Raw genomic sequence first — 98,445 nt, 5'->3', positions numbered from 1 at the left:
CAAATGACAATTAATTTTTAGGAGAAATGGCATCGCGAAAAAGAGAGAGTAGAATTTTATAATATATATATAATATATATATTATATATATTATATATATATTATAACTTCTTTTTTAGGGCGCGAGAGGGAGAAGGCGTTTATTGCAAAAAGCTAATTGTCATTTGTAAGAATTGTAAGTGTAAGGAAAGGAGAAACAAGGATATTTCCTTATAAATAACTGATAATGATGATATAACGCAAGGAAAGGACATGTTTTCGAAAAAAGAACGAAAAATATATGCGCTTTTCGCTTGACAAACGGGTTTCGGTTACGTACCTTTGCTCCGCATAAAAAAGCAGGAGCATGAAGACAAAACAGGAGATTGTAGAGAACTGGCTCCCGCGCTATACAGAGCGGCGGCTGGAAGATTTCACGCGGCATGTGCTGCTGACAAACTTCACCACCTATGTGGAGCGGTTTGCGGCGCATTACGGCGTACCGGTGTTGGCCCAGAAAGGGACGATGCCCAACGCGTCGGCCGACGGCATCACGATTATCAACTTCGGCATGGGAAGCGCCAATGCCGCCACCGTCATGGACCTTCTCTCGGCCGTCCGCCCCGAAGCGGCGCTCTTCTTGGGCAAATGCGGCGGACTGAAAGAGGCGAACCGACTGGGCGATTACCTGCTCCCCATCGCAGCGATACGGGGCGAAGGAACGTCGGACGAGTACCTTCCGCCTGAGGTGCCCTCGTTGCCTGCCTTCTCGCTCCTAAGGGCTATTTCGTCGGCCATACGTGACAAGGGGAAGGATTATTGGACAGGGACGGTTTATACGACGAACCGGCGCGTGTGGGAGTATGACACGAACTTCAAAGAGTACCTCCGCTTGACGCATGCCACGGGTATCGACATGGAGACAGCCACGCTCCTGACGGCCGGTTTTGCAAACCGAATCCCCACCGGCGCGCTCCTCTTGGTGTCGGACAAGCCGATGGAAGAAGAGGGTATCAAGACGGAAGAAAGCGACCGCCAGGTGACGGCCCGTTTCGTTTCCGAACACCTCCAGCTGGGAGTCGAGGCGCTCCGCCAAATCATGGAGGGAAAGAAGACGGTGCACCATATCCGTTTCAGCTGGTGAGTTGGAATGGGGAGAAAGATGAACACGGAGATGCGGAGGTTCGGAGGTGTGTAGTGGCAAAAGTAACTCCATGCCCCGATGCCGTTGTGCCCAGTTATTTTGCGTTTTAATTTTTATCCTTTAATTTTTAATTCAAAGCATGATGACCTACGAAGAAATATGCGCGGAAATCGGGAGGAGGGAATTCCGCCCTGTATACGTGCTGATGGGTGAAGAACCCTATTTTATCGACCAATTGACGGAGCAACTCCTCGCCACGGTGTTGAAAGACGAGGAACGCGACTTCAACCAACTGGTGCTGTATGGCGCGGAGACGGACGCGGTACAGGTCATCCAAGCCGCCCGCCGTTATCCGATGATGGCCGAACACCAGCTCGTCGTTGTACGCGAAGCGCAACAGATGCGCGACATCGAGACGCTGGCCGCCTACGTGAAGGCGCCGCTCGCCTCGACCGTCCTCGTGCTGGATTATAAATACAAGACGCTCGACCGGCGGAAAAAGCTCGCCTCGCTCGTGGAAAAGAACGGCCTCCTGTTCGAATCGAAGAAGGTGCCGGAATACAAGATGCCGGCCTTCATCACTTCGTTCCTCGCGCGGCGTTCCCTCGGTATCGATGCTAAGGCCGCCCAGATGCTCTCTGATTGCGTAGGAAACGATTTGACCCGCCTCGACAAGGAAATCTCCAAGCTGGAAATTATCATGGCGCAAACGGGCTTAAAACGCCTCACGCCCGAACTCGTGGAGCAGCATGTCGGGGTGAGCAAGGAATACAACAATTTCGAACTCCTGAAGGCCGTTGCCGCGAAAGACGCCCTGAAGGCCCACCGCATCATCCAGTACTTCCACAAGAACCCGAAAGACAATCCCATCCAAGCGACCCTTTCGGTCCTGTTTAATTACTTCTCGAACCTCCTGATATGCTATTACACGAAGGACCGTTCGGAGGCGGGGTTGATGGCTGCCTTGGGTTTGCGCGGAAATTTCCAGCTGCGCGATTATACGGTCGGACTGCGGAGCTACTCCGCCCTGAAGGTTTTCCGCCTGATAAGCGAAATCCGCTTGGCCGATGCGCAATCCAAGGGCGTGGGGAATGCCTCCATGGGGAGTTATGATATCCTCCGGGAGCTCCTCTATAAAATCCTTCACTGAGCAGTGGACCGGATTTCCCAACCGACGACCATGAACTCTCTTTCCGACAAAGACGCATCCGTGTTGCCGTAAGGCCCTGGATGTGCTTTTTGAGCGTAAACCTTTAGCGCTTAATCTCTTTCCTTTAAAATACCCCTTCTATTTCTGAAGAATCCGAAAGAAACCCGCAGGATGGCCCGGAAAACGGGCTTCTCGCGGAGTTGGGCTTGGGGAGGCGTATGTGCATCCTCCCTGGCATGTCATTTTGTCATATTTAGTTTTCCACATTTCCCTTTCTTGTTTATCGACGAATACAGAAATAACCTGTTTACAAATGTGTGGCAGGGGTGAGGTCTCCTTTTGTTTACAATACAAAAATAAACAGGTGAGGGTAGGAGGTAGGTGTGTATACAAATGTGTATACCTCAGTATTGTTTACAGATATATCCAATTTATATACTTGAGGCTCTGTTTATAGTAGGATGCCCGAAACGGAACCAGTCCTTTATTTCTGTTTACATAAAGTGTCGGTTTAAGCTTATGGGAACGATTAGATACATTTGTATATTTTAGATGTTCCAAAGCCTATGTCTATGTAGTGTAATATATTAAAAACCATGCGTATAACTTATGTATATAAAGCGATTATACAACCTGTAAACACCCTTTTTAAGCCTGATGGATGATACAATTGTAACATGCTTGTTACATTTGTATATGTATATTTTTATAACAATAAATTTGCGTGTTTCCAAAAGTATGTTTACCTTTGTAGCGTCTAAAGAAAAGACAAAATGACAGGTTTTTGAACGAAAAATCGATTGGAAAATGAAAGAACGTATCCTACAAATCATGGCTTACGAGAAGCTGGGGCAAGCGCAATTCGCGGCGGCCATCGGCATTCAGCGCGCGGCCATGTCGCACATCGTTTCGGGGCGGAACAACCCCAGCTTGGAGGTCGTACAAAAGATATTGGCGCGCTTCCCCTATATCAATCCCGATTGGCTTTTGGTCGGACGGGGCGAGATGCGGCGCGAGGAGGTATCCGACGCCCAACCCGGCCTTTTCCCTCCGGAGGCGCCCTTGCCCGAAATCAAAATCACGCCGAAAGAACCGGAAGAAAACAACGATAAACCGGAGGAAAAACAACCGTATCCGGAGGCGGATATCGCTATCAAAAACGAGGTGGAAAACAAGCGCGTGGAGCGTATCATGGTGTTCTATTCCGACAATACATTCGAGATATTTGTGCCCGAAAAAGCAGGCCGGGAATAGTTTTTTGCGTATCTTTGTGGTATAACAAACGATATGTAAGAAAATGAAGAAATACATGCTTGATTTGAAGGTGGTTGCAAACGAACGCCTTCATCCGAATTATTGCTTGTTGAAGCTCGCAGGAGAGGAACCGTTGCCCGAGATGCGCCCCGGGCAATTCGTGCAAGTGCGCGTGGAGGGCTCGTCAGCGACCTTCCTACGCCGCCCTATCTCCATCCATTATGTCGACAAGGGGCGGAACGAGTTATGGTTGCTTATCCAATTGGTAGGCGACGGGACCCGCCGGTTGGCGGAAGCGCGCGTAGGCGACCTGTTGAACCTCCTCCTCCCGCTGGGGAACGGATTTACGCTCCCCGAAGAGGGCGATATGCGTGAATTGCTGCTCATTGGAGGAGGTGTAGGGACGGCTCCTTTGCTCTACTTGGGGGCTTGTTTGAAGGCGAAAGGATTCCGGCCTACCTTTTTGCTGGGGGCGCGTTCGGAGGGCGATTTGCTCCAGTTGGCGTTTTTCCGGCAATATGGCGAAGTGTATCTGACAACCGAAGATGGTTCGGTGGGCGAGCGGGGGTATGTAACGAACCATAGCCTCCTCTCCGAGAAGCATTTCGACCAGATTTACACCTGCGGTCCGAAGCCGATGATGGTATCTGTGGCGCGTTATGCATCGGCCCATGGCATCGCGTGTGAAGCCTCTTTAGAGAATACGATGGCGTGCGGCATCGGGGCGTGCCTTTGTTGTGTGGAAAAGCTTAAAGACGAGCACCATGTATGTGTATGTACGGAAGGACCAGTATTTAATATCGAGAAATTATCATGGCTGAATTGAACGTAAAAATAGGGAATTTGGAATTGAAGAATCCGGTGATGACGGCTTCCGGAACCTTCGGATATGGCATCGAATATGCCGATTTCATGGATATAAGCTGCTTGGGAGGCATCTTTGTAAAAGGGACTACCATCCAACCCCGCGAAGGGAATCCCTATCCACGCCTTGCCGAGACACCCGCTGGCATGCTTAACGCCGTAGGGCTCCAAAACAAAGGAGCTGACTATTTTGCGGAGCACATATACCCGCAAATCAAGGATATCGATACGAATATGATCGTGAACGTGAGCGGGTCGTCTATCGATACGTATGTCGCTTGTGCAGAGCGGATAGCGGAGTTAGAGAAGATTCCTGCTATCGAATTGAACATTTCTTGTCCGAACGTGAAACAGGGCGGGATGGCGTTTGGCGTGACGTGTGCGGGCGCGTCCGAAGTCGTTCGGGCCGTGCGTAAGGTCTATCCGAAGACCTTGATTGTGAAGCTCTCGCCCAATGTGACGGATATTACGGAAATAGCTCGTGCGGTCGAGGCCGAGGGAGCAGATGCCGTATCGCTCATCAACACGATGCTGGGGATGGCTATCGATGCCGAAAAACGTCGCCCGGTGCTTTCTACCATTACGGGCGGCTTATCGGGGCCTTGCGTGAAACCGGTGGCCTTGCGCATGGTATGGCAGACCTCGAAAGCGGTACGGATTCCGGTCATTGGGTTAGGAGGTATTTCGAACTGGAAAGATGCGGTAGAGTTCTTACTTGCGGGGGCTACGGCCATTCAAATAGGAACTTATAACTTTATAGACCCCACCGTTTCCCTTCGCGTCATCCAAGGATTGGATGATTATTGCGAGCGTCATGGGTTTGCATCTGTACGCGAAGTGATTGGAGCATTAGAAGTATAAAAAAGAAAGAGAATGAAGAATTGGGAATATAATTCTTCATTCTCTTTAGGGAGATATTAATCCACCTTCTTGATAAAGACGGCACCATTGGTACTATTCCCTCCTTCGCCTTGGATTTGCGCTATGATAGCGAACGGAGTGCCCGCCTCGAAGGAGTCGATATGGAATCGGTAAGTCACTTGGTGTTGTTTGTTAACCGTTTGTACTTCTTTGATTTCCTCCAATACTTCATCCCGTTTCATTACCTGGATGCCATTTATTTTCAACGCATTCTTACCATCCGTTTGGATGAAAGTGACCTCATACGTCCCATTACCTGATATTTTACCCGTAGCATCTATAGCCCAAGGAGTTATATCCTCGGTTGGAATGATGGAAGGTTTCCATTCCGAAGTAAATTCTCCGAACTGTTTGTATTCGGCGTAATCGTAGGCGAAATAAATCGGTAATGAATAATGGCGGTTTGAAACCACGGTAATCGCCCGGAAATTGTTCTTTGTATCGACCTTTACCGGTGAAGTATAACGTGGAGAATGTATTGTCGGATAACTTCCGTCGGTCGTATAGCGGATAGGTGCGCCTGCTACGCTCTCGGCGAGTGTAAACGTCACACTCCCTGCATTTTCATCCATCTTTTCGATGGTTGGTTCGGGCACACGGTAATTACATCCCTTCTCGTCCAGCCGGGCATAATGGTACACCAGCCGATGAGCAAAATCCGTATACGAGCGATTCGCCTCTTTTGTCCAACCCACTTCAGCTAAGGCCAATAGGCGCGGGAAGGTGAAATACTCGGCGTAATTCTCCGAACGGTTCTCGTTGAGTGGTACAATCTCTTGGAGGATAGTCCCGTGGATGAACTGGTCTGACCAGAGGCATCCTTGCACGCCTAAGACATGCGAACTGGGTGAATAGTCTTTGGCCGCCAGCGAATAAGCTTTCTCAATCGAGATAGGTGGCATCCAAGTGGCGGCCTTCACCTCGCCTGGAGTCTTGCTCTCGGGGAAATCCAGATAAGCGTGCGTAGCCGGTGTTAGGATGGCTAAGTGATTCTTTTCCACGGCTTGGATAGTATCTTTCTCATTATGCCAAATAAGGGCTACCACTTGCCCGTCCAGTTTCCCGCGTTGGATGATTTCTTCCCAACCGATGATGGTACGATTCTTTTCCTTCATCATCTGAAGCACCCGGTTCGTAAGGTATCCCTGGAGTTCAGAAGCTTTTTTCAAGCCGTTCTCTTTCATGACCTTTTGGCACAAGGGGCATTTTTCCCAGTTATCGTACACCGCCTCGTCTCCTCCGATATTGATATAACGCGAGGGAAAAAGGGATACGGTTTCGTTTAATACGTCTTGCAAGAACTGGTAAGATGATTCCTTCCCGACACAAATCAAATCCCGGCTGATAAAATGTTGCATAGGCACTTCACGGGGTTCTCCGTGGCAACTCAACCAAGGATAAGCAGATACGGCCGAGAGCATGTGCGCGGGGAACTCAATCTCCGGAATAATCTCCACATTTCGCACTTGGGCGTATTCGATAATCTCCCGGATATCCTCTTGGGTATAATAGCCGCCCAGCCGGTTCTGGTCTTTGCCCGCCCAAGCACCTATTTCGGTCAGTTTCGGGTACTTCTTGATTTCCAATCTCCAACCTGAATCGTCAATGAGGTGAAATTGGAGCTTATTCATTTTGTACATCGCCATCATGTCGATGTATTTCTTTACGAAATCTTTATCGAAGAAATAGCGTGCTACATCGAGCATCATGCCTCGCCAAGGATGCGAAGGGGCATCTTTGACCTCTACGGCCGGTGCTTCCCATTCAATATCTTTTTGCCTTACAGGGCTATATACTTCGGCAGGAAAGAGTTGCAAAAGGGTCTGGATGCCATAAAACACACCGCCCGCATCTGCTCCTTCGATATGCACTCCCGCGTTTCTTACGGATAATTCATAACTTTCAGGCGTATTCCCTTCCGGATTCAACGATAATTGGATGACGTTATCGTTGTTTTTCGTCCCTTCTTGAAGCGTTAAATCCCAACCCGTAGAGGCGGATAATACCTCTTGCAAATAGGAGGCTTGGGGTTGAAGCCCTTTCGTATAAGAGATGACCGTTTGAGGAGTCAATCGGAACGCCCCTGTCTCTTGCGTCAATTGGATGGGTTTAGGAATAATATGGATGTCTGCTTCTTGTACCGCATATCCTCCTAAACAACAGGATAGGAACAAGGTAGTAAGTATTCGTTTCATATTTTTCTGGTATTTAATTAAACAAAATAGGGGGAAAACGGACGAAGCCGTCTTCCTCCTATAAATTTATATGACATTTTGGAAGAACTATTATTCTCCCTTGATAGCTGCGATACCTGGCAAAACCTTACCTTCGATGGCTTCGAGCAATGCACCACCACCTGTCGAGATGTAAGATACCTTGTCGGCCATACCGAATTTGTTGATGCAAGCTACCGAATCTCCACCACCAATAAGCGAGAAGGCACCATTTGATGTAGCCTCTGCAATAGCTTCTGCAATAGCTTTTGAACCACCGGTGAAGTTATCGAATTCAAATACGCCCGCCGGACCGTTCCAAAGAATGGTCTTTGCTCCCTTAATAGCCTCTGCAAATGCTTTACGACTTTCAGGACCAGCGTCCAATCCTTCCCATCCGTCAGGAATATTGTTGGCCGGGCATACTTGTGTATGGGCATCGTTCGAGAAATCATCAGCCGCGATGCAATCCGTACCTAATACCAAGTTGACGCCTTTCGCCTTTGCCTTTTCAATAATTTCGAGAGCTAAGTCCAATTTATCGTCTTCGCAAATAGACTTACCAATCTTACCTCCTTGGGCCTTGGCAAATGTGAACGTCATACCTCCGCAAAGAATCAAATTGTCTACCTTGTCCATCAAGTTCTCGATGATACCAATCTTCGTAGAAACCTTCGAACCACCCATGATAGCGGTAAATGGACGTTTGATATTGCTCAATACATTATCTACGGCTTGTACCTCTTTTTCCATCAAATAACCAAGCATCTTGTGGTCTGCATCGAAATAATCAGCGATAACAGCCGTCGAAGCATGTTTGCGATGAGCTGTGCCAAATGCGTCGTTTACATAGCAATCGGCATAAGAAGCCAATGTCTTGGCAAATTCTTTCTGGGAAGCTTTCATCGCCTTCTTGGCATCTTCGTAAGCCGGGTCTTCTTTTTCAATGCCTACAGGTTTGCCTTCTTCTTCCGGATAGAAACGGAGATTCTCCAGCAAGAGGACTTCACCCGGTTTCAATGCAGCGGCTTGTGCCGAAGCTTTCGCGCAATCCGGAGCAAATTGTACCGGTACGCCCAATGCGGCAGATACGGCATCTATAATCTGGCCCAATGAATATTTCGGGTTGACTTTCCCTTTCGGTTTGCCCATGTGAGACATGATAATCAAGCTACCGCCATCTGCCAAAATCTTTTTCAAGGTAGGCAGAGCACCACGGATACGAGTATCATCTGTAATTTTACCTTCCTCATTCAAAGGAACGTTGAAGTCAACGCGTACAATTGCCTTTTTCCCGGCAAAGTTGAATTGATCGATTGTCATAGTATTACTTTTTTAATATGATACGTTTAATTACGATGCAAACTTAACAAAAATATTTCTTATCCGCTAATGGATTTGCGGTTTTTTATTCCATTAGTTTGAATCGGATGCGCAAACGGCCTTCCGCATAGTCGTATGTGAGGATTTTGAAATGCCCTATCTCGGAGGTGTTTCCCACATGCGCCCCGATGCAAGCGCAAGCGTCATAATCTCCTATGCGTACAATTCGTAATGTTTCGCTGGCGTGTTCGGGGAGTTTGCTCAAATCTACGAGGCTTGCCGCCTCCTCTCGCGGGAGGAATTCGATGGTGACGGGCAGGTGTTGGTCGATGACCTCGTTTACCTTCCGTTCGATTTCCTCCATTTGCTCTTGGCTAGGGGCTTCTGCCAGTTCATAATCGCATTTGCTTTTCTTCCGTTCGATATGGGCATTACGCGAACGGGGGCATCCAAACATGCGCACCATGGTCTGGTTTAAGATATGTTCCACGGTGTGCATGGGCGGATACTCCTGCTTGTTGTGCGCATTGAGTTGGATATTTTCTTCCATTTATACCTGTAAATAAAGGAAAACATAGGCGATTTTCCTTCCGTTTATCCTTATGGATTTCAAGGGAAACGCCTATGTTTTTCCAGGGTTAATGAATCATTTCAACACTCCGTTTGATGAAGTTGCTCAACGCTTCGCCCTTCAACATGCCGTTGCTCAAGAGGGCCAAATCTATCAATTGACTTACCTTCTTATTGCTTGCGGCATATTCGTCGAGGATTTGGTTGATTTCCTCGCGGAGGCCGGTAATCTTCTGGTTCGTATTCGTCATGTCTTCTTTTTCAGCCTCGGTGATTTCGTCCGCCTTCTTCTTATTTTGGGCTTCACGCAAATCGGCTTGGCGCGCTTTCCATCCCTTCATGTCGGCCTGGATAGGTTGCAATTTCTCGCTACATGCCGCTTCTTCACCCGCCAAGATGTCTTGAACCAGGGCATGGTCGGTGTTCAATACCAGGTTATAGCTATCGGGCATTTCGCCATAAAACGCCATGCCCGGTTGCATAGCCGACATTTCCCGCATACGGCGCATGTATTCGCTCTGGGTCAATACCACGGGATTGGCTTGTGCCCCCAATGCTTCGAGCGTCACCATAAACTCCGCCTTTTCCAACTTCGGCATTTGGCTCTTGAAGATTTCTTGCAAAGCCTCGCGTTGTTCTTCCGAGAGGGAAACTTGGTTGGCTTCTTCTTTGGCAATCAACCGGTCGATGGTATCGCTATCTACCCGTACGAAACGCGTCTTTTCCAGTTTTTGCTCGAATTGGCCAATAGCGTGTACGTCCAATTGTCCGTTCATAACCAATACGCTATATCCTTTATCCTTGGCGGCTTGGATATAGCTATATTGCTCGTCCTTATTGGTGGTATAGAGGTAAACCAATGTACCGTCTTTGTCCGTTTGGTTATCTTTGATTAAAGTCTTATACTCTTCGAGCGTATAATATTTGTCCTCTACGTCCTTGAACAAAGCAAACTTCGACGCCCGGTCGTAGAACTTCTCGTCCGTAAGCATGCCATATTGGATGAAGAGTTTCAAATAATCCCATTTCTCCTCGAATTGCTTGCGGTCTGTCTTGAAGATTTCCTCCAAGCGGTCGGCCACTTTCTTGGTAATATGGCTTGATATCTTCTTCACATTCTGGTCGCTTTGTAAATAGGAGCGCGATACGTTCAAAGGGATATCTGGTGAATCGATGACGCCATGAAGCAGCGTAAGGAATTCCGGCACGATACCTTCTACCGAATCCGTCACGAATACCTGATTGCAATACAACTGGATTTTATTGCGTTGCAAATCAATATTGTTCTTAATACGCGGGAAGTAAAGGATACCTGTCAAGTGGAACGGATAATCGACATTCAGATGTATCCAGAAGAGTGGCTCTTCCGACATCGGATACAAGTCTTGGTAGAATTTCTTATAATCTTCATCCTTGAGCTCGCTCGGCTTACGTACCCAGGCCGGTGTTGTATCGTTGATGATATTGTCTTCGTCCGTATCTACATATTGGCCATCTTTCCATTCTTTTTTCTTACCGAATGCAATCGGAATCGGGAGGAAGCGGCAATATTTCGTAAGCAATCCGCTAATCTTCTGCTCGTTCAAGAAATCATTCTTGTTCTCATCGTCGATGTAAAGGATAATATCCGTACCGCGGTCTTCCTTTTCGCATTCTTCCATCGTATAGGTAGGGGTGCCATCGCAACTCCATTTCATGGCTTGCGCGCCCTCTTGGTATGATTTCGTTACGATTTCCACTTTCTTTGAAACCATAAACGAAGAGTAGAAACCTAACCCGAAATGGCCGATAATAGCAGCTGTATCGTTCTTGTATTTCTTTACGAATTCTTCTGCACCCGAGAAGGCTATCTGGTTGATATACTTATCAATCTCTTCAGCCGTCATACCAATACCCCGGTCGGATATTGTAAGGGTATTCTCATCAAACTTGATGCGGACGGTCAAATCGCCTAACTCTCCTTTGAATTCGCCTACCGATGCCAATGTTTTCAACTTTTGCGTTGCATCTACGGCATTGGAAACCAATTCGCGCAAGAAGATTTCATGATCACTATACAAAAACTTTTTGATAATCGGGAAGATATTTTCACTCGTGACCCCGATATTTCCATTCTTATTCATATCTTATACCTTATTTATTATACATTAATATATAGGCGTCTGCCCCGCATAGTTGTAGCAAACACCCGCTTTTTCTTTTACAAAAAAAGTACCAAAAGCGCGCGGGAGTTCCCTATCTGCCATTATTTAACTCAAAAGGACAGGGGCGGGTGACAAGCTGTCAGGTTTTCCTTTCATGAAGAAGTTATTTGGAAAGACCCGATGCAAACTTCCGATGATGCCGGAGAAAACTTTCCCTTCCAAGCATTATTTCTTCACATATCGACGATATTTATACACGTATCGTCGATATTTGTATATCTTTAGCCTAAAGATAAAGAAACATCGTCGATACGTAAAGAATAGACCGGCGGCTTTCCAACTTTTCTTCGGCATAAGGAAAACTTTCTCTCTGGGCTTTTCCTTTTTTGCAAAAAAAGATGTATCTTTATTCCCCGAATAAAAACGAATGGAAATGGAATATATCCGCCTTTTTTTACATAACATATTGCAGGGGGCAAACGTGGAATTTGCCCATAGAGATTGGATTATACAAGTGATTATCTTATTGGGAATCATGCTTATTTCCTATTTGACCACGCAATTGTTCCGCCACCTGGTGATGCCCGCCATACGGAAGATTACGGCACGGACCAAGGCAACGTGGGACGATTACCTGTTCAATGACGAGATGCTCCAGGCCTTTAGCCGCGTCATTCCGCCACTCGTCTGGTACGTTCTCTTGCCCTTTGCCTTTACGGAAGAGGTGCAATTGCTTCATTTCCTGCTGAAAGCATGTTTGGTATATCTGGTGGTGGTTACCCTTTTCCTGATTAATGCGTTCTTGAAATCGCTCTACGAGATATCAAATGAACACGAACGACTCCGGAACCGTCCCTTAAAAGGAATTTACCAAATGATAAGCATCGTGGCGATAGGAGTAGGGATTATTCTCATTATAAGCATCTTGATAGATAAAGACGCCACCTCTATCTTGGCTGGGTTAGGTGCCTCGGCGGCTATCCTCATGTTGGTTTTCAAAGATAGCCTTTTGGGATTGGTCGCAGGTGTGCAACTCTCTGCCAATGATATGCTTCGTCCGGGCGATTGGATTACGATGCCCAAATACGGAGCTGATGGAGATGTGATTGAAGTAACGCTTACCACCGTGAAAGTTCGTAACTTTGATAAAACCATTACTACGATTCCACCATACGCATTAGTAAGCGATTCATTCCAAAATTGGCGCGGTATGCGTGAGACGGGCGGAAGACGCATCAAGAGGTCTATTAATATCGACCTGAATACCATCCATTTCTGTACAGATGAAGAGAAGCGGCATTTCATAAATAGAGGTTGGCTAAAGGAAGAATCCGCCCAACAAGAGGTTGTGAACCTGCATGTATTCCAGACATATTTACAGCATTATTTGACTGTACATCCCAAGACACATAAAGAATTGATGATTATGGTACGCCAAATGCAACCGACATCCGAAGGCGTTCCCTTGGAAATTTATTGCTTTTCAAATACCTCTGAATGGCCGAAATACGAACAAATCCAAGCTGAAATATTCGACCATATATTTGCAATCATACCAGAGTTCGGTTTACGTATATTCCAAAATCCATCCGGTATCGATATTAAATCTATCCAACGATAATATCCCTGTAATGTTATTTGCTGAGAACCCAAGTAAAAGATGATGAGAATTTCGCTCGAAAACCCCTATCTATTTATAATTCCCATTATGTTAAATAGAATAATGGGAAGTATCGATTCATATCCCCGATTTCGATTTTCCATAAAAATAAAGGCCCGCTCAAATGAATGAGCAGGCCTTACAAAAACCAGTTAAATATACTTCATTATTTATTCATTTCAGCTTCGATAGCTTCAAACTTATCACCCATGTTCAGGTTGTAGTAAATACCACGCAAAGCTGTCATGTTGGCTCTATCATCCGGTTTTAATTGATGAGCTTTCTCGAAGTAAGGCAATGCTTTCTCAAAGAATGCCTTTGCCTTTGCAGATTCTTCTTGATACTTTTGTGTATCAGTAATTGAGTTAGCTTCACCCAGTTTATTTACACCTTGGTTATAGTAAATACGACCCAAGTTAGCTAAAATATCAGCATTCTCCGGATCCATTTCTACAGCCTTCTTGAAATACTCTTCAGCTTTTGCGTTATCTTTCAAACCCGTTTCATATACACGTCCCATTACGTCGTACAGTTGAGCATTATTCGGTTCCTTTTGGATAGCCAAATTCAGGTACTCAACGGCTTGTTCGCTCCGATTCGAATAAATATAATTATTGATAAGATTCAACATATAATACTTCTCTTCAGGGAACTTTTCCATACCTTCCTTCAAGGTCTTCTCTAAGTTTACAGAATCCTTAGCTTGTTCGTACTCATAGCACAAATACTGGTATACGTCATTCTGGCGGTATTCCGTATTCTTAGCACGTTCCAAAGCTGCAATAGCTTTCTGAGGATCACCCAATTGAGTAGCAGCTACAGCCGCATAGAACTGAACCGTCATGAAGTTAGAATCACGAGCTGCAGTTTGTGTATCCTTAAACATGGGATGATCAGAAATCTTCAAAAATTGTTCGAAGAAGTCATAAGCCTTCGGGTAATCTTTTTGATCGAAGTAGTAAGCACCCGCATTGATGTAATACAAATGATTAGCACTCAATGTACTTTTAATGTCTTTCGTATACTTCGGCTTTACTTTGCCCTTTTCATTAGGCAATTGATCCAATTCGTAAGCCTTTTCAAATAAAGGTAAAACTTTACCCAAAGCCGTGTACATCGTAGGCTCATCAGCTTGCTGCCCTAACATTTGTTTTGTTCTTTCATTGTCAAACTGACGGTCTTCGATGAAACCTGCTACGAACCAAGTTTGCGGGTCGTTCTTGGTCTCTTCGTTTTCCATAGCACCTTGAATCAAAGTGCGTGCTTCGTCGAAAGCGGCGGCTTCTACACTCGAGCCCTTAACCAAACCCTGTGCCTGCTTTACGACTTTCTTCTGAGCGAATGATGCAGAAACTGCTATGCATAACGCTGCTGTCAATAATACTCTTTTCATAACAAAACTTTTTAATGAATTATTCTATTTGTTTAACTATCGGTTTACAGTTTTATTCTTCTTCATTTATAGTTGTATTGTCCGACGAATTCAACGGTAAATTTTCAGCATTATCGTTATCTTTTCCGGCTTGTCTTGCTTCGTTTTCGGCCTTTTCCTCTGCAGCTTTCTCTTCTGCATCAGTCAAAACCTTGCAAACAGAGGCGATTTCATCGTTACGCTTACCTAAGTTAATAAGCTTAACGCCTTGTGTAGCACGACCGATGATACTTAAATCCGATACCTTCACGCGGATGGTTATACCAGATTTGTTGATAATCATCAAATCGTTCTCGTCCGTTACGTTCAAAATAGCTACTAACTTACCCGTTTTTTCTGTAATATTCAACGTTTTTACACCTTTTCCGCCTCGGTTAGTGATGCGATAATCTTCGATGTTCGAACGTTTACCATAACCTTGTTCGGATACGACCAGCGTCGTCTCCTTTTCTTTATCTTTTACACAAATCATGCCCACTACTTCGTCTGAGCCATCTTCGTCCAACGTCATGCCACGTACACCTGAAGCGGTACGCCCCATTTCGCGTACGGCACTTTCATGGAAACGAATCGCGCGTCCATTGCGGTTGGCTATTAATACTTCGTTATTACCATTGGTCATGCAGACTTGGATCAAACCATCGTCTTCGCGCAAGGTAATAGCGTTGACACCATTTTGGCGTGGGCGGGAATAAGCCTCCAGACAAGTCTTTTTGATAACGCCTTTTTTCGTGCAGAACAATAGATAGTGTGAATTTACGAATTCCGTATCTGTAGTTAATTTCTTCACGCGAATAAATGCTTGCACTTTATCATCCGAATCGATGTTTAACAGATTCTGAATAGCGCGTCCTTTCGAGTTGCGCGTTCCTTCCGGTATCTGGTAAACGGGCAACCAGAAGCAACGTCCTTTGGCCGTAAAGAATAACAATGTCGCATGCATAGAGGCTGGATAGATATACTCGATAAAGTCTTCATCTCGTGTATCTGAAGCCTTTACCCCTACTCCACCTCGTCCTTGGGCATGAAATTCAGCCAAAGGCGTACGTTTGATATATCCCATGTGTGAAATAGTAATAATCATCACGTCATCGGCATAGAAGTCTTCCGGATTCAATTCCTCTGAAGCATAGATGATGTCTGTCCGACGTTCATCTCCATATTTATCTTTGATTTCTTGAAGTTCCTCTTTTATTATCTTCATGCAAAGGTCCTCGTTTTCGAGGATTTCGGTCAGATAGGCAATTTGCTTTTCAATCTCTTCATATTCTGCCCGGAGCTTGTCTTGTTCCAGACCAGTTAATTGACGAAGACGCATTTCTACAATCGCACGGGCTTGCCTATCAGAGAGAGAGAAGCGTTCCATCAAGCGTTCGATAGCATCCTGCGGACTGGAAGAGGCTTTGATAATGGCGATTACTTCGTCAATATTGTCTGAAGCGATAATCAATCCTTCTAAAATATGTGCCCGCTCTTGTGCTCGTGCCAAATCGAAGCGCGTACGACGGATAACGACATCATGCCGATGGTCGACAAATGCCTTTATCAAATCCTTCAGGTTCAAAAGGCGCGGACGTCCATTCACCAGCGCAATGTTATTAACGCTAAAAGAGGATTGCAAAGCCGTCATCTTATATAATTTATTCAAGACAACTTGAGCGTTAGCATCGCGTTTTACATCAATAACGATGCGCAATCCGGCACGGCTTGACTCGTCTGTTACATCCGAAATACCTTCAATGCGCTTTTCGTTTGCCAAATCCGCGATACTCTTTACCAAATCCGATTTGATGACTTGGTAAGGTATTTCGGTGATGATTATCTGGTCGTGATTATTCTCTGTTTCAATCTCTGCCTTTCCGCGTAATACGATACGTCCACGTCCGGTTTCGAAGGCTTCGCGTACGCCATCATATCCATAAATCGTAGCTCCTGTCGGGAAATCAGGCGCTTTGATATATTGCATCAATCCAGCCACCTCGATATCGCCTCTTGCGTCGATGTAGGCCATGCAACCATCCAATACTTCCGACAAGTTATGTGTCGGCATATTAGTAGCCATTCCTACGGCAATACCCGAAGCGCCGTTCACCAGCAAATAAGGAATCCGCGTAGGTAATACGGTTGGTTCTTTGAGCGAATCATCGAAATTCAATTGGAAATCTACCGTATCTTTATCTATATCCCGAAGCATCTCTTCTGCCAATTTGCTTAAGCGTACCTCGGTATAACGCATAGCGGCCGGACTATCATTGTCCATCGAACCGAAGTTCCCTTGTCCGTCTACTAATGGATAACGCATCGACCACCATTGAGCCATACGTACCAACGCACCATACACGGAACTATCGCCATGCGGATGATATTTACCTAAAACTTCACCCACAATTCTTGCAGACTTCAGATGTTTTTTGTCGGATGTATTTCCTATTTGGTTCATACCATATAATATACGGCGATGAACGGGTTTGAATCCATCCCTCACATCTGGGAGGGCACGAGAAACAATGACCGACATCGAATAGTCGATGTAAGCCGTTTTCATTTCCTCCTCGATGTTAATCTTTATAATTCTGTCTTGATCAACCATTTAGTTTTATATTATTTACACTCTGTTTCGAATCCACGAAAAATCGCACTAAAGTAAGCCTTTTTCGTCGATTACGAAAACATTCGGGACGAAAATTTACCGAAAAGGGCGAAAAAAACGATTTTAAACAAGATTTGCTGCCAATGGAAACTTGCCTGTACCCCGAAGAAAACTTGCTTTTCCTCCGGAAAATTCTTTACGTATCGTCGATGTTTGTATAAATATCGTCGATATTTTTATATCTTTAGCCTAAAGATACACAAATATCGACGATACGTAAAGAATAAATAGATAACATGGAAAGTTTTCCAGGCTACGTTTCTATTTTTGTATAAGTGATACTCCGTATGGTAATCCGCCGGTCATAAGAGTGGTATTTTATGGCACGATATTTGATATGGAGTATTGCATAAAGTTTCGTATCTTTGCAGAGGCAGAAAAAGCCAAGATTTGCAAAGGAAATCGAACTTCAGTATATACATTATATTATATAAGGAATGAAGAACAACTATTCAGAAAGATTGATGGACGTTATCGAGTATAGCCGCGAAGAAGCTGGTCGGTTGCAAAATAGCTACATCGGACCAGAGCATCTGATGCTGGGAATCATCCGGGAAGGCGAAAACAAAGCGTACGAATTGTTGGAGGATTTGCATGTAGATCCCTTTACGATAAAGAAATTGATCGAACAGGAAATCAAGAATACAGTCGACGTAAGTTATGACGCTCGGGAGATTACGGTAAGCAAAACAACGGATCGTGTCTTGCGGATGAGCGTGGATGAAGCGCATCTCTTCCAGCAAGAGGAGGTCGGGCCGGAGCATTTGTTGCTGGCTATTTTGAAAGAAGATCGTAATGTGGCGGCTCGTATCTTGAAAGATTCGGGTCTCTCCTATCAGCAGCTATTTGATTTGCTGAAAGAAGAATCGGAGGCAATTCAACTTACCTCCCGAAGAGAAAGCAGTATTGAAGATGGCTATACAGACGATGAAGAGGAGGACGAAGACGATAATTTTGCTTCACGCCGAGGCGGTAATGCGCGACCGGCGGGAGGAAGCATGGGAGCTTCAGCTGCTCGCTCGTCGAATGATACGCCGGTGTTGGATAATTTCGGCATCGATATGACGCGTGCAGCCGCCGAGAATCGCCTTGACCCTATCGTCGGACGCGAAAAAGAGATTGAACGATTGGCTCAAATCTTAAGTCGACGGAAGAAGAATAATCCGGTGCTGATAGGCGAACCAGGCGTAGGTAAATCGGCCATTGTAGAGGGATTGGCGAAACGGATTGTGGAAAAGAAAGTGTCGCGTATCCTATTCGACAAACGGGTCATTAGCTTGGATATGGCATCTATGGTTGCGGGTACTAAATATCGGGGCCAATTTGAAGAGCGGATTAAATCGATGTTGAACGAGATTGCGCGGAATCCAAACATTATCTTGTTTATCGACGAGATTCATACGATTGTAGGAGCCGGTTCGGCTTCGGGTTCGATGGACGCCGCCAATATGTTGAAACCAGCTTTGGCAAGAGGTGAAATTCAATGTATTGGAGCAACGACATTGGATGAATATCGAAAGAATATCGAAAAGGATGGGGCTTTGGAACGTCGTTTCCAGAAGGTAATTGTCGACCCTACTACGCCGGAAGAGACGCTTCAAATCCTGCATAATATCAAAGAGCGGTACGAAGAACATCATAACGTTTATTATACGCCGGAAGCATTGAAGGCGTGTGTCAATTTGACAGAGCGTTATATTAGCGACCGGAACTTCCCCGACAAGGCGATTGATGCCCTTGATGAAGCAGGTTCGCGTGTGCATATTGCCAATATCGTTGTGCCAAAGAGCATCGAAGAGTTGGAAGCAAAGATTGAAGAGACGAAGACGCAAAAGATGGCGGCCGTGAAATCGCAAAACTTTGAATTAGCGGCTAGCTTCCGAGATAAAGAGCGTCAATATCTGCTTGAATTGGAATCGGCCAAGACACGATGGGAAAAAGAAATGCAAGAGCATCGCGAAACGGTCGACGAGGACAAAGTGGCAGAAGTGGTTGCCATGATGTCGGGTGTTCCAGTTCAGCGTATTGCGAAGGCGGAAAATGCGAAACTCTTGGAGATGGCTACGATATTGAAGGAAAAGGTCATCGGGCAAGACGAAGCGGTACAAAAGATTGTAAAAGCTATACAACGCAACCGCGTCGGGTTGAAAGACCCTAACAAACCGATTGGTACGTTTATGTTCTTAGGGCCGACGGGCGTAGGTAAAACGCACTTGGCAAAGAAGTTGGCCGAGTATTTGTTTGATTCGGCCGATGCGCTTATCCGTATCGATATGAGTGAATATCTGGAGAAGTTCGCCGTTTCTCGCTTGATTGGAGCGCCTCCTGGATATGTCGGATATGAAGAGGGAGGCCAGTTGACCGAGAAAGTACGTCGTAAACCCTATTCGGTGGTTTTACTGGATGAAATCGAAAAGGCACATCCGGATGTGTTTAATCTCCTCCTTCAGGTATTGGACGAAGGGCGTTTGACGGACAGTTTGGGGCGGCAAATCGATTTCAAGAATACGATACTTATCATGACTTCCAACATTGGTACGCGCCAGTTGAAGGATTTCGGACGGGGAATCGGTTTCAGTACGCAAGCCTCAGGCGAAGTGGATAAGGAATATTCACGAAGCGTTATCCAAAAGGCTTTGAACAAGGCGTTTGCCCCGGAGTTCTTGAATCGTATCGACGATATCATTATGTTCGACCAATTGGATAAAGATGCTATCCATCAGATTATCGACATCGAACTGAAGGGATTATACAAACGGGTGGCTGATTTGGGGTATACGTTGGAAATCACACCGGCTGCGAAAGATTTTGTGGCTACCAAAGGATACGATGTCCAATTTGGCGCACGTCCCTTAAAACGAGCTATCCAAAAGTATCTGGAAGATGAAATGGCCGAATTGATTATCCGGGCTTCTGTCGGCGAAGGCGATACGATGGTAGTCGATTTCGATGCCGAAACGCAACGCGTCGTTTCTTCCGTAAAGAAGAAGGAAACGTCCTGTTGACACGTCAAAGCAAAAGTGCCACTGATGCATACCAAAAGTGGCACTTTTGCCTATTAAAAGTGGCACTGATGTATTGTAAAAGTGCCACTTTTGTTTTTTCTATAGAGTGGAAAGAATACCCCATTTCGTACAAAAAGAAGGACTTCTGAGCCCATGTGGCGTCCTTCATCTACCCATGAAACAAAGATGGCATATAGATGTAACACAAACGAAACATTTTAACTCCTTATTTTATAGTACCTTTACGCTGCCAAAGGAAATGATATAACAATACAACTATATGAATAAAAAAATCTATCCGTTCATGTTGTTCCTTTGCCTTACGACGTTTGGAAGTATGGCACAGCGTATCAAAGGAAGCGACACAGTATTGCCGTTGACACAGACTCTTTCGGAAGAGTATCTAAAGACACATCCTTCTGCTTCTGTGACGGTTACAGGTGGCGGTAGTGGTGTTGGAATTTCAGCTCTTTTAGATGGAACTACCGACATTGCTATGGCTTCGAGGCGAATCAAGTTCAGCGAAAAGATGAAAATGAAACAAGCCAAGCATGACCCCGCCGAAGTCATCGTAGCGTATGATGCTTTGGCGGTCATCGTACATCCGGATAATCCGGTACAGCAGTTGACTCGCGAACAATTGGAAGGTATCTTCCGCGGTAAAATCACCAATTGGAAAGAAGTAGGTGGTGAAGACCGTAAGATTGTTGTTTATTCGCGCGAGACCTCTTCCGGTACGTACGAATTCTTCAAGGAAAGCGTGTTGGGCAATAAGAACTATATGAGCAGTATTCTTTCAATGCCTGCCACAGGGGCCATTATCCAGTCGGTTCGGCAAACGCGCGGAGCTATTGGTTACGTAGGGTTGGCGTATTTGAACAAATATGTGAAGGCGCTCAAAGTATCCTATGATGGCGGGGAGCATTATGTCTATCCGTCGGTCGAAAATGCGGTCGATAAGTTGTATCCTATCGTCCGTCCTCTTTATTATTACTACGACAAAAGCAAAGAGGCTGATGTATCTGATTTCATCCAATACATCACATCGGATACAGGCCGTGACATTACTTTGAAGATGGGATTTATTCCCCGTTAAGCATACGAATCCTTTATACCTATATTATATATGAAGAAAATAGTAGACAAGATTGCCCGGTACGTGTTTACCGTGAGCGGATTTACGACCAGTGTCGTCATTCTTCTTATCATTGGCTTCCTGTTTAGTGAGGCTGTCGGGTTGTTCAAAAACAGCATTGTAGAAGATGGATACGTATTGGCTTTGAATAAAGAAAATCCGGTAGAGAAACTCAGCGCACAACAGATAAAGGAGTTGTTCGACGAGGAAATCACGAATTGGAAAGAGATTAACGGGCGCGATATCCCGGTTGAAACCTTCCGCCTTGAGGATTTGACGAAGTATTATTCGGAAGAAGAGTTGGGCGCGGAGTATGAACATGCAGGCGACAAGCTCGGAGACATCATCCGTCGCACGCCCGGTATTGTAGCTTTTGTCCCGACAATGCTTATCGAAGGACAAAAGGATATTTACTTGGTACCAGACCATACGATTCCGGTAGGCGATGTGTTGGGCGGAACAGAATGGTTCCCTACGGCTACGCCCTCTCCTATCTTTGGTATTTTGCCTTTGGTGAGCGGTACGCTATGGGTCAGTTTCTTTGCGATACTTATTGCATTGCCTTTTGGATTGGCCATCTCTATTTACATGTCGGAAATTGCACATCCGAAGGTGCATAAGGTATTGAAGCCAATTATCGAATTGCTTAACGGCATTCCTTCGGTTGTGTATGGTTTCTTTGGTTTGGCCGTCATTGTCCCCCTTTTGCAGCAGACGTTTAACCTGCCTGTGGGCGAATCAGGTTTGGCGGGAAGTATTGTTTTGGCGATTATGGCATTGCCTACGATTATTACCGTGGCAGAAGATGCCATGCGTAGCTGCCCGCAGACGATGCGCGAAGCGAGCTTGGCCTTGGGTGCGTCGCAGTGGCAGACGATTTATAAGGTAGTCGTGCCGTTTTCGATTTCCGGTATTACGTCGGGCGTTGTATTGGGAATTGGACGTGCGGTAGGCGAAACCATGGCGGTATTGATGGTGACCGGTAATGCGGCAGTCATCCCCTCTTCTATCCTCGAACCGCTTCGTACGATTCCGGCTACCATTGCGGCCGAATTGGGCGAAGCTCCAGCAGGCGGCGCACATTACCAGTCGTTGTTCCTTTTGGGCGTTATTCTTTTCTTTATTACCTTATTCATCAACATGTGCGTGGAGGTTGTTTCTTCCCGCAATAAATTCCAGAAATAATTATGGACGAGCAACTCAACAAACGCGACGAGCGTTTCATCCAATATAATAAGAAAAAACACCTCGTGCAGCATATCATGTTTGGCATCTTTCGCCTTTTCAGTTATGGGATTGCCGTGGTTCTCTTTTGTATCTTGGGCTTTATATTGATTAAAGGTTTTCATACGATAAGCTGGGAATTCATTACGGAAGCTCCGGCCGACGGAATGACGAAAGGCGGTATCTTACCGGCGATTGTCGGTACGTGCTGCTTGATGATAGGAAGTGCGATATTTGCTTTTCCAGTGGGTGTCGTCAGCGGTATCTACATGAACGAATATGCCCCCAAAGGCAAATTAGTGAATTTCATCCGGATGATGACCAATAACTTGGCAGGTATTCCTTCTATTGTGTTTGGTCTTTTCGGTATGGCTTTCTTTGTAAATTACATGGGCTTCGGGGATAGCATCATCGCTGGTTCGCTGACACTCGGCTTGTTGGCGTTGCCTATTGTCATCCGTACGACGGAAGAGGCCTTTAAGGATATCCCCAATAGTTTCCGCGAGGGAAGTCTGGCCTTGGGCGCGACTAAAGCACAAACGATTTGGAAAGTACTCCTTCCGAGCGCGATGCCGCGTGTCATCACCGGGTTGATCCTGTCGTTGGGGCGTGTATCAGGCGAGACGGCTCCTATCCTCTTCACCTGTGCGGCCTACTTCCTCCCGCAATTACCGCAAAGTATCTTCGACCAATGTATGGCGCTCCCTTACCATTTGTATGTAGTAGCTACGAGCGGCACGAACATCGAAGCGCAGCTCCCGATTGCGTATGGCACCGCATTTGTCCTTATCGTCATTGTATTAATTATGAATTTGACGGCCAATTTCATCCGTCGGTTCTTTGTCAAAAAAACTCGTTAATCATAACAACTAATCAGATATGAATAAGATTGAAGCTAAAAACGTGAACTTCTATTACGGAGATTTCCACGCCTTAAAAAATATCAGTATCGCCATCCCGGAAAAGCAAGTTGTCGCTTTCATCGGTCCGTCGGGATGTGGCAAGTCTACTTTCCTTCGTTTGTTCAATCGCATGAACGACCTCATTCCGGTGGCTCGTTTGGAGGGAAATATTCTGATAGACGGACAGGATATTTATGATAAATCGGTCGATGTAGATGTGCTCCGCAAGAACGTCGGCATGGTTTTCCAACGTCCGAATCCGTTCCCGAAGAGTATTTTCGAGAACGTGGCATACGGTCTCCGCGTGAACGGCATTAAAGATAAAACCTTTATCGAAGAGCGCGTCGAGACAGCCCTCAAGGGTGCGGCCCTTTGGAATGAAGTGAAGGATAAATTGAAAGAATCGGCTTACGCGCTTTCGGGCGGACAGCAACAGCGTCTTTGCATCGCGCGGGCCATGGCCGTTTCGCCGTCGGTCTTGCTTATGGACGAACCAGCTTCGGCGCTCGACCCTATTTCGACTTCCAAGATTGAAGAGTTAATTTGCGAGTTGAGCGAACAGACAACCATTGTCATCGTCACCCACAGCATGCAGCAGGCAGCACGCGTAAGCAACAAAACCGCTTTCTTCTACCTGGGCGAGATGGTGGAATACGACGAGACGAAGAAAATCTTTACGCATCCGGAGAAGGAAGCAACTCAAAATTACATCACCGGCCGTTTCGGATAAAGAGGAACGGCGATGTGTCCATCCACAGAAGTCAAACCTATTATTTATATTGTTCATTATGGTAAAATTTGTAGAAAACGAACTGAATACGATTAAAAAAGAAATCAACGAGATGTGGCTCCTCGTTCACGACCAGTTGGAGAACGCCTACAAGGCCGTGCTCGACATCGACGTGGAGTTGGCCGAGCGCGTTTCGACCCGCGAAAAGCGCGTGAACGCTTTCGAGCTGAAGATTGATAGCGATATCGAGGACTTTATCGCCCTTTACAATCCCGTCGCTATCGACCTCCGTTTTGCCTTGGCCATGCTCAAGATTAATAATAATTTGGAGCGCATCGGCGATTATGCCGACAGCGTGGCGCGGTTCGTGCAGCGTTGCCCCCTCACTGAAGAGGACAAGGAACTTTTCAAGCGCTTGCGCCTCCAGGAGATGAGCGACCGCGTGATGTCGATGTTCGCGCAGACGCATGAGGCGCTGACCGAACAGAACATCGGTACTGCCAAATCGGTCTTCGAACAGGATGAATTGCTCGACCAACTCAACAAAGAGGCGCTCGACATCCTGGCCGATTACGCGACCGAGCATCCGGATTCCATCAAGCTCTGCCTCGAACTGGCGGCGATTTTCCGCAAATTGGAACGTGCCGGAGATCATATCAGCAACCTGGCCGAAGAGACTGTCTTTTATATCGATGCAGAAGTTTTGAAACATACGAAATCCCTTGGGGAATAATTTCCCATTCCCACTCCTTTCTTTTTCCCACTTTTCCCACCTGTTTGTTGTGGAAAGGTGGGATTTTTTTTCGATAGATACGTAACATGAATATCTAATTTCTACCCCGAAAACAGGTATCTATGTAACAAGAAAATCTAATTTCTGGGTCTAAATTAGATATTTATGTATCACAAATATCATTATAATGGCATAAAATAGATATTTTTGATACATGAATAGCTGCAGATAGGCTCTATAATAGATATTCTTGTCACAAAGAAATCCAGTTTAGATACAGAAATTAGATTTTTTTGTTACACAAATACCGGTTTTCGGGGTCTAAATTAGATTTTTAAGTATCAAATATATCTATTTTTCGTCGGATCTTCCTCTCTTTATCCATTTTATTTCCTATCTTTGCAAAAAAGCAAGGATATGGAACGCATTAGATTCAAACGAATAAACGTAACGGACGTGTACATGACGATTTTGACCGAACAAGTCGTCACGAACGAAGCGGGCTGGAGCGCCATGCAGCCAGTCGACCGGAATTTGAAGCCGACGGGGTCGCTTGTGTTCGACGCTGTCGCACGCGCATGGGCTTCGGACTGTACCCTTTCGCCTGCCGAATTGGCAGAAGCCATGGGGCTCAAGATTCGGACATTGTGCGATTTGTTTCAAGTATTTACAGGGCTAACCACACAAGAGTTCCATCTGCGATACCGTTTAAGGCGGCTGGGCGAATGGCTGAAATATACCGATGAACCCCTGAAAGCGATTGCCCAACATTGTGGTTTTGCATCGGTCACGGCCATGGGACGGCATTTTAAACTGCAAACCCAGATGACTTTGGTGCAATACCGGCGAAAATTCCGCCCGGCGAACTTCCGCGACCTGTATCGGTGGCAAGCATAGTATCTACATAATCATTAAACAGTAAATTATTTATGAAAACAGACATCGAAATTGCAAGAGAAACGAAGTTGATGAAGATTAAAGACGTGGCAGAACAGTCGGGGATGCCGCGCGAAGAGATTCACCACTACGGCAGCTATATTGCCAAGGTCCCGCTTCATTTGATAGACGAAGCGGAGATGGCCCGGCACAACCTGATTCTGGTGACAGCCATCACGCCCAACAAGGCGGGGGTCGGAAAGACAACCGTTTCCATCGGATTGGCCTTGGGGCTGAACCGCATCGGAAAGAGGGCGATTGTGGCCCTTCGCGAACCCTCGCTCGGTCCTTGCTTTGGCATGAAAGGAGGCGCAGCAGGCGGTGGATACGCACAAGTGCTCCCCATGGAAAACATCAACCTCCATTTTACGGGCGATTTCCACGCCGTGACATCGGCGCACAACATGATTACGGCCCTGCTCGACAACTATCTGTATCAGAACCGCAACTCGTGCGTAGGGCTGAAGGAGATTAAGTGGAAGCGCGTGCTCGACGTGAACGACCGCAGCCTGCGTGACATTGTGACAGGACTGGGTGGCAGTGCGAATGGCATTCCGACAGAGACGGGATTCGACATCACTCCTGCCTCGGAAATCATGGCCATCCTCTGCCTGGCGACCGATTTGGAAGACCTGAAGCGGCGCGTGGGGAATATCCTCTTGGGTTATACTTACGACAATAAACCCTTTACGGTAAGAGACCTCGGCGTGGCAGGTGCTATCACCGTCTTGCTGAAGGATGCCCTTTTGCCCAATCTCGTACAGACAACAGAACATACGGCGGCATTTGTGCATGGAGGTCCATTTGCCAACATTGCCCACGGATGTAATTCTGTCCTGGCGACGAAAATGGCACTGACCTACGGAGATTATGCCATCACGGAAGCCGGATTCGGAGCCGACCTGGGAGCGGAGAAATTCTTCAACATCAAATGCCGGAAAACGGGCTTGCAACCGAAATTGACAGTGATTGTGGCCACGGCGCAGAGCCTGAAGCTGCATGGCGGCGTCCCGGAAGCGGCTATCAAGGAACCGAACTTGGAAGGGTTGAAGCGTGGACTGGCCAACTTAGACAAGCACGTGGAGAATATGCGTAAGTTCGGACAGGAAGTCATCGTTACCTTCAATCGTTTCGCAACCGATACAGACGAGGAAATCGCGCTCGTAGCGGAGCATTGCCGCGCATTAGGCGTAGGATTCGCTCCGAATACGGTCTTTGCGGAAGGCGGAAAAGGTGCCGAAGAATTGGCTCAGTTGGTAGTCGATACCATCGCGCAACATCCATCTGCCCCGTTGCGATTCACTTATGAAGATGCCGATAGCGTGCGCGAAAAGATAGCCAAAGTCACCCACGAAATTTACGGCGCAGGCGCAGTAACTTATACCACGTTGGCCGAGAAGAAACTCAAGCAAATCGAAGAGTTAGGCATCGCACACTACCCTATTTGCATTGCTAAGACACAATACTCATTCTCGTCCGACCCGAAAGCGTATGGTGTAGCAAAAGATTTCGAACTGAAGGTACGCGATATCGTCATCAACAACGGCGCGGAGATGTTGGTGGTCATCATGGGCGAAATCATGCGTATGCCTGGCCTGCCGAAAGAACCGCAAGCCCGCCATATCGACCTGGTCAACGGCTTGGTGGAAGGATTGAGCTGATGTAAAGAGGTGTGTCAAAAAGAATAAAACACAGAGACGCGGAGTTTCCTTATTTTATTGGTTTTCAGAAATAAATCCGCAGTGTCTCCGTGCCTCTGTGTTCAAAAATCCTTATTATGGCACGCCTTCATTTTCTTAGGAATTAGGCCAGAAATTTTTGTTGCCACGCCGCTGGGAACGTTGCAAACACGTTTGTAAACCCGCCAGCGTGGCTGGGAACGTTGCAAACACGTTTGTAAGCTCGCCAGCGTGGCTGGGAACGTTGCAAACACGTTTGTAAACCCGCCAGCGTGGCTGGGAACGTTGCAAACACGTTTGTAAGCTCGCCAGCGCGGCTGGGAACGTTGCAAACGCGTTTGTAAACCCGCCAGCGCGGCTGGGAACGCTGCAAACACGTTTGTAAAGGCGTTTTTCTGCCGTTCATGGGGAAATAAATGGAAAGTAATTGGTAACTTTTTGCCGTTTGTAGGAACACAAAGACGCGGAGTCACGGAGTTTTTATTTGATGGGTTTCAAAATAAATGCTCCGGTGTCTCCGCGTCTTCGCGTTTTTATTCCTTTCGGCACGCTATGGTTAAAACCTTATCGCTTATCCATTCATGGACGCAAGGAACTCCATATTGTCGACCGTTTGTTCCAAACGTTGCTTTACAAATTCCATAGCTTCTACGGAATTCATATCCGAAAGATATTTGCGAAGAATCCACATACGGTTGCGCGTAGCTTCGTCTTGCAACAAATCATCTCGGCGTGTGCTGGATGCCATAATATCTACTGCCGGATAGATACGTTTATTGGAGAGCTTACGATCCAATTGCAATTCCATATTTCCAGTACCTTTGAACTCTTCGAAGATAACATCGTCCATCTTGGAGCCCGTTTCGGTCAATGCTGTTGCCAAGATAGTCAAACTACCACCCCGCTCGATATTACGGGCTGCTCCGAAGAACCGCTTTGGTTTCTGGAGTGCATTCGCATCAACACCTCCCGACAAGACTTTTCCTGATGCCGGTTGTACCGTATTATATGCACGAGCCAAACGCGTAATAGAATCCAAAAGGATGACCACATCATGACCGCACTCGACCATGCGTTTTGCCTTATTCAATACAATCTCAGCAATCTTTACATGGCGTTCAGCCGGTTCGTCAAAGGTCGAAGCGATAACTTCTGCATCTACGCTACGCGCCATATCGGTTACTTCCTCCGGTCGTTCATCAATCAAAAGAATAATCATATAGACTTCCGGATGGTTGGCGGCAATCGCATTGGCAATATCCTTCAAAAGTACTGTTTTACCTGTTTTCGGAGGAGCTACAATCAAACCACGCTGGCCTTTTCCAATCGGAGAGAACAAATCAACCACTCGCACAGCAATCGGGTCGAAAATTTTCGGAGAACGACGTGCGGTAAGCATGAATTTCTCATCCGGGAAAAGCGGTGTCAAATGGTCGAACGGCACGCGGTCACGTACCTCTTCCGGAGTACGCCCATTGATTCGATCTACTTTTACCAACGGGAAATATTTTTCTCCCTCTTTCGGCGGACGAATTGCACCTTCAACGACATCGCCCGTCTTCAAACCAAACAACTTAATTTGCGATTGTGAAACGTAAATATCGTCGGGGGAAGTGAGGTAATTGTAGTCCGACGAACGCAGGAAGCCATATCCGTCCTGCATGATTTCCAACACGCCTACACCTTCCAAGATACCGTCAAACTCGTACACTTTTTCTTGCGGGGCGGCATTGTTGTTTGTATTGTTATTCCGATTATTCTTATTGTTTCGGTTGTTATTCTGAGCTGCATTGTCTGCGGCGACTTGTTCATTGGCATTATTGACCGCAGGTTGTGTTTGCTTATTCTCTTTTTCCTTTTTGGGAGTAGATGTAGTAAATGGAAGTACTTGTTCTAATACCGACTTTGTATCGCGATGACGGAAAACCAAACGCTTCGGTTCGTTGCTTTCCGTAGCCGTCGGTTGAGGAGCAGGTTCCGGAGTTTCAACTTTTATTGGTTCTTTTACCATTTCCTCTTCTGTCTGATCATCGGTTTCCATTACCATAGGAGGTAAAAGCGGCTGAATTTCTGGAGATTGGATTGGTTGTGGAAGTGTCTCTTCAGGAGTGACAGGTGCTTGAGGCGTTGTACCTGAAAGGTAAGTAACCTTTTCCTTGTGAGGACGTCCTCTTTTTTTCTTTTCCGTTTTTACTTCCGGTTGAGCTTCTTCTGAATCAGATGCTTCAACAAGTCCTGCTGTTTCATCTACAGGTTCGACCGTTGTCTTTTCAGCTGTTTTCACAGACTTCTTAGCTCTTGTCTTCTTAGCCTCTTTTTTAGCTTCCTTCTCCTTTTCTTTTTCCACTTGGATACCTGCAAAAGAAATGGCTTGTTCGTCAAGAATCTTATAGACCAGTTCTTCTTTTTTCATTGAACGAACTTTCTTGATTCCCAACTCTTCTGCTATGCTTTGAAGCTCGGAAAGAAGCTTCTCATTTAATTCAAGAATGTTGTATTTCTGCATATTGCAACTTTATAAATATTCATTATACCTCACTGCTAATCCCTTACAAAATGGGCACAGGAATATATAATCTCTAAATCTAATACTGAATGTTTTTGTGTTAACCGAATATTGTTTCACTAACATGAAGTGTTAGTAACACACTTGCGGAGTAAATCGATGCAAAGGTAACAATTTTCTTTAGAACTAAAAGTATTTTAATCGTTTTTTTTTACTATAAAAATGCGTTTTGTCTCTTTGCTAATTCGATAACGATTGTCTGAACGTTCACCTACTAACCAAATAATATTTTCTCCACTACACAATACCCAAGCTTCTTCTTTTTGTTTTATAGTATATTTATGGTCTGAGAAATAATCACTTAATTTCTTTCTTCCCTTCATGCCAAAGGGAATAAACCAATCCGATTTTCGCCAACGTCGTAAGGACAAATGTGTATCTAACAAATCATAATCAAAATAGGCATACGCCTTCGAAGGATTTAACTGAAAATGCGTATCATTCATTACTATTTGTTGACATAAGTTGATAGGTAATTGGCCGCTTTCCTGTCCTTTCTCCCAAGAATAACAAATATCCGGGCATATTTCTTCTCGCTTATAAAGAAGTAATTCCTCTCTATCTTTAATCAAACGGTAAGAGGGGGAATAAAACTCTTTACCAGATTCACCTTCTAATGCATCATAGACAGATGAAGCCATTGAACGAGAAAAACCATAAGGGCGAAGTAATTCAAATATAACTGTTTTTGGGGCAGAATATCGTTGTAATTGGGGAATAGATAGTCTATATCCATCTTTCCAAAGCGAAGTTTTGGCTTCTTCTATAGCGGAAAGGTAAATAGATTCTACTTCTGAAAGGTGCGTAGCTGTCCGCGATAAAGTTTTGCGCACGGAAGGAAAACGAGTTTCAAGCAAAGGAAGTACTTGTAAACGTATGAAGTTACGTGTATATTCATCCGACAAATTCGTACTATCTATTATGTATGGAATAGATTCTTTTTCCAACCAAGCGACGATTTTTTCGTGTGAAACATCCAAAAGAGGACGTACAATAAATCCATTCTTAGGACGAATACCTGTTAGTCCACGGATTCCACTTCCTCGTATCAAATTGATAAAAAACGTTTCGATGCTATCATCTTGATGATGTGCTACAGCTATAGCTTGAGCACCTAAACGAATTCGCATTTGTTCGAACCAATCATAACGAAGCTGGCGAGCAGCCATTTCGATAGAAAGATGATGTGCTTTTGCAAATGCGTATGTATCAAAATGGGCGGAATAAAATGGTATTTTTTCTTTTTTTGCAAAAGATTGGGCGAATTGCTCATCTCGGTTCGATTCATCTCCGCGCAAATGAAAATTACAGTGTAAAGCTATACACGGATATCCCAAACGAGATAAAATAGCCAACAATGCAACCGAATCGGCTCCTCCGCTCAATCCTACCAATACGGATTTATCCTTTTCCAACAAATGATGTTTTTCAATATAAAGATGAACCGAATCTAACATATCCAACTTTTAAGAAATACAAAAACACGAAGTTTAGTAATATACTAAAACTCCGTGCTTTTAATCACAACAGATATTTTATGTCCAAATCATCATTCTTCTACACCCGCTAATTCCGGATCAATCATGATGCGACCACAATACTCACATACGATAATTTTCTTGTGCATTTTAATATCCAATTGTTTCTGAGGTGGAATTTTGTTGAAACAACCTCCACAAGCATCACGTTGGATATATACGACAGCTAATCCATTGCGTGCCCCTTTGCGGATACGCTTGAATGCAGCTAACAAACGAGGTTCGATTTGAGCTTCCAACTTTTTAGCTTTTTCTCTCAATTCTTCCTCATTTTGTTTAGTCTCGGTCACGATTTGATCCAATTCTTCTTTCTTTTGAACTAAATCAGCTTTACGACCTTCCAAATCCTCTTTTAATTTTACAATTTCATCCTTCTTTTTTGCAATAGCTTCTGTAAATTCACGTATTTTCTTTTCCGCGAATTCTACTTCCAAGCCTTGGAATTCAATTTCTTTTGACAAATTATCAAACTCGCGGTTGTTTCGTACGTTATCTAACTGTACTTTGTACTTTTCAATCAAGCCATTTGAGTCTGTAATTTTATGCTTTTGTTCGTTTACCGACACCTCAAAATTCTTTATATCCGTTTGGTAATTCTGTAAACGAGTTTCTAATCCGGCAATTTCATCTTCCAAATCTTGCACTTCCAAAGGCAATTCTCCTCGAAGTGTTCTGATCTTATCGATTTCAGTCATAATCTTCTGAAGCTGATACAACGAAGAGAGTTTTTCTTCTACCGTATATTCTTTTTCAGTTGATTTTTTTTCTGTAGCCATTCTATAAATATTTTACTGGGTTTGAATTAACATTCGACAAATGTAAGGCAAAGGTAGGAAATTTTTTCGAGATTATCGAATAAAAAATATCTTTTGTGCATACTTCCGATTCATAATGCCCTATTGTGGCCAATAAAATGCGGTCTTCCACATCATAAAAGTCATTGTATTTAGCTTCGCCGGTAATGAAAATATCCGCACCGTAATTAATTGCATCATTGATTAAGAAAGCGCCACTTCCTCCGCATAAAGCCACTTCTCGGATAGGGCGTCCTGTCAATGGAGAATGCTTTATACATCCAACTTGAAATAATTCTTTGATGCGTTGTAAGAAAAACATTTCGTCTTCTTCTTCTGGAAGCTCTCCCACTACACCTGAACCGACTTTTTCCCACCTATTTTCCAATAAATAAAAATCGAATACAGGCTCTTCGTATGGATGAACTGATAAAAGAGCTTGCATGACCACTGCTTTTCGAAAAGCAGGTAGTATGGTTTCAATGCGAGTTTCTTTTTCTGTATGCAACTCTCCTATTTCACCACAAAATGGATGGCAACCTTCATTCGCCCGAAAAGTTCCTTCACCTTGCAAATTGAAACTAGATGCATCATAATTGCCTATACGGCCAGCTCCTGCATTGAATAGCGTAGTTCTTACTAAATCCGCATACGATTCAGGTACAAAAGTAACTAATTTCAATAAAGCTTGCTTTTGTGGGCTTAACACACGAACGTTTTGGAGACCTATCAATTCAGCTAATTTGAAATTGACACCTCCATCGGCATTATCCAAATTCGTATGAGCTGCATAAATGACTAAATCGTATTTACATGCCTTCATCAAGCAGCGTTCGATGTAGTTCTTTCCAGTCAATGACTTAAAAGGATGGAAAGCTAACGGATGGTGCGAGATAATCAGATTACAACCTAATTCCAATGCTTCATCGACGACCTCTTCCGTTACGTCCAAGCAAAGTAAAGCACCATGGGCGGGTTGGTTTACGTCGCCCACTTGTACTCCTGCATTATCGAATCCCTCTTGCAAAGGCAACGGAGCATACTCTTCAATTTCCTTCAGTATATCTTTTACCTTTAGCACGTCGATTGTATTTATTTCAATTCAACTTTCAAATGCAACTCTTCTAATTGGGTATCGTCCAATACACCAGGTGCATCCAACATAACATCCCGTCCGGAATTGTTCTTAGGGAAAGCAATACAATCGCGAATAGAGTCTAATCCCGCAAACAGAGAAACCCAACGATCTAAGCCATAGGCCAAACCTCCGTGAGGTGGTGCACCATATTTAAAGGCATTCATCAAGAAACCAAATTGCTCTTGTGCTCGTTCTTCGGTAAATCCTAAGAGTTTGAACATTTTGTCTTGCAATTGACTATCATGGATACGGATAGACCCACCTCCTACTTCTACGCCATTGATAACCATATCGTATGCGTTGGCACGAACGGCACCCGGATCGGTATCCAGCAAAGGAATATCTTCCGGATTCGGTGAAGTAAACGGATGGTGCATTGCATAGTAACGCTGGTCTTCTTCACTCCATTCAAAGAGCGGGAAATCAATAACCCAAAGGCAAGCGAATTGATCCTTGTCTCGTAACCCCAATTGGTCGGCTACATGCAAACGAAGTTCAGAAAGCTGCTTGCGCGTCTTCATTGCATCGTCTCCTGAAAGAATTAAAATCAAATCGCCCGGTTTTGCGCCGAATGCCTCTTTCATCTGCTGGAGCACCTCTTGCGTATAAAATTTATCTACGCTCGATTTTACATTTCCATCAGACTCAACGCGGGCATATACCATGCCTTTTGCTCCGATTTGCGGACGCTTTACAAATTCAGTTAATGCATCTAATTGCTTGCGTGTATAAGTTGCTGCACCTTCCGCACAGATACCTCCTATATATTTTGCATTATCGAATACGGAGAAACCATGTCCTTGCATAATGTCCATTAATTCGACAAACTTCATGCCAAAGCGCAAATCCGGCTTATCGCTTCCGTAATACTTCATTGCGTCTTGCCATGTCATCCGGAGGAAAGGTTCCTTGAAGTCGATGCCACGAATTACTTTAAATAAATGTTTCGCCATGCCTTCAAACAGTTGGAGTACATCTTCCTGTTCTACGAAACTCATCTCGCAATCTATTTGAGTGAACTCCGGTTGGCGGTCGGCGCGAAGGTCTTCGTCACGGAAACATTTTACGATTTGGAAATAACGGTCGAAACCGGATACCATCAATAATTGCTTTAATGTTTGAGGTGATTGCGGTAAGGCATAGAATTGTCCCGGGTTCATACGTGAAGGAACAACAAAGTCACGTGCTCCTTCAGGAGTTGAATTAACCAATACGGGTGTCTCTACCTCCAAGAAGCCTTGTTTATCCAAGTAATTGCGAACCTCGAACGCCATCCGATGGCGAAGCTCCAGATTCTTACGGACACACGTACGACGTAAGTCCAAATAACGGTATTTCATACGCAAATCATCACCTCCGTCCGTATCATCTTCTATGGTAAAAGGCGGTGTTACGGCGGTATTTAATACATTCAGCTTGGATACTTCCAGCTCAATGTCGCCTGTGGCAAGGTTCGGATTCTTATTCGAACGCTCGCGTACAGTTCCTGTTACTTGGATGACATATTCACGTCCTAATTTATTAGCCTGCTCGCACAAAGAGGCATCCAGTTCTTGGTTAAATACCAATTGGGTAATGCCGTAGCGATCACGTAAATCTACAAACGTCATTCCCCCCATTTTACGAGTTCTTTGCACCCAGCCGGCCAGTGTTACGACTAACCCTTCGTCTGCTAAATGCAAATCTCCACATGTTCTTGTTCTATACATGGTTGTTTTCTATTTAATCTAATTTGTCTCGCAAAGGTACGAAATATCCTTGGAATAAGCGAATAAAATCCGCATTTAGCCATTCTTCTTGATATATACGCGATGTGAACCACGCCCGGCTACGGTAATGCCGCTATCGGTTTGCTCTTTCCAACGCCGAAGTTCTACACAAGCCGTACTCCGTCCTAAGCCTGTCAATTGGCAATAATCCGATACGGTCATAAACGGATGCTCTTCCAAGAAAGCTTGTGCCTTCGCCAAACGTTCTTCAGCCGATAGGTGTACCGACGAATAGTCCGGTTTGTCTTGCGCACGCTCCAGTGTACAAGCACTTTCCGTCTTGCGGATCAATTCCGTATCCGCTCGGAAGTTTACCCCTTTTATCCGCACACTTCGTGCGTTTCGCCGGGCTAAATCCACTTCGTCTTCCTCCTTTCCTTTCGCCAATCCAAGCGAAGGCGAGAAGACTCCAATACCGTCCAGCTTCACCGAGCGGCCGTTTCCCATCTCTTGAGCCAGGAAGCGGGACATCATTTCCAATATCCCTTTCACTTCTCCCGTGGTGAACGAGCTGGCTTCGCTAATGAACTCCGCCATGTGCTCGGTGGTACTTTTCCCTTCCAGCATCATGCGCGGGTAGACGATCGGTTTGCCATTTTCGTTCAAATCATTGGTTTGATACATGACATATTTCGCCATATTTGTTTCCTCCTTACTAAATAAATTGTCTTTACACCGGACAAAGTTACAAAATAAACGAGACATTCTTTACGTATCGTCGATATTTTTGTATCTTCAAGCTAAAGATATATAAATATCGACGATATGTGTACAAATATCGACGATGTTTACAAAAAGAATAAGCAACAAAGGAACTATTTACAAGGGACTTTAAAAGAATTATTCGGCAGAAAAGAAGAAAAAGTAAACCTATCGTAATGCCAGATTCAAGAAAAAATCGTAATTTCACCCCGGTTTTCAGAAAGAAGGCCTACTGAGTCCGCAGGGTCCTCATTTTGTACCCTGTATTTATTTCAAACTAATAATTTATAATGTCAAAAGTTTTAATTATTGGTGCCGGTGGTGTTGGTACCGTTGTGGCACATAAAGTCGCAAAGAATCCTGTATTTACCGAGATTATGTTGGCAAGCCGCACGAAGTCGAAGTGCGACCAAATCGCGGCGGCTATAGGCGGAAACCGCATCCAAACGGCTCAGGTAGATGCAGACCATGTAGATGAATTGGTAGCGTTGATGCGCTCGTTCCAGCCGGAAATCGTGATTAACGTGGCGTTGCCCTATCAAGATTTGACCATTATGGATGCTTGCCTTGAATGTGGCGTGAATTATCTGGACACGGCAAATTACGAACCCAAAGACGAAGCTCACTTCGAATACAGTTGGCAATGGGCTTATCACGATCGTTTCAAAGAGAAGGGATTGACGGCTATCTTGGGTTGTGGATTTGACCCGGGCGTATCGGCTATTTTTACGGCATATGCGGCTAAGCATCACTTTGATGAGATTCAGTATCTCGATATCGTGGATTGCAATGCGGGGAATCATGGTATGGCTTTCGCTACGAATTTCAATCCCGAAATCAATATCCGCGAGATTACCCAAAACGGACGTTATTATGAAAACGGAGCTTGGCATAAGACCGGTCCACTGGAAATACATAAAATGTTGACGTATCCGAATATCGGCGAACGGGATTCGTATCTGCTTTATCACGAGGAACTGGAATCGTTGGTAAAGAACTTCCCGACGTTGAAACGTGCCCGTTTCTGGATGACGTTCGGACAAGAATACCTGACGCACTTGCGCGTGATTCAAAACATCGGTATGGCGCGCATCGACGAAGTGGAATATAACGGTGTGAAGATTGTTCCGCTCCAATTCCTGAAGGCTGTCCTGCCCGATCCGAAGTCGCTCGGTGCGAATTATCATGGCGAGACCTCTATTGGATGCCGCATCCGGGGTATCAAAGACGGGAAAGAACATACCTATTATATATATAATAATTGCGACCACGAGAAGGCGTTCCAAGAAACAGGCACGCAAGCGGTCAGCTATACGACCGGTGTACCGGCAGCTTTGGGTGCGGCTATGTTTGCCCGTGGACTTTGGAAAGGAGCCGGCGTCTATAATGTCGAACAATTCGACCCAGATCCTTTCTTGGCTGAATTAGGCGAACAGGGATTGCCTTGGGTAGAGAAGTTTGATATCGACTTGGAAGTATGATAGACAAGGAAACGGTGTTGAACAACTGGGATTTCTCCTCGATTCCCTCGCCTTGCTACGTGTTGCATACGGATTTGTTGGAAGCCAATATGGAAGTCATCGACAAGGTGCGCCACGCTACGCAAGCGGAGATTATCGTTGCACTGAAAGCTAATGCGATGTGGAGTATCTTCCCAGTGCTTAAAAGACATTCCGACGGGGCAACCGCCAGTTCGCTGGCGGAAGCTCGTCTCGTTTACGAAGAGTATGGCGAGAAAACGCATACTTACGCTCCGGTATATATGCCGGAAGAGATAGACGAGATATTAAGTTATAGCAGCCACATCACTTTCAATTCGTTGACGCAATATGCACGTTATGCGGAGAAGGCGCACCGGGCAGGCGTTTCGTGTGGACTTCGGGTGAATCCGGAATATTCAACGGTCGAGACGGATTTATATAATCCTTGCGACCGGGGTTCGCGCCTCGGTATTCTTTCGGAAGACTTGAAGGAATTGCCGGAAGGTATTGATGGATTGCATTTCCATGCGTTATGCGAATCTCGTCCGAATGATTTGCGGGAAACTTTAGAGGCAGTGGAAAAACGTTTTGGACGTTTCTTCTCCCAAATCAAATGGTTGAATATGGGAGGCGGACATCTTATGACACATAAAGATTACGACGAAGAGGAATTGATACGTATCTTGAATGAGTTCCAGGCACGCTATCCGCATCTCCGTTTAATCCTGGAACCGGGGAGCGCGTTCACATGGGATACGGGATGCTTGGTCTCGACGGTGGAAGACAAGGTATGCAATGGAGGCGTGAATACTCTGATGCTCAATGTCTCTTTTGCTTGTCATATGCCTGATTGCCTCGAAATGCCCTATAAACCTGTGATTCTTGGAGCGCATGAACCTCGCAAAGGAGAAAAGCGTTGGCGCATGGGAGGAAATAGTTGCTTAGCCGGTGATTATTACGGCGATTGGGCGTTTGATAAGGAACCGGAAGTAGGCGATAAGGTGATTTTCCGCGACATGATTCACTATACGATGGTGAAAACAACTATGTTTAACGGAGTCACCCATCCCTCTATCGGCATTTACGACCCACAAACCGGATTCCGTTTAGTTCGCCAGTTTGGCTACGAAGATTTCCGGAATCGAATGTCATAAGCCTAAAAAGGCATTCCGGTCATCAAAAAGTTCCCTTTGGAAAAAGGAATCTTTTCGATGGCCGGAATTTTTATTTAAGGATATGTTACCAAATTCCCTTCTGTATCTAAGAAGAAGGTCTGTTCGCTGGCTCCTTGTTCTACTTCCAATTTGTAGAGATTTCCCGAAGGAGTTTCGTAATAATCCGCATCGTCGATACGATAACCTGCAAAATGGGTATTTACATACGCGGTAATGGATTCAGGCAGGTCTTGGACGCGTACATCCCATGAAGTCTGTAGCCAATTTCCATTCGTATCAAACCGTACTTCTTTCCCGATATGATTATGCAAGATATCTACTTCTATTTGTCCCTGTTCACGATCCGTCTCGATAATCCAGGCATCAGGATACATTTCTTGGATTTGTTCCTCAATGCTATTCGGCGTTTGGTCTGGAAGATAGGGATTATTACCTGAATCCTGATTGTTACCAGATTCGTTTTCTCCTGTATTCCCATTGTTCTCATGTCCGTTGACTAATATACCTTCTGCTGTATAGGTAAGACGGTAATCCTGTTCGCCCATTTCGATTTCCAGCACGTAAATTGTCGGGGTGTCGGGTCGTTCGATACGGTCGATATCATCCAATACCCATCCGTCGTAACCACTTTGTCCGAAGGCATCTATTACGGCTTGTGGCAAAGCCTGCCGGTTGAGATCCGTTTCAGTCATGACCCAGCCGTTATCATCAAACCAAGCTTCGGCTTCGAATCCATCCAAAACAAACTCAGCTACCGAATAACCGTTTTTCCGTTCCCATTCATGCACATTTACACCGGGATATTTTACTTCGAAGGCATTGCGTGCGGCATCTGGCATATTCGAGGCATTATTATCGTCGTCGCATCCTGTCAGCCCCATACTTCCCATCAGGCATAAGCCTAAAGCTATAACTTTCCAATTTCGATTCATCGTTCGCTCCTTTCTTTTATTAGTTGTCCATGTCGATTAATTGATATTGTTTGTCGAAGGTTAGTTCCCAGCCATTCGAGAGCTTCACTTCGTAATCATTACGGTCTCGTTCGAACTTAAGTACCTTGCTGTCCGGATAGTTTTCCGTTACGAACTTCTTTACAGGTTCAGGAACCAATTTGTCTGGTACTTGCGTGTATTTGCATTGAACTTCGGTCCATTCACCTGAACGGTCAAACTCTACTTTGTCTCCGTTAGCAAAAATCACATCGTAATTTTTACCAAAGAAATCGGACTCCATTTTGGCAAGTGCAATCTTTTTGTCGCCAAAATATTGTTTGATGAATTGCTGTGCCGTAGCAGGCAATTGCGAAAATTGAATGGGTTTGTCGTCGTCGGCGAATGCAGCTGTTTGAACCAAACCTAATAATGCGATTGATAATGCTAATTTTTTCATGATAAAACCTCCTTTTATTTTATTATTGTTCATTTTTATACTGCAAAGGTGCGACCCCTTTCTGAAAAGAATCTGAAATTTGGGCCTATTTGCAAGAAAAAATGAAACAATGCCTATTTTCTTTGTAGGTATAATCTATCTGGTAGGTATAAATCCGGCAGATAGTCGCCACAATCGCTAAGCCCAATCCTGTGGAATGCTCTTTTTTACTTCCTTGGTAAAAGCGATTAAAGATTTGTTCGCGGTCCAGCGCGCCGTCTTCGGCACTGTTACTGATTTCCAGCTGTCGGTTGTCAATAAGGATGCGGATATTTCCTCGCGCCGGTGTATGTACAAAGGCATTTTTTAAAAGGTTTGTCATCAAGATGGCGGCCAAGGTCTCGTTCATGTAGACCTGTAGCGTACCGGTTTCTTCCCAATCCAGTTGAATCTGTTTATATCCATAGGCTTCCTGGTAATCTGGAAGATATTTTCTAAGCAACGCGTTTAGTTGTATGTGGCTACTCTCAGGATATTGTCCATTTTCTATTTTCGAGATAAGCAAAAGGGATTTGTTGAGTTTGGTGATATGGTCGAGCGTCTCGTAGATTTTTGCCAATTCCTCCAACTGGGATTCCGTAAGGGATTCATCTTCCATCAGCATCTCCAAGCGACCCCGGCAGATGGCAATCGGCGTTTGCATTTCGTGGGATGCGTTCCCGATGAATTGTTTTTGTTGCTCGTAAATCCGTTCGTTTGCTTCCGTGCTGCGTCGAAGTGCCTCGTTCAATTTTTGGAATTCAGTAATGTCCGTCGGATTGGCAAGCGGCCGGTTCTCTTTCCCCAATACATAGCTATCGAGCCAATTCAACAGAATATAGAGCGGTTTCATGCTGCGACGGTAAATCCAGACGTTGATACCCAGTATGGTCAATAACAAAGCACCGTATAGAAACATAATCCAATACCAAATGGCCAATATCATATCGTGCTTCTCGATAGATGGCGTCGAAACGGTCAGCAAGTAATAATGGTCGTTCTCGTCTTCGAAAATGGTCGAGAGAATGCGCGCTGGCTCCGTTTCGTTTTTCTCCTTTATAAATACCATCGAGTCGGCATAGGCGATGTGCGGATGCGCGTCGGCGTATGTTTCAGAGACCTCTTGCAGGTAGTATTGGTTGTTCGAACCGTTATTGTGCGACGGCAGCTGTTCGCCTGCCAATTTACGGGTAATGATAACCTCGGAATAATCCTCCAGCGAATCGTCTACTTCATCATTCACTTCGTCCATCAGGGCAAAATAAAATAAACCCGCCCATACCGTCAGCACGAAGATGAGCGCAATCGAAAGTCGTCCGATGATGCGATAATGCAGTTTCATTTCACATGCGTATTCAGTTTATACCCGATGCCGTACACCGCTTTGATTTCGATGTTGGCCCCACCCTCTTTCAGTTTTTTGCGGACATTTTTTATCTGCGCATAAATGAAATCGAAATTATCCACTTGGTCGATATGGTCTCCCCAGACGCTTTCGGCCAGCGTTTGTTTATTAATGAGACGGTCCGGCCGATTCACAAAATAGAGCAGGATGTCATATTCTTTGCGGCTCATCTCAATGGGCTTGCCTTCTATTTGTACCTCGTAGGTCGCCGGGCAGATGCAGACATTGCCCAGTTCGATGCGGCTCTCCCCGCCATGGTTGTTGCGCCGGATGACGCTTTTGATGCGCGCATTCAGTTCGGCCAGGTGGAAAGGCTTAGGCAGGTAATCATCGGCACCCAGGTCCAGCCCGTTCACCTTGTCTTCGATGGCATCTTTGGCCGAGATGATAATCACGTTCTCTTTCCGTCGTGCTTTTTTCAGGGTTTCCAGGATTTGCAAACCGCTTCCACCCGGCAGCATGATGTCGAGCAGCACGCAATCGTAGCTGTAATCCTCAATCTTAAAAAGGGCCGACGCATAATCCGCAGCCGTTTCCACCACATATCGTTCCTTTTCGAGCGACGATTTGATTACCTCGCGCAACGAAGGGTCGTCTTCTATTACCAATATTTTCATACGCTTTGTGTTAGGGATGCGCAAATATACATTTTTTTTCGACAAATGGATCTGAAAAGTTTTGCGGAAATTTCCGACGAGCCGCCGACAACGCTGGGAAGTCTGAGGAAATTTCCGACGAGCCGCCAACAACGTGGGGAAGTCTGCGGAAATTTCCGACGAGCCGCCGACAACGTGGGGAGGTTTGCGGAGATTTCCGACGAGCCGCCGACAACGTGGGGAGGTCTGCGGAGATTTCCGACGAGCTGCCGACAACGTGGGGAGGTCTTCGGAAATTTCCGACGAGCTGCCAACAACGTGGGGAGGTTTGCGGAGATTTCCGCCAGGCTTCCAAACATAGCCGGGGGCTTTCCCTCATCAGGTACAAAAGCAAGAGGGTGCGTCCCGCACCTCCCGGAAAATAACCTACCGGCCTTTTCCGAAGGGGGACACACCCTCCTATCTAATGACTTTCGTCTCTATGTTTTATCCCGTTTAATGCACGAGCATCTCCGGCGTAATAGCGGTGAATTCCGTGGCATCAGCTTTGCGGAGCTTGATGCTGCCGTCGTTCCAATTCGAAGGCCAACCACCGATGATATGGCCCAAGAAGACAGCCTTGATTTCGTGCAAGCCTTTGGCCAACGCTACCGAACTATCATGGCGCGAGAAGCGTTTCACCTCGCCACCGTTGTTCACAAGCAATTTGCCATCTATCCAAACCTCTTCCAAATCAGACGAAATATAATAGACGCCATCTTCCGGGATATTCACGTAACCCGTCGCAATGGCCGCATATTGCTTCACGCCGCGCATCGACTCGGAAGTCTTCACCTGGCTGCGGAGTTCAAACGTCGACTTGATAGTCTTCGTTTCTTTCGGTTGCACTTTGGCAGCTTCCAAATCTTTTACATTCAGATACATGCCATCGAATACCTGCATCGTAAGCCCTGGCGTTGTCTTTTCTACTTCTTTCGCGGGAGCCAACGCCTGTTTTTCCACTTGAATGGTCCGCACGCGGCTCATCTTGCCAGAAGGCAAAACGGAAGCGATTTTAAGCGTAGTTGTTTCCGTAATCTCAATCGGCGCCGTATAGGCCGTAGAAGCAGGGGTCGGCTCGCTGCCATCGAGCGTGTAAACCATCTTCACGGGGCGCGAAGTCTTGAATTCCAACGACGCCTTATCCGTAAAGGCTACGAAATCACACGAACCGTTCGGCTGTTCGGGCAATGGGATATGATAACCCATGTTATGTTCATCGAGGCGGACGTACGCATTCTCGATACGACGTTCGAAATCCTTGTAATCTTTTCGGTCGAGATTTGTCCAGCCGATTTCAGCTACGGCAATAATACGTGGGAAAATCATATATTCGCGAATCTCTTCCGTATACATGTATTCCGCCCAGGTATTTCCTTGGACACCCAAGACGTAATTTCCCTTCCCCATCGAGGCGAGCGTATCAGGCACCGGATTATAACTGTAGGTTTTTTCGAGAGGCGTATATCCTCCGATTGTCACCGGTTCTATTTTCGAGTCGCCCTGATAGGCATCCAGGTACATACCGTTTCCACCCGGTGTCATGATGACGTTGTGGTCCATCAAGGCAGCTGCGATACCGCCCTCTTCACCACGCCAAGACATGACAGTGGCCGAAGGAGCCAAACCGCCTTCCAGGATTTCGTCCCAACCGATGATTTTCTTGCCTTTTGTCTCCAAATACTTTTCCATACGCTGGATGACGTAGCTCTGGAGCTTTTCTTCTGCCGTATGGTTTTTGTCGGCCGTCAAACCTTCCGCCTTAATACGTGCTTGGCATTTCGGGCAATCCTTCCAGCTAATTTTCGGACATTCATCGCCTCCGATATGGAAATACTCGCTGGGGAAGAGCGGTACCATTTCGTCGATCACATCTTCCAGGAAGTTGAACATGTCCTCTTTACCCGGACACATCACGATATCTTCCACGCCCCAGATGATACGCGGCGTCCCCGGTTCTCCTTTACATGAAAGTTCCGGATAAGCAGCAATAGCCGCCATCTCGTGTCCCGGAAGTTCCAATTCGGGGATGACTTCGATGAAATGGTCGGCAGCATATTTCACTACCTCCTTGATTTCCTCTTGGGTATAATATCCGCCATGTTCAAACCCCTCTCCTTCGATACGCTTGGAGGCGATTTCCTGGAGCTTCGGATATTTCTTGATTTCAATACGCCAGCCTTGGTCGTCTGTCAAGTGCCAATGGATGCGGTTTATTTTAAACAAAGAGAGGACATCAATGTACTTCTTCATATTTTCAATCGGCATGAAATGGCGGCATGGATCGATATGAATGCCTCGATACCCAAAACGCGGCGCATCTTTCACGCTTACGAGCGGAGCTTGCCAGGCAATGCCACTCACCTTTTGAGCGCTTTCAATTTCGGCCGGAAGCAGTTGCATGAAAGTCTGCATTCCATAAAAGAGACCTTGAGCCGTCTTGGCGGTAACGGTAGCTCCTTGGTTTGTGACTTCTAATGTATAGCCTTCCTCGTTGGGCACGTCTGCCGCCGCATCAAGATTTAAGGTAATGTTACCCTTTTCGCCCACTTGGATATTATATCCGGTAGCTGTCCGCATCTTGGCTGCGAAGAATTCGGCAATGGTCTTTGCTTCTGGAGAAGCCGCACCGAACGATGTGCCGTTACCCAATTTGAAATAACCGTCGTGTTGCACCAAACTCTGCGGTGCGGGGATGACGTTAATCCCCTGATTGTACACCTTCACCTCTTCCGGCGTACCGGCACACGACGTCATCGCACAAAGTGCTACGCTGGCGCATACCGTTGCTATTAGTTTTTTCATTGTCCTTATATATTATATATGTATAGGAATTTCTTCATTTATTACCATGCAAAGAGGGGATATTCCTTCATCATTGAATTTACTTTTTCTCGTACCGAAGCGATTGTTTTGTCGCATTCAGGTGCCGAGAGGACGGTATCAATCATTTCTACAATCTCGCCCATCAATGCTTCTTTCGCACCGCGTGTTGTGATAGCTGGCGTACCGATACGAATACCGGAAGTCTGGAAAGCCGAGCGGCTATCAAACGGTACCATGTTCTTATTGACTGTGATGTCGGCCGAAACCAAAGCCTTCTCTGCCACTTTTCCGGTCAGGTCGGGGAATTTCGTACGCAGGTCTATTAACATACTGTGGTTGTCTGTTCCGCCAGAAATAATCTTATAGCCCTTATCTATAAATGCTTGCGCCATGGCCGCTGCATTCTTCTTTACTTGCGTCTGATATATTTTGTATTCTGGTTCCAATGCTTCGCCAAAGGCTACGGCTTTAGCGGCAATCACATGCTCTAACGGACCACCTTGGATACCTGGGAAAACCGCCGAATCCAACAATTGGGACATCATCTTGATTTGCCCCTTCGGTGTCGTCTTTCCCCATGGATTTTCAAAGTCTTTCCCTAACAAGATAATGCCTCCTCGCGGACCGCGAAGTGTTTTGTGCGTTGTAGAGGTTACGATATGCGCGTATTCCAACGGATTATTCAATAAGCCTGCCGCAATCAACCCTGCTGGATGTGCCATATCTACCATCAATAAAGCACCCACCTTATCGGCAATCTCGCGCATCCGCTTATAATCCCATTCGCGCGAATAGGCTGAACCTCCACCAATAATTAATTTAGGATGTTCGCGAAGCGCTACCTCTTCCATCTGGTCGTAATCCACGCGGCCGGTCTCTTCTTTTACGTTATAAGCTACAGGTTGATACAAAATACCCGAACTATTTACAGCCGAACCGTGCGATAAGTGACCTCCGTGTGCCAAGTTCAATCCCATGAACTTGTCGCCAGGATTCAATACAGCCAATAATACAGCTGCATTAGCCTGTGCCCCCGAGTGTGGCTGTACGTTTACCCATTCGGCGTTAAACAACTTCTTTAGCCGTTCGATGGCAATCGTTTCGCTTTGGTCGACCACTTCGCATCCGCCATAATAACGTTTGCCTGGATATCCTTCCGCATACTTGTTAGTCAAACAACTGCCCATTGCTTGCATGACTTGTTCACTGACAAAGTTTTCCGAAGCAATCAACTCAATTCCTTTCAGCTGCCGCTGATGTTCTTTTTCGATAATATCGAAAATTACGTTGTCTCTTTTCATCTTTCTAAAAATAGTTAGTCAATGATTTTTCTGGCTTCTGCCTCACATTTTTTGCAAATTTAATGGTTTTTCCCGGATATGCAATCCAATTTTTGAAAATACCCATCGGAAAGTTTTTTTCGACGGATGAAAACTTATCTAATCACTTACCTATTCTTCACGTATCGTCGATATTTTTATATCTTTAGGCTAAAGATACACAAATATCGTCGATATTTATACAAACATCGACGATACGTAAAGAATTGTTTACTGCTTTCATAAGTTTTCTTTCTTGTGAAAAAAGGAATTTCCGCCCATTATATGAGAATTTCAGACAAATGAACCTAAAAGATTAAGAGGAAAATCCATTTTTCGTATGCCAAAAGTGTACATTTTATACAAGAAGTCTATATCTTTGTACCGTTTTTTACAAAAACGAGACATGCAAGTTACAAAATTCCATCTATTTATTGCCAGTGGATTTGGTTCGGGCTTTTCACCGGTGGCACCAGGCACGGCGGGCGCGTTGTTGGCGTGCGTCATGTGGGGTGTGGCCTCTTTGTTTCTGCCGTATGAGGCAGTAATGTGGGCAACAGGGGTATGTGTCCTCCTATTTACGGCATTGGGCATCGTATCGGCGGGGAAGGCCGAGCAGGTATGGGGCAAAGATCCTTCGAAAGTCGTTATTGATGAAATGGTAGGCGTATGGATTCCGCTCTTGGCCGCTCCTGAAGGCGAAGCGCGTGGGTGGTATGCCCTTGGCGCATTTGTGCTTTTCCGTTTCTTTGATATCGTAAAGCCTCTTGGCGTGCGGCGCATGGAACGTTTGGAAGGAGGCTTAGGCATTATGATGGATGATATATTGGCAGGTATTTATAGTTTAATTATATTAATAGGCATAAGATGTTTTGCTGGATAAAAAGACTACCGAAGAAACTCCTGAAAAAGGAGGGCTTCTTTATGTTCCTGCGAGCGCAATTCTCCTCGCAGGTATCCAGTTTCGTGGACTTCTTAGTGACGATTCTGCTCGCCAAACTATTCGATATGTATTATGTCTATGCGACCAGTTTAGGTTCCGTATCGGGTGGTATCGTCAATTGTATTGTAAATTATTACTGGACCTTTAAAGCGAAAGATTGCAAGAAGAAATACGTCGTTATTAAATACATTTTGGTTTGGTTTGGAAGTATTGGCTTGAATACGTGGGGTGTATATGGATTGACGGAATCCATCCAACGAGTTCCTTGGGTACAACAAACGCTCTCGCACGTGTTCGATGATTTGTTCATCGTATGTAAGGTGGTGGTTTCATTGCTGGTTGGATGGTTTTGGAACTATAGCCTGCACCGGAATTTTGTCTATCGGGATTGCAAAATCCGGCGTCCGATTTTTCTCCGACGTAAATCCCTTCCACTTGAAACGGAAATAGAAAAAGTAAAAGTAAGATAAATAGAGAAAAGACATGAGTTTTAAGACAACAAGAGATTGGTTGCAACAGACCATCTACAAAATCATTAACCCCACGGTTCATGGGATGATAAAGATCGGCATCACACCCAATGTGGTCACTACGACAGGCTTGTTGCTGAATATCGTAGCCGCGTGTGTATTGATTTATGGCGGATTTGAAGCAGAGGCCAATAATTATTCCTACATCGGTTGGGCGGGCGGCATTATCCTTTTCGCCGGTTTGTTTGATATGATGGACGGGCAAGTAGCTCGCATTGGAAATATGAAATCGACATTCGGTGCGCTTTATGATTCAGTCCTCGACCGTTATAGCGAATTAATTACCTTCTTTGGGATTTGCTACTATTTGATGCTTCATGGGTACTTAGTGAGTTCCATCATCGCCTTTGTCGCTTTGATTGGTTCGTTGATGGTAAGCTATGTTCGAGCCCGTGCCGAAGGATTAGACATCGAATGCAAAGTAGGTTTGATGCAACGCCCCGAACGAGTTGTTTTAACCGCTCTTGGTGCATTAGGTTGCGGAATTTATGCCTATTTTGCCGGATCGATGCCTGCATTCGACCCGATATTAATCTTAGTAATTCCTTTAGCTATTGTCGCTATTTTCGCCAACATCACGGCTTTCGGGCGCCTGCGTCATTGCCATAAGGTCATGAAAACGATGGGAAACAAATAAACGTGCGTATGAACTTTCCTACACGAAAAGAAACATTGATAGTCGCTTGTGGCGTCGTATTGTTTTTCTTGACGACCGGATTTTTCATCGGGCTTCGCTTCGAGCATTTTGCACTCATGGCATTATTCCTCGCGTTGTTTTTTGCCAGTAAAATCACGCGTAAATTGGCCATTGCGTTACTTCCGTTCATGGTTTTCGCTATCTCGTACGATTGGATGCGCGTCTTCCCGAACTATGAAGTGAACCCTATTGACGTAAAAGGGCTATACGAAGCAGAAAAACATCTCTTTGGTATCCAAACGAACGGGCAAATCCTTACGCCTAACGAGTTCTTCGCCATTCACAATTGGAAAGTTATGGATTTCCTATCAGGTATTTTTTACCTGTGTTGGGTACCTGTCCCTATTCTCTTTGGCGTCTGGCTTTACTTGAAGGGCGAACGAGAATTGTACCTGAAGACAGCATTGGTTTTTCTATTGGTGAATTTCATCGGATTCATCGGCTATTACATCCATCCGGCTGCTCCGCCTTGGTACGTGATGTTGCATGGCTTTGAGCCTGTTTTGAATACGCCGGGTGAGACGGCCGGGTTGGCTCGTTTCGATGCCGTCACGGGGCTTAATGTCTTCAGTTCGATATACAGTCGAAATGCGAACGTTTTCGCGGCGGTACCTTCGCTTCACTCCGCGTACATGGTGATTCCACTCTACTATTCAATTGTCCGCAAAAGCCATCCGGCGTTGATTGCCTTGTTTGCCACTATCCTCGCGGGTATTTGGTTCACAGCCGTCTATTCTGGACATCATTATATTATCGACGTATTGCTGGGCATCGGATGTGCCATTATCGGCATTTTCCTCTTTGAAAAAGTCTTGTTGAGATGGAATGTATTCCGCCGTTTCTTTGAACGATATAATCATTATATACAATGAAGCGCATTATGATTATAGGTGCTACGTCGGGTATCGGACGTGCAACTGCTCTTCTTTTCATCGAAAAGGGTTGGACAGTTGGCGTGGCGGGCCGTCGAAAGGAAAAACTGGAGGAACTTCGTGATCTTGCGCCAGAACGGGTATTTGCCGAAACGATAGACATTACCCAACCTGATGCGCCGGATCGTTTCCATGCTTTGATTCAGTTAATGCATGGCATGGATGTTTTCCTGCTTTGTTCCGGTGTCGGGAGTCAGAACGCGGCCTTGCTTCCAAGCATCGAACTGGCTACCATCCGTACCAATGTCGAAGGTTTTGCGCGGATGCTTTGTACGGCATGGGATTATTTCCGAGCTCAAGGTGAAGGGCATATTGCTGTCGTGAGTTCCATTGCCGGTACGAAGGGATTGGGCGTCGCTCCCTCTTATTCCGCTACGAAATGTTTCCAGAATTGTTATCTCGACGCACTAGCTCAACTGGCGCATATGCAACATCTTTCCATCTATTTCACCGATATCCGTCCCGGCTTCGTCGATACCGAACTGCTTCGTGGTGGGATTTATCCAATGCTCATGCGTCCTGAGCGTGTCGCCCGTGGTATTTTTCATGCCATTCTACACAAACGCCGTCGCCTCGTGATCGACGCACGCTATCGTCTTCTTGTATTCTGTTGGCGGCTAATCCCCTCTTGGCTTTGGGAATGGCTTCCCATCCATAATTAAATCCATCCGGTATCTTTTCCTACTTCCAATTCCTTTTGGGTATACTTTCTAAAGGGTTTAGAAAATCATTTTTGAATTAAAATAAAGAAAGGATCCTGATGGGAATCAGGAAAAGAACACTGCTACGCTCTCGGCACATCGCTCGCCGTCGATAGCAGCCGAGACAATACCGCCTGCATAGCCTGCACCTTCTCCACAGGGAAAAAGGCCGCGCAGCACAACGTGCTGTAAATTCGCACCTCGAAGGATACGTACAGGAGCTGATGTACGAGTCTCAACACCCACCATCAAGGCTTCGTTCGTCAAGAAACCACGCGACATTTTGCCGAAACGGAGGAAACCTTCGCGAAGACGGTCGGCGACGAACGCCGGCATCCAGTGGTGAAGTGGCGAGGAAAGCACTCCAGGCGTATAAGAACAAGACGGCAAATTGGAAGACAAACGCTTGTGAACGAAATCTTCCATCCGCTGGGCTGGCGCCACTTGCCGATGTCCATTCGTCCAACACATCCGTTCCAATTGTTCCTGAAACTGGAGGACGCATAGTGGTGAAGAGGCGGAAATTTCCGAATAAATAGTTGGAATATCTTCGGGATGAAGCTCAACTACCATGCCTGAATTGGCCCAGCGGGAACCGCGTGTAGAAGGTGACATACCATTTACCACGATTTGTTCCGGACCGCTCGCCGCCGGGACAATGAATCCACCTGGACACATGCAGAAACTATACACACCCCGTCCACCTGATTGCGCTACGAAACTATATTCCGCTGCTGGAAGATACTTCCTAGCATCCAGCCGATGATATTGTATCCGATCGATAAGTGCCTGCGGATGCTCCAGACGAACGCCTACCGCAATCCCTTTGGCCTCAATAGCGATACGCGAAGCATACAGATAGCGATAGACATCACGTGCCGAATGGCCCGTCGCTAAAATAACTGGACCCTCGAAACATTGTCCCGTGTGTGTCTCAATCCCTACCACCTCTTCGCCCCGAAGGAGGAAACGCTCCATTCGGGTTTGGAAATGCACTTCTCCGCCCGAACGGAGGATTTGGGCACGCATCTGTTCGATGACACGCGGCAATTTATCCGTTCCGATATGCGGATGTGCATCCGCTAAAATGGAAGGACTTGCACCATGTTGACAAAAGACACGAAGGATTTTTTCGACAGATCCCCGTTTCTTACTTCGCGTATAGAGCTTTCCGTCAGAATAGGCACCTGCCCCACCTTCTCCGAAGCTATAGTTCGACTCCGGATCGACCGACTGTTCGCGCGAGATGCGGGCAATATCCCGTTTACGTGCACGGACATCCTTACCGCGCTCGACGACAATTGGACGCAACCCCAATTCAATTAACCGCAATGCCGCAAACAATCCACCCGGACCCGCCCCGACAACAATTACCCGTTTCCCTTTAGAGACATCCGGATACTCTATCGGTTCGAACTCAGGTTCGGTAGGCAGTTCGTGGATAAACGCACGAATTTTCAGATTGACAAAAACTGTCCGTTGGCGCGCGTCAATCGAACGCTTCAGGATACGCACAGCTTGGATGTCATCTGTCTTCACGCCCGTCTCGCGTGCCACTACGGTTTTGAGCGATGCCTCGCAAGTCGCTTCTTCAGGTAAAAGGCGTAATTGTATTTCTCGTATCATACTCTTGTATCTTCTCTCAATGAAATTAGCCAAACAATTGCCGGAAAGCCTCCTCTACTTTGCGTACTTGTACAATCTGGATTTGGCAACGCGACGCATCGAACCCCTTCAAATTATTGTGTGGAATCAAGATACGTGCAAATCCCAACTTCTCGGCCTCCAAGATACGCTGTTCGATGCGGTTGACCGGACGAATTTCACCCGACAATCCTATTTCTCCCGCCATACATACGCCCGGTTCAATCGTAATATCTAAACTGGAGGAAAGTACCGCACTCAAGACAGCCAAATCAATAGCCGGGTCGTTCACCTTTAATCCGCCGGCGATATTCAAAAAAACATCTTTCTGTGCAAGCTTGAAACCGGCTCGTTTCTCCAATACGGCGAGGAGCATGTTCATGCGCCGGATATCAAAACCAGTTGCACTCCGTTGAGGTGTTCCATAGACGGCCGAGCTTACCAAGGCTTGCGTCTCGATTAGGAAAGGACGGATACCTTCGATAGCTGCTGCGATGGCCACCCCACTTAACCCTTCGTGGTTTTGCGTTAATAATAATTCCGAAGGATTGCTTACCTCGCGCAGCCCTTCTTGGCGCATTTCATAGATTCCCAGCTCAGCCGTACTTCCAAAACGATTCTTGATGCTTCGAAGAATACGGTACATATAGTGCGGGTCGCCCTCGAATTGGAGAACGGTATCTACGATGTGCTCTAACACTTTCGGACCGGCAATACTTCCCTCTTTGTTGATATGTCCGATGAGAAGAACAGGCGTTCCGCTCTCTTTAGCAAACTTCAAAAGAGCCGCACTGCATTCACGAACTTGGGTGATACTACCGGGCGAAGATTCGGCCTGTTCCGTAGCAATGGTTTGAATGGAGTCAATAATCATCACATCCGGACATACGTTGGCAGCCTGTATCAATATCTGTTCTAAGTTGGTTTCGCAAAGGATGAAGAGCGAATCAAAGTCTTCGACTCCAAGTCCGTTTTTCTTCGCCAAGCGTTCGGCGCGCATCTTGAGTTGGCGGCTGCTTTCTTCGCCCGAAACGTAAAGAATCTTCCGATCGGATAGCTTTAAAACGGTTTGCAATACCAAGGTTGATTTCCCGATGCCGGGTTCCCCTCCTATCAGTACCAACGAACCCTTCACCAAACCACCCCCTAAGACGCGGTTTAATTCGGCATCTTGCAAATCAAGCCGTTCCTCCTTTTCCGCCGTAATATCGCGAAGAAGCGTCGGGCGTGAAGTCTCCTTTCCTCCTAAATGCTGCGAAGATAGGCGTCGGGCAACAGGTGTTTCCTTGGCTACAACCTCTTCTACGTACGTATTCCATTCCCCGCAATTCGGACATTTCCCCAACCATTTCGGAGAATCCGCCCCGCAATTCGAGCATATATATACCGTCTTCGTCTTTGCCATACCTTTTATTCGATAAAAAAAGCCACCCCTTTTCGTGGAAGGGGCAGCTTTCCATTTCTTTTTAATTCGCGAGAATTATTCTGCACTTTGAGCTGGAGCTTCTTCAGTCGCCGTGTTTTCTGCGTTTTCTGCATTTGCAGCAGCAGCAGCTTCTGCTTGTTTCGCAGCTTCAGCAGCAGCTTTTTCAGCACGTTTCTGAGCCAATGCTTCTGCTTTCACCTTGTTGACTTCCTTCTCAGCTTCCAACCGTGCGCTCTTTACAGCCTTTACAGCATCAGCATCCTTTGTACGAACAGCTTCCAAAGCAGCTTGCTTTGCCTGTTTCCATACTTGGAATTTCTCTTCTGCCTTTGCTTCGTCGAATGCACCTTTCTTCACACCTTCCAACAAATGCTTCTTCAAGCAAACGCCTTCGCGAGAAAGGATATTACGAACTGTATCTGTAGGTTGCGCACCCACCTGCATCCAATACAACGCTCTGTCAAATTTCAAATCTACTGTAGCAGGATTAGTGTTCGGATTATAAGAACCTATCCTCTCAATAAACTTTCCATCACGTGGAGCCCTGCTGTCTGCGACTACAATCTGATAAAAGGCATAACCTTTACGACCGTGTCTTTGCAATCTAATTCTTGTTGCCATTTTGAAATAATAATTTAATAAGCTTTTTGTATTTGATTTTCGGGCGCAAAGGTAATGTATTCTTTTGACATGACAAAGTCTGCGTTGAAAAAATCTCAGGAGAAAACGAATGAATCTGCCCGGCTAAACTTCCAAACGAGGCGGAAAAACTTCATAAACTACCGAACAATTCTTCAAATATCGTCGATATTTGTATACATATCGTCGATATTTGTGTATCTTTAGGCTAAAGATATAAAAACATCGACGATACGTAAAGAATTTATAGTCACTATCGGAAGTTTTCTCGCCTTATTTTGAATTTTAGACCGATACATACCGGATTTTTCTACCCTCTATTGGAAAATAGGTTGACTTTTTCTGCCTTTGCGAAGTACAATGCATTTGATTTATCGCTACCTTTGGAGTGGAAAAATGAAAAACAAAACAAAAATGAACAAGACTATAAAAAAAACGATTAAGATAACCGCTATTTCCCTTCTTTCTTTATTCCTTATTATAATAGCGGTCATTGCTTTTGCCATTCATTTCATATTTACGCCCGAACGGTTAACGCCGGTTGTAGTCAATACGGCAAACAAAACATTGGATGCGAAGCTAGACATGCAGAGCGTTGAACTGACATTCTTCTCTACTTTCCCACGTTTCGGCCTGAAGCTAACGGATGGTACTTTGGTATCAAAGGCGATTCGCGATACATTATGGCAAAAAACCGATTCGCTCCTCTCGTTCAAGAAATGTGTCCTCGTGGTTAATCCCATCGATTACCTCGAAAAGCAAAAGATAAGCCTGCATTACCTCCTCTTGGACAGTGTCTCGGTGTATGCTTATACCAGTCCGGAAGGTATTTCGAACTGGGATATAGCACCGAGCGACACAACGGAAAAGGCACACACCGATACGACATCCTTCACGCTTCCGGGTGGTATTGACATTCGTCGTATTGCCTTTCGCCACACTAACTTAACGTTCGACGACCGGAATACGCATCTTTATGCCCGCCTCGACGACGCTAATCTCCAGCTTCGTGCTTCCCTCCAAAAAGGACGCTCGCTTTTGGGGCTGGAGTTTGATAATAAGAATGTTATCTTTTGGCAAAACGGGCAGTTGTTATTACATCGTATTTCGACGCGCATCAATACGAAGATTGCCATGATTCGCCGGTTGCATCTGTTAGCTTTAAAAGACACACGTTTTACGGTCAATGGCATAGACCTAGATATCAACGGGACAGTTCAGCGCGATACGCTTCAGAAAGCGTTGAACGTGAACTTGAAATACGGGTTACATGCCCCTTCGCTCGAGACAGTACTCGCCATGATTCCGGAATCCATCCTAAAAAAAGAAGAGGTTTCCGCCCAAGGAGAAGTGAAACTCGAAGGGACGCTCAAAGGATTATATGGAAAAAAACAAATGCCCTTGGCTACGCTCAAGGTACAAATCAACGAGGCCTCGGCCAAATACGACCGACTTCCGTATGGAATTGATAACATTACGGCCGACTTTTACGGAGAATTGGATTTGATGCGCCGCCAACCTTCGTTTGCAGACTTGAAAATATTTCGCTTCCAAGGAGCTCATACAGATATCTTAGCCGATGCTTTGGTGGAGGATTTGTTAGGAGATCCACGCATTACCCTTAATACCAAGTCTACTATTGATATGACAGCTCTTGCACAGACCTTCCCACTTCAGGAAGGCGTCAAGATAGAAGGTAAGATGGATGCAGATATCCGTCTGAAATGTAAACTTTCATCCATTCGAAACAAAGACTTGGGACGAATGAAAATAGGCGGGAAGTTAAATATGGAAGGGTTGGCTTTGCGCGACTCAGTACGCGACTTCGAGTTTACGGGTGATGCTTCGCTGGGGTTCTTCGGCAATGAATCGTTAGGCGCGAAAGGGGAAATTCGCCAATTAAAGCTGCATTACGGAGAAATAGATGCCGCCCTCGATAAGTTTTCGGCGCAAGTAAAGACGACTAATCCTCAAGATACCACACGTATCGTTGATTTAGAATGCCGCATGACGATGGACCGCCTCAAAGCCTCCATGACCGATACGATGAAAGTCTTTTGCAAGAAGACAACCATTAACGTGCATCTCCAGCCTGCCCCTCGTAATCCGCTTCGTCCGAAGGTGAATCTTTCCCTTCAAGCCGATACCTTCTTCTGCCGGATAAGCGATTTGAATGCCGGGATGAATAAGGCAGGATTTGCCGTCGAAGCCGAACAAGTACGCGATTCGTTTTGGCTTCCAAAAGGTATCATTGGATTTAATAGGTTAAAGCTCCGTACGCCTCAATTAGCATTACCGGTAGTGATGGAGAAAACCGCCTTAACGGTGGGAAATCGTCAGATTACGCTCCGGAATGCTACTATGCGTATCGGCCGTTCAGATTTGACGGCCAGCGGTGCGGTACACGATTTATACCGGGCATTGAAGAAAAATACGGTATTGAAGGCGAATTTGGAAATATCATCAAACAACCTTAATTGCAACCAACTCCTTCGTGCTTTCTCGACACCGGGAGATTCTGCCGAAGTAGAAGCTATCGATACGGCCGCCACTACGTTGAGTTTGTTTGTTATTCCGCCTACGTGGAATTTTGAACTCCAAACGAACTTAAAACGGGTACGTTATGGCCGGATGTTGTTTGAGAATGTACATGGAGCTGTAGATATTCGCAATCAAGCGATGCACCTGAAGGAATTAAGCATGATAGGATTGGATGGAGCCACGATGAAATCGACCTTGGTATATCAAGCCGCTAAAAAAGAAAAAGGTTACGTAGGGTTTGACTTGCGATTGAAGGATGTCAATATCGGAAAACTGGTAGATTTCATCCCTGCATTGGATTCAATGGTGCCCATGTTACGTTCTTTTAAAGGATATGTGAACTTCGATGTGGCGGCTGAGTCGGATATTGACTCTCTTTTGAATATTCAAATTCCGACGCTTCGTTCGGCTATCAACCTGCAAGGCGATAGTTTGGTGTTAATGGATGGCGAAACCTTTGCCGAAATCTCGAAAAAATTGATGTTTAAGAATAAGGAACGAAACGTATTCGACCATATATCGGCCAACATAACCGTGGATAATGGCAACGTGACGGTATATCCTTTCTTGGTAGAAATCGACCGATACCGGGCAGCTGTAGGCGGAACGCAGGATTTGAACATGAATTTCGATTACCATATCTCCATTCTGAAATCGCCTTTACCGTTCAAAGCTGGGGTAAACATCAGTGGGACGCTCGACGATATGAAGATACGTATTGGCAAAGCCAAATACAAAGATGCCGTAACACCGGTCGAAATCCGAAAGGTTGATAGTACACGTATTAACATGGGTACGCAAATCGTGCAGGATTTCCGCCGTATTATGCGACGGCCATAGGCATAATCGAAAATGAATATAACGATAAATGCAAACGAATATAGGCATAAACCAATCATTTAGCTTCGAAGGACGAAAATATCGTCCACAAGCGTTTGACATTTTGAAAATGTTTATTTATCTTCGCGTAGTATAATGACAGAATATACACCTATATGAGAAGTAAAAGTTTTGTATCCATCCAAGAATGTACAAAGGAAGACATTCTTCGTATTTTAGATAACGCGGAAAAGTTTGAAGCGAATCCCAACAGGCGTTTGCTTGAAGGGAAAGTAGCGGCTACGTTGTTCTTCGAACCTTCTACGCGCACACGATTGAGTTTTGAAACGGCAGTCAACCGCTTAGGAGGACGTGTCATCGGTTTCCAAGATGCCTCCACGACCAGTTCTTCGAAGGGAGAAACGCTGAAAGACACCATTCTTATGGTGAGCAACTACGCGGATTTGATTATCATGCGCCATTACCTCGAAGGAGCTGCGCGGTATGCATCGGAAGTAACCAATATTCCTATCATCAATGCGGGCGATGGAGCTAACCAGCATCCTTCGCAAACGATGCTCGACCTCTATTCCATCCGCAAGACACAAGGGAAACTGGAGGATTTGACCATCACGATGGTGGGCGATTTGAAGTATGGACGCACGGTGCATTCGCTGATTGTCGGGATGTCGCACTTCAACCCGACGTTCCATTTCGTAGCACCTAATGAGCTGCGCATGCCTGACGAGCAAAAGAACTTCTGCGATGAACACGGCATCCGCTATTACGAGCATACGGCGTTTACGGAAGATATCATCAACCAGAGCGATATACTTTATATGACGCGCGTACAACGAGAGCGCTTCACCGACCTCGAAGAGTACGAACGGGTAAAGAATGTGTATATCCTGAAAAACTCAATGCTGGCCAATAGCAAAGAAAACTTGCGGATTTTGCATCCATTGCCCCGCGTGAACGAAATTGCTTACGACGTAGACGATAACCCGAAAGCCTACTATATCCAGCAAGCACACAACGGTCTCTTTGCCCGTGAAGCTATTATTTGTGATGTCTTGAATATTAATTTGTAATTGTAATACGAATATAAACACATGTCAGCTCTAAAGAATAACAAAGAATTGCAGGTGGCCGCTATCGAGAACGGTACCGTCATCGACCATATTCCGCCGACAGAACTCTTCAAGGTGGCTACGCTCCTCGAGTTAGACAAGATGGAAGCTACTATCACGATTGCCAACAACCTACCGAGTCGCAAGTGCGGACGAAAAGGTATGATTAAGATTTCCGATAAGTTCTTTGATGACGATGAAATCAGTCGCATCGCCCTCGTGGCTCCGAACGTCATACTCAACATTATCCGTAATTATGAAGTAGTGGAAAAGAAACGCGTATCGCTTCCGGACGAACTCATTGGTCTCGTAAAATGCAATAATCCGAAGTGCATTACAAACAACGAACCGATGGCTACTCGCTTCGAAGTCATCGATAAGGAGGCTGGTACCATCAAATGCCACTATTGCGAGCGGAAAATCAATAAGGACGACATTATTATCAAATAAACGGACAATTTCCTCTCGTATGAAACATAGCTGGAAACCTGGTACGATGATTTATCCGCTACCCGCTGTGATGGTGAGTTGCGGAAGCTCTCCAGAAGATTTCAATATCATTACCGTCGCGTGGGTGGGTACAATCTGTACCAACCCGCCGATGTGCTATATCTCGGTACGTCCGGAACGGTTCTCCTATCCCATTTTGAAGCGGGAAATGGAGTTCGTTATCAATCTTACGACTGAAGAGATGGCGTATGCTACGGACTGGTGCGGTGTCACGTCGGGGCGAGACCATCGGAAGTTCGACGAGATGCATCTCACGCCGGGTCGGGCATCCGTGGTTCACGCACCGATTATCGAGGAATCGCCCCTTTCTATTGAGTGTCGCGTACGGGAAATTCTTTCGCTCGGTAGCCACGACATGTTTATAGCCGATGTAGTGAATGTCTTGGCAGACGATAAATTCCTGGATGCCGATACGGGCGCGTTCGATTTGAAGCAAGCACACCTCATTGCTTACTCACACGGAAATTATTTTACATTAGGCGACGCGATTGGCAAGTTCGGCTGGTCGGTCCGCAAAAAGAAATGACGGCGGATGAAGGGATGGATTGTCATCGGTTGCTTGTGGCTTACCGGGATGTCGGCTTCGGCGCAAGGCATTATGCAAGCGCATGAGCAGCCTTTCGATATCAGCGCACGTGTAGGCTTCAACTCTGCCTTTCCTATCATCCATACTTTCACGCTCGACGGGGTTGACATCCCGCATCGGCGCGTTCATTATCGGGTGGGGTATCTGGCGGCTATTACGGTTTCCATCAACTTCAACCGCTTTTTCATCCAGCCAAGCGCCAGTTGGTACCGCACCCACACCGAAGTGCATTTTAGCCTCCCGGAGACGACAGGCAGCGAGGCTATTTTGCCGGGCGGCAGTCTGGAGGAAGAGATTAACTCACTGGAAGTACCGGTGCTGATTGGCTATCACCTCGTGCGCGAGTCGCCTTACGGACTTAACGTCAAGTTCGGGCCGAAGGGTATCTATCAATACCGGAGCGACTATCAATTTGAGGGTGTGGCTTCCGGTTTCCATTTTGAGGGGAACAATATCCCTTATGGATTGAACTTCGTCGCGGCCGTAGGGGTCACCATCGGCCGGTTGTTCCTCGATTTCTCTTATGAGTTTGGTTTGCATAACATACGTTCGACTTTCGCACTCGATGATGCCGCCTCTTCTACCACGCATATACTCCTCTACGAACGTCGTACCAATCTGCTTAGCTTCTCGTTGGGATTTAATTTCTAAATCCTTCCTCCTATTCTTCCCATTGATACAGTTCGCGGAAATTCTCCGGGCGATGCGTATTCCGGTATTTTGCGGGTGTCGTCTTTAGTTTTCGTTGGAATACACGGCCTAAGATAGATTGGGAGGTAAATCCGGAACGTGCGGCAGCCTCGTCTATCGATACGCCCGTATAAGCTAACCATTCTTTAACCCGCATCAGGCGATAGGCCAGCAGCAACTCTTCGGTCATCATCCCAGTAAATAGCATCAACATACCATTTAAGACAGCCTTGCTTACGCCTATTGATTGAGCCAATTCATAAGTACGTATATGACAATTTTCCGCCAACAGTTTCCCTATGGCATCCATAAATTCATTACCCGTATCTATACGCTTACTTGCTACAGGTTGCATTCCTGTCCATCCACGGTCATCTATCACGCGTGTAGCTTTTATAATTGATGTATAGATATCTTCGATAGATACCTGTTTAAATTTAATATGTTCCATACCTATTCTTTTGGGCAAATATAGTTATTTCATTCTAATTATACAATAAATTCTTTTGCTTTTTAATTTCAAGCAGTCAAAATAACCTATAGTATATTTTGCTGCTTGATTTCAAAATGCAAAAACAACCTATGGTATATTTTGCCGTTTGATTTTAAATAGCAAAAATAACCAAGAGTTTATTTTGCCAATTAATTTCAAAGTGCAAAAATAATTGATAGTTCTTTTTGCACCTTGATTTCAAATGGCAAAAGAAACCATCAGTTATTTAAGCTATATGATTTTAAAAAATAAAAAAGGATGCCTTCTAAAAGCATCCTTTTCAAATCTTATGTATCTTAAAACAAGGGTTTTATTTCCCGCAAATACAAGCGAATGGACAATAACCACAGGCTTTTCCTGTAGCGGTTTGTGTAAAGGGAACGGAAGGATTAAACAATTCATCCAAGCAGGAACGGAGCGCCTCTTCAAACTCAGGCTCATAAGCTGCAAAATCTTCTACCCGCTCTGTCTGACCACGGGATACGTGGTGCAATACAGCTGGTTCGAAATCATCTTGAAACAGTGCCTTGGTATAATAGATAGACGGTTGGATAGGCAACCCCGGGTAATCCGATTGGCGGCGATACATCCATGCATAAAGGAAGACCTGCAAGACTGCCTTCGGACGTTCGGCGAGCGTGCTATCAAACAGAGAAGCGATAGACTCGAAAACCAACGTACCGCTCCCCGTCTTGTAGTCTATAATGCGGAGAATGGACGCAGGGGCATCTATGCGGTCAATGAATCCTTTCAGCTGGACGCGTGTCCCATCACCTAATGGAAACAGGGCCTGGATCGGCCGTTCCGAATCCAGATACCGGAAGGGAGCCCACGAGACGTCTCGTTCCAATATCCGCTCCACATACTTGCGAATCATCTCGCCTACCAAGAAGTTCTGTCCTTCGAGGGTTCGCACCGTCTCCGTATGGAAAAAGACCTCAGCAAACGCACGTGCAATGGTCCCCGTGAGGAGCGGACGATTCGCCCGACACTGTTTAAGCACATCAGCCGTCACCGTGCGACCCCGAAAAGAGGCGTATAACTCCTCCATCACCTTATGTAGGATACTTCCAAACGTATTACTTTCAATCGTCTCGCTAATCTCCTCCTCTTCCTGCATCTGTAAGACATATTCAAAGTAGAAGCGAAGTGGACAATCCAGATAGGTATTGATGGCACTCGCGGAAAGCCCCCGTCCGCCCCCCTCGTGGAAAGCAGCCAGCCTACATTGGATGGCATCATCCTTGACCACGGTAATGGGGGGTACGGCTGACGAGGATACATCATACACCACCAATTGTTCGCGCAACGGGAAACGGTAGTGATATCGAAGCTGGTAGATAAAGCGACTGACCTCACCCGTTTGCAACCCCGTACTCCGGGTATCATAAAGCAACACAACTTCGCGGGCCCGATAGACAAGGCGGTAAAAATGGTACGCCCAGATGCTATCCTGGTGTTCATAGGTAGGAAGACCAAAACCACGACGTAGGTTATAAGGAATAAACGTATTGGCAGCCCGCTTCGCCGGAAATATACCTTCATTCATCGAGAGGACGATAAGGCGGTCAAAATCGAGAGCTCGTGTTTCTAAGACACCCATTACCTGTAGACCCGATAAGGGCTCGCCTTCAAAGGGTATAGTGACCAAATCGACCATCTTCTTTAAGAGTCGGAAATAGGTATCGAGTCGCATTTCAACATGAGCCTCACGCATGACCTCCTTCAGACGGTTCACCGTCGCAAAATAATGGAAGACAAACTCCTGTTCGATATCACGCACGCTTTGGGTTTTATCCTCGTTTCCTTCGTCTTCTTCCTCCGCCGCACGCAATTGGCGATTCAAAACCTCCAATACCCGAATCAAATAATCCGAAAAGGCGTTCGCATCCCGGATAGGTTCGAAGAGAACAGAAAGGAAGGCATCGTCTACCGCCTCTTCAGGATATATATAGATACGATTTTCGGCTGTAATCTGTTGGATCCACATCGCAACACGTTCCGAACGAGCCGCTCGTACGTAGGGATGGTTCAAGAGCGGAAGCACATCTCGGAAGTAATACATAGGTTGCCCCTCGCGATACCGTATGTTTTGCTGTAGTGACAAGAGTTGTTCCATAAGCGATGCAACGGGCGTTCCTGCCAACGGATATCCCATCGTTACGTTGATATGCCGGATAGACTCGGGGATGGAGTTCAAGACAGGGATAAGTAATTGTTCGTCGGGAAGAACAATGGCTGTCCGCAATGCCGCCTCTTCGTTGAATCCTTGCGACATCCAGTGTTCCAATTCGCGGTATGCCTGTTTAGCCTGTCCGACACCCGATGGAATGCCCACAACGCGAATCGACGGATTAACAACCTCCTCTTTCGACAGTGACATACGCGAAGGGAAAAGGCGAATATTCCGTTCGACAAAAAAAGAGGCACGGTTGTCCTTATCTCGTACGAAGAGTGAATCATAATCCCAATAGAAATCCGCCACGCCACGCCGTTGCAACGCAGACAATAACCGTTCTTCCGAAACAGACAACGCATTTAAACCCACAAAAACCACCTGTCGAAAAGGAAGTTCTACCGTAGTATCCCGTTCCAATTGCTCCACGACTTCACGGAATATCATACCTTCGTAACCATAGCCTTCGTCGGCGAGCGAGGTACGGAGTCCGGAATACAAATCGAACAAGATTTCCCACAGTTCGAGGAAATGCTGTTGATTCGGCGTATCATGTCGCGGATAAAATGACGACCAGAACATGCGGATAGCGGCCACTTGCTCTTCCGATAGGAAATCCAGTCCTTCGTCCAGCTCTTTCAAGTCGGCAAGGTTGCGGAAAAGCATCCGCGCGTCTACCATATATTTATCTACATCGTCGAAATCGTTCAAGAGCATTTCGCCCCAATAGAGGAATTCGTCGAACGATTCGGTTGAGCCACTCCGCTTCTTATACAGTTCATAGAGTTTAAACAGCATACGAATACGATCTGCTGCCTGCTTACCCGATAGCTGCATGAAAAGGTCATGAATAGTAGCAATCTTCGGAGAGAATAACGGACGTTCGGACAGGCTCGCCAAGTATTTCTGGAAGAACAATCCGGCACGTCGGTTGGGGAAGACGAAAGTCAGCTGGCTAACTTCCGCTCCATAAGTCGTATAAAACAACTCGGCTATTTGATATAAAAAGGGTTTCATCTGCAGTTTGCTTGAAATGGATACAAATGTAGGCAATTTTCCTTACAAAACAGGCAGAAAAGGCAGGAGATATGCCGGATTGTCCACTTGGAGTGTCTTCTTGTCAGCTCGATAGGAAAGCAAACAGTAAATAAGGTTTGCACGGGTTTAAATCTCCAGCGCGTTTGTTTAAAGAAGATGTCGTAAGTTTAAAAGCTCTCCTCTCCTCCATGGCAGGCATACCTTTTGCAGAATCTTGGGCGAATTCGGAAGCCGAAAGGCGGAAGGGTTCAAAAGAACAATGATTATAAACAATTAAAGATAGGAGATTTAAATTATGACACCGAGAAAATACAACAATCAGAATTGGTTACCGAGTTTCTTCAATGATTTCTTTGACAACGATTGGATGCTGAGAACGAACGCAACAGCACCGGCTATCAACGTCATCGAAAGCGATAAAGATTACAAAGTCGAAGTAGCGGCTCCGGGTATGACGAAGGACGATTTCAATATCCACTTGAGTGAAGACAATGAATTGGTCATCACCATGGAGAAAAAGAATGAATCCAAAGAAGAAGATAAAGAGAATAAGAAATACCTCCGTCGCGAGTTTTCCTACAGCAAATTCCAGCAGTCGTTGGTTTTGCCAGACGATGTGGAAAAGGATAAAATCAGTGCCAACGTCAGCGATGGCGTCTTGACTATCGATTTACCGAAACGCACACCTGAAGAGAAGGCCAAAATCAATCGGGTGATTGAGATTCATTAATAGGGAAGTATGAAAAATCCCCTTCTGGCATTTCATGCTGGGAGGGGATTTTTTTATGCTTGCCTGCATAAGGGAAACCGGGCACTGCTTATTTGGGTAGCGATGCCGTGATGGCGTCTACCAGTTTCTGCGCGTTTGCCTTCAGTTTTCCATTGATGGCCACGGCTTGGTCCAGATAACCTTTTGCCTCTTTCAACTGGTCGTAGCACTGGGTACGTTCCGCGTCGGTGATGTCAGCCTTCTGCAACCCTGTCGCCCCTTGGTTGTAAATCATCGCGCCGAGGCTATACAAGGCACCCTCTTGGTATGTCTTGTTGGAAGCCAGGAGTACGCTTTTGAACATCTTGGTAGCGGTCGCAACGTCACCTTTCTTCTTAGCGGCTTGCCCCTCTTTGATGCAATAGTTGTAGAGCAGCTTTTCCAAGTCCTTGTCTCCGGGGAGCGCCTTCAGTCCGGCCTCTGTCGTAGCCAGGAATTCGTCCGTTTTCTTCAGTTTGCTATACGCTTGCGCCTCGCCTACATACGAATCGTCCAAGTTGTAGCCGTAGTTCACAGCCATGTCGAAATACTTGGCCGCTTCTTCGTAATTTTTGGCCTGGGTAGCGCTAATGGCACAATTATAAATACGCACCGTGTCCTTGTATTCGTTCAATTTCAAATATTCACTATACTTGGCTAGTGCTTCCGGATAATTTTTTGCCTGCAGCGCAGCATCACCTGCATCGCGAAGCGCATCTACATCTTGGGCAAAGGCTTGTCCGATACCTAAACAAAATGCAACTAATAATACAATTCTTTTCATGGTTAAAATACCTTTTTATTTTGTTTAAACGTGTGCGAATTTAAGCAACCCTTCCGGATTGTCCAAATATTCGGCGCGTTTTATGCTTATTTTTAAACTTCATAAACGGATTTCACCTATTTACTCAAAGATAATAGACAATATGGCGGTCCATTCCGGATTCACATCCATGACCAAATCCGTAGCTACGGAAAGATCGATAGGCTTATCTTCCCCGTAAGATTGGTCCATATCTTTCGTCCCTAACGTATAGAGGTTGTTCCTGGCAATGTTATATGTCAATGGGGAAGACGGATCAGGTTCAGTCCGCACAACAGCTTGTCCTCTCTCATTCAGGTAAACGATAGAACGCGTCTCTTCCTCTTCACGTTGCCGTTGCCGCTTCAGAACGTTCCAATATTTCAATATCTGTTCATCTTTCCCCAAGAGTTGCAACTGGAATGTAGGCATCCCTTGGGCGACTTCTTCTTCTGTTATATAAATAGGAACCCAGAAACCACCGCGGTAGACCGAACCTTTAGGCAGTTTGACAGAACCTTGCTCGTTCACCTCCGTGTCTACCTGCCAATTCTCATCGTTCTCGTCTAAGAAGCCATCGCCATTAGCATCCCAAGGCAAATCGCCCGCACCGGGAAACCAGTCTTTCAAGGAAATCTCGAACGTGGCAAATCCATTCTTCTCGGCTGAACCGGCTAAATAGCTATCATAGTCCGTACGTGGCGTCACACCATTTACCACCTTTTCAATATTGAAATTTTCCGGATCTTCCATTGAGCGAAAACCTCCAAACAAGACTTGCCGGTTGCGTTTCGAAACAACAAGGCGCAACTTCGCGACTTGCTCGTCTCCTATTTTTGCCGGAATGCGGGTAAAGTAGCCATACATACCCGCCACCTGCCGGCGGAGCGTAAAAGTAGCCGATTCGTAATTGGCATTCGCATTCGGGCGTGTCCATATTTTCCCGTCTACCACGTGCAGGTATTCGGCTCCGGCAAAGATTTCGTCGGCAATGCCATCGTTGGCAACCGTTGCCATCTCTGCACGCAAGAAGGCATCGCCTACTTCATAATCGCTGAACGCCTCATAGCCACCAAATGAACCGGTATGTGCTCCCACGGCATATACTACATAGTCTCCATCGGGCAACAACTCGTCTCCTTCAAGCAGGATGTTCGCTTCTCGTCCGCGCGTATCCCGCTCCGTATAGGGCTGGCTGATGATATTGTCCGTATCGCTCCATCCGGTGATGGTCCGCTTCATCAAAATCTCCGCCGAAGCATCGTTGCGGAGGATAATGAACGTCACACGGTCTATCGTCTGACGGGGCGAAATGCTGAACAACGGGCGACTGACGCGCGTGTCTAATTTCGAATCCTCGCCTATGCTCTCCACCCGCAGACGGAATGTCTGCGTCTTTTCTTCCGCCACCGGAATATCTTCAACGCTCTTGGTATCTTTGTCGCACGCGCCAAACGCCAGAAGGGCGGACAAGGCGCATAGATGTATTCTTATTCTTTTCATATTATTTCATCTTATTATTCAGTACTCCCTTCGCTCTTATCCAACGGCAAACTGACATCCATATCCCAATTCGGATTGACGGTTACGCGAAGTACATACTTTTGGGTAAGCAAGCTATCGTAGTTTCCACTTATCTGGTAATAATTGTTTCGTTTGAAACAAACCTGGTAAGGGTTCTTTTCCGCTTCCCCATCACCTCCTTCCTCTGGGTACTCAGGCGTTTCCTCTCCGCCCAAAATAATACCTGTTCCGTTTCCACCACCTGAAGGAATGGAGCGGGTTTCCGGCATATCATGTCCATCCGTATCCCGAAGGCGAAGACGACAGAAGGATTGCCCGTTTTCTCCCGTTATACGCAGGGAAAGCGATGTACAGATATTGGTCAGGAGGTTGGGACCGACGATATGGAAGATTGTATCTTGATCTGTAATCTTTACAGATTCTCCTATTATTCCCTCCTGTTCGTCATATCCCGCTTCGCCTAATACAAATCGACTATAATCATTACATTTCTGCTCTGCGTATGCTTGTGTAAAGTCGTCGTAATGCGAAGCTCCTACTTTCGTATAGATTGTATCGGCAAGAAGTTCTATCTTTTTTACCGAATCAGGTACATTCGTTAATGCGATTTCAATTCCCGCCACACCGCGATAAAGCCAACCGGTCAAAGAGGTTTGTTTATCATTCTTTACATCCTGATAATTAAATACAGTATCTCGTTCATTGTGTACAACAGTTCCAAAGAAAAACTCAGGTGTTTTATATTCCGAATCTGTCAATTCTAAACAAGACTGCATTAAATAATTGTTATCTCCTCTTTTAAACAACTTATCTTCACCTTGTTTTTGAGAATAAGCTACAGCCGTGATATAATAATCATAACCGCTGGAAAGGGAAAGCACCCCACTCGCGGTATAACGAGGTTGTCCTTCACCTGTTTCTCCTGTTTCCTGAGCCGTCAGCGTTACCTGACTACGATATGTAAATCCGTCTCGCTTGTTTCCTTCCATATAATTGCCATCTTCCGGACGGCTATACACATAGACATCCACTTTGTCTACATAGCAATCACGCACATTGGCTTCCTTTGGAAGAAACGCCCGCGTTGCCGGTCCCGTCATGGAAAGGTCGAACGAGATGGGTACTTCCATTGTTTCCGGTATTACCGGCTCAATCACCACCTCTTCGGCGGTACAGGCACCGAGCAGGAGGCTATACATTAGTATATATATTGCATTCTTCATCATACCTTAAAACACTTTTACCGTTGATGTAATTCCATCCTTAAAGTAGGCCTTCACGATTTGCACGCCTGCTTGTGCCGGGAAGCGGTATTCGTCCGTCTCGAACTGACCGATGTGGCGTAAACGACCGTCCATGCCGTACACCTCGCAACGGGTCATCATCTCGCTGCCCGAACGTACTACCAGCGTATGGCTTCCTGCCTCGCGATAACAATAGAGTTTGGGCTGCGTAGCGGTGATGGTCTCGTTGCCCGTAGCCGACTGTCCTTTCAGATAGAACCGGCCTACGTTCGTTGTCAGGCGACCCACATGTATCTCCGTTTCTTCGCCCGGCATCAGCGGATAGCGGCGGTTCGTCTCCACGTCTTCCACCATCCAACCGCTATACTCGTCCGGCACGGCAATGCGGAGCGTCACATCCTCCGGCTTCGGCAGGTACATGCCCAACGGAATCTCCCCACCGTTCGCCCGTTGCTGAATATCCAATGCCCTATCCTCGGCAGTTGTAAAGATAGCCACCGCAGGAGGTGTCTCGTTCTCAATCAGTATCTCCGCATCCTCCCGTTCACGGTAATTGTCGCTTGCCGAAGCCGAGAAGCGAATCATGGCGCTTGCCGTTGAAGAAAGGACATCAGCATTTATAATAATTGTATTATCTGCATTAGGAGCTTCCGATGGAGAACTTGTTAACTTTATCTTCGGAGCAGATACCAACATATCTTCTGTAAAGATTATTGAACAATATGGTGCATCTCCTTCTTGTTCTACAAAGAAAGATTCCATGGGGGAAATAGGTGTTGGCATTATACCTGTTGGCATCCCTGCATCCCTAAGGCAAGAAAGATAAACTGTTCCTTTCCCTTCATATTTTCCTCCTATCTTTATACAAGTTATATGAGGATTAGCTTCAAATAATTCCAATACATCCAGATGTGACATAAACGGATTCCCAACCAAGAATAGCTTCTTGCCATCCTCCGTTTCCGAATTTGCATAAAAACGCATCGTATCAGGGAAACTGAATGTCGAATCTTTACTTTCATAGATAAAGCGTCCCGGTTGTTCGCGCTTAATTGACTCAAACGCATTAACCCCCGTTCCATGCTCATCATAATATTGATACAATGTATGCTCCTTCGGGAAGCGGAAAGTATAAGTCAAACCATCAAGATCACCTTCTTCTGTTGCATCGGGTCGTAAAGGATGTACCCAAACAGAAACCGCATTATAGTCATAACCGCCTTCGTTCTTGTCATACGGGGTCGCCAAATAATTATACGGTGCGCTCCAATGGGTTGTTGCAGCCAAAGTCTCTATCTGTGCATTTCCCTGTGCATCAAAGAATTTATTATAAGTCTTAAAGGCCCATACTCGCTGATAAACCGTTGGCGTCACGCGGTTCTCCGGCAAAGACTGAGCGTCCAATACAGAGAATACCTCCGGATATTGTACCGTCATACCAGTTGTTGGCTCAGTCTGAGGAATAAACCAATCGCCCGAATAGGTATCTTTGAGTGGAACCGTCACCATATAATAGCGGTTCGGATGCAACGCCAGTTCCACCCACGCTTTCTCATACGTCAACCGGTGCGTATTCACCACCTCTGCATTCGGCTCAAAGTGAATATAACGACAACCATTCATTACCCCGCTCTCCAAAACCGGATAAGATTGTGCATCGGAGGGAATAATCACGTCGGTGCATGTCCAAGGGGAACCTTCTGACCAATTGGTCCATTCGTTCCAGTCTTCTTTATCTATATCTGTTTCTGTAGATGGTTTCCAAGTACTTTGCTTAGGATGGACAGTGAAATAAAGGGTATAAGAAGGAGCTGTTGTTTCCATATTGTCCTTTTCTTTCAAAGTCAACTCATGTTTTCCTACATTTATATCTTTCAGTATTTCGGTAAATGTACCATTCTCATTAATTTCCAACTCTCTTTCTTCCGTATCATCTATTTGAATAATATAGGTCTTAGGCAATTCCGAGAAATTGGCTGAACCAGATAATATCACATCTTCTCCTTCACAAATATCAGATGGGTTTACACTTAATCCCGTTAATTCATCCGAACATGGGTTAGGATCTATACAATCGGGCAAGCCATCGCCATCTGAATCGTTGCGGACAAAGACGGAATATATTTTCATTGTATTCAATGCACTCACAAGCGAAGAAAATGTCAATTCCACTTCATCATAAGGATATTTGGGATTAATCATCAAATATTGGTAATCACCATTACCTATCAAATCAACACCTAATAATCCCCATTCTGTCATCTCGTCTTGCCATGTTCCATCAAGATAGGTTCGAACTTTTGTCGTTTGAAGCAAATTAACATTACCTACAAATGTTTTTCTATCAACTATAAACCCGATTTGTTGATTAGGACCTAATACTCGTCCTAATTTAATCGAAATAGATGTTGACCCAGTAAGATCCACACCAACGGTTGCTACAAAATGGGCATATTTATCTGGATTAAACTCACCACTCAAAAGGTTCTCTAATCCACTAATACCAACACCTATACCAATAGAAGGCAATGACGTTTGGTCATAATTGATGTATGCATTACTTAATGCACCACTTCCTACCATTACAGCATCACAACTCAATGGATTATCACAATCGGCGGAAGCATCTTCTACAAATGCGCTATATATTCGCATAGATGAAAGTTGAATAGCAGCTACACCGCCTGTCCATAGCGAATATTCACAAAACTCAACATCCGTTGGCACTGTAATTCCTAATCTCATCTTTGAAGAATTTAATGAGCCTATTAATGCAGCTGAAATAACATTCCAATCCTGCACTGTATAACTTCCTACTTCTTTCCCTTCACTATTATATAGCTTGATATAGAAAAATTGCAATACATTTGCATTCAAGAATGTATTAGGTAAATCAACAAGAAACCCGATTCGCTTTTCATTCCTATCACTGATATTTCCATTTTTCTTACGAACACCAACAACAAACTGGTTATTCAACAACATAATATTAGGATCGATATCCGCATAATCATCATAATTATCATTGATAATATTCTCTCGGTTCCTAATTCCTGTACTAATTCCTATTCCACCAGAAAAACCTCGTGGCGGTGCTAATTCATATTCTGAATCTGTAACAGGTATATTACAATCACTGGATGTTTGCATTCCATGTTTGAGAATTACATCTTCTGTACATACAATTGTTCCATCTTCGTTTTTCTTTATTGCAGTAAATGTATATTCACCTGGCATCGTCAAACCGGACACGACCTTAGTCGTATCCGTCTCACTCCATGTGAGATTGCCTTGTACTTGAGATGTTATGTTTTTACCTTCACTATTGACTACTTTAGTTAAATTCCACTCCACATCATTAGGTCTTAATTCGTATGCGGTTTCATTTCCACAAATAGAAGCATCCATAGTTATACCTTCTATATGGCAATCTCCTGGAATTTCGGGAGATTCATTAACAAAGCTATAATGAAAAGTTACACCAGAAAATATTCCGGTTATACCCAAAAATCCTGCATTAATAGTAAATTTTACACTATTGAACGCTTCCTTTGCTATAATAGAAGAAGTTGTCCGTTCTCCAGATAATGCACTAATTTTTAATACAGAGGTTTCTAAATTTACATCATCGACTTCCTCCCCATTTTTATATAAAGTTATATTACCAATAGCTCCAACATCAATAGACGCTAAACCTCCAATCGTATAATTAAAACCGACTTCTGTCCCTTTCTGAAACAAATTATCCCATGTCAAAGTAATAGAAGCCTTTCCTGCCCTTGAAAATACAACTCCATCATCATAATTATTATCTATAAAATTACTTACATCCCAAGCACTAACACCATCAGTAATTTCAGCCTCCAAATCGTTACCTAATATTGCACCTTCTCCAGCATTATCGCTAATCAATCTATATTCCTGAGCATCTCCAACAAATGCATATCTAATCTTTAGAGTCGATAAAACATCTAAACTTATTCCGGCAACCCCTAATCCAATTTCATCAAAACATCCTCCTTTTAAATCATCTGGAGCTTTAACCGACAACATCGTAACAGCCTCGCTTGGCAATTGTATCAAACTTACTCCTAAAAGACCACCGCCAGCTTCTGGATTTACCATAGCTGATCCTATTGGATCAGGATCTCCATCCTTGTAAAAATTAATCTCAAACATTTTCAGAAGATCCAAACTTAATAATGAAGTTTCAGAAGCCTCTATACAAAACCCAACAGTAGTTCCTGCCTTATAATAATTCTTCATGTCTTTCACTCGAATCAACTCATCAAGAGCAACACCTGCTTCAGCCACACTTTCAAATGCTACAGCATTATCTAATTCTTGATCAAGAACATTATTCATATTTGACGTTTGGCCAAGTACTTTAACAATATCATACATGGTATTCACGATACAATTCGGCCTAACCAATGCCCGACGATTTAGCTCCGGTCCCAATATCGGCTTCCCCGTTTCCGGGTCATATTCATCCTGCCCCCACCCAGCACCAGTAGCCAAAACCAGCAGGGCGATGATGAGGCTTATTTCTCTTAAATATGTATATACCTTTTTCATTTATGCTTTATTTTCTTATTCGTTTACTATTGCTCTTTATGTAGGCAGTCTTTCCGCCTAAGGTAAGGCATCCTTCCCTTATCGGGGGAGGCATCCTCCCTCGGTAAGGGGAGACACTCTCCCCCGATAAGGGGAGGCATCCTCCCCAAAACGGAGTCAATTGCCTTTGTCTATCTTCCAGTCCGGCGTAATCTTTAAAACTTCCGGTTTGGAGAGGTCGGGCCATTCCAGTTCCAATATCGTTTCTTCCAAAAGAGATTGCGCACCGGTAATTGCACCCGATTTCAGTGCCTCTTTTATAGCTTCTACCAAAGTTTCATCAGCCCCGCCAAAAGGTAAAGCGTTTTCCAGATTACAAACAATCTTTGTTTTCTTCTTCTGACTTGCTCCATTTTCCTTTAGTGCCAACCCTGCCACGGGACGATATTGTATTGTTACCTTCTCATTAATATCTTGTCCAGTCTGAATGCTCTCCGTACCGTCTTCTTTGTACAATTTTATTTCATACGGTTCTTCTTCAGGCACAGTCGTCTTATTTTCATACCACATGACGCTTTGCATCACATTTCCGTCCGGATCAGCAAAGCCGACCACGTTGAAACCACGATATGTCTTACCCTCGAACGTAGCAATCGTATCGGCAGCTACACGGGGCGTATTTTTTATCAAGTTCGTTGTCGTCTTTGTTCTATTCAAATCAAATTGATTCAAACCGCCGCCTTCATTATAATGAACTTCAGCATAAAACGGATCCTTTCTTTCTTCGAATCGCTTCCATAATGCTTTCAACTCCGGGTTTTCACCACAACGGTTAAGTATCCAATTCTGCAAATGTATATAGAATTTGGATGTAGCCTCTTCACCTTCTTTTTCCGTTTCTTGCAGAATGGCACTTAAGAAGGTTTGATTGGATTCGCCTCCATTCGCAATAGCGTCACTTATTCCTTCAATACGGTTTGCATAATCCTGGAAGGTCCCTTTTTCCGGGCTATTCTCGTCTAAAGCATCCGCTTTGTCTTGAAAATACGTTTGTATTTCTTCTAAAAATGCTTGCGTTGAAGTAGTAATCGGAGTAGCGATCATTTCTGAATAGGTATCTGTTACCACTGTCAACATATAAGGTTTCAGATAAGTTTGTATTTCTTCAGGCAATGTACAAGGCTCCGGATAAATAGGCATGATTGGTAACCAAGGAGTTGAGTCACTTCCTTGTTCATTCCCATCATCCCCCTCGCCCTCTTCAGTTGTTGCATCATCCTCGTCTGAAGGTTCATCGCCTTCATCGGTAGGTTCCTCTGCAGTTCCTCCTTCTTCTGTTGGTGGAGTTATCTCTTCCTCTATCGGCTGCTCGCCCTCCTCGTCGGTCGCGTCTGCCCGGAGCGAAGTGGTTGAGGGTGTATTCTCCTCTGCCAGTAATCCGTCCCATGCAGGGAGTTGTTCAAAGAAGAAGTCGGTGCGGGTGACGATACGGTGGAGCTGGACAGAGCAGTTGTAAGGCGTATCACGGTCGGCACCCTTGTCGGCCGAGTTGATGTCTTGCGCAAAGTAGTAGAACATATTGCCGTCCTCGAATGGTTGGTCTGGCAATTCGATATAGGCATCGTTATAATTGCCGGCGCTCTTTAATGGAGAAGTACCATTACTCCACAACTTCGTAGAATCAATATTGGCAATAAACACGGCGTGATACGTGGTATTCGTCTCCAGCGTATCTTTCAGGGCTTCGCGTTGTTCCCAGGTCATATTCTCACGGGTCAAAGGCCATTCTTCTACTTTTCCCGATTCATTCAGCCCCGGAACTTCGCGCCGCTTCAAGAGTGTGCCGTCCTCGCTATATAATAAATAGGTAAGGGAGTTGATGCGCTCGCCTGCCGGGACGTTCTCGTGGAGCGCCCGTGTAGCTTTCCCCGCCTCGGCGGTGTAATCCACGATAAATTGCCCGTCGGGCATTGTGCTTCCTGTGTCGAAACGTTCGTCCTCGCAGGAAGAGCACAAGCCCAAACAGAGCAATAAAACACTAACAAAACCAAAACGTAACTCCATAGTTAATTATCTCCTTTACTTAATTGATTACCATTCCATTCATCATTGTCTACACCGACTACGGCATCGTCTCCGTCTGCAAAGCCGGCGTAGCGTACTTCAAATTCATTCGGATGCAAACCGTTAAAACGCACGATGGTGCGGGTGTTCTTCTTGATGACAATCGGTTCGCCATTGTCGTTTTGAAGTGTATAAGTTTCTTTCTTGTTTTCTTCGACATAGGTTATCGCTACTGATGCACTTTCCAATGTATCTGGCAACAATGCAATGGCAAATTCTTGTCTTCTATTATTAATCCAATCCCCGTCTAATATATTCCAAGTAAAATTATATGTACTTGTTTCATCTTTTATTATCACCGAATCCATCGCATAATCCCGCAGATAGAAACTGGTTGGAATATTATTTAAGGTAACGGTTATGGACTTCGGTTGTTCCGGGAATTGGTCTGCCACCTTTCCCATATCCATAACGAGTTGTCCCGTGACGCGTGTCAGCTCTACCCTTCTTCCAATATACTATTGGCAATAGCCCAACGGTCGATAATCTTCCGATAAACCGCCAAGTCTTGGTCTACAGAATTGTTTAATTCTGCTTGGGCTTCCAATACCGGTTCATAATCTATATAATATGTATTAAAGTCCTCCCCTTTTGCATTCAACATACCTTCCAAATCCGGCACACAAACAAAGGCGAACTTATACCATTGACCTAACAGGTTAGTTACGCTATAAGAATTGCCCTCTATCGTAAAGTCTTTATCGCAATACAATGGTATTTCGACATCACCTGTCGTGTTATCAATCCCCGAATGTTCCGAGAGGCGTTCGGCCACATAAAGGTGCGTATGTTGCTCCGTCGAGGCCGCGACTTCCTCGTCCGCCCGAGTCGAGAGGCGGAACGTCATAGTCGCATTACCTTCCTGCGGCGCGAGGTTCGTCTCCTCGTCCGAGCAAGCCGCGAGGGCAAGGAGAAGGCCCAGTCCCCAGCCGTATAAATTTATGTTTCTCACCTGTTTCATTTTCCCTTATCCATTATTTGTTCTTCATCTTCATTCCAATTCGGATTGTTGCCTACCGAACCGCCTACGCCTGTATTCTCGTTCGGATTCCCGAAGAATCCCGGTTTGCGGCGGGCACAAAGGACGTTGTACCGGCGCGAACGCAACCCGATCGCCTTCTTCCCGCTCGACATATCCACGTAATACGAACGTCCGGGCGTAATACCCGCCGGGTCGGCCACGGAAGGCGACGAGGTATGGAAGTTGCCCGTTACGTCGGCGTCCAGCTTTATCTTATTGAAATTCGCTTCATCCATATAATAATCTCCGGCATCTCCTGATTGGATAGAATGCCCATACACCGCCTGCATCTCATTGGCGGCAGGTAGATACCAGACGATTTCATCATACGTAATCTTCCCATCTCCGTTGCGGTCGCGGTTCTTGTTGATGGCATAGCCCAAGGCGATATCCGACGGGATACCATCCGGATAAGCCGATTCGATATCGTATTTGTCTCCTTGCGTAGCGGCTTCGTAAAGGCGGCGCGTATTGGCAAGTCCGTCCCATTGTCCGGCCGCAATCAAATCGTCGGTAATCAAACTCCAATAATGGTCGAAGCCCCACGACAGGTTCTTTTGCTCCAAGACGCGCTCCACGTAAAACGTATCCCGCACCTCTTTCATCGTATGGATATCGTAATTGATATGGCAAATGACGAGTTGGGCGGCGTATTGCTTGATTTCAATCTTTTCCTCTACTTCACCGCTTTCGCAGATGATTGTACCGGTGCGGTAAGGACTATCCGGATAATTAGCTTGTGGTGATAGTATCTCACCCGGCTTTTCTTGATAAGGTACAAACTCATCCGTATGGATATAGAAATACTGCAAACCTCCATTCCCTTCCAAGGTGAATGTAGCAGCATCCGCTTTAGGCTGTCCGGCTATATTCGGAATATAACGGGCAGAAGTCGATACCTCCAGCCACGGCGTTTCGTCCGGATTGGCTACTCGGACTTTCCAGGCGTTTGGCGAATACAATAATGCCTGCGTTACGTTGGGATGGGCATCTAATATCTGGTCGAAATTGCCATATACCGTTACATGGTCTAAGTAGTTTGAAAGCACACGGGTGTCAATCTCATCCACGCTATAAATCTTTATCTCATAAATGTAATTATGGTTACGGCAAATATTATAGTCCTTATAATTATCCGCACCCAAATAAACAAAATAAGTCACCTCTTGTGCCAACGAGGTTCCAGCCTCTTGGTAAACGCCATGAATGGTTATATAGGTAGCGTGTTTGAAATCTTTCGTTTCACTTCCTTCTGTTACGCCCCAAGCCAATTCACGCTTCATGATTTGCTGATATCTTTTATACAAATCTTTACCATCTTCATCTATTTGTCCATTCAAGCTACCTAAATTAGCCCAATGTTGATTACCATAGTTTTCTTCATCCAATCCGCCTTGCCGGTTCTCAAACATTTGGAAAGAAGCTGTATAAGTATCAGCCATGGTTTCTGAATAATCCAACCATAAGCCTTTTGAACCATCGTATGAATCTACATCTGAATCCAATCTCAGATTAAAGTATTTATCAACTGTCTTTCCTGCATAATCTTTTCCAGCTTCTAAGGAATTCGATTGTACAGTTTCCAATAACATACTTCCTTTTGGAATATTATGAATATATACGCCACTGATTAGAAACCTATCGCCAGCCGTAATTGGATCGAAAGTAATCGTAAAATTCAAGTTTGCCACCAAACGGGAAACACAAACCGAATAGTCTTTCTTTAATAAGTTACCACCTTCTAATTCTATCGGCGTATTTCCAGTCATGATATAACGGCCTGTAAAAGCACCGTCGGACTGGTCGATCTTTATAACTTGTTCTCGCAATTGAGAAAGTGTATAAGATTCAGGCTTAGCTTCTTCTTGCAATTCTTCTACCACATCGCCGGGCAAATTACACAAAGCATATAGCCGTTGACCTTCTACAGCCGTCATATAAATGCTTACCGAATTGTTGTCTTCTATCAATTCCTGATAAGCCATATTGACCAATACAGAATCACCCGAAGTTCCATCTGCTCTAAATATCATCAACATGACATTCTCGATGGCCTCTTGGTCGTTGCAATCCGGACATTCATTGGCACGGGTAATGATATCCGTACCTTTATCCGATGTTAAATGAATCGTAACCATTCCTTCCGTAAGCCCCTCGCCTTGCGAATTGCCTACGCCTAAATCATCTTCGCAAGAGGTCATTCCTAATAAGAAGATGAATAAGGGTAATATGTAATTGTATAGTTTCATTGTTGATATTGTTTTTATTCTTCAATTGCATAAGCAGCATTGACGAGCATAAAATGAATTAGTCATTCGATGAGACCCCCACATATTATCTTCAACACTTGTATATCCATTTTCATTAACAGAATACGCCCAAGCATCAGTATCAGATGCTCTGGTAGCAGAAGAACTCCAATAAAATTTCCCTATTTGAATATTTGCATCATCTTTATTATATGCAGTTTGCAAAAATTCGTCTAATTCTGTATATGATGGAAGATACCATTTAGCCTCTGTTTGTACTATCTTTTGAGTATTTTTATCATAAACACACCCTTTTTGAGCACAGAGTTTAATAGCAGAATCCTTCCAATAATAATCTTCAGCTTCACCGCTTGGATGGTACATTTCTTTTTTTGCTGTATTATAATTTTTAGATCCATCCGTTGCATACGGACCTTCATCAGCATAAATTGCAGTGGCTATAGGGCCTGTCCAATATTTTCCCACATTCATATATCTTGCATATCCCCATGGAATTTTTTCCCCTTCACTTGGTTTCCCATTTTCTCTATCCCTTATTACTCCCCAATCAAAATGACTAAAACCTCGTACTACTGTCTTTTTTTCATCATCATCGTAAAAACTTACTATAATCGCATTATACTGTTCTACCGTCATTGACATTCTCGATGCTTCATCTGGTGTTTGTTCATCTGCTTTTAATCCAACTACACTAATTCGTATCTTCCTCGTAGGTTTTCCCGATATATCAACATAATCTGTTATTACAATAGGTATTGATTTCTCACTTAAAGATTCATCTGTATGAGTATAAGAAATATCATAACGTTCCGGATCACTCTCATCATTTACTTGTTTGAAATAAATCATATTATCAGAATTTGTACTCGTACCTACATTCTCTTCAACAACAGGAGCTACCGTTACTACCCATTTCTTATATAAAACTGAAGACTTTACGTGTAAACAATATTCATCAGAACCAACACAATCAAATATATAATATTCGTTGTCTTCAGATGATTTGGGTTCTGTCTTATAAGGCAAATTGTCCTTTTCTATTTCCATTCCAAACGAAATCGGCACACTCGGAAACTCCACATCCACCGTCTCATTTTCCCAGCACTTCACGCCAATCTTCACTTCCGTACCGGCAAGGCTTTCGGGCGTACCTTCTTCCTCATCGGATGGTTTATCTCCAATATGATAAATCAAGTTCGGACGGATAGGATAATTCTTTGTGGAACCTTCCGTAGCATCAAAATCTATATCATCATTGATGGCTGGGAAATTGGCTATTTCAATCTCTTCTGCCTCTTTAGCCGGATTTTCTCCAGACGAATTTATTTTCTTTCCCAATAATTTTACTTCAATCGTATTCTTTTGCCCATCTTTATCAATAGGTAACATATAAACACCACCTAAAAGCGAGTTAGGAGCTAAACCTTTTTGTTGCGATATTGTATACAAATTCTTATCTTGTTGCTTTGAATAACCTCCCAATGGAAACTCCATCAAAACATTACTATCTTCTAATTCTTCTGAACCAAAATCAGCTGGATATCCTTTTCCTTCTATCTCTTTACGAAGCAAACCTATTTCTGAATGCTGATTCTTATATAAACAAACCTGAACCTTTGTTACACGATAAGTCCCTGCATTTTCTCCGCTTATCGTAAGTTCATACGGTATATCCGTCAAATAACAAATCACCCCAGCCACGCGGCGTTTCATCTCCACCTCCACGATATTCAGCGAATCGGGGACGAAGCTGAATTCGTTCCAGCCGGCGAAGAGTTCGGATTTTGCTATATCGTCTTTTGTCTTATCTGCTGCTAAAGTCGCTTTGGCTTCGCTTAGTTTTTTATTTTTTATAGCGTCAGGCAAATTATAAGTTTCGCCCGATTTATCATCCAATCCTACGCAAAGGACGGTATAGTTTCCTGCTTCCAAATTTATATCATTAGGCAAGTTCAATACTTTGGCTTGAGCTTGGGCTTCTCCATAGCTACTACTATCTTTTGGAGACCAATTTAAATCATCGCAGGTTACATAATCGTAATCTGATTTTTCCGCATTTTCCTTATATAAGATAGCATATACACTTTGGACATGATGCAGGTTCGCCTGGCTGGTCAAGTCGGTGCGAGTTTGTTCGAGGTCGCCGGCTGAGAGGCGGATGACGATGCCGGTCTCGGGTTCGGGCGTAGGAGTGCCGTCGATAAGGTCGTCGTCGGTGCAGGCGCCGAAGCAGAGGGCGGCCAGCCACAGAGATAGTATGCGTATCAAAGGTTTCATTGTGTTCTTTCCTGTTTTTGAATGCGTTCCCCGCAACGAGGCGAAGGAACGCTGTTTTAGAAAACGATATATGTATGTTTTATTAATGAATCTTTTTTCGTTTGCCCCCGTGGAAACTTGGGTTCCCGCCGAAGGTTTCTTCACGTATCGGCGATGCGTGTGTATCTTTAGCCTAAAGATATACAAATATCGACGATATTTATACAACTATCGACGATACGTGAAGAATTTCCCTCGATGCCCGGAACTTTTCCCGCCGTCCCCGGAAGTTTTCTCCCCTGTCTTTCCACGTCACCCTGAGCGCAATCGAAGGGTCTCTCAACGTCCTTTCGAGATTCCTCGGCTTCGCTCGGAATGACGCGGAGGGGATTTAGCTTTAAGTCCCCCGCCATTTGCATAGCGGGAGACTGGTTAAATAATTGTTATCCTATTAAAAACGAGATTAATCGATTACCATGTCGTGGATAATTTCCCAGTTGTCGTTAATCTTGATTTTTAAATCTTGATTCTTATCCAATGGTTGTGGTTCATCCGGGTCATTACCTGGATCTGAAGGATCATCTCCACCACCACGTTGACCTATTTGATACAAGTGATTACGATAAATGTTATAAATTGATTCCGTATCTTTCTCTGGAACAAGAGAAGACTCATCTAATTTTACATTCCACTTTTTCAAAATCACCTCATCACCATTATACGTACCTATTAATTGTAATTCAAACGTATTCAATCCTAAGTCCTCTGCTTTATTAAAAGGAATGATAAACTCACCAGCCAACACAGCATTAGGCGCTACACGTGGATGATTATTAGATCCATCAATACCATTCTTCCAAGTGGCACCAGATTCTTCATCACCTAAAGAAGGAATATCATAAGTCCCATCTTCATTTGCTTCCGTAGGTAAAGTTGTACCCCAATAATCAGAAGGAGAATCTCCTCCAGTTGCGCTAGTAGTAAACCAATCTTTCAAATCAATTTCATAAACAATATAAGCATTGTTGTCTGCAGCATCTTCAAATTTAGCATCTTTAGTTTCTGCTGGAGCAAAACCATTTACTACGGCTTCTGCTTCTGTTATTTCAGTATCCGTTGCATCATCTGTTTGATCGCCTAATACATGTGCTAAATCAATTTGAGTATTCTTAGCAGAAGCTACCAACCGAATCTTCTTTGTTGCAAGTTTCCCTCCATTATTCACATCCATATCTACATAAGATGGAATTTGATTGAAATAACCAATAACACCAGCCACCTGACGTTTCAAAAGAACTTCAGCTGTAAAGCCACCATCAAAATCACCATCTAATACAACAGGCTTAGAAGTACCTGAGAAGATTTCACCATAACGAATAGGTTCTTCGCCTTGAGTAAATGCTTTTGTTACTAAGAAGCCATCACCTTGATTTGTACTTGCATTCCAGACTTTATCTTCAGTATTAGGCCAGCTGGTTAAAGCCAAATCTGCGATTAAACTACTACTACTAGCACCTACTACAATTTCATAAGCAGGAATAATAGTTTCTGCCTCATTCTGACCAACTGCTATAATAGTATAGCTTTTACCATTAGCCAACTTAGTTGTTCCATTTTCTCCTAAATGAATTGTATATTCATGTCCATATCTGTAAGGAGAGGAAACCTGATCCCAACGAGAAATAGGAATAACTTGATTTAAAGTCATAGGATAACCTTCATTACTTTCTGCCATTTCGAATATCAGCAAAGCAACATCTGTTACCTCTTCCGCGCCTTTATTTTCAGTAGAATACAAAGGGCGAGACTTAGTAGACAATACGTCTGTACTCTGTACATTCAACGTAATAACTTGCTCACCAGTTTCTACGACTGGTTGGTCATTCATTATTACATTTTCATCATCGCTACAAGAAGCGAGAGAAAGCAAGCCGCACGCAGCGACTGCCATGCATAAATGTTTCTTCATTTTCAAATGATTTAATTAAACATATAATTTAATACAATATATTTTATTAGTCAATTCCCATCTCATGGTCTGTTTCCCAATTATCATTAATCAAGACATAGAGCTTGAACTTACTATTCCCATCGCCACCCGGATCAGGTTCTTCCGGAATATCTGGGACATCGGGATTAGGATTGTCCGGATTATCCGGTTCATCGGGATTATCGGGTTCGTCTGGCTCGTCGGGGTCAGGTTCATCCGGATCGGGACCTGGGTCAGGCGGATTAGGAATATCCGTACCGCCGCTCACATAGACGTAGCGCAGGATGGTAATCGTGTTGCGGAGCATGGATATTTGCACATCCTCGGGCGCAATCCAGTTGGGCGACGATTCGGCACGCAAACCGCGACCCGTGGCGTAGAAGTTGACACTGAGCGTCGAGGCGTCGATGTCCGTCGAAGGGCAAAGGAGCGTCTCGGTCAGGATGCGGTTCGGCTCCTGCCAAAGCGTGTCGGTACGCACAGAAGTCTCCCGCCCGTACTGAAGGCTGGCGGTGATGTAGGCATAGACGTTGGAAATCTCCTTGGTCGAATAGTCGATGTGGTCGGGCAGGTTTTCCGCCTCGACAATCAACTTGCCCTTGACGCGCTCCAGCTCGACTTGGTACTCGAAATGGGAAACGTCGTAGAGGAGCGTATCGGTCGACACATAGACGTCGTTACCCTCCGCATTGTAGAGGTGCAAATCCGAAGCCGTCGCGTCGTCCGCCAAGGGGCGCATACTCTGCATATTGCCCCAGACGGTGAGGACGTACTCGCCAAACGGCATCTCCTGCGGGAAGGAGACGGGAAGCACCGCATCGCCCGAGGTGAGCGTCATAAGCGGTTGCTCCACGACGGTCTCGCCCGTCTCGGCATTCGTCAGTATGTAATAAAGCGTGGAGACGTATTCGCGGAAGGGCAAATCCTCCGCCAGCTTCTCGGCATAACCCAACCGCGCCACCTCGTGGATATTGAAGTAGTTCTTGTCCTTCACCGCGATGCGCACTTGCAAAGGCGGACAAGGCTGAATCTCGTCGCGGATGCAAGAGGCGAATGCCAAACAAAACACTATGTAAAATAAATAATTCCTCATTCTTGTATGCTTTTAACGATGCGGGCGTTCTCGTCGTCGAACGGAGCGAGGAGGCGGACGGCCTCGTCCAGCTTCCGCTCTTTGGCCAGGAGCAAGCCCAAGTTATAGCGCGCCTCTTCCGATTGCGCCGACGCTTGGCGCCAGAGCGCTTCCGCTTCCGAGGCATTGCCCTCGGCCAGGTAAATAAGCGCCAGGTTGTTTGCCGCTACTGCCGAACGGGGGAAGAAGCGCAACACGGTCTGGTAGACTTCCTTCCGCGCGGCTTCCGTCTTAACCAAGGTCGAGACGCGAAGGAGCTCTTCCTCGTTGAAAGCGTCGGGGCGCGTACGGTAAAGGCGGAGCATTTCCGCGTCGGAGGTGAAGCTCTTCACTGTGTACGAGTAGCGGTATTCCACGACGCGGTCCCGCTGCAAATAGGTATCGCGTACTTTGTCCCAACACGGGAGGCGGCGGATGTAGGTTTCCTGCACGTCGTCGCCCCGGCCGGCGTACTTATCGACGATGGCTTCCACCGCATCGGCATCCGGATCGCCCGCCCGGCGCATGGCATCGACCACCGGCATCCAACCTTCGGGCCGCGAATCGACCGTGATCTTCCGAGCGGCCGAAGCAGACAGGCGCAAACGGTTTACCAACCAATCTTTAGCGGCCGTCGCGCGGTTGCGTGCCAAATCGGTATTGAGCTTCAACGGACCGTCTGCCGAAGCGACGCCCGTAATTGAGAGGTGGTCGAGCGTCGAGAGCGAATCCTGCAAGACAGGGCGCAAGACGCGCATCATCTGTTCCATCTCCTGCCGGTTGTTGCCCAGTTCGGGATTCATGTCAAAACGATTGAGGGCAAACTGGAGATGCGCCTTGCCTTCCCCATCGCGCACTTTCGGACGGACGACGAACTTCGGTTCCGCCACACGCCAAGTATCCGTGAGGCGCGAGAGCGGATCGTCTATCGTAGCGATTAACAAGGTATCGACGCCCGAACACTCGCCGCACCCGTCCGTAGAAGCGATGGCAAAGATCTTGCCTGCATTTACATCTTCCGGCAAAAGAAGCGTATCCTTATATTGTATGCGGAAAGCCTCGGCATTGTCTACCGGAACGGCCTGTTCCGCATACGGGTCGTTGTAATCTTCCAATACTTCCAGACGAGCCATCTTCTTGCGGTAAATAGCCGCGTCGAGCACGAGCGGTTCATACGCTTGCACGACCGAATCGCCCACCATCAAGCATGGGGTCAGGAAAAGGCGGCTCCGTTTGGTAAAGTAGTCCGCCGGGATACGGAAAGAAAGGTCGAGCCGCACTTGCCGGTTGGCATCAGGCAACACCTTCGCCACTTCAGGACGAACGGCCATCTGTCCTTTTGGATGCGTAGCGCAGCCTGAAAGCGCAAACACGAGCAAACCGCCGCACATACTTGCTATCCCATATGTCTTATTCATTGTCATCATATACATATATTATATAAGCTTAGAACAGATACACCAACGAGAGGGCAGCTTGCGTCGGCCCTATGTAATTCTTATGTTTGTTTTCGTAACACTTTTCGCACGGGATACGCGGGCTTTCCTTATACCACAAGCGAGCATAACCGACGCCAATCGAGGCTTCCAGATTCCAATGCGGCGAAAGGATCCAATTATACCCATACGCGATACCGCCACCTGCCAAATAACCGTCGTAACGCTTGTCGTGGAAGCCGCCGAAGAATTGCGCGCCGTGCAGATGGACGCCCAGATAATGCCCCTCGAACTTCTCGCAAAGCCAATAACGCACTTCGGGTTGCACGAACCAGGTACGCATCTTCTTGTCGTCTTTGAACGTCCAAGGATTGTAGGCGCCGAGCACGTTGAACGTAATGCGGTCGTTGCGCGTGGCAAACTCCAATCCTACGTTCGGCGTCGTGGTTGCCCAATAGAGTGCGTTCGTCTTGACCGCCACCTTTTGCGCTTTCACTTCGCCAGCCAAAGCCAGAAGCATACATCCAGAAAATAGTAATAAGCGTTTACTTTTCATTTCACTTTTATTTTCGACCGCAAAGGTATAGGGGATTCATCGTTCAGGGCTTGCAATAATTAGTCAAAAAATTTCACTTTTAAGTCAATCTGCCCCAAGGAAGAAATAGAAGGAGGTTTCTCTTACTATATATAAACATTCGCAATCCGCCCGCCATCGGCCAACGGATTACGAATGCTTTCTATCATCCTACTTCCCGCCTTCCCGTAACTCTTTCGGTGTCTTCCCGAAATGACGTTTGCAGAAGGTAGTGAAATAAGAAGCGGACGAGAAATTGTACTCGTCGGCTATCTCGGAAAAGGGACGGTCTGTTATGCAGATTTCACGATACAAGTCTTTCGCCTTTTCCTTTTCAATCCATTCGGCCGCCGGTATTCCAAACGCTTTCTTGAAATGCCGGTTGAACGTCGAAAGCGATTGATGCGCCAAAGCGGAAAGCTCCTTCACGTCTTTCGCCTTCTTATAATTCTCGACCACAAAATCACGGAAATCCAAGTCCGTATTCAATAACGGATAGAAAAGCTTTGCCAAATCCTCCTTCGAATAATAGCCACGCAAAAGCCAAAACAATTCATTGCGTTTCCCTTGGTGGAAATGCATACAACTTAGGCCATCATCTAAATAGCGAACCGTCAGGCGAAGAAACTCGTCGAGCCGTTCACATATCGGAAGCGTGGCAAACGAACACGTCGCCTTATCAGCCACAAAAGCGCCCAATTGCTCCAACGAGAAGCGATTGCAAAGCTGCATTTCTTTGCTAAAAAAGCAACGAATGACAAGCGAACCTTGCGCCGCACGCCCTTTTACGTACGTTCCTTTCGTCAACAAGAAAAACTCGCCCGCCGGCACGGCTTGCTCCGAAAAAACATCGTCGACCAAATGGACCGAACCTTCCAATACAAAAAAGAGGGAAGAATGCAAAACGCTCCCACTTGGAAGCCTCTCCTCTTTGGGATAACGGAATACTTTGAACACAGCATTCGCCCCGCTTGGCACGTACCTGCTACACGCCAAGTGCTCTTTTAAAGAACCTGCCATTGTTCAAGAATTAACGTTCACCCCACCTGTTTCGAATATTATATTCTTTATCTTATTGAATAAAAGGTGTTTACCCGCCACCCCGCGGGGGTTCGCATTCATTTTCATGTTTTCCATAATTTATTCCATTTTGTTTTATTAGTTACTAGTGATGGCGCAAATATAGCAACTCTTTGCGAAACAAACAATATATAACGACCGCTTAATGCAGCAAGGCAAAGCACTTTGGCACCCGACACGGAGGCAATTAAAAGTTAATAATAAACAATTAAAAGCTCCGTGTCTCGGTGCTGTGCCCACTTATTTCACTTCTATCGTACCGCTACCTTTGCCGTCTCGACTTCGCCATTCGCGTTCTCTGCCTTCACGATATAGATACCATCCGGCAGGTAAAGCTCGAAGCTGCAAACACCGGCCTGCACGTGCTTCATCAGCGCGCCGCTCAGGTTGTAGACACGGATGTCCTTCAACGGCGTTGCAGAAGCTACCATCACGCGGTTGCCCGAAAGTGTATAGATTTGGATATCGCTTGCGTTGAGGACTTCATTTCCTGTCGGCGTACCGGCACGGAGGAAATAACGGCCGCTGGTATTGGCAGGAACACTTAGCGTCATACCTTCCCGGAGCGGCGTCTCCGTCCGCTCTTCCGCATCGTAGAGCGTAGCGCTGGTAAAGTGCTGCAATCCCTCGAACGAGAGCGTGACCTCTATGGGTAAAAAGTGAAATTGAGGGGGCAAAAGGGAACATCGTATCGTTTTTTTCCGTAATATTGCAAACGAAATAAAAACACTACACTTATTTTTTACATTAAATCGATAAGAACAAGAGCCATGAATCAAGAATATTGGCAAGAAGAACTCGAGACAATGAAGCGCCCCGACTTGGAACGACTCCAGACGGAACGGCTGAAGGAAACCGTGCAACAGGCGCTGAAATCCCCCTTTTATCAAGAAGTGTTTAAGCAGCAGGGGCTGACGGCCGACTCCATCCAAACGCTGGACGACCTGCGGAAGATTCCGTTCACGACGAAGGACGACCTCCGCGCCCATTATCCCTTCGGGCTGGTGGCGATTCCACTCCGCGAGTGCGTCCGCATCCATTCCTCGAGCGGCACGACCGGCAACCCGACGGTTGTCCTCCATTCGGCGAAGGATTTGGACCAATGGGCTAACCAGGTAGCGCGCTGTATGTATATGGTAGGACTGCGCGATACGGATGTTTTCCAAAATACCTCGGGCTACGGCATGTTTACAGGCGGATTAGGGTTCCAATACGGCGCCGAGCGGCTGGGCGCGCTGACCGTCCCCGCAGCAGCCGGCAATACGAAGCGGCAAATCAAGTTCATTACGGATTTTGGCACGACCTGCTTGCATATCATCCCCAGCTACGCCACGCGCCTGGCCGAAGTAATGTATGAAGAGGGCATCGACCCGCATCGCGACACGAAGCTACACACGGTGTGCATCGGGGCCGAGCCGCATTCGGAAGAGCAACGCAAACGCATCGAGAAACTGCTGGGCGTAAAGGCATACAACTGCTTCGGCATGTCGGAAATGAACGGACCGGGCGTCGCCTTCGAATGCAAGGAGCAAAACGGGCTGCATATCTGGGAAGATTACGTGATTCCGGAGATTATCGACCCGGTAACGCTCGAACCGGTGCCCGACGGTGAGGTGGGCGAGCTGGTACTCACGACCATCAACCGTGAAGCGATGCCGCTCCTCCGCTACCGGACGCGAGACCTGACGTGCTTCCTCCCCGGCGATTGCCCGTGCGGACGGACACACCGCCGCTTGGCACGCTTCAAAGGACGGAGCGACGACATGATTATCCTGAAGGGCGTGAACCTATTCCCGACCCAAATCGAAAAGATACTGATGAAGTTCAAAGAGCTGGGCAGCAACTACCTGATTACCATCGAAACCGTAGGCTATAACGACGAGATGATGATAGAAGTGGAACTGAGCGACCTCTTTACCGACGATTTCAGCACGTTGCAACGGCTGGAGAAGGAAGTCACCCGACAACTGAAAGACGAACTCCTGCTCACGCCGCGTGTCAAACTGGTAGCGAAAGGCTCGCTCCCGGCGCCCGAAGGCGGAAAAGCCGTCCGCGTAAAGGATTTGCGAAAGTTAAGCTAACAAAACAACCCATTAAAACGAAATACTATGACCGTCAATCAAATTTCAATCTTTTTGGAAAACAAATACGGGACTTTGACCGAGATATTGATGCTCTTGGCCGAAGCCAACATCCGTATCATTGCCGCGACCGTCGCCGACACGTCGGAATACGGTATCTTGCGCATTATCGTGAACGACCCGCAACGTGCGTATGCCCTTTTGAAGGAACACAACGTGAGCGCGAACCTGAGCGACGTGCTGGCCATCGTGACGCACTCTGAAGCCGCCGGTTTCGCCCGTACGCTCCAGGCTTTCACGAAGGCAGGCCTCACGATTGAATATATGTATTGCTTCTCGGCAGGCGAGAAATCCATTCTGATACTCCGGACCAACAACCGGGAGGCAGCGCGCGAGGTAATCCGCCGCCAGAACCTGGATTATTTGTGCGAGAATGATTTGCTGAAGTTCAATTAAAGGAAAAAAGAAAAGGGCCACCGGGAAGGATGCGCATGTTCCCCCGGTGGCCCTTGGATTAGAAGCTATAACCCACGCGCAGCGCTAACAACGCCTGGTCGATATCCTTCACGATATTATATTTGACCTCCAAGCCCAACGAGAGCTGCTCGGTCGCGTAGATTTCTCCACCGATACCCACATTCACCCCCAAGCGGGTCTCCGTACTCGAATCTTTTACCTTCCCGAAATCGTTGACATGCGCCACGTGATGCAATTTCCAAAACGCCAAATCCACGCCAGCCAACGGATAGAACCCGAATACGTCGCTCAACTTAATGACATAATGCGCATTCAAGTCGATAGCCACCGCACTCAAATCGTCGGCCTTCACAAAATAGGTCAACGAAGGAGCAATGCGTACTTCATCGGTGATACAATAGCGGTAATCGACACCTAACGTAGCATTCTCCGATTCAAAACCGTACCCGACGTTGAAACCAACCGACGAATGGCCGCGTTGCGTCTGGGCAACCGCGCCCAGACATATACACAACAAACTTAATAATATAGTTATCCTTTTCATACCTTATAATTATAAATACATGAAGTTATCGTTATAGATTATTTTACCTTCAACCGGTCTCCCGCCTCTTTCACGATAGCACGGTAGAACTCCTCGCTATAACCCGGCGAATCGGGCGAGGCACCCAGTCCGTAACCATTGTCGAGGAACTTGCCATCCTTCTCTTTGCGAATGACACCGTCGGAATACTTCACAATCAGGAACTCGCCCAATTTACGCCAACGGGCCACGGATTCGTCGGCCGTCGTCGTGCTGTACCACGTGAGGAACTTCACGGCTTCTTGCGGGTCTTGGGCATAGAGTTCGGAGGCTGCCTTATCGATAGCGGGCTGTCTGTCCATGTAGCCATCCTCCAATTCGGATTGTACCTTGCGCACGTCGCCAATCATTTGGTTGTAGCGCGGATAAACCATGTTTGCCACCCAATTACGTACCCAAAAGGCAGATGTCCACGAGAACTCCATCATGCTTCCGTTTCCTTGACGATAACATTCCGGCACGGCGGTCGACGAGCAATATATCGGTGTGAAGACCGTCGTGTTCGCATCATCTACGGCAAACCAAAGCACGCCGCCAATGGCATCCGGAAGCCAACTACGCATTTGCGGGACAATCACAAACCCACTCTGTTGCGTAGAGATAGGACGTTCGTTGGTGTACTCCTCTCCATCTACCTTGTAGCTCAACGGGCGGAAGCGGTACGGCGCTTTGTATGGACCGGCACCGGGATCGTTCGTCATGTCGAGTTCCGTACCTTCATAATGGTCACGCATCATCTGGCGTACATCCTCGACCGAGAGCTTGCGGTCCGGCTTGATGTAGAGCGGCATCGGTTCGGCATTCACATCTCCCTTCACCAATTCGAGGTATTTGCCCATATCCTTGTTATACTTATTAAAGAAAGCCCAAACGCGCGCCTCGCAAGCCCGGAGTCCTCCGAACGTGTAAGGGTTGTAGGCTTTCGCGAAGCTGAAGTCCTTATCTTCTCCTTTGAAATAGCCTTTCTCGCGGGCAAAGGATACGACATCCGGCGAGTAGAGGCAGTTCTCCTTGTCGTCGAAGGGTATCTGTTGGATGCGGGCTTGGTTGGCATGGGCAGAGATGCAATCGTCGGGGATGCGGATAGCTACCCACACGGCGCCTTTCTGTCCCAGTCCTTTGCCTATCATCTCCATAATCCACGCTTCGTTCTTATCGGCTATCGAGAAGGACTCTCCGCTGCTATAATAACCATACTCTTTCACCAATGAGGTCATCACCTGAATGGCTTCACGGGCGGTCTTCGAGCGTTGCAGGGCGACGTATATCAGGCTTCCGTAGTCCATGATGCCGGTCGTATCGACCAGCTCCGGACGCCCGCCCCAGGTGCTTTCCGTAATCGCCACCTGATGCTCGTTCATATTACCCACCACGGAGTAGGTCTGGCGTACTTGCGGAATCTCGCCCAAGGGCTTGCCCGTATCCCACTCTTTAATCTGTAACATCGCCCCTTCCGGCCAGGTAGCAGCAGGCCAATGATATAACTCTCCATACAGGGTATAGGAATCGGCGGCATAGCTAATCATCACCGAGCCGTCCGTCGAGGCCTTCTTCCCTACTAACAAGCCTGTGCAGGCTTCTGCTTCCTGTATCGAAGCCAAGCCCAAACACAGCGCTACACTTATCCAAAACTTCTTCATGCGTATAACTGTTTACTTTTTACTTTTCCAATGAATACAATAGTTTGATTTCCTCTGCCCACAGGGTCTCGTCGGGCGTTTCGAGGATGAGAGGGATGCCGTCGAAGCGGGCATCGTTCATCAGGAGCTCGAACATCGTCAAGCCCATCACGCCTTTGCCTACGCTGTCATGTCTATCGACCCGCGTGCCTAGCTCTTTCTTCGAGTCATTGAGGTGCATTCCTCTCAGGTACTTGAAGCCTACCACTTCGTCGAACTTGGCAAAGGTCTCGCGGAATCCCTCTTCCGTCCGTATCTCATAACCGGCTGCCAACGTATGCGCCGTATCGAGACAGACCCCCACGCGGCTCTTGTCTTCTACCTTATCGATGATGGCGGCTATCTGCTCGAAGGTATAGCCGAGGTTCGTCCCCTGCCCTGCGGTGTTCTCGATGACCGCCGTCACGCCCTTTGTTTGGTCTAATGTCCAGTTGATAGACTCTGCGATACGCGCCAGGCAATCCGCTTCGCTCATCGCCTTCAGGTGGCTCCCGGGGTGGAAGTTCAGGCGGTCGAGACCCAACTGCTCACACCGGCGCATTTCGTCGAGGAAGGCTGTGCGCGACTTCTCCAGTCCCTCCGCTTCCGGATTGCCGAGGTTAATCAGGTAGCTGTCGTGCGGAAGGATGTCCGACGCGGCATAGCCATACTCCGCGCACCGTTCCTTAAAGAGCGCGATGCTCTTCTCCGTGAGCGGCGCCGACTTCCATTGCCGCTGGTTGCGCGTGAAGAGCGCGAATGCCGTCGCTCCTATCGCCTGTGCGTTCAAGGGAGCGTTCTCCACGCCGCCTGTAGCCGAGACATGCGCCCCTATCTTTTTCTTGCTTTTCTTTTCCATTAATATAATGTTTAATGTATTTACCGGACGCAGATTACGCAGACGAAGCGCAGAAGCACGCAGATATCATGTTCAAAACAAATAAAAGTCTGCGTACCTCTGCGAGTTCTGCGTCATCTGCGTCCAGTAATACGTTGTTATTATCTGTTTTCGCCCACAAAAATAAGCCTTTATTCCGTTCCTTCCAAATCCCGCACCTCAAATACCACGGGATAGGTATAGGAGGCGGCCCGCTTCAGAGGCGTGGGGTTGGTGGTACATTGGCTCACGATGCGGAGGAGGTAACGGCCCGGCGGGAGGTCTCGCGGGATGTGGGCCCAGCATTGCTTGCGCGTCCCGTAGAGCTCCTCGCCCGGAATGTGTCGCACGGTTTGCTCCGTCTCCGCGTCGAGGAAATAGAGTCCCCGCTCCGGGAGGTCTCCGTTCATCAGCAGCAGTTCGCCTTTGATTATCAATACATAGCCGGGCGTGAGGTAGGTATTCTTCGTCCCGCTTCCCTTATCTTCCACCACCGAGATGGCGAGGCGCGACTGGAGCTGCCCTATCTCCTCGAAGAGCGGGTCGGCCAGGCGTTTCTTCAGTTGCGGACTCAGGGCATAGTTGACCGTCGCCTCGTTCTGCGCCCGCGCGTCGGGCAAGAGGCGGTCGAAGTTCCACGTACCCGTGACGCCCGGCGTAAAATTCCCGATGGGCGTCCGTACGGCATATCCGGCGACAATCAGCTCCTCGACCTCGCGGAAGAAGGCCGACACGGCGTGCACCATCGTCTCGCGCGCCAAGGTGTTCGCCCCGTCCCGCACGATGCGGTCAATCACCTGGTCCATAGACAAGGAACCATACAAATGGACGCGGGGAACCATCTTCCCCTCAATCGCTTTCAGATTCGAACGCTCTAAGTGCACTTTCCATTTCACTCTATTCGGTTTCATCATACAGCTCTATCCTTAGTTATTATGCCTACAAAGATATAAAAAAATGCCTATAGAGATAATATTTTATGCCTATAATCATAAGAAATTATGCCTATAGGCATATTAATTACCATCAGCACGAGCGGAAAGGTGGGGATAGGGCGCAAGGAATCCTTCGAAAGCATCTTATGTTTATGATTTTATAACGTTCTATCCAGGTAGGGCTTTTTCGTATAATCCGTATCTTTGCAGGCAAAGAAAATACCGATAATTTGATAACCCATAAACAAACAAAAAGATGAAACGTCGTGACTTTTTACGGACAAGCGCACTGGCTGGTGCGGCTTTGACCCTCGACTTTAAAGGGCTGAGCGCGGCCCTGATGAACAACACTATGGCCGTGGAGGCGGTACCGGATATGGTGGCCGTCATGGGTGGCGAACCCGCGGCAATGCTCGACAAGGCATTGGAAGCCCTCGGAAGCATCGGGCAGTATGTGAAAAAAGGACAGAAGGTAGTGATTAAACCGAATATCGGATGGGACCGCACGCCGGAATTGGCCGGCAACACCAACCCGGAACTGGTGGCCGCCCTGGTCCGGAAATGCCTCGAAGCAGGCGCCGAGAAGGTGACGGTATTCGACCATACCTGCGATAATTGGCAAAAGTGCTACGAGACGAGCGGCATCGAAAAGGCGGCCAAGGCAGCGGGGGCTATCGTGATGCCCGCCAACGACGAGAAGTATTACCAGAGCGTATCCATCCCGAACGGTAAGAACCTGAAAAGCGCAAAGATACACGAAGCGCTGGTCGAGGCCGACGTATGGATTAATGTCCCCATCCTGAAGAACCATGGCGGAGCGAAACTCACCTGCGCGATGAAGAACTACATGGGCATCGTATGGGACCGCCGCTTCTTCCACCAGCACGACCTGCAACAATGCATCGCCGACATCTGCACGTGGGAAAAGAAACCGGTGCTGAACGTCGTGGACGCCTACCGTATCCTCTTCCAGAACGGACCGCAAGGACGGAATGCTTCCGACGTGGCCACGCTCAAGAGCCTGATTGTATCGCCGAACATTGTCGCCATCGACACCGCCGCCCTCGCGCTCTTCAACCAAGTAAAGAAGCTCGACCTGGCCGCGGCCTCCCATATCGGTAAAGGCGAAGCGTTGCACCTGGGTACGACCGACCTGAAAACGTTGAACATTAAACGCATCAAACTCTGAGCCGAAGGATGAAACGAATGAATATATGGAAAGGAGTGCGGGTATGCCTCGCTCTCCTTTTCTTTATACCGATTGCGCTCTTCTTTGTAGACTTCACGGGGACTTTGCCCGACCAGCTCCACGTCCTGCTCCATGCGCAGGTGATGCCGGCATTGCTGGGTGGGTTTTGGGCGATTATCTTGCTCCATCTCGCGTTGACGCTCCTCGTGGGACGATTGTATTGTTCGACCGTATGCCCGGCAGGCGTCTTGCAAGATATAATCAATCGAATCTATTGTATCGGCAAAACGAAGAAGAAGGGGGCGAGACGGTTCGCCTACCATAAGCCGATGAATGCCTTGCGGTACGTGCTATTGGCCTTGACCGCCCTGAGCGCACTGGCCGGAGTGATGAACCTTTACCTCCTGCTCGACCCGTATAGTCATTTCGGACGGATAGCCACGAACCTATTGCGTCCCTTGGTGATGCTCACGAACAACGGGGCGGCACATCTCCTCATGGAAATGGACAATTACACGCTCTACCAGGTGACGGTAAGCACCGTGACGCGTGCCGGGTTCGTGAGTGGCTTGATAGCCCTGCTCCTCTTTGTGGGCCTGAGCGTATGGCGCGGACGTTTGTTTTGCAATACCCTTTGCCCGGTAGGTTCCCTCTTGAGCCTCTTCTCCCGCTATGCCCTTTTCCGCCCAGCGATCGACGCGGAGAGCTGCGTGCATTGCGGTTTGTGCGAACAGGCTTGCAAGGCAGAAGCCATTGATAGCAAAGGAATTAAAATCGATACCTCCCGGTGCGTGGATTGCTTCAACTGCATCTTGGCATGCCATACGGGAAGTATCCAGTTCCGTTTCGCCCCGCTGAAGAAAAAGGCAGAGCAGGTGAATGAAGAGGCCAAACCGGATGCAAGCCGGCGCACTTTCCTCGCCACAAGCGGTATCTTGGCCGGTACGCTTCCCGCCATCGCCCAAGGACGCCGGACGAGGAAACGCCTGCGCCAAGGTCAAGACCCGACCCATTGGCCACCCGTGACGCCTCCCGGCTCACTCAGCCTCGAACGATTCAAGGACCTTTGCACCGGATGCCACGTATGTGTGACGCAATGCCCCAGCCAAGTGCTTCGCCCCGCCGGGTTGCAATATGGGTTCGATTACCTCCTGAAGCCCTACATGTCGTACGAGAATAGTTATTGCAATTACGAGTGTACGGTATGCGCCGATGTATGTCCGGCACATGCCCTCAAACCCCTCACGAAGGAAGAGAAGACCACGACCCAAATCGGCGTGGCGCATTTCTTCATCGAGCGTTGCATCGTCTATACCGAAGGAAACGATTGCGGGGCCTGCTCGGAACATTGCCCCACGCAAGCCGTACGGATGGTACCCTACCAAGGGACGTTGACCATCCCGGAGGTGAATCCCGACCTGTGCGTAGGGTGCGGAGGATGTGAATCTATCTGTCCGGTACGTCCTGTACGGGCCATCCTTATCAAGCCGAACGAAGTGCATAAACGGGTAGAAAAACCGAAAGAGGAAGAGGTAAAAGATATCGAAGTAACGGATTTCGGCTTCTAAGGCGTAGTTGTATTCCGCAAAATAACTATCTTTGCACCCTATGAAATTCGAATTACAACATACCGATACGCAAACAAAGGCAAGGGCGGGCTTGATTACCACCGACCATGGGACTATTGAGACGCCCATCTTTATGCCTGTAGGGACGCAAGGGAGCGTCAAGGCCGTACATATCCCGGAATTGAGAGACGATATCCGGGCGCAAATCATCTTAGGGAACACGTACCACCTCTACCTCCGTCCCGGATTGGAGATATTGGAACAGGTGGGCGGATTGCATAAGTTCAATGGGTGGGAACGCCCTATCCTCACCGATAGCGGAGGGTTCCAAGTCTTTTCCCTCTCCGATAACCGCAAATTGCATGAAGAGGGCGCTGAGTTCCGTTCGCATATCGATGGTTCGAAGCACCTCTTCACGCCGGAAAAGGTGATGGACATCGAGCGCATCATCGGGGCAGACATCATCATGGCGTTCGACGAGTGTTGCCCGGGCGATGCCGATTATGAATATGCCAAGAAATCCCTTGGCTTGACCGAACGCTGGCTCGACCGGTGCGTGAAGCGGTTCCACGAAACCGAACCCAAATATGGTTACGCACAGAGCCTCTTCCCCATCGTGCAAGGATGCGTTTACCCCGACCTCCGGATACGGGCGGCCGAGTATGTGGCATCGAAAGGGGCCGATGGGAATGCCATCGGAGGGTTGGCCGTAGGAGAACCGACCGAGAAGATGTACGAAATGATAGAGCTGGTGAACGGCATCCTCCCGGAAGACAAGCCGCGCTACCTCATGGGGGTCGGTACGCCTATCAACCTCCTCGAAGCCATCGAGCGAGGCGTAGACATGTTCGATTGCATCATGCCGACCCGCAATGGGCGGAATGGCCAGCTCTTCACGCCTTATGGTACGATGAACATGCGCAACAAGAAATGGGAATCGGACTTCTCGCCCATCGACGAGCAAGGCCCTTCGTTCGTCGACCGTATCTATTCGAAAGCCTACCTGCATCATCTCATCAAAGCAAACGAGATATTGGGGTTGCAAATCGCTTCCATCCATAACCTTGCCTTCTACCTTTGGCTCGTAGGGGAGGCACGCCGGCATATCCTTGCGGGGGATTTCGCTACGTGGAAAAGCAGGATGGTACGTCAATTGGATAATCGTTTATAAGCATGAAAGGGTTCAAGCTCAAAAAGATAGATTGGTATATCATCAAGCAGTTCTTGGGGACGTATATCTTTGCGATTGCGTTGATTATCTCCATCTCGGTGGTGTTCGACATCAACGAGAAGATTGATAAATTCCTTCGCCCCGAGGTGCCGCTCCAGGCCATCATATTCGATTATTACCTGAACTTCATCCCCTATTTCGCAAACCTCTTCAGCCCGCTTTTCACCTTCATCGCGGTCATCTTCTTTACCTCCAAATTGGCGGACCATTCGGAGATTATCGCCATGCTCGCGAGCGGGATGAGTTTCCGGAGGTTGATGCTCCCTTACGCTATCTCGGCGGGTATCATTGCGATTGCCTCTTTCATCTTGAGCGCCTTCATCATCCCTCCAGCCAACGAGACGCGTATCAATTTCCAGAACAAATACATTAAGAACAAGGCCGTGGAATATGCGCGGAACGTGCAATTGGAGGTCGAGCCAGGCGTCATTGCCTATTTCGACCGGTTCGATGCGCGCTCGAACATGGGATACCGTTTCTCGCTCGAGCATTTCGATGGGAAGCGGCTCATCTCCCGCCTCACGGCCAACTCCATCAAGTACGATACGCTCTACCATTGGCAAGTCATCAACTATACCATCCGGGATTTCGACGGGATGCGCGAATACATCTCGGAAGGCTCGCGCAAGGACACCACGCTCACCATCATCCCCTCCGATTTCCTTATCTCGGAGAATGATTGCGAGAAGATGACCACGCCCGAACTCCACGAGTATATCTCCCGCCAGCAAAAACGGGGCATCGGCAATATCCAGACGTTCGAAATCGAATACCACAAGCGGTACGCCAGCATCATGGCGGCCTTCATCCTTACGGCCATCGGCGCCTCGCTCGCCTCGCGGAAGGTGAAGGGCGGCATGGGGTTGAACATCGGTATCGGTTTGGCGTTGAGCTTCTCGTACATCCTCTTCACCACCATCACCTCGACCTTTGCGGTAAGCGGGGCGGTAAGCCCGCTGGTGGCGGCCTGGATACCGAACGTCCTCTATACCTTCATCGCCATCTATTTATACCGGAAAGCGCCGAGGTAAAGACACAAGTCCGCGCGAAAAGCCCCCAGGTTTATAACCCTAAATTCCCCCAAATATAACGATAAACCAAAAGAAGGAGCTGTGTCAAAATGCTATCTGAAAAGCTCCCCTGCCCTTAGGGGAGCTGGCTCGCGTAGCGAGACTGAGGGGTTAAATCTCTCATAATAAGAAACAACCCCT

The 98,445-nt window shown here is 46.4% G+C and carries 75 protein-coding genes; 33 read left to right on the top strand and 42 right to left on the bottom strand.

What is annotated here, in order from left to right; all coding sequences use genetic code 11:
- The first annotated feature begins 346 nt into the window (after positions 1-346).
- The 5 genes from B5F77_RS06655 (at position 347) to B5F77_RS06635 (ending at position 5,252) form a co-directional block, all read left to right on the top strand.
- The gene (locus B5F77_RS06655) at positions 347-1,123 is read left to right on the top strand and encodes an AMP nucleosidase (RefSeq protein ID WP_087329222.1); all 777 of its coding nucleotides are present in this window, start codon (positions 347-349) and stop codon (positions 1,121-1,123) included.
- 139 nt (positions 1,124-1,262) lie between these two features.
- Entirely contained in the window at positions 1,263-2,273 is a 1,011-nt protein-coding gene (gene holA, locus B5F77_RS06650; RefSeq protein WP_087329220.1) for a DNA polymerase III subunit delta, read from the top strand.
- A gap of 807 nt (positions 2,274-3,080) precedes the next feature.
- Positions 3,081-3,527, top strand: coding sequence for a helix-turn-helix transcriptional regulator (locus B5F77_RS06645; RefSeq protein WP_087329218.1), 447 nt, complete (start codon positions 3,081-3,083; stop codon positions 3,525-3,527).
- A gap of 43 nt (positions 3,528-3,570) precedes the next feature.
- Positions 3,571-4,353 carry a dihydroorotate dehydrogenase electron transfer subunit gene (locus tag B5F77_RS06640; RefSeq protein ID WP_087329216.1) on the top strand — a complete coding sequence of 261 codons (783 nt, stop codon included), beginning with the start codon at positions 3,571-3,573 and terminating at the stop codon, positions 4,351-4,353.
- Complete coding sequence (locus B5F77_RS06635; protein ID WP_087329214.1) at positions 4,341-5,252, top strand: dihydroorotate dehydrogenase; 912 nt, start codon at positions 4,341-4,343, stop codon at positions 5,250-5,252. The genes B5F77_RS06640 and B5F77_RS06635 overlap by 13 nt, the downstream gene beginning before the upstream one ends.
- Positions 5,253-5,308: 56 nt before the next feature.
- Here B5F77_RS06635 and B5F77_RS06630 read toward each other — a convergent pair whose 3' ends face one another.
- The 4 genes from B5F77_RS06630 to htpG all read right to left on the bottom strand — a co-directional run bounded on the left by B5F77_RS06630 (position 5,309) and on the right by htpG (position 11,541).
- Positions 5,309-7,507: a family 20 glycosylhydrolase gene (locus B5F77_RS06630; RefSeq protein WP_087329212.1), complete on the bottom strand. Its 2,199-nt coding sequence runs from the start codon at positions 7,505-7,507 to the stop codon at positions 5,309-5,311.
- Positions 7,508-7,597: 90 nt separating this feature from the next.
- Complete coding sequence (locus B5F77_RS06625) at positions 7,598-8,848, bottom strand: phosphoglycerate kinase (RefSeq protein WP_087329210.1); 1,251 nt, start codon at positions 8,846-8,848, stop codon at positions 7,598-7,600.
- A gap of 85 nt (positions 8,849-8,933) precedes the next feature.
- Positions 8,934-9,398, bottom strand: coding sequence for a hypothetical protein (locus B5F77_RS06620; protein WP_087329208.1), 465 nt, complete (start codon positions 9,396-9,398; stop codon positions 8,934-8,936).
- Between the two features lie 88 nt (positions 9,399-9,486).
- Entirely contained in the window at positions 9,487-11,541 is a 2,055-nt protein-coding gene (htpG, locus tag B5F77_RS06615; RefSeq protein ID WP_087329206.1) for a molecular chaperone HtpG, read from the bottom strand.
- Between the two features lie 454 nt (positions 11,542-11,995).
- Here htpG and B5F77_RS06610 point away from each other — a divergent pair, with 454 nt between their 5' ends.
- Positions 11,996-13,183, top strand: coding sequence for a mechanosensitive ion channel domain-containing protein (locus B5F77_RS06610; protein ID WP_087329228.1), 1,188 nt, complete (start codon positions 11,996-11,998; stop codon positions 13,181-13,183).
- Positions 13,184-13,388: 205 nt separating this feature from the next.
- Here B5F77_RS06610 and B5F77_RS06605 read toward each other — a convergent pair whose 3' ends face one another.
- Complete coding sequence (locus tag B5F77_RS06605; protein ID WP_087329204.1) at positions 13,389-14,615, bottom strand: tetratricopeptide repeat protein; 1,227 nt, start codon at positions 14,613-14,615, stop codon at positions 13,389-13,391.
- Between the two features lie 52 nt (positions 14,616-14,667).
- Positions 14,668-17,244 (bottom strand): DNA gyrase subunit A, encoded by a 2,577-nt coding sequence (gene gyrA, locus B5F77_RS06600; RefSeq protein WP_087329202.1) that lies wholly within the window; start codon positions 17,242-17,244, stop codon positions 14,668-14,670.
- 497 nt (positions 17,245-17,741) lie between these two features.
- Between gyrA and B5F77_RS06595 the strand changes: the two genes are divergently transcribed.
- The 8 genes from B5F77_RS06595 to B5F77_RS06560 all read left to right on the top strand — a co-directional run bounded on the left by B5F77_RS06595 (position 17,742) and on the right by B5F77_RS06560 (position 27,630).
- A complete protein-coding gene (locus tag B5F77_RS06595; protein WP_087329200.1) occupies positions 17,742-20,309 on the top strand; it encodes an ATP-dependent Clp protease ATP-binding subunit in 2,568 nt (855 codons plus the stop codon).
- A gap of 280 nt (positions 20,310-20,589) precedes the next feature.
- On the top strand, positions 20,590-21,405 hold the full coding sequence (locus B5F77_RS06590; protein ID WP_087329198.1) for a PstS family phosphate ABC transporter substrate-binding protein: 816 nt from the start codon (positions 20,590-20,592) through the stop codon (positions 21,403-21,405).
- A 30-nt stretch (positions 21,406-21,435) separates the two neighbouring features.
- On the top strand, positions 21,436-22,629 hold the full coding sequence (gene pstC, locus B5F77_RS06585) for a phosphate ABC transporter permease subunit PstC (protein ID WP_087329196.1): 1,194 nt from the start codon (positions 21,436-21,438) through the stop codon (positions 22,627-22,629).
- A gap of 77 nt (positions 22,630-22,706) precedes the next feature.
- Entirely contained in the window at positions 22,707-23,528 is an 822-nt protein-coding gene (gene pstA / locus B5F77_RS06580; protein ID WP_239445755.1) for a phosphate ABC transporter permease PstA, read from the top strand.
- 19 nt (positions 23,529-23,547) lie between these two features.
- Positions 23,548-24,300 (top strand): phosphate ABC transporter ATP-binding protein PstB, encoded by a 753-nt coding sequence (gene pstB / locus B5F77_RS06575; protein WP_087329192.1) that lies wholly within the window; start codon positions 23,548-23,550, stop codon positions 24,298-24,300.
- 58 nt (positions 24,301-24,358) lie between these two features.
- The gene (phoU, locus tag B5F77_RS06570; protein ID WP_087329190.1) at positions 24,359-25,033 is read left to right on the top strand and encodes a phosphate signaling complex protein PhoU; all 675 of its coding nucleotides are present in this window, start codon (positions 24,359-24,361) and stop codon (positions 25,031-25,033) included.
- A 417-nt stretch (positions 25,034-25,450) separates the two neighbouring features.
- Positions 25,451-25,930 carry an AraC family transcriptional regulator gene (locus tag B5F77_RS06565; RefSeq protein WP_087329187.1) on the top strand — a complete coding sequence of 160 codons (480 nt, stop codon included), beginning with the start codon at positions 25,451-25,453 and terminating at the stop codon, positions 25,928-25,930.
- A gap of 32 nt (positions 25,931-25,962) precedes the next feature.
- Positions 25,963-27,630: a formate--tetrahydrofolate ligase gene (locus B5F77_RS06560; RefSeq protein WP_087329185.1), complete on the top strand. Its 1,668-nt coding sequence runs from the start codon at positions 25,963-25,965 to the stop codon at positions 27,628-27,630.
- Positions 27,631-28,219: 589 nt separating this feature from the next.
- On the opposite strand, the gene rho is transcribed toward B5F77_RS06560, so the two are convergent.
- The 6 genes from rho to B5F77_RS06530 all read right to left on the bottom strand — a co-directional run bounded on the left by rho (position 28,220) and on the right by B5F77_RS06530 (position 36,092).
- Entirely contained in the window at positions 28,220-30,154 is a 1,935-nt protein-coding gene (gene rho / locus B5F77_RS06555) for a transcription termination factor Rho (protein WP_087329183.1), read from the bottom strand.
- A 197-nt stretch (positions 30,155-30,351) separates the two neighbouring features.
- On the bottom strand, positions 30,352-31,671 hold the full coding sequence (tilS, locus tag B5F77_RS06550) for a tRNA lysidine(34) synthetase TilS (protein WP_087329181.1): 1,320 nt from the start codon (positions 31,669-31,671) through the stop codon (positions 30,352-30,354).
- Positions 31,672-31,763: 92 nt separating this feature from the next.
- On the bottom strand, positions 31,764-32,528 hold the full coding sequence (locus B5F77_RS06545; protein WP_087329179.1) for a C4-type zinc ribbon domain-containing protein: 765 nt from the start codon (positions 32,526-32,528) through the stop codon (positions 31,764-31,766).
- A 1-nt stretch (position 32,529) separates the two neighbouring features.
- Positions 32,530-33,627: a Nif3-like dinuclear metal center hexameric protein gene (locus B5F77_RS06540; RefSeq protein ID WP_087329177.1), complete on the bottom strand. Its 1,098-nt coding sequence runs from the start codon at positions 33,625-33,627 to the stop codon at positions 32,530-32,532.
- 11 nt (positions 33,628-33,638) lie between these two features.
- Positions 33,639-35,393, bottom strand: coding sequence for an aspartate--tRNA ligase (aspS, locus tag B5F77_RS06535; RefSeq protein ID WP_087329176.1), 1,755 nt, complete (start codon positions 35,391-35,393; stop codon positions 33,639-33,641).
- Positions 35,394-35,468: 75 nt separating this feature from the next.
- Positions 35,469-36,092 carry an HU family DNA-binding protein gene (locus B5F77_RS06530; RefSeq protein WP_162607964.1) on the bottom strand — a complete coding sequence of 208 codons (624 nt, stop codon included), beginning with the start codon at positions 36,090-36,092 and terminating at the stop codon, positions 35,469-35,471.
- Positions 36,093-36,445: 353 nt separating this feature from the next.
- On the opposite strand from B5F77_RS06530, the gene B5F77_RS06525 reads away from it, so the two are divergent.
- Together B5F77_RS06525 and nspC are read left to right on the top strand one after the other, a co-directional pair.
- Positions 36,446-37,636, top strand: a complete 1,191-nt coding sequence (locus B5F77_RS06525; RefSeq protein ID WP_087329171.1) for a saccharopine dehydrogenase family protein — start codon at positions 36,446-36,448, stop codon at positions 37,634-37,636.
- Positions 37,633-38,790 carry a carboxynorspermidine decarboxylase gene (gene nspC, locus B5F77_RS06520; RefSeq protein WP_087329169.1) on the top strand — a complete coding sequence of 386 codons (1,158 nt, stop codon included), beginning with the start codon at positions 37,633-37,635 and terminating at the stop codon, positions 38,788-38,790. The genes B5F77_RS06525 and nspC overlap by 4 nt, the downstream gene beginning before the upstream one ends.
- Positions 38,791-38,864: 74 nt before the next feature.
- Here nspC and B5F77_RS06515 read toward each other — a convergent pair whose 3' ends face one another.
- From B5F77_RS06515 to glyA, 6 genes are all read right to left on the bottom strand, one after another.
- Positions 38,865-39,743 carry a PepSY-like domain-containing protein gene (locus B5F77_RS06515; protein ID WP_087329167.1) on the bottom strand — a complete coding sequence of 293 codons (879 nt, stop codon included), beginning with the start codon at positions 39,741-39,743 and terminating at the stop codon, positions 38,865-38,867.
- Positions 39,744-39,762: 19 nt separating this feature from the next.
- Complete coding sequence (locus B5F77_RS06510; protein WP_087329226.1) at positions 39,763-40,200, bottom strand: PepSY-like domain-containing protein; 438 nt, start codon at positions 40,198-40,200, stop codon at positions 39,763-39,765.
- 85 nt (positions 40,201-40,285) lie between these two features.
- Complete coding sequence (locus tag B5F77_RS06505; protein ID WP_087329165.1) at positions 40,286-41,560, bottom strand: HAMP domain-containing sensor histidine kinase; 1,275 nt, start codon at positions 41,558-41,560, stop codon at positions 40,286-40,288.
- On the bottom strand, positions 41,557-42,240 hold the full coding sequence (locus tag B5F77_RS06500) for a response regulator transcription factor (protein ID WP_087329162.1): 684 nt from the start codon (positions 42,238-42,240) through the stop codon (positions 41,557-41,559). The genes B5F77_RS06505 and B5F77_RS06500 overlap by 4 nt, the downstream gene beginning before the upstream one ends.
- A 474-nt stretch (positions 42,241-42,714) precedes the next feature.
- Positions 42,715-45,063, bottom strand: a complete 2,349-nt coding sequence (locus B5F77_RS06495; protein WP_087329160.1) for a family 20 glycosylhydrolase — start codon at positions 45,061-45,063, stop codon at positions 42,715-42,717.
- Between the two features lie 41 nt (positions 45,064-45,104).
- Positions 45,105-46,385 carry a serine hydroxymethyltransferase gene (gene glyA, locus B5F77_RS06490; protein ID WP_087329158.1) on the bottom strand — a complete coding sequence of 427 codons (1,281 nt, stop codon included), beginning with the start codon at positions 46,383-46,385 and terminating at the stop codon, positions 45,105-45,107.
- Between the two features lie 424 nt (positions 46,386-46,809).
- On the opposite strand from glyA, the gene B5F77_RS06485 reads away from it, so the two are divergent.
- From B5F77_RS06485 to B5F77_RS06465, 5 genes are read left to right on the top strand one after another with little or no spacing between them, the layout of a single operon-like run.
- The gene (locus tag B5F77_RS06485) at positions 46,810-47,286 is read left to right on the top strand and encodes a phosphatidylglycerophosphatase A (protein ID WP_087329156.1); all 477 of its coding nucleotides are present in this window, start codon (positions 46,810-46,812) and stop codon (positions 47,284-47,286) included.
- Entirely contained in the window at positions 47,271-47,816 is a 546-nt protein-coding gene (locus B5F77_RS06480) for a GtrA family protein (RefSeq protein WP_087329154.1), read from the top strand. Before B5F77_RS06485 ends, B5F77_RS06480 begins: the two co-directional genes overlap by 16 nt.
- Positions 47,817-47,829: 13 nt before the next feature.
- Entirely contained in the window at positions 47,830-48,513 is a 684-nt protein-coding gene (locus B5F77_RS06475; RefSeq protein ID WP_087329152.1) for a CDP-alcohol phosphatidyltransferase family protein, read from the top strand.
- A gap of 8 nt (positions 48,514-48,521) precedes the next feature.
- Positions 48,522-49,445, top strand: coding sequence for a phosphatase PAP2 family protein (locus B5F77_RS06470; protein WP_087329150.1), 924 nt, complete (start codon positions 48,522-48,524; stop codon positions 49,443-49,445).
- Complete coding sequence (locus B5F77_RS06465) at positions 49,442-50,167, top strand: SDR family NAD(P)-dependent oxidoreductase (RefSeq protein ID WP_087329147.1); 726 nt, start codon at positions 49,442-49,444, stop codon at positions 50,165-50,167. Before B5F77_RS06470 ends, B5F77_RS06465 begins: the two co-directional genes overlap by 4 nt.
- 105 nt (positions 50,168-50,272) lie before the next feature.
- Here the strand turns inward: B5F77_RS06465 and B5F77_RS06460 are convergent, their stop codons facing one another.
- The 3 genes from B5F77_RS06460 to B5F77_RS06450 form a co-directional block, all read right to left on the bottom strand.
- Positions 50,273-51,832, bottom strand: coding sequence for an FAD-dependent protein (locus B5F77_RS06460; protein WP_087329145.1), 1,560 nt, complete (start codon positions 51,830-51,832; stop codon positions 50,273-50,275).
- Positions 51,833-51,857: 25 nt separating this feature from the next.
- Complete coding sequence (gene radA / locus B5F77_RS06455; RefSeq protein WP_087329143.1) at positions 51,858-53,255, bottom strand: DNA repair protein RadA; 1,398 nt, start codon at positions 53,253-53,255, stop codon at positions 51,858-51,860.
- A 75-nt stretch (positions 53,256-53,330) separates the two neighbouring features.
- The gene (locus tag B5F77_RS06450; RefSeq protein WP_087329141.1) at positions 53,331-53,897 is read right to left on the bottom strand and encodes a 30S ribosomal protein S16; all 567 of its coding nucleotides are present in this window, start codon (positions 53,895-53,897) and stop codon (positions 53,331-53,333) included.
- A 432-nt stretch (positions 53,898-54,329) separates the two neighbouring features.
- Between B5F77_RS06450 and B5F77_RS06445 the strand changes: the two genes are divergently transcribed.
- The 5 genes from B5F77_RS06445 to B5F77_RS06425 all read left to right on the top strand — a co-directional run bounded on the left by B5F77_RS06445 (position 54,330) and on the right by B5F77_RS06425 (position 60,152).
- Positions 54,330-57,296, top strand: a complete 2,967-nt coding sequence (locus tag B5F77_RS06445; protein WP_087329224.1) for an AsmA-like C-terminal region-containing protein — start codon at positions 54,330-54,332, stop codon at positions 57,294-57,296.
- 155 nt (positions 57,297-57,451) lie between these two features.
- Positions 57,452-58,366: an aspartate carbamoyltransferase gene (pyrB, locus tag B5F77_RS06440; protein ID WP_087329139.1), complete on the top strand. Its 915-nt coding sequence runs from the start codon at positions 57,452-57,454 to the stop codon at positions 58,364-58,366.
- Positions 58,367-58,387: 21 nt separating this feature from the next.
- Positions 58,388-58,855, top strand: coding sequence for an aspartate carbamoyltransferase regulatory subunit (gene pyrI / locus B5F77_RS06435; RefSeq protein WP_087329137.1), 468 nt, complete (start codon positions 58,388-58,390; stop codon positions 58,853-58,855).
- 19 nt (positions 58,856-58,874) lie between these two features.
- Positions 58,875-59,441, top strand: coding sequence for a flavin reductase family protein (locus tag B5F77_RS06430; RefSeq protein WP_087329135.1), 567 nt, complete (start codon positions 58,875-58,877; stop codon positions 59,439-59,441).
- Between the two features lie 6 nt (positions 59,442-59,447).
- Positions 59,448-60,152, top strand: coding sequence for a porin family protein (locus tag B5F77_RS06425; protein ID WP_087329133.1), 705 nt, complete (start codon positions 59,448-59,450; stop codon positions 60,150-60,152).
- Positions 60,153-60,162: 10 nt separating this feature from the next.
- On the opposite strand, the gene B5F77_RS06420 is transcribed toward B5F77_RS06425, so the two are convergent.
- On the bottom strand, positions 60,163-60,642 hold the full coding sequence (locus B5F77_RS06420) for an AraC family transcriptional regulator (RefSeq protein ID WP_087329131.1): 480 nt from the start codon (positions 60,640-60,642) through the stop codon (positions 60,163-60,165).
- 352 nt (positions 60,643-60,994) lie between these two features.
- Positions 60,995-63,877 (bottom strand): PD-(D/E)XK nuclease family protein, encoded by a 2,883-nt coding sequence (locus B5F77_RS06415; RefSeq protein ID WP_087329129.1) that lies wholly within the window; start codon positions 63,875-63,877, stop codon positions 60,995-60,997.
- A gap of 316 nt (positions 63,878-64,193) precedes the next feature.
- Between B5F77_RS06415 and B5F77_RS06410 the strand changes: the two genes are divergently transcribed.
- Complete coding sequence (locus B5F77_RS06410) at positions 64,194-64,628, top strand: Hsp20/alpha crystallin family protein (RefSeq protein ID WP_087329127.1); 435 nt, start codon at positions 64,194-64,196, stop codon at positions 64,626-64,628.
- Positions 64,629-64,716: 88 nt separating this feature from the next.
- Here the strand turns inward: B5F77_RS06410 and B5F77_RS06405 are convergent, their stop codons facing one another.
- The 15 genes from B5F77_RS06405 to B5F77_RS06330 form a co-directional block, all read right to left on the bottom strand.
- The gene (locus tag B5F77_RS06405) at positions 64,717-65,430 is read right to left on the bottom strand and encodes a hypothetical protein (protein ID WP_087329125.1); all 714 of its coding nucleotides are present in this window, start codon (positions 65,428-65,430) and stop codon (positions 64,717-64,719) included.
- A gap of 120 nt (positions 65,431-65,550) precedes the next feature.
- Positions 65,551-66,951, bottom strand: coding sequence for a hypothetical protein (locus tag B5F77_RS06400; RefSeq protein WP_140392831.1), 1,401 nt, complete (start codon positions 66,949-66,951; stop codon positions 65,551-65,553).
- 14 nt (positions 66,952-66,965) lie between these two features.
- Entirely contained in the window at positions 66,966-68,198 is a 1,233-nt protein-coding gene (locus B5F77_RS06395) for a hypothetical protein (protein WP_140392830.1), read from the bottom strand.
- Between the two features lie 3 nt (positions 68,199-68,201).
- Entirely contained in the window at positions 68,202-72,794 is a 4,593-nt protein-coding gene (locus B5F77_RS06390) for a hypothetical protein (protein ID WP_087329119.1), read from the bottom strand.
- A gap of 156 nt (positions 72,795-72,950) precedes the next feature.
- On the bottom strand, positions 72,951-74,837 hold the full coding sequence (locus B5F77_RS06385) for a hypothetical protein (RefSeq protein ID WP_140392829.1): 1,887 nt from the start codon (positions 74,835-74,837) through the stop codon (positions 72,951-72,953).
- A 2-nt stretch (positions 74,838-74,839) separates the two neighbouring features.
- Positions 74,840-75,307 carry a hypothetical protein gene (locus tag B5F77_RS06380; RefSeq protein ID WP_140392828.1) on the bottom strand — a complete coding sequence of 156 codons (468 nt, stop codon included), beginning with the start codon at positions 75,305-75,307 and terminating at the stop codon, positions 74,840-74,842.
- Positions 75,308-75,336: 29 nt separating this feature from the next.
- A complete protein-coding gene (locus B5F77_RS06375; protein WP_140392827.1) occupies positions 75,337-75,849 on the bottom strand; it encodes a hypothetical protein in 513 nt (170 codons plus the stop codon).
- Between the two features lie 5 nt (positions 75,850-75,854).
- Entirely contained in the window at positions 75,855-78,167 is a 2,313-nt protein-coding gene (locus B5F77_RS06370) for a DUF4906 domain-containing protein (RefSeq protein WP_087329112.1), read from the bottom strand.
- A gap of 21 nt (positions 78,168-78,188) precedes the next feature.
- Entirely contained in the window at positions 78,189-80,465 is a 2,277-nt protein-coding gene (locus tag B5F77_RS06365; RefSeq protein WP_140392826.1) for a hypothetical protein, read from the bottom strand.
- A gap of 442 nt (positions 80,466-80,907) precedes the next feature.
- Positions 80,908-82,413: a hypothetical protein gene (locus B5F77_RS06355; RefSeq protein ID WP_087329107.1), complete on the bottom strand. Its 1,506-nt coding sequence runs from the start codon at positions 82,411-82,413 to the stop codon at positions 80,908-80,910.
- A gap of 46 nt (positions 82,414-82,459) precedes the next feature.
- A complete protein-coding gene (locus tag B5F77_RS06350) occupies positions 82,460-83,527 on the bottom strand; it encodes a hypothetical protein (RefSeq protein ID WP_140392825.1) in 1,068 nt (355 codons plus the stop codon).
- Entirely contained in the window at positions 83,524-84,972 is a 1,449-nt protein-coding gene (locus B5F77_RS06345; RefSeq protein WP_140392824.1) for a hypothetical protein, read from the bottom strand. Before B5F77_RS06345 ends, B5F77_RS06350 begins: the two co-directional genes overlap by 4 nt.
- A 19-nt stretch (positions 84,973-84,991) precedes the next feature.
- Positions 84,992-85,537: a DUF3575 domain-containing protein gene (locus B5F77_RS06340; RefSeq protein ID WP_087329101.1), complete on the bottom strand. Its 546-nt coding sequence runs from the start codon at positions 85,535-85,537 to the stop codon at positions 84,992-84,994.
- A gap of 189 nt (positions 85,538-85,726) precedes the next feature.
- Positions 85,727-86,575, bottom strand: coding sequence for an AraC family transcriptional regulator (locus B5F77_RS06335; RefSeq protein ID WP_087329099.1), 849 nt, complete (start codon positions 86,573-86,575; stop codon positions 85,727-85,729).
- Positions 86,576-86,886: 311 nt separating this feature from the next.
- Positions 86,887-87,312, bottom strand: a complete 426-nt coding sequence (locus B5F77_RS06330) for a T9SS type A sorting domain-containing protein (RefSeq protein WP_140392823.1) — start codon at positions 87,310-87,312, stop codon at positions 86,887-86,889.
- Positions 87,313-87,405: 93 nt separating this feature from the next.
- On the opposite strand from B5F77_RS06330, the gene B5F77_RS06325 reads away from it, so the two are divergent.
- Both B5F77_RS06325 and B5F77_RS06320 read left to right on the top strand, forming a co-directional pair.
- Positions 87,406-88,716 (top strand): phenylacetate--CoA ligase, encoded by a 1,311-nt coding sequence (locus tag B5F77_RS06325; RefSeq protein ID WP_087329095.1) that lies wholly within the window; start codon positions 87,406-87,408, stop codon positions 88,714-88,716.
- Between the two features lie 27 nt (positions 88,717-88,743).
- Positions 88,744-89,172, top strand: coding sequence for an ACT domain-containing protein (locus tag B5F77_RS06320; RefSeq protein ID WP_087329093.1), 429 nt, complete (start codon positions 88,744-88,746; stop codon positions 89,170-89,172).
- Positions 89,173-89,230: 58 nt separating this feature from the next.
- On the opposite strand, the gene B5F77_RS06315 is transcribed toward B5F77_RS06320, so the two are convergent.
- The 4 genes from B5F77_RS06315 to B5F77_RS06300 form a co-directional block, all read right to left on the bottom strand.
- The gene (locus B5F77_RS06315; protein ID WP_087329091.1) at positions 89,231-89,737 is read right to left on the bottom strand and encodes an outer membrane beta-barrel protein; all 507 of its coding nucleotides are present in this window, start codon (positions 89,735-89,737) and stop codon (positions 89,231-89,233) included.
- A 38-nt stretch (positions 89,738-89,775) separates the two neighbouring features.
- Positions 89,776-91,416, bottom strand: coding sequence for a C69 family dipeptidase (locus tag B5F77_RS06310; protein WP_087329089.1), 1,641 nt, complete (start codon positions 91,414-91,416; stop codon positions 89,776-89,778).
- Between the two features lie 19 nt (positions 91,417-91,435).
- The gene (gene nfo, locus B5F77_RS06305; protein ID WP_087329087.1) at positions 91,436-92,293 is read right to left on the bottom strand and encodes a deoxyribonuclease IV; all 858 of its coding nucleotides are present in this window, start codon (positions 92,291-92,293) and stop codon (positions 91,436-91,438) included.
- Between the two features lie 170 nt (positions 92,294-92,463).
- A complete protein-coding gene (locus tag B5F77_RS06300) occupies positions 92,464-93,225 on the bottom strand; it encodes a DNA-binding domain-containing protein (RefSeq protein WP_087329085.1) in 762 nt (253 codons plus the stop codon).
- Positions 93,226-93,502: 277 nt separating this feature from the next.
- Here B5F77_RS06300 and B5F77_RS06295 point away from each other — a divergent pair, with 277 nt between their 5' ends.
- From B5F77_RS06295 to B5F77_RS06280, 4 genes are read left to right on the top strand one after another with little or no spacing between them, the layout of a single operon-like run.
- On the top strand, positions 93,503-94,435 hold the full coding sequence (locus B5F77_RS06295) for a DUF362 domain-containing protein (RefSeq protein ID WP_087329083.1): 933 nt from the start codon (positions 93,503-93,505) through the stop codon (positions 94,433-94,435).
- Between the two features lie 8 nt (positions 94,436-94,443).
- On the top strand, positions 94,444-96,003 hold the full coding sequence (locus B5F77_RS06290) for a 4Fe-4S binding protein (protein ID WP_087329081.1): 1,560 nt from the start codon (positions 94,444-94,446) through the stop codon (positions 96,001-96,003).
- Between the two features lie 40 nt (positions 96,004-96,043).
- Complete coding sequence (tgt, locus tag B5F77_RS06285; protein WP_087329079.1) at positions 96,044-97,174, top strand: tRNA guanosine(34) transglycosylase Tgt; 1,131 nt, start codon at positions 96,044-96,046, stop codon at positions 97,172-97,174.
- 2 nt (positions 97,175-97,176) lie between these two features.
- Positions 97,177-98,265, top strand: a complete 1,089-nt coding sequence (locus tag B5F77_RS06280; protein WP_087329077.1) for an LptF/LptG family permease — start codon at positions 97,177-97,179, stop codon at positions 98,263-98,265.
- The last annotated feature ends 180 nt before the right edge of the window (positions 98,266-98,445 follow it).

Origin of the sequence: Parabacteroides sp. An277, from assembly GCF_002159645.1 — a bacterium.
GTDB lineage: Bacteria > Bacteroidota > Bacteroidia > Bacteroidales > Tannerellaceae > Parabacteroides.
The sequence above is the reverse complement of the archived record's forward strand: the minus strand, read 5'-3'. Positions and strand labels throughout refer to the sequence as shown.

Coding starts and splice junctions, on each gene's coding strand:
- B5F77_RS06655 (WP_087329222.1), top strand. CDS start 347: ATGAAGACAAAACAGGAGATTGTAGAGAACTGGCTCCCGCGCTATACA.
- holA (WP_087329220.1), top strand. CDS start 1,263: ATGATGACCTACGAAGAAATATGCGCGGAAATCGGGAGGAGGGAATTC.
- B5F77_RS06645 (WP_087329218.1), top strand. CDS start 3,081: ATGAAAGAACGTATCCTACAAATCATGGCTTACGAGAAGCTGGGGCAA.
- B5F77_RS06640 (WP_087329216.1), top strand. CDS start 3,571: ATGAAGAAATACATGCTTGATTTGAAGGTGGTTGCAAACGAACGCCTT.
- B5F77_RS06635 (WP_087329214.1), top strand. CDS start 4,341: ATGGCTGAATTGAACGTAAAAATAGGGAATTTGGAATTGAAGAATCCG.
- B5F77_RS06630 (WP_087329212.1), bottom strand. CDS start 7,507: ATGAAACGAATACTTACTACCTTGTTCCTATCCTGTTGTTTAGGAGGA.
- B5F77_RS06625 (WP_087329210.1), bottom strand. CDS start 8,848: ATGACAATCGATCAATTCAACTTTGCCGGGAAAAAGGCAATTGTACGC.
- B5F77_RS06620 (WP_087329208.1), bottom strand. CDS start 9,398: ATGGAAGAAAATATCCAACTCAATGCGCACAACAAGCAGGAGTATCCG.
- htpG (WP_087329206.1), bottom strand. CDS start 11,541: ATGAATAAGAATGGAAATATCGGGGTCACGAGTGAAAATATCTTCCCG.
- B5F77_RS06610 (WP_087329228.1), top strand. CDS start 11,996: ATGGAATATATCCGCCTTTTTTTACATAACATATTGCAGGGGGCAAAC.
- B5F77_RS06605 (WP_087329204.1), bottom strand. CDS start 14,615: ATGAAAAGAGTATTATTGACAGCAGCGTTATGCATAGCAGTTTCTGCA.
- gyrA (WP_087329202.1), bottom strand. CDS start 17,244: ATGGTTGATCAAGACAGAATTATAAAGATTAACATCGAGGAGGAAATG.
- B5F77_RS06595 (WP_087329200.1), top strand. CDS start 17,742: ATGAAGAACAACTATTCAGAAAGATTGATGGACGTTATCGAGTATAGC.
- B5F77_RS06590 (WP_087329198.1), top strand. CDS start 20,590: ATGAATAAAAAAATCTATCCGTTCATGTTGTTCCTTTGCCTTACGACG.
- pstC (WP_087329196.1), top strand. CDS start 21,436: ATGAAGAAAATAGTAGACAAGATTGCCCGGTACGTGTTTACCGTGAGC.
- pstA (WP_239445755.1), top strand. CDS start 22,707: ATGTTTGGCATCTTTCGCCTTTTCAGTTATGGGATTGCCGTGGTTCTC.
- pstB (WP_087329192.1), top strand. CDS start 23,548: ATGAATAAGATTGAAGCTAAAAACGTGAACTTCTATTACGGAGATTTC.
- phoU (WP_087329190.1), top strand. CDS start 24,359: ATGGTAAAATTTGTAGAAAACGAACTGAATACGATTAAAAAAGAAATC.
- B5F77_RS06565 (WP_087329187.1), top strand. CDS start 25,451: ATGGAACGCATTAGATTCAAACGAATAAACGTAACGGACGTGTACATG.
- B5F77_RS06560 (WP_087329185.1), top strand. CDS start 25,963: ATGAAAACAGACATCGAAATTGCAAGAGAAACGAAGTTGATGAAGATT.
- rho (WP_087329183.1), bottom strand. CDS start 30,154: ATGCAGAAATACAACATTCTTGAATTAAATGAGAAGCTTCTTTCCGAG.
- tilS (WP_087329181.1), bottom strand. CDS start 31,671: ATGTTAGATTCGGTTCATCTTTATATTGAAAAACATCATTTGTTGGAA.
- B5F77_RS06545 (WP_087329179.1), bottom strand. CDS start 32,528: ATGGCTACAGAAAAAAAATCAACTGAAAAAGAATATACGGTAGAAGAA.
- aspS (WP_087329176.1), bottom strand. CDS start 35,393: ATGTATAGAACAAGAACATGTGGAGATTTGCATTTAGCAGACGAAGGG.
- B5F77_RS06530 (WP_162607964.1), bottom strand. CDS start 36,092: ATGGCGAAATATGTCATGTATCAAACCAATGATTTGAACGAAAATGGC.
- B5F77_RS06525 (WP_087329171.1), top strand. CDS start 36,446: ATGTCAAAAGTTTTAATTATTGGTGCCGGTGGTGTTGGTACCGTTGTG.
- nspC (WP_087329169.1), top strand. CDS start 37,633: ATGATAGACAAGGAAACGGTGTTGAACAACTGGGATTTCTCCTCGATT.
- B5F77_RS06515 (WP_087329167.1), bottom strand. CDS start 39,743: ATGAATCGAAATTGGAAAGTTATAGCTTTAGGCTTATGCCTGATGGGA.
- B5F77_RS06510 (WP_087329226.1), bottom strand. CDS start 40,200: ATGAAAAAATTAGCATTATCAATCGCATTATTAGGTTTGGTTCAAACA.
- B5F77_RS06505 (WP_087329165.1), bottom strand. CDS start 41,560: ATGAAACTGCATTATCGCATCATCGGACGACTTTCGATTGCGCTCATC.
- B5F77_RS06500 (WP_087329162.1), bottom strand. CDS start 42,240: ATGAAAATATTGGTAATAGAAGACGACCCTTCGTTGCGCGAGGTAATC.
- B5F77_RS06495 (WP_087329160.1), bottom strand. CDS start 45,063: ATGAAAAAACTAATAGCAACGGTATGCGCCAGCGTAGCACTTTGTGCG.
- glyA (WP_087329158.1), bottom strand. CDS start 46,385: ATGAAAAGAGACAACGTAATTTTCGATATTATCGAAAAAGAACATCAG.
- B5F77_RS06485 (WP_087329156.1), top strand. CDS start 46,810: ATGCAAGTTACAAAATTCCATCTATTTATTGCCAGTGGATTTGGTTCG.
- B5F77_RS06480 (WP_087329154.1), top strand. CDS start 47,271: ATGTTTTGCTGGATAAAAAGACTACCGAAGAAACTCCTGAAAAAGGAG.
- B5F77_RS06475 (WP_087329152.1), top strand. CDS start 47,830: ATGAGTTTTAAGACAACAAGAGATTGGTTGCAACAGACCATCTACAAA.
- B5F77_RS06470 (WP_087329150.1), top strand. CDS start 48,522: ATGAACTTTCCTACACGAAAAGAAACATTGATAGTCGCTTGTGGCGTC.
- B5F77_RS06465 (WP_087329147.1), top strand. CDS start 49,442: ATGAAGCGCATTATGATTATAGGTGCTACGTCGGGTATCGGACGTGCA.
- B5F77_RS06460 (WP_087329145.1), bottom strand. CDS start 51,832: ATGATACGAGAAATACAATTACGCCTTTTACCTGAAGAAGCGACTTGC.
- radA (WP_087329143.1), bottom strand. CDS start 53,255: ATGGCAAAGACGAAGACGGTATATATATGCTCGAATTGCGGGGCGGAT.
- B5F77_RS06450 (WP_087329141.1), bottom strand. CDS start 53,897: ATGGCAACAAGAATTAGATTGCAAAGACACGGTCGTAAAGGTTATGCC.
- B5F77_RS06445 (WP_087329224.1), top strand. CDS start 54,330: ATGAACAAGACTATAAAAAAAACGATTAAGATAACCGCTATTTCCCTT.
- pyrB (WP_087329139.1), top strand. CDS start 57,452: ATGAGAAGTAAAAGTTTTGTATCCATCCAAGAATGTACAAAGGAAGAC.
- pyrI (WP_087329137.1), top strand. CDS start 58,388: ATGTCAGCTCTAAAGAATAACAAAGAATTGCAGGTGGCCGCTATCGAG.
- B5F77_RS06430 (WP_087329135.1), top strand. CDS start 58,875: ATGAAACATAGCTGGAAACCTGGTACGATGATTTATCCGCTACCCGCT.
- B5F77_RS06425 (WP_087329133.1), top strand. CDS start 59,448: ATGAAGGGATGGATTGTCATCGGTTGCTTGTGGCTTACCGGGATGTCG.
- B5F77_RS06420 (WP_087329131.1), bottom strand. CDS start 60,642: ATGGAACATATTAAATTTAAACAGGTATCTATCGAAGATATCTATACA.
- B5F77_RS06415 (WP_087329129.1), bottom strand. CDS start 63,877: ATGAAACCCTTTTTATATCAAATAGCCGAGTTGTTTTATACGACTTAT.
- B5F77_RS06410 (WP_087329127.1), top strand. CDS start 64,194: ATGACACCGAGAAAATACAACAATCAGAATTGGTTACCGAGTTTCTTC.
- B5F77_RS06405 (WP_087329125.1), bottom strand. CDS start 65,430: ATGAAAAGAATTGTATTATTAGTTGCATTTTGTTTAGGTATCGGACAA.
- B5F77_RS06400 (WP_140392831.1), bottom strand. CDS start 66,951: ATGAAAAGAATAAGAATACATCTATGCGCCTTGTCCGCCCTTCTGGCG.
- B5F77_RS06395 (WP_140392830.1), bottom strand. CDS start 68,198: ATGATGAAGAATGCAATATATATACTAATGTATAGCCTCCTGCTCGGT.
- B5F77_RS06390 (WP_087329119.1), bottom strand. CDS start 72,794: ATGAAAAAGGTATATACATATTTAAGAGAAATAAGCCTCATCATCGCC.
- B5F77_RS06385 (WP_140392829.1), bottom strand. CDS start 74,837: ATGGAGTTACGTTTTGGTTTTGTTAGTGTTTTATTGCTCTGTTTGGGC.
- B5F77_RS06380 (WP_140392828.1), bottom strand. CDS start 75,307: ATGGATATGGGAAAGGTGGCAGACCAATTCCCGGAACAACCGAAGTCC.
- B5F77_RS06370 (WP_087329112.1), bottom strand. CDS start 78,167: ATGAAACTATACAATTACATATTACCCTTATTCATCTTCTTATTAGGA.
- B5F77_RS06365 (WP_140392826.1), bottom strand. CDS start 80,465: ATGAAACCTTTGATACGCATACTATCTCTGTGGCTGGCCGCCCTCTGC.
- B5F77_RS06355 (WP_087329107.1), bottom strand. CDS start 82,413: ATGAAGAAACATTTATGCATGGCAGTCGCTGCGTGCGGCTTGCTTTCT.
- B5F77_RS06350 (WP_140392825.1), bottom strand. CDS start 83,527: ATGAGGAATTATTTATTTTACATAGTGTTTTGTTTGGCATTCGCCTCT.
- B5F77_RS06345 (WP_140392824.1), bottom strand. CDS start 84,972: ATGATGACAATGAATAAGACATATGGGATAGCAAGTATGTGCGGCGGT.
- B5F77_RS06340 (WP_087329101.1), bottom strand. CDS start 85,537: ATGAAAAGTAAACGCTTATTACTATTTTCTGGATGTATGCTTCTGGCT.
- B5F77_RS06335 (WP_087329099.1), bottom strand. CDS start 86,575: ATGGCAGGTTCTTTAAAAGAGCACTTGGCGTGTAGCAGGTACGTGCCA.
- B5F77_RS06325 (WP_087329095.1), top strand. CDS start 87,406: ATGAATCAAGAATATTGGCAAGAAGAACTCGAGACAATGAAGCGCCCC.
- B5F77_RS06320 (WP_087329093.1), top strand. CDS start 88,744: ATGACCGTCAATCAAATTTCAATCTTTTTGGAAAACAAATACGGGACT.
- B5F77_RS06315 (WP_087329091.1), bottom strand. CDS start 89,737: ATGAAAAGGATAACTATATTATTAAGTTTGTTGTGTATATGTCTGGGC.
- B5F77_RS06310 (WP_087329089.1), bottom strand. CDS start 91,416: ATGAAGAAGTTTTGGATAAGTGTAGCGCTGTGTTTGGGCTTGGCTTCG.
- nfo (WP_087329087.1), bottom strand. CDS start 92,293: ATGGAAAAGAAAAGCAAGAAAAAGATAGGGGCGCATGTCTCGGCTACA.
- B5F77_RS06300 (WP_087329085.1), bottom strand. CDS start 93,225: ATGATGAAACCGAATAGAGTGAAATGGAAAGTGCACTTAGAGCGTTCG.
- B5F77_RS06295 (WP_087329083.1), top strand. CDS start 93,503: ATGAAACGTCGTGACTTTTTACGGACAAGCGCACTGGCTGGTGCGGCT.
- B5F77_RS06290 (WP_087329081.1), top strand. CDS start 94,444: ATGAAACGAATGAATATATGGAAAGGAGTGCGGGTATGCCTCGCTCTC.
- tgt (WP_087329079.1), top strand. CDS start 96,044: ATGAAATTCGAATTACAACATACCGATACGCAAACAAAGGCAAGGGCG.
- B5F77_RS06280 (WP_087329077.1), top strand. CDS start 97,177: ATGAAAGGGTTCAAGCTCAAAAAGATAGATTGGTATATCATCAAGCAG.